The sequence below is a fragment of the Acidovorax sp. 94 genome (assembly GCF_003634645.1).
Lineage (GTDB): Bacteria > Pseudomonadota > Gammaproteobacteria > Burkholderiales > Burkholderiaceae_C > Acidovorax > Acidovorax facilis.
Map to the genome: position 1 here is coordinate 112,732 of NZ_RBJA01000001.1, position 113,627 is coordinate 226,358.

Sequence of the window (113,627 nt, forward strand, 5' to 3'; positions counted from 1 at the left end):
GCCTGCACCGATAACGCCCGTCAAGACCTGGCGGGTGGTGGCGCCATGAAGGGGCTGTGGACGTCGCAACAAGTTCCCCGGGGCGCACGCGCCGCCAGCTGGTGGGCGGCTGCCGCCCTTGCGCTGGCGGGCCTGCAGGGCTGCGAGACCACCAACCCCATGCACAGCTACTACTACGGTGACCGGGCGGGCGGAATATCGCGCTCCAACCTCATCGAGCTGAATGAACGCGCCACCGATGCGCTGCTGCAGACCGCACCGCTGGATGCCAACCAGCCCGTGCTGGTGGCCACGCTGGTCAATGTGGACCGGCTCACTGAATCGTCGCGGCTGGGCCGCATCTTCTCGGAGCAGATCGCGGGCCGCATGGTGCACCGGGGTCTGAAGGTGACCGAGGTGAAGCTGCGCGAGAACCTGCTGCTGCAGCGCGACCAGGGTGAGCTGCTGCTGTCGCGCGAGGTGCGCGAGGTGAGCCAGTCGCAGAACGCGCAGGCCGTGGTGGTGGGCACGTATGCGGTCTCCACGTCGGTGGTGTACATCAGCCTCAAGCTGGTGAACCCGGTAGGCAACACCGTGGTGGCGGCGCACAACTATTCCGTGCCAATGGATGAAAACGTGCGCGCGCTGCTGGCTGGAAGATAGATGACATCCCCCTGAGCGGCTTCGCCGCTTCCCCCTTCTCTCGCGCTACGCGCGGGAAGGGGGACGCCGCCAGCGCGGCGGGGCGGCCCATGCTCGGCGGCCCTGGCGGGTGCAGCGCCCATTTTTTCGGTCGGGGTGGGAATCAGGCTAGCGCGCCCGTTTGGTAGGTGCAAAAAGCTAATGCTTTGATATCCATCTCAGTGCAACATGAGTGCGCCTGCCGTCTTGCTCTTGCCGGCGCGGGCGGGTGGGTTGCACAGGCCGCAGGTGAAGTGGCGGTTCTCATACAGCTCGGTCACGAACTGGCCGCTGCACTGGCTGCACTTGGTGCGCGTCAGCATGCCAGCGTCCACAAACTTGACCAGGCGCCAGGCGCGCGTGAAGGAGAGCAGGGGTTCGATCTCGGCCGTGGCGACCTGTTCGTTGTACAGGCGGTAGGCTTTGGTCAGCAGCTCCACCGAATCCAGGTCCACGCCCTTGGACAGGTATTCGTAGATGTTCAGGAACAGCGAGCTGTGGATGTTCTCTTGCCAGGTCAGGAACCAGTCGGTGGAGAAGGGCAGCTGGCCTTTCGAGGGTGACTTGCCCGCGATCTCTTTGTACAGCCGGATCAGGCGTTCATACGACAGCGTGGTTTCCGATTCCAGCACCTGCATGCGGGCGCCCATCTGGATCAGCATGGCCGCGCGTTCGATCTGCTTGGATTCGTTCAGCACGCTCTTGGCGGGGGCTTTGGCAGCGGGGGCGTTGGTGGACATGGCGGGCTTTCGGTGGAGACTGGGGGAAGAGGGCTGCGGGCAAATGCTTCAGAGCACTTCCGACACGCGGCTGGCCATCAGGATGTTGGCGTGCAGCGTGTTGGTGGCTTCGTTGCCCACCTTCTTGGCCGAGTGGTTGGTGAGCAAGCTCCACACCAGGTTGTCGTCCACGCGGAAGCTGCAAAGAAGCGTGTTGCGGGAGGCCAGTTTCATCACTTGCGCTGGCGACAGCGATGCCAGAATGTCGGCAGACTCTTCGTTCATGCCCAAGCGGAACACGGCTTCGGCCTTGTCCTGACGGATCAGGGTTTGGGCCAACATCAGGTAGGTGAGGTTGGCTTCGCGGATTTCAGCGAGGATTTGTTCGTTGGTCATGGCAGCTTCCTTTTTTCCAGTACCGGGTCTTGCGTTGCCTGCTGATTGCAGGTTTTGCGTGATCCGTTGAAATGGATTGTGAAACCGCCCCAATCAGAAATTAAGTCGGGGTTTGGCTGTGCCGCGTGTCTGGTTCTGCGGTGGGCTGTGTAGGAATTTGCCCTACACGCACATCAGGTGCAGGCTGGCATTTCAGGCGATGGCCGCTGCTGTGGCAGTGGGCCCAGGCTGCCCACTTCTGTTCATGGTTTTGATAGCACCCTCAAAACCATCTTTTTTGCACTTTTACAACCTGCGCTGCCGTGCTGGACGCTGGATCAGCCTTTTTCGACCGGGCGCGTGGGGTCTGAACACCACTCGCTCCAGCTGCCGGCAAACAATGCCGTCGGGCCGAGGCCGGCTATCTCCATGCCCAGCAGATTGGGCACGGCGCTCACGCCGCTGCCGCACTGGTGCACCACGGTGGTGGGGTCACGGCCGCCCAGCAGCGCTTCAAATTCAGCGCGCAGCACGTCGGCAGGCTTGAAGCGGCCATCCGCGCCGATGTTTTCGGCAAAGGGGCGGTTCAGCGCGCCCGGAATGTGGCCGGCCACGGGGTCCAGCGGCTCCACTTCGCCCCGGTAGCGGGCACCTGCACGGGCGTCGATCACGGTCTGGCTGGGCCGCTGCAGGCGCGCAAGCACCTCGCTGGCCGTGGCCAGCTGGCGCAAGGGGGCGCCCAGCTGGAAGTTGGTCTGGAAGTGCGCGGGCTCTTCGCCGCTGTTCACCGCCCCACCGGCGGCCTGCCAGGCTTGCAGCCCACCGTCGAGCACGGCCACGGCTTCATGCCCCGCCCACTTGAGCATCCACCACAGGCGGCCACAGTAGTTAGCGCCCTGGCGGTCGTACACCACGGCCTGCATGCCATTGGCAAAACCCACGCTGGACAGCCACATTGCAAAACGCTCGCGGCTGGGCAGGGGGTGGCGTCCACCGGATGCCGGCTGGTCGGCTTCCTGGGCGGTCAGCGTGCCGTGAGCGCCGGGGGCGCCGTGTTTGGCGCTGAGGTCGTTGTCAAGGTTGGCGTACACCGCGCCGGGGATGTGCGCCTGCACGTACTGCTGGGCACCGGCCTTGGGTTGCATCAGTTCGAAGCTGCAGTCAAACACCATCAGCGGCGCACCGCTGGCGATCAGGGATTGCAGGTCGGGGGCAGAGATGAGCGTGGTGTAGGTGGTCATCGGCAGAAAATGGGCAAAGTGACGGAGTGCGTCGAAAGGGGCTCCATTGTGGCCATCCCGGTGGGGCGTGTCCTCGTCTGGCCGTATCTGTTTTTGTATCCGTCAGTGTTCTTCGGCAGGTGCCCCGGGCGCAGCCCGCGCGCGCAGGATGGTGGCCACAATGCCGCTGCCCACGATGAGGGCCATGCCGAACCAGCCGATGGGCGGGATCTTGTCGCCAAACAGCAGCACGCTGTAGACGGCGGCAAACACGATGCCCGAATACTGCAGGTTGGCCACCACCAGCGTGCCGCGCTGGGTCTTGGCGCTGGCGTAAGCCTTGGTCATGCACAGCTGGCCGCCCGCAGCCAGCACACCGATGGGCAGCAGCCACAGCGCCTGCCAGCCCGGCCAGTCCGACACGCCGGTAAACAGCATGGCCCCGCCCCCCGCCACCGCAGAGCCCACGGCGAAGTAGAAAACGGTGCGCGATTCGGGCTCGCCCAGGCGCGACAGCGCCACCACCTGCATGTAGGCAAATGCAGCCGTCAGGCCGGACATCAGCCCGATCAGTCCGGCAAAGGCCTGGTTCTGGTCCAGGCTTGGGCGCAGCATCAGCACCACGCCCACGAATCCGGTGAGCACGGTGAGAATCAGCGGCCCTTGCAGGGCGGGCCGTGGCGATGCCGCAGAAGGGCGCCAGGCCAGCAGCGTGCCGCCGACCAGGAAGGCGGCGATCCACACGCTGCTCATGTAGTTGAGCGTCATGGCCGTGGCCAGCGGCAGGTGGGCAATGGCGTAGAACCAGGCGCCCAGCGACGCCACCCCCACCAGGCTGCGCCAGGCGTGCATGCCGGGGTATTGCGTGGCCAGCGTCACTTTTTGAGAGCGTGCCAGCAGCCACAGGATGGCCATGCCGATCAGGCCCCGGTAGCACACCAGTTCGGCCGAGTTGAAGAAGTCCGATGCGATCTTGACGCACACGCCCATGCTGGCAAACAAGAACGCGGCCAACACCATCCAGAGGGCTTGCATCGTGACGTGATCCTGTGAAAGGCCGCGCGCCGCACGTGGGGCATGGGATTGCACGGCTTGAAATAAAAATAGCTGCCAGCGCTTGCGGATCAAGCGGTGGCAGCTATTGTAATGAGAGCGGTCAGGGTAGTCGTCGCGAATGGATAGCGTTTACCTCGCTGTTCGAGACTTCACGGATCGACGGCACAGACTCAGGTTGGGGCCTCTCAAAACTGGCGGTGCTCAGGCCAGTGCCCCCGCGCGAGGGCCGCCAAGCCGCGGATGCGGCACTTCGCTTGCGTACGCCGGGGGGCGTCCCCCCGTGGGGGGAAGACGCGAAGCGGCTCAGGGGGGGCTTCCCATGACTTGGCGGTACCACTCGTGGAAGTGCTGCATGCCATCTTCCATGGGGCTCTGGTAGGGGCCGACCTCGTTGTCGCCGCGCGCCAGCAGGGCCTTGCGGCCTGCGTCCATGCGCTCGCCGATTTCGTCGTCCTCGATGCAGGTCTCCATGTAGGCGGCCTTCTGCGCCTCGACGAATTCGCGCTCGAAGGCAGCGATCTCCTCGGGGTAGTAGAACTCCACCATGTTCAGCGTCTTGGTGGGGCTGATGGGGTGCAGCGTGGACACGGTGAGTACATGCGGGTACCACTCGATCATGATGTGCGGGTACAGCGTGAGCCAGATGGCGCCGTACTTCGGTGGCTTGCCTTCGCGATAGTCCAGCAGCGCCTTGTGCCAGCGCTCGTACACCGGGCTGCCGGCCTTGCCAAGGCGGTTGGCCACACCCACGGTTTGTACCGAGTAGTTCTTGCCGAACTCCCAGCGCAGGTCGTCACACGTCACAAAGCTGCCCAGGCCCGGGTGGAAGGGGCCGACGTGGTAGTCCTCCAGATAGACCTCGATGAAGGTCTTCCAGTTGTAGTTGCACTCGTGCAGCTCCACATGGTCGAGCACGTAGCCGTCAAAGTCCAGGTCGGCACGCGGGCCCATCTGGGCCAGATCGGCGGCCACGTCGTAGCCGTTGTCTTCAAACAGCAGGCCGTTCCACTCGCGCAGCTTGTAGTTGTTCAGGTTCAGGCACGGGTCATGCGCAAAGTGGGGTGCGCCCAGCAGCTCGCCCTGGGGGTTGTACGTCCAGCGGTGCAATGGGCACACGATGTTGCCGCCCGCGCTGCCCTTTTGCTGGGTGTTCAGCGAGCCTTTGCCCTTGAGCATGACGGCCTGGCGGTGGCGGCACACGTTGGACACCAGCTCAATGCCGCCTTGGGCGTTGCGCACCAAGGCGCGGCCCTCGCCCTCCTGGGGTAGTGCGTAGTAGTCGCCCGTGTTGGGCACCGCCAATTGGTGCCCCACATAGCGGGGCCCGCGCTGGAAGATGGTGTCCAGCTCGCGCTGGAACAGCGCATCGTCAAAGTAGCTTGAAACTGGTAGTTGGCTTGCGGCCTGCTGCAGTTGAAGACTTAAATCAGACATGGGTGACCTGACCTAAAGACTCCCCACAGGGAGAAAGTGCGGGAGGTGCGCCGGGGAATGCGCATCTGGAAAAAAGGAAACCGGCTAGGGTGGCTAGCCGGCTCGACTGGAATGGGATTATAGGCGGTGGGGTTATTCCCGCACCCCCGCTACGTGAATAGAAAACATCGCTTTCTGAAAATAGAGCGGCGTCACGCATCGGACCGCGTCTGACACGAAGGGCGTACCGGTGCGCCTAAAATCATCGGTTTTTCACCCGCGCTCTGCCGCCCCCTCCATGCCCAAGGCCCCCGCAACCCCCGCTCCTCCCGCCGAACCTGCCAGCTACGAGGCGGCCCTGGAAGAGCTGGAGCAACTCGTGGCCCGCATCGAGTCGGGCCAGTTGCCGCTGGACCAGATGCTGGCCGGCTACCAGCGCGGCGCCACGTTGCTGGCGTTTTGCCGCCAGCGGCTCGAAGCCGTGCAGGACCAGATCAAGGTGCTGGATGAAGGGCAACTGCAACCATGGAACCAGGAATGAGCGCGGTGCCAATGAATTTCGAGAGCCAGCCGCTGGACATGAACCTCTGGAGCCAGAACCACCTGGCCCGGGTGGAGCAGGCCCTGTCGCAATGGGTGGGCGATGGCGCACCCGCCGGGCTGGGCGACGCCATGCGCTATGCCGTGCTCGATGGCGGCAAGCGGCTGCGGCCCCTGCTGGTGCTGGCGGCCTATGAGGCGGTCTGCAGTGGCGGACCGGCCTCTGCGGTGGTTGACGATGCCGCGCTGCGCGCTGGCCTGGACGAGGCGGCCCTGCGGGCCGCGTGCGCGGTGGAACTCATTCACGCCTACTCGCTGGTGCACGACGACATGCCCTGCATGGACAACGACGTGCTGCGCCGTGGCAAGCCCACCGTGCACGTGCAGTTTGGCGAGGCCCAGGCGCTGTTGGCGGGCGATGCCTTGCAGGCCTTTGCATTTGAGTTGCTCACGCCCGACAACACCCTCATCCCCGCCGCCACGCAGGCCACGCTGTGCAGGCTGCTGGCGCGGGCCGCCGGATCGGCCGGCATGGCGGGCGGGCAGGCCATCGACCTGGCCAGCGTGGGTGTGGCGTTGACCGAAGACCAGTTGCGCCAGATGCATCGGCTCAAGACCGGCGCGCTGCTGCAGGGCAGTGTGCTCATGGGGGCGGCGTGCGGCCACGCCGTGGGCGCGGCCTACCAGGCGCTGTCCGACTATGGCGCCGCCATGGGTCTTGCGTTCCAGGTGGTGGATGACATCCTGGACGTGGTGGCCGATTCGGCCACGCTGGGCAAGACGGCCGGCAAGGATGCTGCGGCCGACAAGCCTACCTATGTGTCTTTGCTGGGGCTAGCGCGGGCGCAGGCCTATGCCCAGGAACTGCTGGCCGAGGCCCATGCGGCCCTGGCCCGCAGTGGCCTGCCCGATAGCCGCGCGCTGGCGGCCCTGGCGGACATGGTGGTGCGCCGCTCGCACTGAGCCTGGCCCGATGATCCGTGCTGCACCCTGTTCATGCCCGTTGCAGTGAAATCAATGCCAAATTGGCCTCCAGCGCTTTCCTTTAAAGCGCTGGCAGCTATGAAAAGAATAGTAAATGTCCACGATGTCCTTTCCCCTGCTGCAGACCATCAATGACCCGGCCGACCTGCGCCAGCTTTCGCGCGCAGATCTCAAGGCCCTGGCGACCGAGTTGCGCGGGTTCGTGATCGAAAGTGTTGCGCGCACGGGCGGACACCTCAGCTCCAACCTGGGCACGGTGGAACTGACGATCGCGCTGCACCATGTCTTCAACACCCCTGAAGACCGCCTGGTGTGGGACGTGGGCCACCAGACCTATCCGCACAAGATCCTGACCGGCCGCCGCGACCGCATGCACACGCTGCGCCAGTTGGGCGGTATCTCGGGCTTTCCGCAGCGGGCCGAGAGCATTTACGACACCTTTGGCACGGCGCATTCGAGCACCAGCATCTCGGCCGCGTTGGGCATGGCGCTGGCCGCCAAGCGCAAGGGCGAAAACCGCCACGCCGTGGCGATCATCGGCGATGGCGCCATGAGTGCGGGCATGGCGTTTGAGGCACTGAACAACGGCGGTGTGGCCGATGCCAACCTGCTCGTGGTGCTGAACGACAACGACATGAGCATCAGCCCGCCCGTGGGCGCGCTCAATCGCTACCTCGCTCAGCTCATGAGCGGGCAGTTCTACGCGGCTGCCAAGAACGTGGGCAAGACCGTGCTGCGCCCCGTGCCGCCCCTGCTGGAGCTGGCCAAGCGCTTTGAGCAGCAGGCCAAGGGCATGGTGGTGCCTGCCACGTTGTTCGAGAAGTTCGGCTTCAACTACATCGGCCCCATTGATGGGCATGACCTCGATTCGCTGATCCCCACGCTGGAGAACATCAAGGGCCTCAAAGGCCCGCAGTTCCTGCACGTGGTCACCAAAAAAGGCCAGGGCTACAAGCTGGCCGAGGCCGACCCCGTGGCCTACCATGGCCCCGGCAAGTTCGACCCCTCCGTGGGCCTCACCAAGCCCGCCACGCCGCCCAAGCAGACGTTCACGCAGGTGTTTGGTCAGTGGCTGTGCGACATGGCCGCACACGACTCTCGCCTGGTGGGCATCACGCCCGCCATGCGCGAGGGCTCGGGCATGGTGGAGTTTGAAAAACGTTTCCCGGACCGCTACTACGACGTGGGCATTGCCGAGCAGCATGCCGTAACCTTTGCCGCCGGCATGGCCTGCGAAGGCGTCAAGCCGGTGGTGGCGATTTACTCCACCTTCTTGCAGCGCGGTTATGACCAGCTGATCCACGACGTGGCCCTGCAAAACCTGCCCGTGGTGTTTGCGCTGGACCGCGCGGGCCTGGTAGGCGCCGACGGTGCCACGCATGCAGGCGCGTACGACATCCCGTTTGTGCGCTGTATTCCCAACATGAGCATGGCCTGCCCGGCTGACGAGCGCGAATGCCGCCAACTGCTCAGCAGCGCCTTCGAGCAGGACCACCCCGTGGCCGTGCGTTACCCGCGTGGCAGCGGTGCTGGTGTGGCACCACTGGCGGCGTTGGATGGCCTGCCTTTTGGCAAAGGCGAGATCCGTCGCGAGCGCCAGGGCACCGATGCCAAGGCGCCGCGCATCGCGATCCTGTCGTTTGGCACGTTGCTGTACCCCGCGCTGGAAGCGGCCGAGGCTCTGGACGCCACGGTGGTCAACATGCGCTGGGCCAAACCCATCGACGAGGCCTTGTTGCGCGAGGTGGCCGAGCGCCACGATGCGCTGGTCACGCTGGAAGAGGGTGCGATCATGGGCGGTGCGGGCAGCGCCGTGACCGAGGCACTCCACAGCATGGGCATCGTGCGGCCCGTGCTGCAGCTGGGCCTGCCGGACGTGTTCATCGAACATGGCGACCCGGCCAAGCTGCTTGCGTTGCAAGGGCTCGATGCCGAGGGAATCCGCCTTGCGATCGAGCGGCGGTTTTTGCCCGCGCTGCAGTCTGTGCGGGCTGCCTGATCTGCCAGGGTGGTCTGCCGCAGTCCCGTTTTGCAGCGGGGTGTGTGCGGCTGTCCCCAAGATGCTTGCAGAAGCCTGAAGCCATGTGCAAGGGCAGGGATTTTCGCGGGAAAACCCGCAAAAGTCTGAGGGGGCATGTTTCTACAATGAACCCGGCTCAAACAAGTCCTTGACGGCGCCGTGCACAACGCGTGCGCCCAAGTTTCGCAATCACTATATCGGAGAGAACCTCATGGATCGTCGTTCAATCATCAAGCAGGCTGGCATCGCTGGCGTGCTGGCTGCAGGCGTTGCGCCTGCCGTCCACGCCCAGGCTGCCATTCGTTGGCGTCTGGCTTCCAGCTTCCCCAAGTCGCTGGACACCATCTATGGCGGCGCTGATGTGTTCTCCAAGGCCGTCAAGGCCATGTCGGGTGGCAAGTTTGAAATCTCCGTGCACGCTGGTGGCGAGTTGATGCCCCCCTTTGGCGTGATGGACGGCGTGCAGCAGGGCACCGTGGAGATGTGCCACACCGTGCCTTACTACTTCTACGGCAAGAACCCCGCCTTCGCGCTGGGTTCGGCAGTGCCCTTCGGCTTCAATGCCCGCCAGATGAATGCCTGGATGCTGCATGGCAATGGCCGCAAGCTGATGAACGAGTTCTACGCGAACTACAACGCCATCAGCTTCGCTGGCGGCAACACCGGCACCCAGATGGGTGGCTGGTTCCGCAAGGAGATCAAGTCGCCGGATGATTTCAAGGGCATGAAGATGCGCCTGGGCGGTGGTCTGGTCGGTGAAGTGATGCAAAAGCTGGGCGCTGTGCCCCAGAGCATCCCTGGCGGCGAAATCTACCAGGCCCTCGAAAAGGGCACGCTGGACGCTGCTGAATGGGTGGGTCCGTACGACGACCAGAAGCTGGGCTTCAACAAGGTGGCTCCGTTCTACTACTACCCCGGCTGGTGGGAAGGTGGCCCGGAAGTGGACTTCTTCGTCAACCAGAAGGCCTTCGACGGCCTGTCTGCCGAGAACAAGGCCATCATCGAAGCCGCAACCAACGTGGCCCACATCGACATGCTGGCCAAGTACGACGCGCTGAACCCCACGGCCCTCAAGCAACTGGTGGCTGCCAAGACCAAGGTGCTGCCGTTCTCGCAAGCCGTGATGGACGCTTCGTTCAAGGCCTCCATGGAAGTCTTCGCTGCCAACGACGCGAAAAGCCCCGAGTGGAAGAAGATCTACGCCGACATGCGTGCATTCCAGCGCGACCAGGTGCTCTGGTTCCGCTTTGCCGAAGCCCGCTACGACTCGTTCATGTCTTCGCAGAAGCTCTGATCCCGAGTGGCTCTGGAATGGCGGCGCAAGCTGCCATGCCAAGGTCTGCAAAACCCGTCCTCTCCCGGACGGGTTTTTTTTCGTCCCTGTGTTCTGCGAGGCGGCACCTTGCTGTAGCCATGCGGCCCCCTCAACCGCAGGAACGTGGGCGAGGTCCCACGCCCCCAAGCCCCCAAGCCCCCAAGCCCCCAAGCCCCCAAGCCCCCAAGCCCAGCCCGACCAGGCTGCTTGACTCTCGATGCCTTGGAGTGCGCGGCCGGTGCCTGTTTCCTGCTGAAGCCACTCGAGTCGTGAAGAGGCTTCTTTTTGGCTGCTCGCCGCCAAGAAAGAGGGTGGCAGGGGATCCAGGGGCTCGTCTGCTTGCGCGATGTGCCAAAGTCGATGCCCCACCGCTACCTCCATGATCCATGGCGCACCGGACCCCCTCCGCGTCTGCTCCATAAAAAAACCTCCGCAGAGGTTTCCCATCTGCGGAGGTTTGAGGACCAGGGCGCGGGGCCCGGGTCAGACTGAATCACGGTCGTCCTGTAAGCAGTGTGCTCACTTCTTGTCGGTGGACATGGAGTCTTGCAGTGCCTTCAGGGGGTCGTCTGCTGCAGGAGCAGGCGCGGGGTCCCCAGCGCCAGCCATGCCGGCAGTCGGGTCGGCCGCTTCGGCGCTAGCGTCGGGCATGGCGGCTTCCATTTCCATGCGGACCTTGTCGAGGTCATAGACCTGCTTCTCGTCGAGCCCGCTGGAGACAATGCCCGGGAAGGCGATCACCAGAGCCACCATCAGCAGCTGGATGCACAGGAAGGGAATGGCACCCCAGTAGATCTGGGGGGTGGTGACCGGCGCAATCATCTTCTTGGTGACCTTGTCCATGTACTCCTTCGCCGGGGCCACGCTGCGCAGGTAGAACAGCGCAAAGCCAAACGGTGGGTGCATGAACGACGTCTGCATGTTGATGGCCAGCAGCACGCCAAACCAGATCAGGTCAATGCCCAGCTTGTCGGCCACGGGGGCCAGCAGGGGCACGACGATGAAGGACAGTTCAAAGAAGTCCAGGAAGAACGCCAGGAAGAACACCATGACGTTCACGACGATCAGGAAGCCCAGCTGGCCACCGGGCAGGCCGGTCAGCAGGTGCTCCACCCACAGCGGGCCGTCCACGCCCTGGAAGGTCAGGCCGAACATGGTGGCGCCCACCAGGATGAACACCACAAAACATGACAGCTTGGTGGTGGTGGTGACAGCCTGGCGCAGCAGCGACATCGTGAGGCGGCCACGGATGATGGCCATGATGCCCGCGCCCAATGCGCCCATGGCGCCGCCTTCGGTGGGGGTTGCAACGCCCAGGAAGATGGTGCCCAGCACCAGGAAGATCAGCAGCAGTGGCGGGATCAGCACAAACGTCACGCGCTCGGCTGCGCGGGACAGCAGGCCCATGCGGGTGATCTTGTTGATGCTGGCTGCCACGAAGGCCAGTGCCACGCCAAAACACATGGACACCACGATGGTTTCGTCCAGCGCCACGCGGTCCACGGCTTCACCGGACCACCAGGTGTGCAGGGCAGGCATGTTCTTGGCCACATACATCGATGCGGCCACGCAGATGCCGGTCAGCACCAGCAGCGAGGTCACACCGCTCTTGCCATTGTCGTCCCGCAGCGTGCGCGCTTCGGGCGGGATGGCAGGCACCCACTGGGGCTTGAATATGGCCAGCAAAATGACGTAGAGCGCATAGAAGCCGGTCAGCATCAGGCCGGGGAGGAACGCGCCCTTGTACATGTCACCCACGCTGCGGCCCATCTGGTCGGCAATGATGATGAGCACCAGAGAGGGCGGAATGATCTGTGCCAGCGTGCCGGAGGCTGCGATCACCCCCGCCGCGAGTCGCCGGTCATAGCCGTAGCGCAGCATGATGGGCAGTGAGATCAAGCCCATCGAGATCACCGATGCGGCCACCACGCCCGTGGTGGCTGCCAGCAGCGCACCCACGAAGATCACGGCCAGTGCCAGGCCGCCACGGATGGGGCCGAACAGCTGTCCGATGGTGTCGAGCAGGTCCTCCGCCATCCCGCTTCGCTCCAATATGAGCCCCATGAGCGTGAAGAATGGAATGGCCAGCAAGGTATCGTTCTGCATGATGCCGAAGATGCGCAGCGGCACGGCTTGCAGCAGGGCTTCGGGTAGCACGTTCAATTCAATGCCGATGAAGGCGAAGAACAGTCCGCAGGCGCCCAGGCTGAAGGCGACCGGGAAGCCCACCAGCAAAAAGCAGATGAGCCCCGCGAACATGATGGGGGCAAGGTTGTGGGTAAGAAATTCCATGGTGTGTGTCTCCGCTTGGTGGGGCCGCTCAGTGGGCCTCGGCCTTGTTCTTGCCGTTGCCCTTGGCGGCTTCGGCCAGGTTGCGGATGGATTCGGCCAGTTCTTCTTCAGCCGTTTTTTCAATCTTCTTGACCGTGGGGTCTTCGATGAGGCCCTGCAGGAACCCCAGGCGCTTGATGAGTTCGGAGATGCCTTGCAGCCACAGCAGGGTGAACCCCAGCGGCATCATCAGGTACACGGGCCAGCGGATCAGCCCGCCAGCGTTGTTCGACATCTCGCCCGAAGCGAGGGCGCGGGTGAAGAAGGGAATGCCATACCAGAGCACGGCCAGGCACATGGGCGTGAGGAAGACGATGTAGCCGAATACGTCGATCCAGATCTGGGTGCGCTTGGAAAAGCGGCTGGAGATCACGTCCACCTTTACGTGTTCGCCCTGGAGCAGCGTGTAGCCAGCGGCCAGCAGGAACGACGCGGCAAACAGGTACCACTGGATTTCCAGAAAACCGTTGGAGCTGATGTTGAACGCTTTGCGCACTATTGCGTTCACGCCGCTGATTACCGTGGAGGCCAGGATGAGCCAGACCACGTATTTGCCGACCTGGGTGTTAAGCCAGTCGATCCCCCTTGATAACTTCAGTAGAGCCTGCATGGTGTCTCCAATAAAAAGGCTTTGCGTGCGATATGCCGACCCACGCGCCGGTAAGCGCAACGATTCGACAAACTTTTACAACGGCGCGATTCTACGGAGCACTGTAGGCCCAGGCTGACGGCAGCGTGACGGTGTTATCCCGCAGCCGGTACTCATTCTTCAGCTATAAAAAAAGTAGCAATTAGGGTTTCTTCCTAGGCTCGGAAGTGCGCTTTTTGCGGGTGAACTGCCACCACGGCAGCACCGTGTTCATGGCCTGCACTTCACCGCACTGCCAGGGGCTGTAGCCCGGCAAGGTGGCCATCTGGGCCAGCCATTCGGGGGTTTGCAGCAAGTTGCGCAGGGCCAGCGTGGCGGGTTGGTCCAGGCTGGCTTTCAGGCAGGCCAGGTGGTAGCGCTCGTGCACCAGCGGCACAAAATACAGCCCACGCGCCCGGGCTGCCACTTCAATGCCCATGCCCACATCGGCCGCGCCCGCAGCCACAGCCTGGGCAATGGCGGTGTGCGAGGGCTCGTTCAGCGCGTAGCCCCGAATGGCCTGGGCTTCCACGCCAGCCTGGGCCAGCAGGTCGTCGAGCAGCACGCGGGTGCCGGTGCCCAGCGGCCGGTTGAGAAATCGGGCACCGGTGCGGGCCACGTCGGCCAAGCTGCGCAGCCCGAGCGGGTTGCCCGGTGCCACGATGAGGCCCTGGGTGCGCTGGGCAAAGCCGATGATCTTGTGCAGCCCGGGCTGCAGCAGCGGCTTGTAGGTGCGCGCGGTCAATGAATCGGCGGCAGGGTGCTCCACGGTGTGAAAACCCGCCAGCGTGCAGCGCCCCTCGTTCAGTGCACGGATCGCATCCACGCTGCCCGTGAAGCGGATGTCCAGGTGCAGCGCGCCGACATCGGCCTGGGCGGCGTGTGTGCGCAGCGCCACCAAGGCGTCGTCGTGGCTGGCGTACATCGTGAGCACGTGGGCGTTGGGGTCAAAGGCCACGGCAAAGGCGCGCTCCAGGTCGGCGTGCAACGCCGCAATCTGCGGCGCCAGCCGCGCCTGGGCCTGGCGCTCGGCCCACAGCAGCTTGGTGCCGAACTCGCTGAGCTGCGCCGACTGGCCCTTGCCCCAGATGATCAGCTCGCCGCCCAATTGCTCCTCCCAGCGCTTGAGGGCGCCCCAGACATGGCGGTAGGACAGGTCCAGCGCGCGCGCCGCGCCCGAGATGGAGCCCTGCTCGGCCACGGCCTGCAGCAGTTCGGGCAGTGGGTTGCGGATCAGCGCATTGCCTGCATCGCGGCTGAGCGTGTAGTGAAGTTGGACCCTATGCACGGACGTTCATATCGCTGGATATTGGTGAGGTGCCTACGATAGCTGAACCCGATCACAAGGCCCCATGTCCACCCTCACCGAAAGCGCGAGCACAGCGCTGCAACTCACCCTCTCCTCCGACCCCGTCCTGTGGACCATCGTGGGCCGCTCCTTGTCCGTCAGCGCCACCGCCTGCCTGATCGCCTGTGGCGTGGGCCTGGTGCTGGGCGCCTGGCTCGGCGTCGCCCGCTTTGCCGGGCGCTGTGCCGTGCTGGCGGTACTCAACACCTTGCTGGCGGTACCGTCGGTGGTGGTGGGGCTCGTGGTGTACCTGGTGCTGTCACGCAGCGGGCCCCTGGGCTCGCTGGGCTGGCTGTTCAGCTTCAAGGCCATGGTGCTGGCGCAGGCCATTTTGGTGCTGCCGGTGGTCACTGCGCTCACACGCCAGACGGTGGAAGACGCCGAGCGCGCGCATGGCGAGCAGTTGCGGTCGATGGGCGCGGGCCCGCTGCTGCGCGCCCTGCTGTTGGCCTGGGACGAGCGCTATGCGCTGCTCACGGTGCTGCTGGCCTCGTTTGGCCGTGCGATCTCCGAGGTGGGTGCGGTGATGATCGTGGGCGGCAACATCGACGGCTTCACGCGTGTGATGACCACCGCCATTGCGCTGGAGACCAGCAAGGGTGACCTGCCCCTGGCGCTGGCGCTGGGCATCATCCTGCTGGCCGTGGTGCTGGCGCTCAACGTGCTGATCGCGCTGGTGCGCCGCTGGCGCGAACGGGTGGATGGCTCTGCGTCCAGCACGCCGGTGGGGGTGGCCGCGTGAACGCGCCGTTGGCCCCTTCGTGGGTGGATCTGCGCCAGGTGTCCGTGCGCTACGGCCGCGTGCAGGCGCTGGACCAGGTCTCGCTGTGCATCGCGCCCGGCGAGCGTGTGGCACTGGTGGGCGCCAATGGCAGTGGCAAAAGCACGCTGCTGCGCGTGCTGCACGGCTTGGCGGATGCGGCGGGCGGAGGCTTTCAGTGCGATGCCACCTTGCAGCAGGCCATGCTGTTCCAGCGCCCGCACATGCTGCGCACCAGCGCGCAGAACAACGTGGCGCTGGCGCTGTGGCTGCGCGGCACGCGCTGGCGCGATGCGCGGCTGCAGGCCCTCACGGCACTGCAGCGCGTGGGCCTGGCCGACATCGCCGCGCAGAACGCGCGCACCCTGTCGGGCGGGCAGCAGCAGCGTGTGGCGCTGGCCCGCGCCTGGGCGCTGCGGCCCGATGTGCTGCTGCTGGACGAACCCACCGCCAGCCTCGATCCCCATGCCAAGCGCGAGGTTGAGGCCCTGATGGCCGACTTTGCCGCCAGTCACAGCGCAGCAGGCCCGGCCCACCCCGTGACCATGGTCTTCAGCAGCCACAACCTGGGCCAGGTCAAGCGCCTGGTCAGCCGCGTGATCTATATGGAGCACGGCCGCCTGGTGGCCGACCTGCCGGTACACGATTTTTTCAATGGCCCCTTGCCCGAGGCCGCCCGTTTGTTTGTCAAAGGAGAACTGGTATGACGAATTTCAAGAATTTTTGTGCCCCAGCGCTTATCCATAAAGCACTGGCAGCTATTATATTTGTAGCATTCGGCCCGGTGCTTGCGCAGAGCATCACTATGGCGTCCACCACATCCACGGAGCAGTCCGGGCTGTTCGGCTACCTGATGCCTGAATTCAAGAAGGCCAGTGGGTTGGACGTGAAAGTGGTGGCGCTGGGCACCGGCCAGGCGCTCGATATGGCGCGCCGCGGCGATGCCGACGTGCTGTTTGTGCACGACCAGGTGGCCGAAGAAAAGTTTGTGGCCGATGGCTGGGGCGTAAAGCGCTACCCGGTGATGTACAACGACTTCATCCTCATCGGTCCCAAGAACGACCCGGTAGGCACCAAAGGCAAGGACATCGTGCAGGCCCTGCAGAAGCTGTCGGCCGCCAATGGCAACTTCATCTCGCGGGGCGACAAGAGCGGCACCCACGCGGCCGAGCTGCGCTACTGGAAGCTCGCAGGCGCTGACGCAGCCAAGGGCAGTGGCTACAAGGAATGTGGCTGCGGCATGGGCCCTGCGCTCAACATTGCGGCATCGAGCGGCGCCTATGTGCTGGCCGACCGGGGCACCTGGCTCAACTTCAAGAACCGCGCCGACCTGGCCATTCTGGTCGAGGGCGACACCAAGCTCTTCAACCAGTACGGCGTGATGGTTGTGAACCCCGCCAAGCACCCGCATGTGAAGGCGCAGGACGCGCAGAAGTTTGTGGACTGGGTGGTGTCGCCCGCCGGCCAGACAGCCATTGCGGGCTACAAGATCGGCGGCGAGCAGCTGTTCTTCCCGAACGCAGCGCAGTGAGCGGCCTCCATGGCAACCCGTTCACAGGCGGCGGTAGCCGCTGCGGCAACCGGTCTGGCCTTGGCCCTGGCCGGTTGTGCGGTGGCGCCCGCCAAGGCTCCCATGGCTGACGCCACTCCCGTGCAGGTGTACGCCGCCGGCAGCCTGCGCGAGGCTTTCACTGAGATCGCGCGCGACCACGAGGCCCGTACGGGCCAGAAGGTGGCGCTGACCTTCGGCGCCTCAGGCCTGCTGCGCGAGCGCATCGAAAAGGGCGAGCCCACACAGGTCTTTGCTTCGGCCGACACCGACCACCCGCAGCGCCTGGCGGCCCGGGGCGGCTGGCAGGCGCCTGTGGTGTTCACGCGCAACGCGCTGTGTGCGCTGACCAGCGAGCAGATCAGCGCCACCCCTGACACCTTGCTGGCAACTATGCTGCGCAGCGATGTGCGCGTGGGCACTTCCACGCCCAAGGCTGACCCGTCGGGCGACTACGCCTGGGCGATGTTCCGCCAGGCCGACCAGCTGCAGCCCGGTGCCTATGCCCAGCTGGATGCCAAGGCCCTGAAGCTCACAGGTGGTGCGGATTCGCCCAAGCCGCCTGTAGGCCGCGGCACCTATGCCTGGGTGATGGACCAGCGCCAGGCCGATGTGTTTTTGACCTACTGCACCAACGCGGTAGCGGCCCAGGCCGAGGTGCCGCGCCTGCGCGTGGTGCAGCTGCCTGCAGCGCTGCAGGTGGGCGCTGCGTATGGCCTGACCGTACGCGCCGACGCGCCCGCTGCGGCGCAGGTGTTTGCCATTGCGCTGCGCCAACCGGCCGCCCAGGCCGTGCTGCAGCGGATGGGGTTTGGGCAACCCTGACCGAGTTGCAGTCCGTTGACGTGCTGCGGGCGTGCACACCCGCGACTGCCCGCCTGGTGGGGCAGCGCGGCGTCTTTTTTGCAGCGTTCAGTCGTCATCGCGGTGGTGGCTGCTGCGCCAGATGGCCCGCACCAGCCACAGGCCACACACCACGGCACCAAAGAACCCCAGGAAGCCAAACGCTGGCAGGCCAAACAGCGTAGGCCCACCCTTCACGGTCATCACGATGGACGAGCCGATGATCAGCGCGGCAATCACCAGCGCCATCGCCAGCCGGTTGGCCGACCGGTCGATCTGGTCGCCCACGCGCTTGAGGTGGGCCAGCTCGATGCCCACCTGCAGGTGCCCGCGCCGCGCGTTGCGAAGCAGCCGCCCGAGGTCGTCGGGCAACTGCTCCACCGTGGCGAGCGCACGCCGCAGAGTGCTCCACGCGCGCCCGGCCAGCACCTTGGGCTCGTAGCGCTCGCGCACCACTTGCTTGAGCAGCGGCAGGGCTTCGGTGGCCATATGGAAGTCCGGGTCCAGGTTGCGGCCCATGCCTTCGAGCGAGATGAACGCCTTGATCAGCAGCGCCAGGTCGGATGGCAGGCCCAGGTGGTGCTCGCGCAGGATGGCCGTCACATCCGCCAGCATCTGGCCCAGGCTCAGCTGTGCCAGCGGCACGCCGTGGTACTGGTCCACAAAGGCCTCGATCTCGGTTTCGAGCTGGCCCAGGTTCAGTCCCTGCGCGTCGCCCGTCCAGTCCAGCAGCACGTCGGCCACGGCCTGGGGCTGGTGTTCGACCAGGCCCAGCAGCAGTTGCAGCAGCTCGTCGCGCCGGCGCTGCGACAGGCGGCCCACCATGCCGAAGTCGATGAAGGCAATGCGGTTGCCGGGCAGGTAGAACACGTTACCGGGATGCGGATCGGCGTGGAAAACGCCGTCCTTCACGATCATCTGCAGCACTGCCTGCGCGCCCCGCTGCGCCAGCACGGAGCGGTCAAACCCGGCCTCGGGCGTCAGCGCCGCCAGGGCGCCGCCGGGTGTGCCGTCGATGAAATCCTGCACGTTAATGCGCTCGCGCGTGTAGGCCCAGTGCACGCGCGGGATCACGATGTGGGGCAGCGCCGCCATGTTGATGGCAATGCGTTCGGCCTGGCGGCATTCGCCGGCCAGGTCCAGCTCGCGGCGCAATGAGCGCGCGAACTCGCGCACCAGTTGCTGGGGCCGGTAGGGCTTGAGCGCGGGCAGCTCGGCCTCGGCCAGCGCGGCCAGGCGCTGCAGCAGGCGCAGGTCGGCCTGGATGGTGTCTGCAATGCCGGGGCGGCGGATCTTGACGATGACCTCGCTGCCGTCCTGCAGGCGGGCGCGGTGCACTTGCGCAATCGATGCGGCGGCCAGCGGCGTGGTGTCGAACCAGGCAAAAACGGCTTCGGGTTCGGCGCCCAGGTCTTCGCGCAGTTGCGGGCGCAGCGCATCGATGGGCACAGCGGGCACCTGGCTGTGCAGTTTCTCGAATTCTGCAATCCACTCCGGGCCAAACAGGTCGGCCCGGCCCGCGAGAATCTGGCCAAACTTGACGAACGCGGGGCCCAGCTCTTCGAGCGCCAGGCGCACCTGCACGGGCGGCTCCAAGCGGGCCAGGTCTGCTGCGTGGGTCCAGTTCAGTGCCTGGCCCGCGCGCTCCAGCCGGTCGGCCAGGCCCAGGCGGCGCACGGTGTCGCCAAACCCGTGGCGCACCATCACGCCCAGGATTTCCTTCAGGCGCCCCAGGTCGCGGGCAGTGTCCAGGGTCTCGATCAGCATGGGGCGATGATAGGTTCAGAAGTTCAGGGCGGGCTTGTTCACCATCAGGTAGAACACCACGGCCATGGCCACAAAGGCCGGATAGCCCAGCGCCTCCCACCAGCGGGCGTAGCGCCAGTACAGAGGTGGCAGCACCCCGTCGCCCTGGGGCGCCTGTGCCGCCTCTACCGCCATGTCGCGCATGCGCAGCTGCAGCCACACCACGGGCAGCCAGCAGGCACCGGCCACCGCATACAGGCCCAACGACACGGCCAGCCAGGGCGTTGTCAGCGGCAACCCCGCCACGGCGGCCATGGCGAGGCCGGTCGCTGGCTGGACGAAAACGGTGGGCGTGGTGAACCACCAGTCCGCCCGCACCACCAGGCGTGTGACCACCGCCTGTGCCTGCACATTGCCGCTGCGGTTGGTAAAGAACATGTAGAAAGCCGAGCCCAGCCCGGTGCCCACCAGCAGCACGCTGGAGATGATGTGCAGCCATTTGAGGGTGAGGTACAGGCTCATGGCTTGGGTGGTGTCGTCGTCGCGTCTTGCAGCAGCACAAGCAGGATGGCGGCGATGGGCAGGTTTTTAGTCAGCGGGCCCAGCGGGTGCAGCCACCAGGACGGATCAACGAAAGTGGCCAACAGCGTCATGACCCCCATGAGCAGCAGCGCCGCCAGGTAGACGGCCCTGCCGGGGCGCCAGGCCATCCACAGGCCGATGACGGCGTCGGCGGTGGCACCCGCAAGGATCAGCAAGTGAGCCAGTCCTGGCGTACTCCAGGCCGGGGGCAGGCTGACCAGCAGTGCCCGGCTTTGTCCATTCAACTCCACCACGCTGACGATGGCCGTGGCCAGCCACACAAACACCAGGCTCCAGCGCAGCAAGGCATAGGTGGCAGGGGTCATGGCTCCTCCACGATGTCCGTCACCATGCCCCACTTCGCAAACTCGGGTGCAAAGGCCGACAGCGGCAGCAGGCTGGTGCTGGTGTGTGCGCCGGTAGGCAAGGGTTGTCCAACAGCCAGTTGGCGCGCCAGCAGGATGGCGGCCATGCAGGGGATCTCGGGGCCATGGTCATGGTCGGCTGCAATGTGCCAGGCGCGGCGGCGGGGCTGGCCTTGCGCACCGGTGCCCGCCACGCGCACCACCATGCCGCCCAGTGGCGTGCCCAGAAAGTCCAGCGCGCCGCCCGCGTGGTGCATCAGCCAAGCCAGCTTTTCGGGGTGGGGCAGCACGCCCCAATGGCGCAGCGCTGCAAGGGTGGCGAAGGCTCTCTGTGCCAGGCCCACCTCCAGCGCTGCGCGGAAGGTGACGCGGTCGCGGGCTTTGTAATGGGCCGGGAAAATTTCCAGATCCGGGATGTCGCAGACCGCCCCCAGGCGAGGTCGCAGCCGCTGGAACTGGACCGGCGTGGGCTGCGCCCAGCCCCGTTTCGGCTGCCAGCGGCCGTCTTGCCACACATCGATGGCCAGGCCGCAGTAGCTCAGCACGGCCGCCAGCGTGGCCTGTCCGCGTGGCGCGCGTTGCGCGGGGGCGATGCAGATGTCGATGCTGTCAATGCACTGCCAGCCCGCACACAGGTGGTCGATGACGGCCGAGGACAGCGCGGGCACGGTGCTGGCGCCAGCGATGGCGGTGCGTCCGGCGGCGGTAAACGCGGCCTGCATGGCAGCTGGAAAGTCGCACACAAAACGGCGGCCATCGGCCAGGTCGATGTAGTGCGCGCCCGCCTCAGCGGCGGCCTGGGCCACGCTGTAACCCTGCGCCTGAAAAGGCCCCGCGGTGTGGATGACCAGATCCACGCCCCATTCGCGCAAGGTGGCAGCCAGACCCGGGGCCTGGTGGTCGAGGGCCACGCCCTGGACGCCGTGGCCCAGTGTGTTCGCCAAGGCCTGGGCGCGGGATGCGTCGCGGCCTGCCACCAGCAGGGCGATGTGCTGGCGCGTAGCCGCGTCGCCTGCCAGCGCGCGGCAGATGCGTGCGCCAAAGTTGCCGTACCCGCCCAGGACCAGTGTTGTGAGTGTTGCCATGGGTTCAGTGTCCGGGGGCTGGCGCGATGGCGGGCGGGAGTGCTGAAAACGGTGTGGAACCCGCCGGGCGTAGCAAGGCCTGCAGCGCTGCGCGCTGGGGCTGCATGTGGGTGTGGTGCCAGTCGGGTACGTGGGCTGCTGGAATGGGTTTGCTGAACACGTAGCCCTGGATGCAGTGCAGCCCAATGGCGGCCAGCGTCTGCAGCTCCTCCACGGTCTCCACGCCTTCCACCACCACAGACAGGCCGAACTCGCCGGCCAGCGCGCTGATATGCCGCAGCAGCATCTGCCGCCGGCTGTCCTGCGGCAGCTTTCGCACAAAGAGCCGGTCGCATTTGATGCCTGCAATCGGCAGGTCGGCCAGCATGCCCAGCGACGAGTAGCCGGCGCCAAAGTCGTCCATCCACACGACAACACCGATGGCGCTGAGTGTGTGGATGGCGGCCACCATCTCCGTGCCCAGCGCAATGATGGCGTGTTCGGTCATTTCGAGTTTGAGGGTGCGCGGCGGCAGGCCGCGCAGGGCCAGTTCCTCACGCAGCCACGGGGCAAAGCGGTCGTCCAGCAGCGTGATGGGGGCCACGTTCACGCTGATGGTCGTGTCGTTCAGGCCCTGGGCTTGCCAGGCCTTGGCACTGTCGAGTGCGTTGCGCAGGATCATGCGGTCCACTTCGGGCGTCTTGCCCTGCAACTCGCACACCAGCAGGAAGGTTTCAGGGTTGATGGCGCCCAGGGTCGTGTCGGTCATGCGCAGCAGGGCTTCGAACTGCACGCCACGCTGCTGAAAATCGACGATGGGCTGAAAGTGCAGCGCCAGGTTTTCCGGGTGCAGCAGCCGGTGCAAATGGTCTGCAATGAGCGACAGCTGCATGTCGCGCTGGGCGTTTTGCGCCGTGGCCGATGACCGCATCATCGACAGCCCGCGTCGCAAGAGCTGCTGGCGGCCAGCGTCCGAGCGCATGTTGCTCATCTGTTCCAGCGCTACGGCAATGGCAAAGGCCAGCACGGTGACCAGCAGCGCAATGCCGTCGGACTCTCCGCTCGGGTCGCCCAGGTGCAGTGCGAAGGTGTTGACCAGCATCCAGTGCAGCACCAGGATGGCGGCGCCGCACAGCACCTTGTCTTCCCAGGTTTGTGCTCGGTAGCGGGGCGTGAGCATGCTGAGCTTGGCCGAGCGGTGCCGGATTGCGGTGCACGCCGCAAGGGCCACGGCCGTGGCCATGGACGTCACGATCGCCAGCACATTGACCTGCGAAAAACTCTGCACGTGGCCCCAGGTGATCGCAAAGTGCCCCGTCAGCATGCCAGCCGCCAGCCACACACCGGCCACCACAATGCGCGCCTTGCTGGCGCTGGTGCTGAGTGTCGGAATGGTGAGTCGAGCACTCACCGCCATGATCAGCAGGCCACTGAGGGCGGGCACCAACTCCAGCACGTGGTGCGCCAACTCGGCATACATGAACAGACCCACCACATCCAGGGCCCAGACAATGCAGCCAATGCACAGGGCAGCTTGCGAGGCGCTGATGCGGCGGCTCGATGGATCGACCGAAAACGCCGTGTGTTCGACCAGGCGCTGGCACACATGCACCACCAGCGACGCGAAGATCCAGAACAGCAGGCTTTGGAGCAGCGGCGGAAACCCCACTGCAAACGCCACGGTGGCGTCGTGCCAGATTGAAACCATTTCCACCCCTTGTTCCCACCCTTGTTTTTTGACGGTCATCATACGACCGATGGGAGGCCGTGGTGGCCACTGGGTTCGCCTGTGGGGCCTTCGGAGGGAGGCCCGGATTGCGCTGCCCATCAGTTCACGATGGCAATGCCCTTCACCTGTGCAAATACGGGTTGGCCGGGCGCCAGCGCCAGCGCCTGGGCCGAGCGTTGCGTGACCCGCGCCAGCAGCCGTGTGGTGCCTGCATCCAGGGCCACCATCATTTGCCCGGGGCTGTCTTCGCCCAGCGCCACCACCGTGGCTGGAAGCACATTGAGGATGCTGGTGTCGCTGGGTGCGGTGAGTGCCAGGCTTACATCACGCGCCTGCACCCGCAGCCGGATGGGCTCGCCCGTGGCGTGTGCCTTGGGGCTGACCAGCAGCAGGTGCCCACCGCTGAATGCCACGGTCGTGATGTGGTCCTGCGGGTCGTGCTGTTGCACCGTGCCTTCGATCACCGTGGCGGCGGTGTCGCCATGGGCCAGGGGCAGGTCCAGCCGCACGATCAGTTCGTTGGTGCGGCCCTGTGCCAGCACACGGCCCTCACGCAACAGCACCATGTGCCCGGCCAAACTTGCCACCTCGTCGATGGCGTGGCTCACATACAGCATGGGGATGTCGAGGGTGTGTTGTAACCGTTCCAGATAGGGCAGGACCTCGGCCTTGCGCTGGGCGTCCAGGGCAGCCAGGGGTTCGTCCATCAGCAGCAGGCGGGGGCTGGTGGCCAGCGCACGGGCGATGGCCACGCGCTGGCGTTCGCCACCCGACAAGGCCTGGGGCTTGCGGTCCATCAGGTGGTCGATGCCCAGCAACTCCACCGCCTGCTCCAGCGCCACCTTGCGGCGTGCGGGGGGCGTGCGCTTCAGGCCGTAGTCGATGTTTCCACGCACGCTCAGGTGGTCGAACAGGCTGGCCTCCTGGAACACATAGCCCAGGCCCCGCTCGTGTGTGGCGCGCCAGATTGTCTGTGCATCGTCCTGCCACACCTCGCCGTGGACCACGACCCTCCCAGGTTGCGCGCGCTCCAGACCGGCAATCGCGCGCAGGCAGGTGGTCTTGCCGCAGCCCGAGGGGCCGAAGAGGGCGGTCACACCACGGCCGGGCAATTGCAGGGCCACATCCAGCGTAAACCCGGGGCGAGTCAGCGTCAGTTGCGCGGTGATCTGTGCCGAAGACGCAGTGGTGGCCATCACTGCACCATCGACAAGGTTTTGCGGCGGGTGAGGTTCAGCCCCAGCAGCACCACAAACGAAAACAGCACCATGCCGCCCGCCAGCCAGTGCGCCTGGGTGTATTCCAGCGCCTCGACGTGGTCGTAAATCTGCACAGACACCACGCGCGTGACACCCGGGATGTTGCCACCCAGCATGAGCACCACACCAAACTCGCCCACCGTGTGCGCAAAGCTCAGGATCGCGGCGGTGATGAACCCGGGGCGCGCCAGCGGCAGCGCTACGGTGAAGAAACGGTCCAGCGGCCCTGCGCCCAGCGTGGCCGCAGCCTCCAGCGGGCGCCGGCCGATGGCTTCAAAAGCGTGCTGCAGGGGCTGCACCGCAAAAGGCAGCGAATAGATGAGCGAGCCCACCACCAGCCCCCAGAAGGTAAAGGGCAGGGTGCCCAGCCCCAGCCACTGCGTGAACTGCCCCAGGGGGCCGTTGGGGCCGAGCGTGACCAGCAGGTAAAAGCCGATCACCGTGGGCGGCAGCACCAGCGGCAGCGCCACCACGGCCGACACCGGGCCGCGCCAGCGCGACGGCGTGTGCGCCAGCCACCAGGCCAGCGGCGTGCACAGCACCAGCAGCAGCACCATGGTAGTGCCCGCCAGCCGCAGCGTGAGGCCGATGGCAGCCAGATCAGCGCTGGAAAATGGCATGAAGATGGGGGATCCGTCGATTGGGGCGCAGGTGGTCAGAAACTATAGCCGTACGATTGAATGAGTGCGCGCGCCTTGCTGCCGCGCAGGTAGGTCAGCAGTGCGCTGGCCGCGGCGCTGTCCTTGCCTGGCATCAGCAGCACGGCATCTTGCCGGATGGGTTCGTGCAGGCTGGCCGGCACCTGCCAGGCCGAGCCACTGCGGATCTTGCCGTCGGCCATCACCTGCGACAGCGCCACAAAGCCCAGCTGCGCATTGCCGGTGGAGACAAACTGGAAGGTCTGGGCGATGTTCTCGCCTTGCACCAGGCGCGGCTGCAGGGCCGTCGCCACGCCCAGCTTTTCCATCACCTGCAGGGCTGCCGCGCCATAGGGCGCCAGCTTGGGGTTGGCAATGGCCAGGTGCTTGAAATCACCCGACTTGAGCACATCGCCCTTGGCGTCCACGGTGCCGGGTTGTGCGCTCCACAGCACCAGCGTGCCGATGGCATAGGTAAAGCGCGAGTGGGCTACGGCCTTGCCCTCGCGCTCCAGCCGGGAAGGCGTGGTGTCGTCGGCCGACAGCAGCACCTGAAACGGTGCCCCATGGGTGATCTGCGCGTAAAACTTGCCGGTGGCGCCAAACGAGAGTTCGGCCTTGTGGCCCGTGTCGGCCTCAAAAGCTGCGGCGATCTTCTGCATGGGCGCCGTGAAATTGGCGGCCACCGCAACCGAGACGGTGTCGGCATGTGCAGCGTGGAATGCACCTGCGGAGAGCCCCACGACCAGGAGTTTGCGTGCGGCGGAGGCAAATCGGTGGGGCATGGTGGTCAATGCGCAATAAGCGCTATTCCATTGATGAATAGCGAAAGTATAGATGCCCGGACACTCTCTCAGTTTTCGGTGCACACCCGGTTGCGCCCTGTGGCCTTGGCGCGGTAGAGGGCCGTGTCGGCCCGCTTGAGCGTGGCGTCGATGCCTGTGTCGTCGGCGCTCCACTGCGCCAGCCCGATGGAGGCGGTGATGGAGATCTGCTGTCCGTCGCCCAGGGTGACTGCTGTGGCCTGCAGGGCTGCACGCAGGCGCTCGGCGGCCAGGGCCGCCTCGGTCAGCGGGGTGCCCGGCATGAGCACAGCGAACTCTTCGCCGCCCACACGGGCGGGCATGTCCACCGCGCGCAGCTGCGCCACAAGAAGCCGGGCCAGTTGCCGCAGCACGTCGTCGCCTCCGGCATGCCCATAGTGGTCGTTGACCTTCTTGAAATGGTCCACGTCGAGCATGAGCACACAAAACGGCATCCCCGACCGGCGGCTGCGTGCAATTTCGTGCTCGGCTTTTTCGTAGAAGTCGCGCCGGTTGCTCAGCTCGGTCAGCGCATCGCTGCGCGCCATGCGTTCCAGTTGGGCCTGCACCCTTTTCTTTTCGGTGTGGTCGAACACGGTAGAGCGGCTGGCCACGAAATTTCCCTGGGCGTCATGGATCGCTGTGGCGCTCACCAGTACGGGCATGGCGGCGCCTGAGGCGTTTCGCAGCTCCATCTCCAGGTCTTTGATATGGCCTTCGCGCATGAACTGGGGAAAGCGCTCCTGAAAAATCTGTTGGCTTTCTGCTGTCAGGAAGTCTGCGTAGGCGTGGCCTTGCACCTGTGCGAGCGAAAGGCCCAGCCAGCGCAACTCCGTCTGGTTCATGCGTAGCACGCGGCCTTCCTGGTCCAGTGAGTGGTAGCCGCAGGGGGCGTGGTCGTACAGGTCCTGCACCTGCTCGCGCGCGATCACGGCAACGTCGCGGTCCCCCCGCATCGTGGCCTCGCTGCGTTGGGTGGCGCGGAATTTCCCTACCAGAGTGGCCAGCTCTGACACCCGCAATGGCGTACGGGACTGCATGGGGGCTTCGTCCGTGTGATTGATCGCGCGTGCCACGGTTTTCATCTGGCGCAACAGGTATTGCGAAAACGCCATGGCCGCCAACAGCGATAGCCCCACCCAGAGCAACCCCAGTCCGGCCATATGCCAGAGCATTTCTGTGAGGGGCGCGTGCAGGATGGTCTGAGGCACGGCCACGCCCAGGTACCAGTCAAAGCCGAACACGGGTTGCACCAGGTTGATGGTGGGGGTGCCGTCCAGTATGGTCCCGAGGAATGCGGTGGGCTTTCCGGTGGCCAGGATGCCCTGCCGGAAAGAGGCGCTGGCTTGGCGGCCCACATACCGCGCGGCATCGTGGCTGCGTGCCACCACGGTGCCATTGGCGTCGGCAATGCCGGCAACCCAGCCTTGGGGCAGGCGCTCGGCCGACATAAGCCGGTTGAGGGACTCCACGGCCAGAATGCCGCGCAGGGCGTAGATGGCCTCGCCCTCGCGCACCATGGGCACTGTCAGTGCCACGGCCAAGTCGGGGCTCGCCGGGGAGAGAAACGGCCCCGACACGTTGGGGCTTTGGGTGCGCAGCGCTGCCTCAACACGGTCGGCGGCGTTCACGGGCATGTCCGTGTGGCCCAGGGGAGCTGCCGTCAGAAACAGGATGCGGTCCTGGGTGACCAGTGTGATGGCACGGATGTCGTGCTCGCGCGCGGTGATGCGGGTCGCGTGTGCGTACAGTTTGGGCACATCCAGTGCCAGGGCGGCATCGGATTCAGCCAGCGCAGTGAGGGTGCCCAGGGTGCTGTGGAGCTTTTCGGCCACAGCGTGCGCCAGTTCATCGCTGCGGCGTTCCAGCTGCTCCACCAAGGTCCGCTGCTGGAACTCCTTGAACTCCCACACCACCGACAGCGCAAACACCAGCAGAGGCAGAGTTGTGAGTAGCGACAGGCCCAGCAGCCAGGTGCGCAGGTTCAGGCTCAGGGCGGGAGGAAGGTGCAGCGCGGGCAAGGGCATAGGGCCACAGCGTACCGGCTTTTGGGGCAGGGTGAAACGCCGCTTCCCTGCATGCGAGGAGGTGGATGCAACAGGTCATCCGCGTTCTGATCCGCTTGCACCCTGGCCTGTGAGCAATGCCACCACCTTACGGGCCAGCGGCGCCGCCAGCATAACCGCCGGGAAGGCGAACAGCCACCCCGTGAGCCACGCGCCCACCCAGAGGCCTAGAAACCCCTGGTCCACCTGCGCGTCTCGAAAGGTGGAGATGCCAGACACCAGCAGCGACATCACGCCGGACAGGATGAGGCTGAACAGCACGGGGCCGTAGCGGGCGGGGATCATGCAGCCACCGCATCGGCGGGTTGGTGTGCCGCCACACCGCCCAGGCGCTGCAAGGTCTCGGCGAAATGCCGCCCAAACATGCGGGCGGTCTTGGTATCGCCTGGCACAAACGCATCCGCTGCCGCCCCATGGCCTGCCTGCGCCATCAGGCCCGACCAGGAGCCGAGACGGTTGGCTGCTTCGTCATACGGAACCCCGGTGTGCTGCTCGGGCAGGATGGGGTTGCCCACCCACACCATGCCGTGCTGCATGGCAAACACCCACATCGACAGCAGTGTGGACTGCTTGTCGCCCGCTGGCAGCGACGACACGGTGAAGCCCGCCGCGAGCTTGTTCTTGAGCTGCTGCGTTTTCCACAGACGGCCGGTGGCGTCCATGAAGGTCTTGAACGGACCGGAGACTCCGCCCAGGTAGGTGGGCGAGCCCAGGATGAAGCCGTCGTAGTGCAACAGGCTGTCGGGTGCGTGGGCCAGGTCTTCGGCTTGGCGTAACTCGGCATGGATGCCGGAAACGCCCTGGGCGCCCTCCAGAACGTGGCGGGCGATGTGTGTGGTGTGCCCGTGGGCGCTGTGATAAACGATGGCGATGGTTTTCATGGCATGGGTTCCAAACAAGTGATTTCGAGGGGAAAAACGCGCAGAACCGTCATCGAGAAATCAGTGCGATGGCGAGCGCAGACAGGTACAGGCCGAAGCCAAAGACGGTGTGGTTGGCCAAGCTGCGCAGGCAGTTCTTGAGCGGCGTGGGCGTGCGCGATGCCGCAAAGCCCGAGCCCATGGCGGGCTGCATCACCAGCAGCGGCGCCGCCACGGTGCAGACGCCCACGGCCAACGCGGGCAGCAGGGTGGGGCTGCGTACCCAGTCGGCGCCCTGGAGGCCGACCAGCACGGTGGCAAACGCCATGCCCACGGCGTAGTGCGTGAGCCAGCCCCAGGCCAATTCCCCCCGGATGGGCACCGCCTTGGCGATGGCGGCATGGGCAAACTGGCCCCGAAACAGATGGCCCACCCAGCGGCCGATGAAGGCGAAGTTGAGGGTGGGGACGCCCAGGTGCTTGAGCAGCAAAAGCCATGCGTCCATGACGGCGGTGGCGCCGATGCCGATCAGCATCGCGAGGGGAAATTCTTGCAGTGGGAGTGTCATCAAAGCACCTCGAAAAGTTGACGGAAGGAGGTTTTGAAGGGAATATAGAAGTTCAAGTCAACTTGAAGTCAAGGGGTTTTTTGATGGACATTGCCGAAGTCGCCAAACGCTCCGGGCTGCGGGCCTCCACGCTGCGGTATTACGAGGAAAAGGGGTTGATCCACTCTGTAGGCCAACCTGGCGAGCGCCGTCGTTTTGCGCCGGGCGTGCTGGACCAGCTGGCGCTGATTGCGCTAGGACAATCGGCCGGGTTCTCGCTGGACGACATCCGTGCCATGTTTTTGCCCAGCGGCGAGCCCAGCATTGACCGGCAACTGCTGTCGGCCAAGGCCGATGAACTCGATGCCATGGTCAAACGCCTCAAGGCCATGAGCAACGGTCTGCGGCATGCGGCAGCCTGCCCGGCCGAGAGCCATGCGCAGTGCCCCTCCTTTCAGCGGCTGCTGAAGGCAGCAGCGACTGGCGCGCTGGAGCGCCAGCAGAAGCTGGCAAACCCTGTCACGGGGCTGCGCCGCAAGGCGGCGTGAAGGGAGCGCTCAGGCATCATCCGCGCATGCCTGTTTCTCTTTCTCTCACGGATGCGCTGGGCCATGCCCTGGCCGACAAACGCATCGACATCCTGCGCCAGATTGGCACCTGCGGCTCTATCTCGCAGGCCGCGCGTGCCGTGGGCGTGAGCTACAAGGCCGCGTGGCAGGCGGTGGACACGCTGACCAATCTGGCGGGCACGCCGCTGGTGGCACGCGCGGTGGGTGGGGCAGGGGGCGGCGGTGCGCAGCTGACCGAGGCGGGGCACCAGCTGCTAGCTGCGGCCGACGCGATGGCGCAGGCGCGGGGCGCTGTGCTGTCGCGCTGGCAGGCCACGCCCCATGCGGGCCCTGCGCTGGCGCGGCTGGCGGTGCGCACCAGCATGCGCAACCAGTTGCCGTGTGTGGTGGAGCGGTTGGTGGTGCAGGGGCAGATCGTGGCGGTGCAGCTGCGGTTGGGTAATGCGGGCGATGGCGACGGTGCCGCAATGGGCGTGCCTGCAGCACTGGCTGCGCGCATCACCCGTGAGAGTGCGGAGCTGCTGGGCCTGCAGCCGGGGCTGGCCGTGCAGGCGCTGTGCAAGGCCACGGCCGTGCGCGTGGATCGGGGTGGTCGTTTGGCATCAGCGTCTGGGTCTGCGGTGGCCGATGCACCCGGCATCCACCGCCTGCCTGCAAAAGCCACGCGCGTGGTGCGGGGCGAGTCGGGCGATGAGGTGTCTGCCGAGCTGTCGGGTGGCTTGCAGATGGTGGGTTTTGCGGCGCCCGGCAGTGGCCTGCGCGCGGGCAGCCCGGTCGTGCTGGTGGTGGAAGACAACGCCGTGGTCCTGGCCTTGGCCGAGGTCTGATACTGGGCCCGTTGTGGGAATTGCGCTATACATTTTATAGCTATTGACGATTTCTGAGTAAGCGCTAGCGGCCAATTTGATGCAAATATCTGCTGCGCCTTGTTGGCAGGTGACGCAGCCGCCGATCACAGCCCCTTGGGATGGCCCAGTTTGCGGTACACCGTGGCGCGGCTGATGCCGAGCACCCGGGCCGCTTCTGCCACATTGCCACGGGCGTCTTGCACGGCTTGGCGAATCAGGGCGGTTTCAGCCTCGCGCAGCGGTGCGGCCGTGGGCGGGGCGCCCACCAGCGCCGGGGACAGGGTGGCAACAGGCTGGCTGGCGCCACGGGCGTTTTCTGGCCGTTGCGCTAGCGCCTGCAGGCGCAGGCCCGACCACAGGGGCAAATCGATCGGCTGCGCCGGGTGTCGCCGCGCAGCATCGAACAACATGGCCCACGGCATGGCCAGCAGGTCGCTGGCGTGGGTGGGCGCACCCGGGGTGCGCAGTGGCTGGGGCACCAGTTGGCGGGCCATGCTGTTGCAGCCCACCACAAATCCATCGCCGTCCAGTGCCAGCAGGCCGTCGCCCTCGCTGCCCAGCGGGCCGCCGGGCCAGTTCACGCGCAGCAGCAGGGCATGGGGCAATTGCAGCAGCAAGGCGTCTTCCATGGCGCGGGCCGATCTGGCCACCAGGTGGCGCAGCTCGGGCCGCTCGGGCACATCCACGCCGGTCAGGTCCAGCATGCCCACACACAGGCCCTGCGGGTCGAACAGCGGTGCTCCTGCACAGCTGTAGCTGGCGTTGTCATCAAAGAAGTGTTCGCCCCGGTGCAGCCACACCGGCTGCAGCTCGGCCAGCGCAGCGCCGATGGCTGTGGTGCCCACGGCTGCTTCCGACAGGTCGATGCCCACGCGGCCAATGGCGCTGGCGCGCGGGTCGCCCGGGTCGCAATGGCCTTGCACGTCCACCACGATGCCGCGTGCGTCCGTCAGCATGGCGAAGTAGTGCATGCCCGCAATCGCGCGGGTGAGCTGTTGCAGCACGGGCCGTGCCGCGCGCAGCAGGTGGTGGTTTTGCTCCTGGCTACGGCGCAACGCCGTGGCGCTGACGGCGTCAAATGCCACACGGTGGGTGGGGTTGAGCCCCTGGGCCAGGCAGCGTTGCCACGACCGTGCAATCCATGGCTCCACCTCGGCCCGCAGGGGCGCTGCGCCATCCGCCAGCAAGCTTTGGCGCGCCTGTGCAATCAGTGCGTGGCGGTGGGCGGGGGAGGTGGGCGCGGAGGACAGCATGGTGAACCGAATCCTTGAGCTGCGCATGATGCGCTGGTGTGCGCTGCAACATGTTTCATTTTGAGAATATCCGGCCGGGGCTGCCGGAAATCTAGGGTTGTCCCTAGGGATGGGTGGTGGGGCGCGGCAGAAGATGCGCGAGGTCAGTCCAGCCAAAACCTATTCAGGAGACAGCCAGATGCAAGTCCAGTTCACGGTCAACGGGCGCGCTGCCAGTGTTGACGTCCCCCCCAATACCCTGCTTGTCCATGCGCTGCGAGAGCACCTGCTGCTCACCGGCACCCATGTGGGTTGTGACACCAGCCAGTGCGGGGCGTGTACGGTGCATGTGAACGGCAGGGCCGTCAAATCCTGCGCCATGCTGGCGGTGCAGGCCCAGGGGGCCGAGGTGACCACCATCGAAGGCATGGCCACCCCCGACGGCACCATGCACCCCATGCAGGCCGCGTTCAAGGAATGCCACGGCCTGCAATGCGGCTTCTGCACCCCGGGCATGGTGATGAGTGCGGTGGACCTGTGCAAGAACCACCCGAACGCCAGCGAAGGCGAGATCCGCGAGCTGCTCGAAGGGAACATCTGCCGCTGCACGGGCTACCAGAACATCGTGCGCGCAGTGCAGGTTGGCCAAAAAGCCATGGCGTCGGCTTAAACACAAAGGAGAAGAACCATGGGTGCATCCGACTTTTCCAAGCTGCCGCACATCGGCGAATCGCTCAAGCGCAAGGAAGACTACCGCTTCCTGACCGGCGCGGGCCAGTACACCGACGACGTGGTGCTGGCGGCGCAAAGCCATGCCGTGTTTGTGCGCTCGCCGCACGCACACGCCAAGATCAACAGCATCAATGTGGAAGCGGCCAAGGCCGCGCCCGGCGTGCTGGGCGTGTTCACCGGTGCCGACGTGGCGGCCGACAACATCAACGGCCTGCCTTGTGGCTGGCTCATCACCAGCACCGACGGTCAGCCCATGAAGGAGCCGCCGCACCCCATCCTGGCGCAGGGCAAGGTGCGCTATGTGGGCGACCATGTGGCCATCGTCGTGGCGCTGACACAGCAGCAGGCGCGTGATGCGGCCGAGCTGGTGGAGGTGGATTACGACGTGTTGCCCGCTGTGGTCAGTGTGGCCGATGCCGCAGCAGGCACCGTGGCGGGCGCAGGGCTGCATGACGCCGCGCCGGACAACCATTGCTACAAATGGGCCATTGGCGACAAGGGCGCGGTGGACGCCGCATTTGCCAACGCCGCGCACGTGACGAAGCTGGATCTGGTCAACAACCGCCTCATCCCCAACGCGATGGAGCCCCGCGCCGCCATTGGCTCGTACAGCCGCGCCAACGACGAATACACGCTGTACGTCAGCAACCAGAACCCGCACGTCGAGCGCTTGCTCATGACAGCGTTCGTGATGGGGCTGCCCGAGCACAAGGTACGCGTGATTGCGCCCGATGTGGGGGGCGGCTTTGGCTCCAAGATCTTCTTGTATGCCGAGGACGTGTGCCTGACCTGGGCGGCCAAGAAGCTCAACCGCAACATCAAGTGGGTGGCCGATCGCAGTGAGTCTTTTGTGTCGGACGCGCATGGCCGCGACCATGTGAGCCATGCCGAAATGGCGATGGACAAAGACGGCAAGTTCCTGGCCATGCGCGTGCACACCGACGCCAACATGGGCGCCTACCTCAGCACCTTTGCCAGCGCAGTGCCCACCATCCTGTATGCCACCTTGTTGGCAGGCCAGTACACAACGCCGCAGATCTATGTGGAGGTGGATGCCTGGTTCACCAACACCGCGCCGGTCGATGCCTACCGGGGCGCGGGCCGGCCCGAGGCCACCTACCTGCTGGAACGGCTGGTGTCGCGCTGTGGCTGGGAGATGGGCCTGGGCCAGGACGAAATCCGCAAACGTAACTTCATCACCAGCTGGCCCTACCAGACGCCCGTGGCACTGCAGTACGACGTGGGCGACTACCACGCCTGTATGACGCAGGCGCAGGAACTGGCCGACGTGGCGGGCTTTGCGGCGCGCAAGGCGGCCAGCGAGGCCAAGGGCTTGAAGCGTGGCATCGGCTACAGCAGCTACATCGAAGCGTGTGGGATTGCGCCGTCCAACATCGCGGGCGCCCTGGGCGCGCGCGCAGGTCTGTTTGAATGCGGCGAAGTGCGTGTGCATCCCACCGGCAGCGTGACGGTGTTCACCGGCTCGCACAGCCACGGCCAGGGGCACGAGACCACCTTTGCGCAGGTGGTGGCCGCGCGCCTGGGCATCCCGGTGGAAAACGTGGACATCGTGCACGGCGACACGGGGCGCGTGCCGTTTGGCATGGGCACGTATGGCTCTCGCTCCATCAGCGTGGGCGGCGCGGCCATCATGAAGGCGCTGGACAAGATCGAGGCCAAGGCCAAGAAAATCGCCGCGCACTTGATGGAGGCCAGCGACGCCGACATCGACTTCAGCGGCGGTGAGTTCACCGTGCGCGGCACGGACAAGAAGATCCCGTTCGGGCAGGTGGCACTTACGGCCTATGTGCCGCACAACTACCCGCTCGACAAGCTCGAACCGGGCCTCAACGAAACCGCGTTCTACGACCCGACCAACTTCACCTTCCCTGCAGGCACCTACATCTGCGAAGTGGAGGTGGACCCGGCCACAGGCAGCACCCGCGTAGACAAGTTCACGGCCGTGGACGACTTCGGCACCATCATCAACCCCATGATCGTGGAGGGCCAGGTGCACGGTGGCCTGGTGCAGGGCATCGGCCAGGCGCTGATGGAAAACTGCGTGTACGACCGCGAGACGGGTCAGCTCCTGACCGGCAGCTTCATGGACTACGCCATGCCGCGCGCTGATGACTTCCCCGAGTTCAAGCTGGGCCATGTGTGTACCCCCTGCACGCACAACCCGCTGGGGACCAAAGGCTGCGGCGAGGCGGGGGCGATTGGCTCGCCACCGGCGGTGATCAATGCGGTGCTGGATGCACTGCGCCCGCTGGGGGTTAAAGAGTTCGACATGCCCGCATCGCCACACCGTGTGTGGGAAGCGATTCAGAGTGCCAAAGCCTGAGGAGAACCAGCATGTACGCATTCACCTTTGAAAATCCCTCCTCCACCGCCGCCGCTGCACAGCTCATCGCCCAGGGCGGCAAGCTGCTGGCCGGTGGCCAAAGCCTGCTGCCATCGATGCGGCTGCGCCTGGCCAACCCCGAGAAGATCGTTGACCTCAACAACATCCCCGAGCTGGCGGGCATCCGCCGCGAGGGCAACGCGCTGGTCATCGGCGCCATGACGCGCCACATGGACGTGGCCAACAGCGCCGATGTCAAGGCCGCCATCCCCGCGCTGGCCGACTTGGCCGCGCACATCGGCGACCGGCAGGTGCGCGCACGCGGCACGCTGGGTGGTTCGGTGGCCAACAACGACCCAGCGGCGTGCTACCCCAGCGCCGTGCTGGGCCTGGGCGCCACAGTCATCACCAACCAGCGCGAGATTGCGGCCGACGACTTTTTTGTGGGCATGTACACCACGGCGCTGGAAGAGGGCGAGATCATCACCGCCATCCGCTTCCCCATCCCCAAGCGCGCTGCGTACCTCAAGTTCAAGCAGGCGGCCTCGCGCTTCTCGCTGGTGGGCGTGTTTGTGGCGCAGACCGATGCCGGCGTGCGCGTGGCCATCACCGGCGCGGCCAGCAGTGTGTTCCGCCACGCGGGGCTGGAAGCAGCGCTGAACCAGAGTTTTACGCCAGCATCGGCGGCGGCGGTGAAGATCGATGCAAGCGATCTCAACGCTGACATCCACGCCAGTGCGGCCTATCGCGCCAACCTTATCAGCGTGCAGACCCAAAGAGCAGTAGCGCAAATCCTGGGCTGATGGGGGATAGCACCCGCGCCCTGCATACTGCATCCAGGGGCGGGTGTTTGAATGAAATTGGCCTCTAGCGCTTTTCTATCAAGCGCTATTAGCTATAGAAACTATAGTAATGAACGTTTCCCCTCCCGTGCCCATGACCGCGCCTGCGCTGTCCTCCATCGACGCCCTGGTGTCGGCCTTGCAGGGCGTGGGCTATTTTGCCGACCGGCGGCTGGCCACGGCCGTGTTCCTGGCGCTCAAGCTGCAGCGCCCGCTGCTGCTGGAGGGCGAGCCCGGCGTGGGAAAGACGGCGCTGGCCCAGGCGCTTGCCAAGGTGCTGGAACGCAGCCTGATCCGCCTGCAGTGCTACGACGGGCTGGAGCAGCGCGAGGCGCTGTATGAATGGAACTACGCGGCCCAGCTCTTGCACATGCGCGCAGCGGAAGGCAAAGGCAGCGCCGACATGGCGCAGGTAGAGCGCGAGGTCTACCAAGACCGCTACCTCATCCGACGCCCTTTGCTGCAGGCGCTGCAGGCGCCAGAACCCGGCGCCGTGCTACTGATCGACGAGGTGGACCGTGCCGACGAGCCCTTTGAGGCGTTTTTGCTCGAATACCTGGGCGAGTACCAGGTCAGCATCCCCGAGATCGGCACCGTGCGCGCCACGGCCACGCCGGTCACCATCCTCACCAGCAACCGCACGCGGGATCTGCACGACGCCGTCAAACGCCGCTGCCTGTACCACTGGCTGGACTACCCCGAGCGCGAGCGCGAACTGGCCATCGTGCGTGCGCAGGTGCCGGATGCCAGCGCCGCCTTGGCCATCCAGGTGGCGGATTTTGTGGGCCGTTTGCGCAGCCAGCCATTTGCCAATGCCTTCCAGCGCGCGCCGGGCATCGCAGAGAGCGTGGAGTGGGCCAAGGCGCTGGTCGCGCTCGACACCATCGTAGTGGACCCCGAAGTGGTGTCGGACACCGCAGGCATCTTGTTCAAGCAGCGCGAGGATGTGGCGGCGCTCACGCGCGACATGGCGGCGCAGTTGCTGCAACCCGCTGAGGCCGATGCCTGAGGGCTCAACCGTGGCAGAGGTCAAAACGATTTCCCAGCTGGGCGACGCCCGCACCGGCAAGCTCGCCGACAACCTGAGCGGTTTTGGCCGCACCTTGCGCCGCGCCGGTGTGCGCGTGGACGCCGCCCGCATGGCGTTGGCCCAGCAAGCCGTGATGCTGGTAGGGCTGCAGCGCGAGGACTTTTGCGCCGCGCTGGAGGCCGTGCTGGTCAGCCGTGAGCAGGACCGTTTGATCTTCCGCGAGTTGTTCGACGCGTACTTTCGCAATCCGAACGTGGCGCAGAAGCTGCTGGCGCAGATGCTGCCCAGCGCTGAGTCCAAGGCCGAGCCCGCCAAACGCCGCCCGCGCGTGAGCGAGGCGCTCGCCCCCGTGCGCGCCGCCCGCAACACCCCCCCGCCGCGCGAGGACGAGAAGATCGATTTCGACGCCGCCATGACGGCCAGTGACCTGCAGCGCCTGCGGCAGGCCGACTTCAACCAGCTCTCGGCCAGCGAATACCTGCTGGTGGAGCGCCTGGCGCGCGAGGTGCCCTTGCCCCTGCCGCGCTTCGCCGCCCGCCGCACCCGCCCCGGTGGGCGCGGCAGCCGCCCGCACTGGCCCGGCGCCATGCACCACGCGGCCCGCAACGGGGGCGAGGTGCTGCGCATCCCGCTGCTGCAGCGGCGCCAGCAACCGCTGCCGCTGCTGGTGCTGGTGGATGTGTCGGGCTCTATGGAGCGCTACGCGCGGCTGCTGCTGGCGTTTTTGCATGCCGCCACGGCACCGCGCCACACCGGCGATGCGGTGCGCCGCGATGTGTTTGCGTTTGGCACCGGGCTGACCGACCTCACGCCCGCCTTTCGCCTGGCCGATACCGACGCGATGCTGCAGGTGGCCAGCCATTCCATCAATGATTTTGCGGGGGGCACCCGCATGGGCGACAGCCTGGCCCAGCTGCGTTTGCAGCATGCCCGGAGGCTGGTGGGGCGGCGCACCCTGGTGCTGCTGATCAGCGACGGGCTGGACACCGGCACGCCCGAGGTGCTGGCGCAGGAACTGGGCTGGCTGCGCCGCCATTGCGGACGCCTGCTGTGGCTCAACCCCTTGCTGCGTTTTGAAGGCTATGCACCCACGGCACGCGGCGCCTCCGAACTGCACCGCCAGGCCCACGGCATGGTGGCCGTGCACAACCTGAGCCGCCTGCAGGATCTGGCGGCCAGCCTGGCGGCCGTGCTGCGGCAGTGACCGATTTCAGAAATAACCAGACAACACAAGGAACCCACCATGGAAATGCAAGCCAGCCGCACCCTTGCCGTGAGCCAGCAGCAGGCCTGGGAGGCACTCAACGATCCTGAGGTGCTCAAGCTGTGCATCCCCGGCTGCGACAAGGTCGAGGCGACCGGTGAGAACCAATACGCGGTCGCCATGGCGCTCAAGATCGGCCCCGTGTCGGCCAAGTTTGCGGGCAAGATCACGCTGTCGGACATCGTGCCACCAGAGAGCTACACCATCGCCTTCGACGGATCGGGTGGTGTGGCGGGTTTTGGCAAGGGCAATGCGCAGGTCAAACTGGTGCCTTTGCCCGCGGATGCCGCTGGGCAGGAAAGCTGCGAGCTGCACTACACCGTGCATGCCACGGTGGGCGGCAAGATCGCTCAGCTGGGACAGCGGCTCATCGACGGCGCGGCCAAGAGCATGGCAGAGGATTTTTTCAAGCGCTTTGACAACGAAATGCAAAGCCGCCATCCGCGCGCGCCGGCAGACGATGGTGCGGCATCCTCCGAAGCGCCCACCGAGCCTGGGGCACTGGCGGCGTCGGCGGGAGAGGATATTCCCCCCAGCGGCATTCCGGTTTGGGTGTGGGTGGTGGGCGCGGCGGCGCTGGTGCTGATAGCCTGGGCAATCAATTGACTCCCCCTGAGCCGCTTCGCGTCTTCCCCCTGAGGGGGACGCCTCCGGTGGCCCGGCAAAGCCGGATCCACGGTGGCGCTGGCCTGGGCGCCGCGCGGTTTCAGACGCAGCGGACGTAGATGGGAATATCTGAATAAGCGGTAGAAATGAATTGGTGACGGAACGATGGAAAACCTGGATGTGATGGTGTTGCGCACGCTGCAGGGCTGGCGGGCCGCCGGGCGGCGGGCGTTGCTGGCGACGGTGGTGCGCACGTGGGGCTCTTCACCCCGGCCGGTGGGCTCCATCATGGCGCTGTGTGAAGACGGGTCTGTGGTGGGGTCTGTGTCGGGCGGGTGCATTGAGGACGATCTGATCGATCGCCATACACGGGCCTATGCACAGGGCGCGCCCACGGCGAACGCGGGCAAAGATCACCGCATTCCCAGCGGCCCGCCGACGTTTGTGAAATACGGCGTCACCGCAGACGAGGCGCACCGCTTCGGCTTGCCCTGTGGCGGAACGCTGGAGCTGCTGCTGGAGTACGACCCGGCCCCGGACAGCCTGGCAACACTGATCACCGCGCTGGAGGCTGGGCGCCTGATGCAGCGCAGCGTGCGCTTGGTCGACGGCGCGGTCACGCTAACGCCTGCGGCAGCGCCCACCGAGCTGGTGGTGGATGCTGAGCGGCTTACCAACACCTTTGGCCCCGAGTACCGCATGCTGCTGATCGGCGCGGGCCAGCTGGCGGAATACCTGGCCACCATGGCGCTGTTCAACGGGTTTGCGGTAACGGTGTGCGACCCGCGCGAGGAGTACCGGGGCAGCTGGAACGTGCCTGCCGCCACGGTGGTGAGTGACATGCCCGACGACGTGGTGCTGGCCTTCAAGCCCGACCGGCGCAGTTGCGTGGTGGCCCTCACGCACGACCCCAAGCTCGACGACCTGGCGCTGCTGGAGGCGCTGAATACCGACGCGTTTTATGTGGGCGGCATCGGCTCGCGCCGCAACAACGAGGCGCGCCGCGCCCGCATGATCGAACACTTCGACCAGACCGAAGCAAGCCTGGCGCGCCTGCGCGGGCCAATTGGCATCTACATCGGCAGCAAGACACCGCCCGAGATTGCAGTGAGCGTGATGGCCGAAATCCTGGCCGTCAAAAACGGCGTGACCTTGCCGCGCGACATGGAAGTGGCCCAGGCCAAGAATGACAGGGAGCTGGCGCACAACGACCCGGGTGTGCTGGTGTGTGGGGTGCGCGCAGATTAGTGCTAAAGCGGCTTGGACCGCAGCTGCAACTGCTGCCGCACATGGTGCAGCAGGCCATGACAGGCGTCTTCCACCAGGTCCAGCACCTGTTCAAAACCAGCGGCCCCGCCGTAGTACGGATCGGGCACCACGGGGCTGTCGAACCGTTGGCAGAACTCTGTCATACGGCGCAACTTGCGGGCGTGTTCGGGTGGGCAAAGGTCTTGCGCAAGGGCCAGGTTGTCCCAGTCCATCGCCAGAACCAGATCGTGGCGTTCAAAGTCGTTGGCCAGCATCTGCCGAGCGCGCAGATCCGACAGGTCGTAGCCCCGTTGCGCTGCGTGGCGTTGCGTCCGTTCGTCCGGTGCCTTGCCGGGGTGGTAGTTGTGGGTGCCTGCCGAGTCCGCACGCACCTGGCTCGCCAAACCACTGTGAACCACCTTGTGCCGGAACACGCCGTGGGCCGTGGGGCTGCGGCAGATGTTGCCCATGCACACAAAAAGCACCGAGTAGGTAGCGACGCGGTCAGGCATCTCTGTGATCCCGACGATGTTCAGGCGGACATCACCACCGGGCCACCCTTGGCAATGCCGCGCTGGTACGCGGGGCGGGCCTCCATGCGCTGCTTGTAGGCCAGAAGGTTGGGGCACGCACCGGCCTTGCTTGCGCGTGAGAGGGCGGCCTCCACCGCAAAGCTCATCTGAAAATCGGCCATGGTGAGGTGCTCGCCCGCAAACCAGCGGTGCGTGCCCAGGTGCTGCTCCATGAAGTCGAGCGCGGTGTTTACATTGGGGTCGATCAATTTTTCCTGCACCGTGCCGCACAGTGCCTTGGCGATGGGCTTGACGAAGAACGGCATGGGCTGGGTCGGGATGGTCATGAACACCAGCTTCATCACCAGCCAGTTCATGAGCGAGCCTTCGGCGTAGTGCATCCAGAAGCGGCACTGGCGGTACTCTGGCGTGCGCGGCGCCGGTTGCAGGTGGGCCAGGTCGCCGCTCGCCTGGGCTCCGTAGGTTTCCACCAGGTATTCGATGATCGCGCCCGACTCGGCGATGACTTCTTTGCCGTCGGTGATCACCGGTGATTTGCCCAGCGGGTGGATCTTCTTGAGTTCGGGCGGGGCCAGCTTGGTGGCCTTGTCGCGCTGGTAGATTTTCAGCTCGTAGGGAACACCCAGTTCTTCGAGCAGCCAGAGAACGCGCTGCGAGCGCGAGGTTTCGAGGTGGTGGACGGTGATCATGGGTGAATATTGGCACAGGTTGCCGGAGCAAGGCGCCACCGGCCGGGTGGTGTGAAAGCCCCAGAAAGCAAAAAGCCCTCTGGCGAGGGCTTTCTTGCAAGGAACCAACCGCAGTCGGCCCGTGGCGATCTGGCGATCAGCCGCCCTTCTTGGAGCGCTTGCCAGGGTTCTTCTTGCTGCGGGTTGCCACACCGCGTTCCAGGCTCACGCGCTGGCCACGGCCGGGAGTGGCCAGGGTGTAGCCGGGCACGGGCGTAGGGCGGGGGGTGCGCTTGCGGTCTGCTTCTGTGACGATCTTGTTGCCCATGGTAGGTCTCTGAGTTGGTGGAAAAAGGAGAGATTTTAGGCCACAGCCGGGTTGCCGGGCTTTCAAAGGTGTTTGGCAGGTGTTTGTGGGTGCTCAGGCCGCCACAAAACCTGCGGCCACACCCGCCGCCACACCTGCGCCGTGGTCGGTGGACAGCGCTTGTGTGCAATGGCGGGGCAACTCAAAACCCCGCGCGGCATCCTGAATGGCCATCGTACGGATCACGGGGGGCTTGGCCCACACGCCACCGAAGATGGTGGCAAAGGCCACATCGGCCGCATCCCTCCCCACACCAAACCGCAGCAGGCCCATGGGGATCGCCGTGCCAGACGGGTCAAAGATGTACCAGCGGTCGCCCAGGTACACCTCCACATAGGCATGAAAGTCGGGGGGGCCCAGGGCCGGGTCAGCGCCGTAGTCGGTTCCGGTGGTGAAGCGGGCCGGGATGTTGATGGCGCGGCACAAGGCAATCATGAGGTGGGCGAAGTCACGGCACACGCCCACCTGCTCCACCAGCGTGTCCACCGCAGAGGTGTTGGAGTTGGAAGTGTTGGAGGTGAACGCCACGTGCCGCTGCACCCAGTCGCAGATCGCCTGCACGCGGCTGTGCCCTTGCCACAGCGCACCAAACTCGTTCGTCGCCAGGCGCAGCAGCCGGTCGGACTGGCAATACCGGCTGGGGTAGATGTAGCCCATTACCTCTTGCGGCAGGCGCCGCACCGGTACTTCTGCCAATTGGGAGGGGTCGATGCGGTAGTGGTTGATATCGACCGTGGCTGAATACGACAGCTTCAGCGTGCCGGGCTCGCCATGCAGCCGTAGATAGCGGTTTCCCGTGGCTGGGTCGGTATGAATGTGGTGGGCAATGGGCTGGTTGATGACCAGGCGCTCTGCGCTTACCGACTGGTTGGGTGTCTGCGCCGCGTGAATGTTGAAGACAAAATCGGCACCATGCTGGTCCACCTCGTAGCTCAGATCAATCTGCAGCTCCATGCGTACGCGGTCATGGCTTGGCTGGTCTGCAGGGACTGTGCCGACTTGCTGGGCGGGGTAGGGGGCAGGCCAGGTGGCAGCGTTGCGGGTATTTGACTGCGGGGGAGGGCTTTGGGTGTTTGCCATGGGCATGTCCTTCGTGCACCGCGTTCCGGGGCATCCGGCACAGCAGCGTGGCTTGAGGATAGTCCTTTCCCCCGCGCCCGATGTAGGCGAACGACCCGCCGCCATGCCCGCCCGCTACCCATTCGCGGGAAGCCGCCAGGTCACCCCGTCAGGCGGGTATGGAAAGACGCGCCAGGACCTCGACGTTGCCACTGCGATCTGCCCGGAGAATCAGCCCCTCGCCCGAGCTGGTGTTGGTACTTGCCAGGTCGGACAGCACAAACATGTGGGTGAACCACACTTCGAAACGACCGGGCTGAGACGACGCTGTGGCCAGCGCTGTACGCAGTTCACGCAGGTGGGCCGCACCGGTGGTCTCCGGGCTACCCCGGGGCGACCCGAGTGCCGCCCAGACCTGCGGCGTACCAAAGGCGAGGGCGGCACTGTCCACGCAGCGGCACCAGGGGCTTGATAAAACCTTGCCAGGTTGGAGTTGCCGTTGCTGAAACCACGCGCCCACGCTGCGTGCCTGTGCGCGGCCTTCTTCGCTCAGATTGCGCTGGGTGCTGCAGTCACCCAGGCGGAATCCTGGGGGGTCGAATGTGCCGGGGGCCAGCGAGTGGCGGAAGGCGGCCACCACCCCGCCCTTGCGCAACAATGCTTCGGCATCCGCGTCTTGCGCCGCCCAGCCACGCAGGCTGGCCAAGGCTAGCCCGGCGCCCAGCACCGCACGGCGGGCAATGCGGGGCTCAGGCGGCAGGCTGGAAGGCATAGCCATTGCCAGAAACCGCCATGCGGCCAAACGCAGGGAACGGGAAGTGGAAGCCGCCCAGCATGGCATTGCTGGCGGTGATGCGCTGGAACACATCGCGCCGCACCTTGCGCGCAGCCTCGGCGTCCATGTCAAAGGTCACAGCCCAGTCGGGATTGCGTGCGAACAGTGCAGGCACGTTGGTCAGGTCTGCCACGTAGAAGAACTTCTGGCCCGACGAGGTCAGCTCGAACAGCGTATGGCCCGGCGTGTGGCCATAGGCCGCCACAGACTTGATGCCCGGCGCCACTTCCGCATCGGCCGCAAACTGCACCAGCGTGTCTGCGGGCATGGTGGCAAAGGTGCGGCGCACGTTATCGAATGCACCCTTCATGCCAGCGGGCGCAGCGGCCATGCGGGCGTCGTCCATCCAGAACGCGTGTTCGGCGGCGGGCACCATCACCTTGGCCTTGGGGAAAACCAACTCACCGGCCTTGTTGCGGATGCCGTTGATGTGGTCGCCGTGGTAGTGGCTGATCAGCACGGTGTCGATGTCGGCTGCCTGCATGCCCGCCGCGCGCAGGCTGTCGAGCAGCTTGCCGGTGGTGGCGCCACCAAACTCGCCCAAGCCGGTGTCGATGAGGATCTTGCGCGCGCCTGCCACCACCAGAAAGGGGGTGTAGGGCACGTCGATGTAGTCGGTGGGCAGTCCTTGCGATGCCAGCAGCGCACGTACCTCGGTCAGCGGCGCGTTCTTCACAAATTCCTCTCCCAGCGGGCGGCGCGTGATGCCATCGTTCAGCGCAATCACCTCCACATCGCCCACCTTCATGCGGCGAAAGCCGGGGCTGGGCAAGGTGGGGGTTCCGAAGTTGGGCGCGTTCTGGGCCCACACGGGGACAAACGAGCCCGCTGCGTAAACGGTGGTGGCCAGGCTTGCACCCAGGAAGTGGCGGCGTGACAGCATGAAACTCTCCGGTCTTGAGTTGAACTGAGGAGTCGCAACTGTAGCGATGCCCGAGAGATTGCCGCTTGCCGACGCGCTAACCTGTTCGCAATGTGGGGCTTTTGCTGGTAATTGGGGCTATGGAGGCTATTCGATCGAGAAGGCGTCGCGCAATGCACCGCAAAAGTCAGCATTTCCGCTGATTGTCAATGTGATCGTGGTCCGGGGTGGGGCGGGGTTGCCTGGCGCCGCACGCAGTTGCCCGGCGTTGTCATCAAACGTCAGCACCAGCGGTGTGCTGATCTCCTGCACGCCTTGCAGGTCGTAGTGCCATATGCCCCCATCTTCCGACGGGCCGCAGGCATCGGGCCAATGCTGGTGCGCCCAGACCAGTACGGCGCTGATCTCTGCATGTAATGCGGGAATCTGCGCGGGCTGCACGCTCGCCATGGCGTCAAACGTACCTACGCCGTCCGCGTCTTCGCTGTAGTCAAAATCCAGGTAGTTCAGGTTCATGGTGTCCGTTAAAGAGATGTCATGTCCAGGTACGGCCCAGCGCCTGGGCGGCTTCGCCCAGGCGGGTCACCTGCTGTAGCGCCTGCGCCAGCGGCATGCGTGCCGCCGGTGCTTGCAGGGCCACGGCGCAGCGTACCTGCCGCCGCCCGCTGCCCAGCACAGGCACAGCCACACAAACGAGACCATCCACAAACTCCTCGGCATCTGTGGCGTAACCCTGCCGCAGGATCTGCTCCAGCTCGGCCTCTAGGGCGGTGCGGTCGGTCAAAGTGGTGGCCGTGTGGCGGGTCAGCGGCAGTCCGTCCAGGATCGCCGCCCGGCGCGCGGCCGACAGGTGGGCCAGAAACAGCTTGCCGCTGGCCGAGCAGTGGATGGGCACGCGCGTGCCGGGCCGCAGCTCCATGCGCAGCGGAAAGGCCGACTCCACGCGGTCCAGGTAGATCACCTCGGCGCCGCTGAGCGCCGTGAGGTTGCAGCTCTCGCCAATATCGGCCACCAGCTGGCGCAGCACCGCATGGCGCACGCCATGCTGGGTGCCCGCGCTGAGCGTGCTTTCGGCCAGGCGCAGCAGGCGGGGTGCGGGGGTGTAGCGGCGCCCATCGGGCTCGCGCGCCAGCAGGCCACCGCTTTCGAGCTGGCCCAGCATGCGATGCACGCTGGGTTTGGGCCAGCCTGTGGCCTCGATGGCGTCCGCCAGGCTGAACGGGCGGCCATGGGTGCACATGATTTCCAGCAGTTCAAACAGGCGCAAGCTGGGGGATGAGTTGGTCATAAATCCCGGAATTCGAGACGAATCCATAAAACATTTCGGGATTATTGAGCATTGTGGCTAAGCTGCATACCAACATTTCACGGGGTGCTCATGGCGGCGACTTTTCAGAACGCGGTACTCACAGGCGCTTGTGGTGGCCTGGGCCAGGCCCTGGCGCGGGAGCTGATCGGCCAGGGCGCCGCCGTGGCGCTGGTGGGGCTTCACTTGCCCACGTTGCAGGCACTGGCTGCGCTGGCGCCTGGGCGCTGCGCGGTGTACGCGCCCGATGTGTCCGACAGCACCGCGATGCAGGCCATGGCGGCCGACTGGATGGCGCGCTCGGGCGCGGTGCCCGACCTCGTCATTGCCAACGCGGGCGTGGCAGGCGGCTTTGACACTGCCGAAGCCGACGACCTCGCGGTGCTGCGCCGCATGCTGGAGATCAACCTGCTGGGCGCGGCCACCACCTTTCAGCCGTTTGTGAAAGCCATGCGCGCTCAGCGGCGCGGCGCACTGGTGGGCGTGGCCAGCATTGCGGGCTGGCGCGGCATGCCGGGCAACGGCGCCTATTGCGCGAGCAAGGGCGGGCTCATCCGCTACCTGGAGAGCCTGCGTGCCGAGCTGCGCGGCGAATCCATTGTGGTCAGCACGGTGAGCCCTGGCTACCTTCGCACCGCGCTCACGGCGGGCAATCGTTTTGCCATGCCGGGCCTGATGGAGCCCGAAGCCGCTGCCCGGGACCTGCTGGCGGGCGCCGCGCAAGGTCGTACCCACATCGTGCTGCCCGCGCGCATTGGCTGGCTGGCCCGCTTGCTGAACCTGTTGCCCGACGCCCTGCACGACCGCCTGCTGCTGGGCCAGCCGCGCAAGCCGCGCGTGGGCGAGGCGGGGGCCACGGCCATTCCGGGCCTGCCGTTGCCTACGGAGACACCGGTACACAACGAAAGCAAAAACGCATGACAACGGAGACAACACCCACTGTGGCAGATACCCGCACCCAGATCGCTCTGATAGGCGCAGGCCCCAGTGGCCTGGCGGCTGCGCGCAACCTGCAAAAGCTGGGCGTGCCCTTCCAGGGCTTTGAAGCACACACCGACGTGGGCGGCCTGTGGAACATCGAGAACCCGCGCAGCACGGTGTATGAGTCCGCGCACCTCATCTCCAGCAAACACACCACGGAGTTCACCGAATTCCCCATGCGACCCGAGGTGGCCGACTACCCCAGCCACCGCGAGATGCGGCAGTACTTCATGGACTTTGCCGCGCACTTTAGTTTGCGCCCGCACTACTGGTTTGGTACCCGCGTGCTGAAGGTCGAGCCCGTGGGCGAGGGCGCAGCGCCGCTGTGGCGCATCACCTGGAGCCAGCACGGCGGACCCTCGCAGACAGCAGAGTTCAAGGGCGTGGTGATTGCCAATGGCACGCTGGCCGAGCCCAACATGCCGCGCTTTGAAGGCCAGTTTGATGGCGAGCTGCTGCACACCAGCGCCTACAAAAGCGCCGAGCTGTTCAAGGGCAAACGCGTGTTGGTGGTGGGCGCGGGCAACTCGGGCTGCGACATCGCCGTGGATGCGGTGCATTACGCGCGCAGCGTGGATCTGTCGGTGAGGCGCGGCTACTACTTTGTGCCCAAATACGTGTTCGGCCAGCCCGCCGACACGCTGGGGGGCAAGTTCAAGATGCCGCCCTGGCTCAAGCAGAAGATCGACAGCGTGGTGCTGCAGTGGTTCACCGGCGACCCGGCGCGGTTTGGCCTGCCCAAGCCAGACTACAAGATGTACGAATCGCACCCCGTGGTGAACTCGCTGGTGCTGCACCACCTGGGCCACGGCGACATCCATGTGAAGCCCGATATTGCGCGCCTGCAGGGCCACACCGTGTTTTTCAAGGACGGTAGCGCGCAAGACTACGACCTCGTGCTCTGCGCCACCGGCTACAAGCTGCACTACCCTTTTATCGACCATAGCCTGCTCAACTGGAACGGCATGGCGCCGCAGCTGTACCTCAACATCCTGTCGCCGCGTTTCGACAACCTGGCGGTGATGGGCATGATCGAAGCCAGCGGTATCGGCTGGCAGGGCCGTTACGAGCAAGCGGAGCTGGTAGCGCGCTTTTTCAAGGCGCAGTCTGAAGGATCACCGCGCGCCGAGGCCCTGCGGCAGGCCAAGGCCGGGCCTCCACCCGATCTGTCGGGTGGCTTCAAGTACCTGAAGCTTGAACGCATGGCGTACTACGTGCACAAGGACACCTACCGCAACGCGGTGCGGGCAGCCTCAGCTGCCCTCGCCTGAAAGGACCTCCATGCTGCCCGTGGACGAAATACGCCTCAACTTCAACCCTGCATCGCTCGTGGCGCTCAATGTAGTGCTGGGTTTTCTCATGTTCGGCATTGCGCTCGATACGCGCGTGGCCGACTTCAAGCGCGTGCTGCGCATGCCCGGAGCCATGGCAGTGGGCATTGCGGCGCAGTTCATCGTGCTGCCTGCCGTGACCTTTGTGCTCACGCTGCTGCTCCAGCCCGGCCCCAGCATTGCGCTGGGCATGATCCTGGTGGCCTGCTGCCCGCCGGGCAATGTGAGCAACATCCTCACGCACCGCGCAGGCGGCAATGTGGCGCTGTCGGTGTCGATGACGGCGATCTCCAACGCGCTCGCGATTGTGCTTATGCCGCTCAACTTCGCGTTCTGGGGCGGTTTGCACCCCACGGCGGCACCGTTGTTGCGCAGCATTGCGCTCGACCCGCTGGAGATGGCGGGGCACATCGTCGCCATCATCGGGCTGCCGTTTGCGCTGGGCATTCTGTGTGCGGAGAAGCTGCCGCGTTTCACGCAGCGGGTGAACAAGCCCGTGCGCATCCTCAGCTTTGTCTGCCTGATCGGTTTCATCGTCGGGGCCGTGGCGGGCAACTGGCGCTACTTCCTCGACTACGTGGGGCTGGTGCTGCTGGCCGTGGTATTGCATGACGCGCTGGCCTTTGGCACCGGCTACGCCTGCGCGCGGCTCAGCGGCTTGTCGGACTACGACCGGCGCGCGGTGAGCATTGAGGTGGGCATCCGCAACGCGGGCCTGGGCCTGGTGCTGATCTTCAGTTTTTTTGGAGGTCTGGGGGGCATGGCCGTGGTGACGGGTGTCTGGGGCTTCTGGGACATCATTGCGGGCCTGGCGCTGGCGGGTTGGTGGGGGCGCAGACCTGCGGGGGTGCCGCTGGGGGCTTCGGCCAAGGAGCACGGCGCATGACGGCTTCTTCATTGGCAACGCGCCGCATCCTGGTGACCGGGGCCGACGGTTTTCTGGGCCGGGGTGTAGTGGCCGCCCTTGCGCGCGAGGGTGTGCACACGCTGGTGGCGGCCGATGTGCGCGAGGTGCCTGCCGAGCGCCGCCTGCCTGGCGTGATCTATCTGGTACAGGACGTGCGTGATCCCGCGCTGGCGCAGACGCTGGCCGACCATGCCATCGACAGCGTGGTGCACCTGGCCTCCATCGTCACGCCGGGCAAAGGATCCAACCGCGAATTCGAATATTCCGTGGATGTGCTGGGCAGCCAGAATGTGCTCGATGCCTGCGTGGCCACGGGTGTCAAGCACATCGTCGTCAGCTCCAGCGGGGCCGCGTATGGTTACCACGCTGACAACCCCGCCTGGCTGCGCGAGACCGATGCGCTGCGCGGCAATGAGGTGTTTGCCTATGCCCACCACAAGCGGCTGGTGGAAGAGATGCTGGCGCAGTACCGCGCGGACCACCCCGCGCTGGCGCAGACGGTGCTGCGCATCGGCACCATCCTGGGCGAGCGGGTGGACAACCAGATCACCGCGCTGTTCGACAAACGCCGTCTGCTGGCCATCCGTGGCAGCGAGAGCCCGTTTGTTTTCATCTGGGACGAGGACGTGACCGGCGCCATCCTGCATGCGTTGCGCACGCAGCGCGCTGGCTGTTTCAACCTGGCGGGCGATGGCGCGCTGCCGCTGCGCGAGATCGCCCGGCGCCTGGGTAAACCGGTGCTGGAGTTGCCTGCGGGCCTGCTGCGTGCCGCGCTGGCGGTGGGCTCCGCGCTGGGCCTGAGCCGCTACGGGCCCGAGCAGCTGGATTTTCTGCGTTACCGCCCCGTGCTGCTCAATGCCGCGCTCAAGGAGGTGCTGGGCTACGTGCCTGGCAAGACCAGCGCTGAGGCGTTCGAAGCCTTCGTGGCTGCCCGGGCGCGCCAAGGGCGGCCGGTGGCTGCGGCTGCGGCGGTGGCTGCATGACGGCGCTGGCACTGAGCCGTGGCGACTTGCTGCGCGCGCTGGCCGTGGTGGTCATCTGGGGGCTGAACTTTGTGGTGATGAAGCTGGGCTTGCAGGGGCTCAGCCCCATGCTGCTGGGTGCCCTGCGTTTCACTGCGGCATCCTTGCCGTTTCTGCTGTTCGTGCCCCGCCCATCGATGCCCTGGCGCTTTGTGGTGGGCTACGGGCTGGCGCAGGGGCTGGGGCAGTTCGGCTTTCTGTTCCTGGGTCTGCAGCTGGGCATGACGGCGGGCATGGCCTCGGTGGTCATGCAGACGCAGGCGTTTTTTACGCTGCTGCTGGCTGCACCGCTGCTGGGTGAGCGCGCCAAACCCTGGCAGTGGTGGGGTCTGCTGCTGGCGTTTGGCGGGCTCATGATCATTGGTCTTGCCCATGGAGAAGGGCCCGGGCAGATGACGCTGGCCGGTTTTGTGCTCACCCTCGGCGCGGCCTTCATGTGGGCGGTGTCCAACCTGGTGGCACGCCGCGCTGCGCAGGCAGGGGCTTACGCGCCGTTTCCGTTCATCGTGTGGAGCAGCGTGGTGCCCATCGTTCCGTTCTTTGCGCTGGCGGTGTGGACCGAAGGCGCCAGCGGTGTCGTGGCGCAATTGCAGGCGGTGGACGGCAGGGCTTTGCTCGCAGTGCTTTACCTCGCATTGCTGGCCACCTTGCTGGCCTACACGCTGTGGACGCAGCTGCTGCAACGCCACGCGGCCGGGCGGGTGACGCCGTTTTCGCTGCTGGTGCCAGTGGTAGGGCTGTGGGCTGCGTATGCGTTTTTGGGCGAAACGCCCTTGCCGCTGCAGTGGGCGGGCGCAGCGGCTGTGTTGTGTGGCCTGGTGGTCAACCAGACCGGTGGCTGGCTGTGGGCACGGTGGCGGCGCAAAGCCGAGACCCACTCGACCGCTCTCTAGAATCCTGGACCGGCGCAGGCTTGTACGGAATGTCCTGCGCAACAAACCCAAGGAAGCAGGATGTCTGAGAACGTGGTGTTGCAGGTGGAGGGGCTGTGTTTTGCCTATCCCGAATGTGGGGTGCTCAACCAGTGGTCGGTGGCGCTGCCTGCAGGCCTGGCGCTGGTGCGTGGCGACGAAAGCAGTGGCAAGACCACGCTGCTGCGCCTGTTGGCGGGTGAACTCACGGCGCAGGCCGGGCGCATCACGCTGCAGGGTGTGCGCCTGAGCGACACGCCCAAGGCCTTTGCGCAAATGGTGTTCTGGGTTGATCCCCGTGCTGGCGACCTGGACAAGCTCACCGCCCGTGGCTGGCTGGACAGCCTGCCCGCGCACTACCCGCTGTGGGATGCCGCAGCGCTGGTCACGCACATTGAAGGCTTCACGCTGCACGAGCATCTGGACAAGCCGTTCTATGCGCTGTCCACCGGCAGCAAACGCAAGGTGCTCATGGCCGGGGCGCTGGCCTCGGGCGCGCCGCTGACCTTGATCGACGAGCCTGTGGGCGGGCTGGACAAGCCGTCGGCCACCTACCTGGGCCGCGCCCTGGCGCAGGTGGCGGGCCAGCCCGGGCGGGTGGTGGTCGTGGCGCATTACGAGGCTTTGCCAGGCGTGCCCTGGGGCACGGTGGTGGAACTGAACAGTTGAGTGGTGTCCGGGGCACCGAGCGCCTGCGCCTTCCGCCCCCGCTTGTTTTAGACTGGGCCGCTATCGGGTGTTTTCCCGTTCTCTGAAGGACTGTTTCATGGACGCGCTTCTTTTTGCCCCGGTGGCGGTTGCCATTGCGCTCACGCCCGGCCCCAACAATTTCTGTGGCCTCAACAACGGCATTCGCGCGGGGATTGGTGCGGCCATGGTGGCGACGCTGGGGCGGGTGGCTGCGTTCGCGATTTTCCTGACGGTGTCTGCGGTGGGCTTGGGGGCCATGCTGCTGGCGTCCGAGGCGGCCTTCACGGCCGTGAAGTGGGTAGGGGCCTGCTACCTGTTCTGGCTGGGCTGGCGCGCGTGGCGCAGCCGCGAGTTCAGCGGGCTGGATGTGGTGGATGGCGCAGACGGAGGTGCGGTCAAAGCGGGCGGTGCACCGGTGCGCCTGCAGTCGCTCATCGCGCAGGAGTTCTTGCTGGGCATCACCAATCCCAAGGCCATCATCCTGTTTGCAGCGGTCTTTCCGCAGTTCATCGACCCCGGCCAGCCGGCCCTGCGCCAGTTTGTGGTGCTGGGGGCGGTGTACCTGGGGGCTGAGTTTGTCTCCACGGCGGTGTATGCGGCGGGGGGCCGGCAGATCCGCCGGTTTATCCGCACCTCACGGGGTGTGGTGCGTCTCAACAAGGCCACCGGCGGGTTCTTCATGGGGGCGGGTGGCCTGCTGCTGGCCACCAATCGGTAACTCGGGGACTACATCGCCTTGAAAAGGTGCGCGTAAAGGCGGCTCACGGGCAGCTTCTCGGTCCGGCCCGCCAGCTCCAGATGCAGCTTGCCCGCCTCGTCGCGCGTCACCGTGGTGATGGCGCTGGCGCGCACCAGGGTGCTGCGATGGATCTGCCAGAACACCTGCGTATCAAGCTGGCTCGTCAGCTCCTTGAGCGGCGTGCGGATCAGGTACTCGCGCGCCGCAGTCAGCACCCGCACGTATTTGTCGGCCGCTTCAAAGTACAGCACGTCGGCCACCGGCACCATGTGGATCTGGCTGCCGCTGCTGGCCTGGATGAGGGTGAGGGGGGCGGTGCTGCTTGGTGCCGCTGCAGCGGATGGCGAGGCAATGCCGGGCGCTGCCAGCAGGTGGCGCAGCTGCTCCATGGTTGCTTCTAAATTGATAGCTGGTTGCGCTTTATTCATAAGCGCTAGCTGCAGTTTTTGCACTGTTTTTTGCAGCCGGGCCGCCTGCACGGGCTTGAGCAGGTAGTCCACAGCCTGGGCTTCAAACGCTTGCACGGCGTACTGGTCGTAGGCCGTCACGAATACGAGTGCGGGAAACGGTTTGTCGTCGGGCCAGGCGTCGGCCAGTTCCACGGCGGCATCCAGCCCGCTTTGGCCCGGCATGCGGATGTCAAAGAAGAGCACGTCGGGGAGCAGGGCCAGCGCCTGCCTGACGGCCGACAGGCCGTCGCCCACGGTCGCGGCGATCTGCAGCGCGGGCCAGGCGCGGGCCAGCTCCTGCTGCAGTGCGGCAGCCAGCAGGTGTTCATCCTCAGCAATCAGGGCGCGGGGGGCGGGCTGGTTCATGGGTTGGGGGCGGATTTCAAAGGAAAAACGACGCTAGCGCTTGTCCCTCCTGCGCTAGCAGCTATCAAATCAAGAGTGCCTGATGCGCCGTGCAAGGTGGCCAGGCGTTCGCGCACCTGGGTCAGGCCAAAGCTCTGGCCGGGGCCCGGCGTGGGCAGGGTGCCGGGCAGGCCCACGCCGGTGTCGTTGACCTCGATCACCAGCAGCGGGCCATTGGCGCCCGGGCGCGTGCTGGCACGCACGGTGATGTGGCCACCTTCCACCTGGGGCTCCAGGCCGTGGCGTATGGCGTTTTCCACCAGGGGCTGCAGCAGCAGTGGCGGCACGGGCACATCCCGCAGTGCCTCGGGCAGGTCCAGCGTGTAGGCCATGCGCGGGCCCATGCGCACCGCCATCAGCTCCAGGTAGTCGCGCAGGCGGTCAAACTCGTTGGACAGCGGGTGCTGGGTGCTGCGCGACGCGGTGAGCGTGGCGCGCAGGTAGGCAATCATGCGGTCCAGCATCTCTTGCGCACGCGCGGGGTCTGTGCCGATCAGCACGCGCAGGTTGGCCAGCGTGTTGAACAGCATGTGCGGTTCGAGCTGGGTTTCCAGCAGCTTCAGGCGCGCCTCGCTCGCGTGCATGCGCGCCTCGGCCATCTTGTCTTCCAGATACGCCGATTTGTGGATGGCGTAGAAGTAGTAGCTGCCCACCAGCCCGGCAATGGCCGTGATGAGAATGGATGTGCGCTGGTCAGACCCGGTAGTGGACGTGCCCGGTGGGTAGAAGTGAAAGTAGTACACGCACAAGGCGTTGGCCAGCGCCGTGCCTGCCACGTACCCCACAACGATGCCCCCCGCCACCAGCGCCATGCCTTGCCACCCATGCGGCCAGCCCGTTTCGGCGGCAGACGGTATCAATTCGCGCCCCAGGTCGATCACGGCCCAGGTGAAGGTGCCGATCAGTATCGAATACACCACCGGCGGCCCGTAGGGCTTGTCGGGCATGAAGGCATATTGGATAGTCGCAACGACCAGGGTAAAGGCGAGCACCTGAAGGAAGTGCCGCAGCTTGCTGATGCCGTTGAAGGGGCGTCGCAGCATCATGGCCGGTGCTGATCTTGCTGCTTTTGGGCTTGTTCGCGCTGCAGGGCTTCGCGCTCGCGCTGCACCATGCGTTCGCGCAGGCCGTCGCCGCTGCCCAGCAGGAACACCGACACCCCATGCAGCACCAGCCCCAGGCCCCAGCCCAGCAGTGGATAGATCGACCAGGGGCGCGTACCGAATGCGTAGCGCGACATGGCAAAGAGCAGCGCGTTGACCAGCACGAACGCTGCAGCGTGCACGTACCAACCCAGCTTGGCGCTGGCGCGCCGGCGGGCCAGCGTTTCGATTTCTTCGGGGCTAAGAGGGGAGGTCATGGCGGGGCGGTCGGGGGTGAAAAGCTCGGGGCGCTGCAGGGATTCTAGGGGCGGGCTACGCCGGGCAGGCGTGGCGCGCCACCGTGGCCACAGCCTGGGCGTCCAGCGTCAGCCCCATGTGGTTCACGCTGGGCACCAGGGTCACGGGCACAGGCTTGCCCGACTGGGCAAACAGATCGGCAAAGCGGTCGGCGTAAAAAAGCTCATCGTCCTGCCCGGCCACGATGCAGACCGTGCCCCGGGCATTGCGGATGTCGGCCTGGTAGTCGTCGTGGGGGCGGAAGTTCATGGCAAGGTTGTAGGAATAGCTCGGGGTCAGCCCCGCGCGGGATGCCTCGTCCAATGCAAAGCGCAGAACCGGCAGATCGTTCCATCGCGTGATGCCCGCGCGGTTGAACAGCGTCAGGGCGATCAGCCTTGGCACACCGATGGAGGCCCAGCCTCCGGTATCGGGGCGCGCCGTGGGCGCATCCTGGTGAATGAACGGGGAGAGCAGGACGTAGTGGCCAAACAGGGCCTGCCGATCGCTGCCTGCGAAGCGCAGCGCGAAACCGCCGCCTGCCGAGAAGCCCATCAGGGTCTGGGAACCGCCGTGGGGAACGGCGCGCAGGAAGTCTTCCAGATCATCTTCGAGTTGGCCGATGTAGGCCACGTGCCCGCGTTCGCCGGATTCGCCATGTCCGCGCAGGTCCAGCGCAGCCACCGCGTACCCCTGGGCCGCCAGAGCGCGGGCCAGCACGTGCATGGACCGGGCCCTCGACGACGAGCCGTGCACCAGCACGACCCGGTGAAGCAGGGCGTCCGCGGCTGCCGTCGCGGGCGGGTAGCTGTACCAGGCCAGAGATGTGCCGTCCCGGGCGAAGTAGCGCTGAGCGCTGGGAACGCCGGTGAAGTCCACCCCCGCAAACGGGGCGTTGACGCTGGTCAGTGGCTGAATGGGCCGGGGGCCTCCCCACACCAGGGCGGCCGTGAGTGCCGCGGTGCAGGCGAGCAGGATGAGCAGAGGCGTGAGGAGCATGGGCGCGGTGCGGCGGTGTCGCAAGTTGGCGGGCCGTAGCATTGTGCCAAGCAGCCCGAGTGAAATGGCAGAGATGAGTAGCATGGTTTGAAAGGGTCAATGTGCAGCGGTCGTGGGCAGCAGGTGCCGCTCAAAGAAGTCCACGATGCGTGCATCCACCTCGGGCAGCACCTTGCGGTCAAAGCCGGGCGGGTCGCCCAGCAGCGCGGTCTGCACGTCGCTCAGCAGGTGCAGCGGTGGCATGGGCGACAGCATGGCGCCGTGGCTGGCGTCCGGCAGGTGGGCTACGTGGGTGCAGCGGTCCTGGCAGGCCGTGAGCACGGCGTCACTGTGAAAGCGCGGTACCTGGTTCACATCCATGCCCGCAGTCACCAGCCCCAGCGCGATGCTTGGGGTGGCAAGGGTGGCCATGTCAAAGTCGGCTGCAAAGGGCACGCTGGCCACGGCGGCTTGTATGCGGGGGTCCTGGTGTGTGTAGGCGGTGTCATCGCCAAAGCGGTGCCGTATCACGGTCAGTGCAAACCACTTTTTCAGGCCATCCAGCAGGTTGCCGTGCAAACGGGTGATGAACCCGACACAGGAGGAAAAATCATCGGCAATGTGGGCCTCGCAGTGCTGACGAAAGCGCGCGGGCGACCACGCGCCGCCCGCCAGCGTCAACGCCGTGTGGCCACCGGCGGAACCACCGAAGACCCCCACCTTGTCCAGGGTGAGCAACGGGGCCAGGCGGTTGTCTTGGGCCACGGCGTCGATGGCGCGGGAGACCTCGACGGGGCGGCGCTTCCAGCTCTCGGGGCCGGGGGTGGATGGGTCTTTGGAGTTGTCTCCCGCATGTTCGGGCAATGCCACGACAAAACCTGCGGCCACCATTGCACGCGCAAGGTCGGTGTGGACCCACGGATTGCCGCCCGAACCGTGTGTGATGACGATCAGGCGGCCGTTGCCCCGCACGGGGCTGCCTTGCCAGGCCAGCTGCAGCTGGAAGGGGCCGCGCTGCACAGGTTCGTCGGCACTGCTGCTGGGGTAGAACACCGTGATGGGGCCATCCCCCAGCAAGCCGGGCAATTCCATCAGCCCCGTGCCCGCCTGGGAGGCGGTGGCCGCACCCCATGTCGCCAGTGTCAGCAGGGTCAGGGTCAGTCGTCGGAGCATCTTCATGGGATTTCTTTCGTGCGGAAGGAGGGTGTAGACGGGTTCAACGGCGTTGCCCCTGCTGCGCCAGACGGTCGCGTTCGGCCTGCACCATGCGCTCATGCAGCCCGCCGCCAGCGATCAGGAACACCACCGCCCCATGCACCACCAGGCCGATGCCCCATCCCAGGGCGGGGTACACCGCCCAGTGCCGCCCGCTGGCGGCCGACAGGGTGATCAGCAGCAGGTTGACCAGCAGATAGACGCCGGCGTGCATGTACCAGCCGAGTTTGGCCCCGGCGCGTTTGCGGGCCAGGCGTTCGATGGGGTCTTGGGTGGGGTGGACGTAGTGCATGGTGATGTCTCCAGACAAGGTGAGTCAGTTCGATGGGAGGGCAGGGTTCTGGCGGGGCTCAGGCGCCCACGGGGGATGCGCCGTAGACCACGCTTTGCTGCGCCAGGCGCCACATCCGCAGGGCCCGGGCGGCGAACAGGCCGTTGAACATCCCATAAAGGGCCGAGATCTGCAGCGCGAAGGTGCCGTCCCGTGCCAGGGTGGGTTGCATGGCCAGCTCCACCCCTACGAAATACTTGGTCAGGAAGATGCCGACGATCAGCGCGAGCGGCATGGCGCTGCCCGGAATGTAAAAACTGCGCGAAGAGGCGTTGTAGAGCGTGCCGGTGGGCGCCGTGGGCTGGAACCACAGGGCCAGCGCCGTGGTCGCCGTGGCGGCTGCCAGCCAGAGACCCACTGCCTGTACGCCGGAGGAGGCCGAACCGCCGAATGCCGACAGCAGGCCTGCCACCGAGAAGGCGGCCATGCCCAGCGGCATGAGCTGGGTTCGCAGCAGGCTGGCGCTGCGGTCGCGCAGCTGGCTGGCTCCCAGCCCCACCAGGCCGGCCAGCATGCCCCAAACCCAGTAGGGGGTGTGACTGATGACCTGGAGCATTGCTTGGGGTTGGTGAACAATCAAATTGAGCAGCATGGGGATCTCCTGAGTGGAAAGGGCAGATGGAGAGGGAACGGCAGGGTCAGATCACGCCCAGTGCCGACCAGAGCGAATGGCCGAGAAAGCGATCAGGCAGCAGAGTGAAGCCACCGGCCACCACGCAGGCGCCGATGTAGACGCGCTGCATCGTCTTGCGATGCCCGTCGATGTTGCGCCGGGCCAGGAAGACAAAAGACAGCACCAGCATCCCCAGCGTGACCGGTATCAGCAGGTGGATCAGCCCGAAGCTGCCCCAGCGCGGGCCCGGACCCCCACTGATGAAAATGGCCGACACGGCTGTGGCCACCATCAGGGTTACCCAGGCATACCCGGCGGCGCGGTGTAGGCGCGGGCGTTGGGTGGCACCCTTGCGGGCCCACAGGGCGATGGGGCCGATGGCGGTCGCGGCGAGCGCTGCGGCGAGGTGGATGGCGATGACGGGGGTGAGTTGCATGGTGTAGCTCCGGGCTCGTTCTTCAATGGAGCGGACTGTGCCGACACCGCCCTGTCGCTGCCAGCGGCTTGCGACGAAATGCGCCAGGGCCGCCGCGAAATGCAGGAGCGCGGCGTGACTTGCAGGGCATTTTTGGTGGTCGGCCCGTTGGTGGATGCGTCTTCCCTACGAATTGCTTTGACCCCAAGGTTTACTTTTCTTCGCACAGCGTTCAAAGCAACGCGTGAACTGAGCCTCTACGATCCGGTACGGTTGACCGTGCTGACACCCGCCCAGCACGCACCCCGAGAACACGAATCAAGACCGCCATGAACCCTCAAGAAGTCAACGCGCCCCCGCCATCGGCCATTCCTCCCGCTCCCCCCGGCAAACCGCCACGCCGATCCCGATGGGTAGGAAGCCTGCTGGCGCTGGTGTTGGTGGGGCTGGTAGGAGGGGCGGCGTGGTATCTCATCCAGCGGGCCAATGGTGAATCCAGCGGCGGTCCAGGCTTTCCGGGGGGCGGGCGCCCCATGGTCACGGTGGGAGATGCCGTGGTGCGCAAGGCTGAACTGCCGGTGATCATCGATGCGCTGGGCACCGTGATCCCCGCCACAACGGTCACGCTGCGGCCCCAGGTGTCGGGCATGCTGACCCAGGTGCTGTTCACCGAGGGGCAGATGGTCAAAAAAGGGCAGTTGCTGGCGCAGATCGACCCCCGACCCTTCGAGCAGGCGCTGATGCAGGCCCAGGGCACCCGCCAGCGCGACGAGGCGCAGCTGGAGAACGCGCGCCTCACGCTGGAGCGCTACCGCACATTGCTGTCGCAAGACTCCATCGCCCGCCAGGACGTGGATACGCAGGCCGCGCTGGTCAAGCAACTCGAAGGCACGGTGATGACCGACAAGGCCCAGGAGGGCACGGCGCGCCTGAACCTGGACTACACCCGCATCACCGCGCCCGCGTCGGGGCGCATCGGTCTTCGCACCGTGGATGCGGGCAACTACGTGACCTCGGGCGACACGGCGGGCCTGGCCACCATCACGCAGGTGGCGCCCATCGACGTGCAGTTCTCCGTGCCGCAGGACCGCGTGGCCGACATCCAGGCAGCGCAGGGCGCAGCGGACGCCCTGGCCGTGACGGCGCTGGACCGCACGCGCAAGGCCGAACTCGACAAGGGCCGGTTTTCGACGCTGGACAACCAGGTGGACACCACCACCGGCACCGTCAAGGCCAAGGCTCGGTTCGAGAACGCGGCGGGTGCGTTGTTTCCCAACCAGTTTGTGAACGTGCAGCTGCTGCTGCGCAACGTGCCCGCGCTGGTGGTGCCCGTGACCGCCGTGCGCACCGGCGCCAATGGCGACTACGTCTATGTCATCAACGAAGACCGCACGGTGTCGCTGCGCAAGGTCAAGCGCGGTCAGGCCACGGTGGGGCTGATGGCGATCACCGAAGGCCTGAAGGAAGGCGAACGTGTGGTGACCGAGGGCGGGGACCGCTTGCAGGATGGCATGGCCGTGCAGCTGCCGGGTGCGCAGGCCGCCCGTGCACCGCGTGCGGGGGCCAGCGGGTCGCGAGGGGAGCGTGGAGAAGGTGGCCAGCGCCGCCAGCGTCCTCCTCAGAATCCCTGAGCGCGGCACGACAACATGAGTCCTTCACGTCCATTCATTGAAAGGCCCGTGGCCACTGCGCTGCTGATGATTGCCATCGTGCTGGCAGGGCTGGTGGGTTTCCGCTTTCTGCCGCTGTCGGCCTTGCCCGAGGTGGATTACCCCACCATCCAGGTGCAGACCCTGTACCCGGGTGCCAGCCCCGAGGTCATGAGCCGCACGGTGAGTGCGCCGCTGGAGCGCCAGTTTGGCCAGATGCCCGGGCTCACGCGCATGGCGTCCACCAGCGCCTCGGGGGTGTCCATCATCACGCTGCAGTTTGGCCTGGGGCTGGCGCTGGATGTGGCCGAGCAGGAGGTGCAGGCGGCCATCAACGCGGGCAATTCGCTGCTGCCCGCAGACCTGCCCGCACCGCCGGTGTACGCCAAGGTGAACCCTGCCGACGCGCCGGTGCTCACGCTGGCCATCAGCTCTGACACGCTGCCGCTCACCGAAGTGCAGAACCTGGTGAACACGCGCCTGGCGCAGAAGATCAGCCAGGTTTCCGGTGTGGGGCTGGTGTCGCTGGCGGGTGGGCAGCGGCCTGCCGTGCGCATCCAGGCCGACACCAAGGCGCTGGCGTCGTACGGCATTGGCCTCGATACCCTGCGCACGGCCATCACGTCGGCCAACGCCAACAGTGCCAAGGGCAGTTTTGACGGCCCGCAGCGCTCGTACACCATCAATGCCAACGACCAGTTGCTGACGGTGGACGACTACAAGAACCTCATCGTGTCGTGGCGCAACGGCGCGCCGGTGCGCATGCTGGAGGTGGCGCGTGTGGTGGAGAGTGCGGAGAACAACCGGCTGGGCGCGTGGGCGGGGGTCAACGACCCCCTCCGCGCCGCGCCGGGCCGCCCCCAGCAAGCGGACGCGCCCTCGGGGGGCAGCGAACCACACGAAGTGGGGAGCGTGGGGGCTTCCATCACTCCAGCGATCATCCTCAACGTGCAGCGCCAGCCGGGCGCCAACGTGATCGCCACGGTGGACAACATCAAGAAGCTGCTGCCCGAGCTGCAGGCGGGCCTGCCCGCATCGCTCAAGGTGCAGGTGCTGTCGGACCGCACCACGGGCATCCGGGGCTCGGTCCACCATGTGGAGCTGGAACTGGTGCTGGCCGTGCTCATGGTGGTGCTGGTGATCTTCTTCTTTCTGCACAGCCTGCGCGCCACGGTGATTGCCAGCCTGGCCGTGCCCATTTCGCTCATTGGCACCTGCGGCGTGATGTACCTGCTGGGCTACAGCCTCAACAACCTGAGCCTGATGGCACTGACGATTGCCACCGGCTTTGTAGTGGACGATGCCATCGTGATGATCGAGAACATCGCGCGCTACCTGGAGGAGGGCGAGCCGCCGTTCCAGGCGGCGCTCAAGGGCGCGACGCAGATTGGCTTCACCATCATCTCGCTCACGGTGTCGCTGATCGCGGTGCTGATCCCGCTGCTCTTCATGAGCGATGTGGTCGGCCGGCTCTTTCGCGAGTTCGCGGTCACGCTGGCCATCACCATTCTCATCTCGGGCGTGGTGTCGCTCACCCTTGTGCCCATGATGGCTGCGCGCTGGCTGCGCGCCGAACCTGCGGGTGGCCCGAAGGGCGTCGCGGGCCGTATCAACCGGGGTTTCGAGCGGGTGATTGGCGGCTATGACCGCTGGCTGCAGTGGGTGCTGCGCCACCAGGGCGCCACGCTGGTGGTGGCGGTGATGACGCTGGCCCTCACGGCGCTCTTGTATGTGGTGATCCCGAAGGGGCTTTTTCCCACGCAGGACACAGGGCAACTGCAGGCGCGCGTCGAGGCGTCGCAGGATGTCTCGTACGCCCGCATGAGTGAACTCCAGCAAGCCGCCGTACGCGCCATCTTGCAAGACCCCGATGTGTTGTCGCTCAGCTCGTTTGTGGGTGTGGATGCGGCCAACAACACCATGCTCAACGCCGGGCGCATGCTGATCAATCTCAAGCCTGACCGCGACGGGCAGGAAGCCATCATGCAGCGCCTGCGCGAGCGTGTGCGGTCGGTGGCGGGTGTCACGCTGTACCTTCAGCCCACGCAGGATCTGACGATCGATGCGGAAACCGGCCCCACCGAGTACCGTGTGTCAATTGGCGGTGTGGATGCCGCGCAGGTCAACGACTGGACCCGCAAGCTCGCCGAGCGACTGCAGCGCGAGCCCAAGGTGCGCAACGCCACGACCGATGCGGGCGCGCAGGGCCTGTCGGCCTTTGTGGACATTGACCGCAACACGGCATCCCGCCTGTCGGTCACGGCCAGCAGCGTGGACGACACGCTCTACAGTGCGTTTGGCCAGCGCATCGTGTCCACCATCTTCACCGAGACCAACCAGTACCGCGTGATCCTGGAAGCCCAGCAGGAAGGCATGAACACGCCCGAGGCCCTGGGCACCTTGCAGCTGCGCACAGGCTCCGGCACGCCCACGCCGCTGGCGGCTGTGGCCACCATCCGCGAGCAACTGGCGCCGCTGCAGATCACGCGCGTGGCCCAGTACCCGGCGGCAACGTTGGGGTTTGACAAGGCCGAGGGTGTTTCCTTGGGTAGCGCGGTGGACGCCATCCGCGCTGCCGCCAAGGAGATCGGCATGCCGCAGGGCTTGTCGATGGAGTTCCTGGGGGCTGCCGGGGCTTACGAAAAATCGTTGTCGAGCCAGCTGTGGCTCATTCTGGCGGCCATGGTGTGCGTGTACATCGTGCTCGGCGTGCTGTACGAGAGCTATATCCACCCGGTCACGATCCTCTCCACCCTGCCTTCCGCCGGGGTGGGGGCGCTGCTGGCGCTCATGGTGTCGGGCAACGACCTGGGGGTGATCGGCATCATCGGCATCATCCTGCTGATCGGCATCGTCAAGAAGAACGCGATCATGATGATCGACTTCGCCATCGACGCCGAGCGCCACCAGGGCATGGGGCCGCAGCAGGCCATCCACCAGGCCGCGCTGCTGCGCTTTCGCCCCATTCTCATGACCACGCTGGCGGCGCTGTTTGCCGCGCTGCCGCTGATGCTGGGATGGGGCGAGGGGGCGGAACTGCGCCGCCCCCTGGGGCTGGCGATTTTTGGCGGCCTGATCCTGAGCCAGATGCTCACCCTTTTCACCACGCCGGTGATCTATCTGGCGTTTGACCGGCTGGGCCGCCGCTGGACGGGCCGGGGCACGGCGGCGGCGCCGGTCCAGGCCGGGGAGGTGTCGTGAATCTCTCGCGCCCCTTCGTCGAGCGGCCGGTCGCCACCGTGCTGCTGACCATTGGCGTGGCCCTGGCGGGGATCGCCGCATTTTTTGTGCTGCCCGTATCGCCTTTGCCGCAGGTGGACTATCCGGCCATTTCGGTCTCGGCCAGCCTGGCGGGCGCCAGCCCCGAAACCATGGCCACCAGCGTGGCCACCCCTCTGGAGCGGCGGCTGGGGGTGATTGCCGGGGTCAACGAAATGACCTCGACCAGCTCCAACGGATCGGCGCGTGTGAGCCTGCAGTTCGACCTGAACCGCAACATCGACGCGGCCGCGCGCGAGGTGCAGGCCGCCATCAACGCGGCGCGGGCCGACCTGCCCGCCACGCTGCGCAGCAACCCCACGTACCGCAAGCGCAACTCGGCGGCATCACCCGTCATCATTCTGGCGCTGACATCCAAGACGCGCACGCCGGCTGAGATCTACGATGCCGTCTCCAACGTGGTGAGCCAGCGCCTGTCGCAGGTGGACGGTGTGGGAGAGGTGGAGATTGGCGGCGGCTCGCTGCCCGCCGTGCGCGTGGAGCTGCTGCCCTTTGCGCTCAACCGCTACGGCATCAGCACCGAAGACGTGCGCGCTGCCATCCAGGCCTCCAACGCCAACCGGCCCAAGGGCGCCATCGAGGGCGACGGGCGCCGCCTGCAGATCTATACACCATCGCCAGCGCGCAAGGCGGCAGAGTACGAATCGCTCATCGTCGCCTGGCGCAACAATGCCGCCGTGCGGCTGGGGGATGTGGCGCGCGTGGTGGACGGGGTGGAAAACCGCCGCACCGTGGGGCTGTTCAACGGCGATCCCGCCATCATCGTGCTGGTCACGCGCCAGCCGGGTGCCAACATCATCGAAACGGTGGATGCCGTGCGCGCGCTGTTGCCCGACCTGCAGGCCCAGCTGCCGCAGGACATCCAGGTGGCCGTGGCGTCGGACAGCACCAACTCCATCCGTTCGTCCCTGCATGAAATCGAGCTGACCCTGATGGTCTCCATTGCCCTCGTGGTGCTGGTGGTGGGCCTCTTCCTGCGCAAGGCGCGGGCCACGGTGATCCCGGCGGTGGCCACTGTGGTGTCGCTGCTGGGAACCTTCGGCGTGATGTACTTCCTGGGCTTCAGCCTGAACAACCTGAGCCTGATGGCGCTGACCGTGGCCACAGGTTTTGTGGTGGACGATGCCATCGTGGTGCTGGAAAACACCATGCGCCACATCGAGGCCGGCATGGACCGCATGCAGGCCGCGCTGCAGGGTGCGCGGGAGGTGGGCTTCACCGTGCTGTCCATCAGCCTGTCGCTGGTGGCGGTGTTCATTCCGCTGCTGTTCATGGACGGCCAGGTGGGGCGGCTGTTCCGCGAATTCGCCATCACGTTGTCAGCGGCGGTGATGATTTCGCTGGTGATCTCGCTCACCACCACGCCCATGATGTGTGCGTGGCTGCTGCGGGCGCACGACCCGGCCAGCGACAAGCCCCCGTCGCGCCTGGCGCGGTGGGCAGAGCGTGGCTACCAGGGCGTGCTGCGCGGGTATGGACACAGCCTGGACTGGGCCCTGGCCAGCAAAGGCCTGGTGGTGCTCATCCTGCTGGCGGTGATCGGGCTCAACGTGTACTTGTTCGCGAAGATCCCCAAAGGGTACTTCCCCGAGCAGGACAACGGCCAGCTCAACGCGGGCCTCAGGGCCGACCAGAGCATTTCGTCCGAAGCCCTGGCGCGCAAGCTACGCCAGGCCGTGGAGATCATCCGCAAGGACCCAGCGGTGGACACCGTCGTCGGCTTCTCGGGTGGCAGCCGGGCCGGGGGTGGGTTCATGTTTGTGAACCTCAAACCGTTGAAGCAGCGCACGGACAGCACACCGGCCGTCATAGCGCGGCTGCGGCCGCAGCTCAACCAGATCACCGGCCTCAGGGTGTTTCTGAACCCCGTGCAGGACCTGCGCATGGGCGGGCGCTCCAGCAACTCCACCTACCAGTACACGCTCAAGAGCGACACCATGGCGGACCTCAAGCAATGGGCGGGCAAGCTGGCCGACCGGCTCAAGGACGAAAGCCTGCTCAAGGACGTGGACACCGACCAGGCGGAGAACGGCGTGGAGACCTATGTGGAGGTGGACCGCGACAGCGCTTCGCGCCTGGGCGTGAGCGCCTCGGCCATCGACAACGCGCTGTACAACGCCTTCGGCCAGCGTTCGGTGGCCACCATCTATGGCGAACTCAACCAGTACGCCGTCATCATGGAGTGGGCGCCGGAGTACACCCGGGGCCCGCCGGCCCTGAAAGATATCTACGTGGCCAGCAACCCGACCGGTGCCACGGGGACGGCCGCCAACCCGGGCCAGCGCGGTGCGTCCACGGGCAATGTCATCAGCACTGCGGCATCGACCATGGTGCCGTTGAGCGCCGTGGCGCGCGTGGTGGAGCGGGCGTCACCCACGTCCATCAGCCACCAGGATGGCGAGCTGGCCACCACCATCTCGTTCAACATCGACCCCGGAACCTCGCTGGCGCAGGCGCGCCAGGTCATCGAGCAGGCCGAGGCCGACATTGCCATGCCCACCAACGTGCGCGGCAGCTTCCAGGGCACGGCGCTCAGCGCCCAGCAGTCGCAGGGGCAACAGCTGTTCCTGATCCTCACCGCCATCGTGGTGATCTACATCGTGCTGGGGGTTCTGTATGAAAGCCTGATCCACCCGATCACGGTGCTGACCACGCTGCCGTCGGCGGGGGTGGGCGCCGTGCTGGCGCTGCTGCTGTTCAACATGCAGTTCACCATCATTGCGCTCATCGGCGTGTTCCTGCTGATCGGCATCGTCAAGAAGAACGCGATCATGATCATCGACTTTGCGCTGGACGCCGAGCGCGCGCGCGGGCTCACGGCCCTGGAGGCCGTGCGCGAAGCCTGCCTGCTGCGGTTTCGCCCCATCCTGATGACCACGATGGCTGCTGCGCTGGGTGCACTGCCGCTGGCCATCGGCTTCGGGCAGGGCTCGGAGCTGCGCCAGCCGCTGGGCGTGGCGATCATCGGCGGGCTCATCGCGAGCCAGTTGCTCACCTTGCTGACGACGCCGGTGGTGTATGTGCTGCTCGACAAGCTGCGCAAGCCCGCACCCAACGAACAACAACTCAGCCGCGCCGGAGCCCCCGGTGCCGCTGTCTGATTGCGCACCATGACCCGTCCCTTCATCCCCCTCGCACCGGGTGCACGCGCCGCACGCTGGGCCAGCCTCGGGCTCGCGCTGACGCTGCTGTCTGCCTGCTCCGTCACTCCGCCGTACCAGCGCCCCGAGATGCCAGTGCCGGCCACGTTCAAGGAGGCGGGCGCCACCTGGGCGCCAGCCGCGCCTGCCGACGCGCTGGACCGTGGACCCTGGTGGGAGCTGTTCGGAGACGCCGAGCTGAACCGGCTGGCGGAGCAGGTGCAGCTATCCAACCAGAACATTGCCGCAGCAGTGGCTGCCTATGCCCAGGCGCAGGCCGTGGTGCGGCAGCAGCGCGCGGGGCTGCTGCCTTCCGTCAGCCTGTCGGGCGGTGCCACGCGTTCGGGTGGCGAGGGCGCCAGCCGGTCCGGCACCACGACCCAAGCCTCGTTGGGGGTGGACTGGGCCCCGGACCTGTGGGGGCGGCTCGAAAGCGGCGTCAACAATGCCCAGGCCAGTGCGCAAGCCAGCGAGGCCGACCTTGCGTCGGCCCGCCTGTCCGCCGTGGGCAGCCTGGCCTCTGCCTATTTCCAGTTGCGCGAGGCCGATGCGGAAATCGGGCTGCTGCAGGCCACGGTGGAGGGCTACGAGCGCAGCCTGCAGATCGCCAGGAATCGTTATTCCGCCGGAGTGGTGGCCCAGACCGATGTGCTGCAGGCGCAGACCCAACTGGCAAACGCGCGGGCCGACCTGGCCACCGCGCGCCAGAACCGGGCGCGGTTCGAGCACGCGCTGGCGGTGCTGACGGGGCAGGCGCCCTCCGACTTTGTCGTGCCCAGTGCGCCGTGGGTGGCCCAAGTGCCCGAGGTGCCACCAGGCGTCCCCTCAACCCTGCTGCAGCGCCGCCCCGACATCGCGTCGGCAGAGCGGGCCGTGGCCGCTGCCAACGCGCAGATCGGCATCCAGCGCGCGGCGTACTTTCCCAGCCTGAGCCTGGGCGCCACCCTCGGCAGCGGTGGCAGCAGCGTGGCGGATCTGTTCAAGGCGTCGGGCACTGTGTGGTCACTGGGGCTGTCGATTGCACAGACTGTGTTTGATGCAGGTGCCACCGCCGCCCGCGTGGAGGAGGCGCAGGCTGCACGCGATGCCCGTGTGGCCGTCTACCGCCAGACCGTGCTGACGGCCTTCCAGAGCGTGGAAGACCAGCTCACCGTGCTGCGCACCCTGCGAGAACAGGAGCCCCTGCGGCGCGAGGCCGTATTGGCCGCCGAACGCACGGCGCAGCAGCTGCTCAACCGCTATCGCGAAGGCCAGGTGGGCTACACCGAGGTGGTGACCGCGCAAGTGTCGGCGCTGTCTGCCCAGCGCGCCCTGCTGCTGCTGCAGGTCAACCGCCAGCTGGCCGTGGTGGCGCTGGTGCAGGCGCTGGGGGGCGGGTGGCAGGCGCCGTGGCAGCCCCCCGCCTGAAGGCTGCGCGGGGCTGCTCGGCATATACTCCTGTTTTGATAGCTACTAGCGCTTGATAGATAAGCGGTAGAGCCTTGTTTGATTCAAATTTTCTCAAGGAGTGTGCGTGGACGTTGTATTGCTGGTCAAGGCTGCCATCATGGGCGTGGTCGAAGGCCTGACGGAGTTCCTGCCCATTTCTTCCACGGGGCACCTGATCCTGGCGGGCTCTCTGCTGGGATTTGATGATGCCAAGGCCAAGGTGTTTGACATTGCCATCCAGACCGGTGCCATCTTTGCGGTGATCCTGGTGTACTGGCAGAAGATCCGCGCCACGCTGGTGGCCTTGCCCACGCAGCGGCAGGCGCAGCGGTTTGTACTCAATGTGCTCATCGGGTTTTTGCCCGCTGTGGTGCTGGGCCTGTTGTTTGGCAAAGCCATCAAGGCCCATCTGTTTACCCCTGTGGTGGTGGCCAGCACCTTCATCATTGGGGGCTTCATCATTTTGTGGGCAGAGCGCCGATCTCCTGCGGCCACTCGCATCCAGTCGGTGGATGACATGACGCCGCTGGACGCCCTCAAGGTGGGCCTGGTGCAGTGTCTCGCCATGGTGCCGGGCACCAGCCGCAGCGGCTCCACCATCATCGGGGGCATGCTGCTGGGCCTGTCGCGCAAGGCAGCCACCGATTTTTCGTTCTTTCTGGCCATTCCCACGCTCATTGGCGCGGGGGTGTACAGCCTGTACAAGGAGCGCGCGCTGCTGTCGGTGGCCGATCTGCCCATGTTCATCACCGGGCTGGTCTTTTCTTTCCTGAGCGCCTGGCTGTGTGTGCGCTGGTTGTTGCGCTACATCAGTACCCATAGCTTTGTACCGTTTGCGTACTACCGCATCGTGTTTGGCATCGTTGTTCTGGTGACAGCATGGACTGGATGGGTGCAGTGGGCGGACTGATAATCCACCCATGAGCCGTTTTGCCCCCATTGCGCCCCTGGTTTCTTGTGCTTCGTTGCTGGCTTGCCTGTGCTCCTGGCCGGCGGCGCACGCCGCGGATGCGCCTGCGGCCGAAGAGCCGCCCAAACCGTTGTTCAACTACGCGCTGGGCGCCATCGTGGGCTCCAGCCCGGACTACGCGGGCGGTGATGGGCGCAAGAACAGCTTGCGGCCCGCATGGGCCATCGAATATGGACGTTTCAGGCTCAGTACCTCGCGTGGCAGCGCCTTCATGGGACATGGGCTGGGTCCGCGCGAATCGGGTGCCAGCGCCACGCTGGCGCAGGGAGATCAATTCAACCTGAGCGCCTCGCTGCGCATCGACAAAGGCCGTGACGGCTCGGACGCACCGATCCTGGTGGGGTTGCCCTCGGTCCGGTCCACGCTGCGCGCGCGGGTGAGCGCTGGGTATGCGCTGACGCCACGGTGGTCTGTGGGCGCCGGGCTTTCGCAGGACATTCTGGGGCGCGACGGCGGCGCGCAGTTGTCCACCAGCGTGGGCTATACCTGGCCCGTGACCGAGCAGACCAAAGTCACTTTCGGCGCAGGCGCGAGCTTTGGGGATCGCACCTATCTGCGCGGTCATTTTGGCGTGCCTGCGGGTGGTTCCGGGGCCTTGCCTGCCTTTGATCCGGGCGCAGGCCTGTACAGCGTGGATGCCGGTGTGGAGGTCATGTCGGCCATCAATCGCCACTGGGTGATTCTGGGTGCGGCGCGTGTATCGCAGCTCAAGGGCGACGCCCGCCGCAGCCCGCTCACCGTCGAGCCCACAGGGTATTCCGTGTCCGTCGGCCTGGCGTACCGCTGCTGCCGTTAGTCCACTGAAACCGAGAAATCGGCTGTGCGTGAGGGTCTGGCAGGGCCGCCCTCTAGGCGGCGGGCGCAGGCGGGTTGCATACCCGGCGAGCACGGCAACGACGAGGGCGGCCCTGCCAGACCCTCACCCTTCGGGCCGGGGTGGCAGCAGGCGCATCGCTGCGTTGCGGGCCTTGCCAAGGCGGCCAGCCTTGGCCGCAGCCCGCGCCTTGCGCTGCACCCGCTGCCACCTCGGCACACAGCCGATTTCTCGGTTTCAGTGGACTAGCGTGCAACACCGTGCGGGAGCTGGCCTTTTGCGAAGGCCCGTGGGGCCTGCGGGGGCTCCATGGGCCGAAAGTGATAAGCTGGTGCTGACACACTGTTACCTGTAGCAGGGCGATGCAAAGCGGCCACCGTGAAGGAGGTGCAGCGTTGGATCGCCCCCTCTGTCGATGACCATCTCCCCGCCGGGGCTATCGCCGCATGATGCAAGACGAGCCTGAGTTGTCGCAGCCCCCCACAGCCGTCCATCAGGATTCCTGGTCCAAGGCTGAATTGCTGGATCTGATCACCCGCAGCGCGGGTGCCACCATGGCTGTGATCGACCGCAGTCTGGCCATGATCTATGTCAACGAGGAATACGCCCGCTGGTTCGGCGCCGTGCCCCAGCAGTTGGTGGGGAAAACCCTGGTCGAGGTGTATGGCGAGAGCGACTGCGCCCGATTCATGCCCTTCGTCGAGCGTGTGCTGCAGGGCGAGCGGGTGCAGTACCAGCGCCTTCTGCGCACACCGTATGGCATTGATGAATGGCGCACCATCTGCCTGACCCCCTGGCACAACCGGCAGGGGCTGGTGGACGGCTTCATCACCACGGCGCTCGACGTTCATGAACTGCAGGTCACCATGAATGCGCTGCGCGCAGCCAACCAGCGGCTTTCCTCGCACATGGAAAACAGCCCGCTTGCGGTGCTGGAGATGGACCATAACCTCAGGCTCCTGCACTGTTCGCAGCGCGCTGTGCAGCTCATGGGCTGGCTGCAGGTGGCGGGGCTGGAGGGGCGGTTGCTGACGGAACTTGTGGACCCTTCACTTCAGGACGATGGGCTTCAGAGTGCGCTACAGCGCCTGCAGTCGGGGCAGGAGTCCCAGAACCGCGCGGAGACCTGCTTTGTGCGGGAGGACGGTAGCGAAGTGCATTGCGAGTGGTTCAACTCCGCACTGACCGACGCCCAGGGGCAGGTCACATCGATCATGGCGCTGGTCCAGGATGTCTCGGCCAAGATCCAGATCGCCCGCCAGCAGCACTATTTGGCCAACCACGATTCACTCACGGGCCTGCTCAATCGGGCGGCTTTTCAGAGCCGTCTGGAACAGTCCCTGACGCAGGCGCGATGCAATGCCGGGTCTGTGGCCTTGCTGTTCATCGACCTCGATGGGTTCAAGGGGGTGAACGACGCCGAAGGCCATCGCGCCGGTGATGAAGTGCTGCGCATTGTGGCCCAACGCATTGCCAGCACGGTGCGTGCGGGCGACACCATGGCACGCCTGGGTGGCGACGAATTCCTGGTCATGCTCGACCGCGATGTCACCCGCGATGTGACCGACACCATCGGCCACCGCATCATCGAGGCATTGCACCAGCCCATGGTTGTGGAAGGGCGTGATCTTTTCATCGGCGCCAGCATTGGCGTGGCCGTGTATCCCCCGCTGGAGGGGGATATCGACGCCCTGATGAACCGCGCCGACCAGGCGATGTACTCGGCCAAACGCGCGGGCAAAGGCCGGCTCCATTACGCGGAAGCGGCCCGTTCCTGAGCGGTGGTCTACCGCTCCAGGGAGGCTGGCCTGCAGCGCCTCCTCTACAGGCTGGGCAGCCGGACGCTCTGCTGAAAGTGGAAGAAGTTCCCGGGGTCGTACTGGGCCTTGACCTGCTGAAGCTGCGGGTATGCAGGGCCCCAATAGGCCTGGGCAAAGTCCTGCAGGCTTGCGTCGGGATAGTTCTGGTACACGTGGCCGTTCAGGAAGGGTTTGACCAGGTTCATGAACCCATCGAGCCAGGCTTCCATCTGGGCCCGCTCGGTGTCATTGGTCCAGAACACGTCCACCACGAGGTCGGCATCCACATGGCGGTGGATGAAAGCGCTGTCGGCCACGGGATAGCGGTTGATGGCGCCGCCATAGGGTTCCAGATAAGCCAGCGACCAGGGGTTGGGCGAGGTCTTGAAGTAGTCGATGATGCGTTGCCAGTCGGCTGTTGACAGCGGCGTGCTGATGTAGCCGCAGGCCTTGGTTTCCGCCACGCCGTCGGGCAGGTTGTCTGGCAAGGTGTAGGGGTGGTCTTCCAGCCAGATGTTCATATCGGGGTAGGTGCCCGTCTTGTCCACCAGCAGCTGTGCGCTCGGTATCGCCATGAGGCGTGCGATGGCCTTCATGCCCTCATCGCGCGTGCCGCAGAACATGCCTTGCACCATGTAGACCGGCGTACTGTTCTGGTAGCCCAGGTTCATCATGTAGCCCAGGGCATCGGGTGCGCCGGTTTTCATGTAGTGGGCTTGCATCGTCGTCAGGACCTCGGCGGCATGCGCGGCGTCCCAGCTGATGGCCCAGGCCCACACCTGGTCCAGCCGGTGCATGCGGTAGGTGACCTGCAACAGCACACCAAAGTTGCCGCCCGTGCCACCGCGCATGGCCCAGTAGAGCCCCGGGTTCTCCTGCGCGCTGGCCGTGACGATGCTGCCGTTGGCAAGCGCCACCCGGAACGATTCCACCAGATCGCTCTGGATGCCGAAGGCCCGCGATGTGTAGCCATAGCCGCCACCCTGCACGAAGCCCCCCACGCACACGCTGCCGCACGCTCCCGTGGGCACATGCCAGCCGGTGTGGTTCATCGCGCCATTGAAATGGTCGAAATCGGTGCCCGGCAGCACATGCACGCGTTCGCGGGGTGGGTCCAGCACCACGCCTTTCAGGTCGCTCAGGTCCACCACCATGCCGCTGTTGACGGAGTAGCCTGCCGTGCTGTGCCCGCCGCAGCGCACGGCCACCCACAGGTTGTAGGTGCGGGCCACGGCAAGGCATTCGAGCACGTCGTGTTCGCAGGCGCAGTAGACGATGATCTCGGGATAAGCCTGAAACGCGGGGTTGGACTCTTGCCGCGCAGCGTTGTAGTCGGGGCTGGACGGCAGCACGATGCGGCCCACCAGTTTGGCCTCCAGCGCCGCCACGGCATCCCAGGTCAGGGTTGCGCCCGGCGCGTTCGGTGCGGCCTGGCGTGTAGCCAGCGACTGAAAATGCGCAATGCGGGCGTCTTTGGCAATGCGGGCGGGACTTTTGCGATGGGCCATGGTGAACAATCCTTGGGTGGTAACGCGAAGCCCCGTGTTTAACGGAAGCCAGGCCGTTTGACCAGTTCGGAATGGCCCTTGGGGCTCAGCCGCAGGGTGCGGTGTGCACTGGTAGCGCTCAGGCCGACGACAGCGCCAGGTCCCCGGTGTTGCGGCGAAGGCAGAATTTCCCCCCTTGCTTGCCGCTGTACATTGCCGCATCCGCCAGCTTCAGCAGGCCCAGTGCATCGTTGCTGTCGTCCGGTGCAATCGCGTAGCCGATGGTCAATCCCACTTCCACCTGTAGATCGCCGAGCGAGAAAGGGGTGCGAAAAGCTTCCAGCAGTTTGAGCCCCAGCTCCTGGGCTTGCTGGCTGCTGCCAAGGTGGCCTGCCATCACCACAAATTCATCGCCGCCCAGGCGCGCTACCACGTCACTCTGGCGCACATGGCCTTGCAGCCGACGGGTCACGGCGATCAGCAGTTCATCGCCCACATCGTGGCCGTGCCGGTCGTTGACGGGCTTGAAACCATCGAGGTCCATCACGTACACAGCCAGCAGGCTGTTGGGGCCGCTGTGGGGCAGGGCGGAGGCCAGGGCAATGCTCAGGCCACGCCGATTGGGCAAGCCGGTCAAGGGGTCGGTATGGGCCAGCGAGTGCATCGCGTCACGCTCGCGGTTGGCATCCAGCGCCTCCAGCCGCAATGCCTTGGTGCGCAGGCCCAGCACGCGCATGAAGAGCAGCATATCCAGCGTTGCACCAAACTGGAAGGAATGCAAAGTCCAGAAATTCACCGGCACCCAGCCGTTGATGACGCCGATGACGATCGCGGTCGCAATGAAGTAGACCAACCAGGCCAGCAGCAGGCTGGTGCCAACCCCATCACCCCGGATCGCACGGCGTGCCGCACCCGGGATGCCCATCAGGGCGGGTACCAGGCCCAGGATGCTCACAATGGCTGCAATGGCGCGGGTGGAGATGGCATCCAGTCCGTATGCCAGTGCAAGGAGCACACACAGTGCCGCTCCACAGCGCATGAAGCGCAGAAAGCGTTTGCTGGAGTCGGGCTCCGACAGGGCCTGTCCGATGAAGAGGAACGAACCACAGGTGGCGAGCAAGGCAGAGAGCCCTCCCATGTGGACTTCATGCCAGAGGCTGTCGCTCCAGAGGAACTGCCGACCCACGCCGAACAGGTGCATCGAAAACAGCAGGCTGCCGGATGTGAGCAATGCGTAGTAGATGAACAGTGGCTCGCGCAGGCTCAGCCACTGGCCCACGCTGTACACAAGCAGGCACAGGGCCAGCCCGGTCAATACGCCCTGCAGCATTTGCTCGTTGACCGCCTTGCTGAGCATGGCTGCAGGCTTGTAGAACGAGATTGGCAGGATCATCGCTCCCCGGGTCTGGATGCGCACCAACAGTTCGTACTGCAACCCGGGCCTCAGATTCAGCGTGAGCGCGTGGGATCGGCTTTGCAATGGACGGTGTGCGTAAGGGTGCAGGCTGCCCAGGGTTGCTTGCTGGACCACATAGCCGCTGGTCGTGAGGTAGACGCCGATGTGGTTCAGGTCGGAGTGGTTGACATCCAGGATCCACTGGGCGTCAGACGTCGAGGCCACTTCGAACGGGATGCGCAGCCAGACTGCATCGGGCCTCACCCCCAACGTGGCGCCCACGCTGGGGGGCGGGGTGAACTTGTCGGACTGCGCCAGTACATCTTCCACTGAAAGCTGAAGGCTGGGATCGCTCAGTAGCGTGACGGCGGGCCATGCATCGGTGGCTCCCCGCTCGTCGTTCAGCAGCAAGGGTGAGCTACCTGCCCACGCCCAGGGGCATACCATCAACGCCCAGAGCAAAGCCAGCCAAGGGAGGTGGTGGGGCCGGGGCCGGTTCGGCATGGGGTGACGGCGGGGCATGGTCGGGCTGGTTCAGTATAGGCAAGGCACCACGGTGCAGGAGGCCTGTTTCATGGCGCAAGCGCCAGTTCGCCACTGTTGCGCAGGATGGAGCTTTTGCCCCCTTGCTTGCCGGCATACATGGCTGCATCGGCAAGACGGATCAACCCATGGGAGTCGTCGCTGTCCAGGGGGGCCAGGGCATAGCCGATGGTCAGTCCCACCTTCAGGTTCAGGTCGCCCAGGGAGAACGGCGCATCGAAAGCGTGCAGCAGGGATCGGCCCAGCTCTTCGGCATGGTGCGGACTTTCGAGATGGCAGGCCATGACGATGAATTCATCCCCGCCCAGCCTTGCTACCAGGTCGGTCTGCTGGCGGACACTGGCTTGCAGCCGCTTGCCCACAGCCACCAGCAGGTCGTCGCCCACATCGTGGCCATGTGAGTCATTGATGGGCTTGAACCCGTCCAGATCGATCAGATACACCGCGACCAGATGGCTTGGTGAGCTGGAAGACAGCGCAAGTTGCAGCGCATGCTGCAGCCCACGCCGGTTGCTCAGACCTGTCAGTGGGTCGCTGTGCGCCAGCGAATGCATGATGTCGCGCTCGCGCAGCGCCTCCTGTGCTTTCATCCGCATGGCTTTGGCACGCAGCCCCATGACGCGCAAGAACAGCAGCATGTCCAGCGTGGCGCCGAACTGGAATGAGTGCAGCGTCCAGAAGTTCGCGGGCACCCAGCCCTGCACCAGGCACACCATGAGTGCGGCAGCCACACCGTAGGCAATCCAGGCCGCCAGCAGGGTGGTGCCGATGGGGTCTTTTTGCCGCACCCGCGTGATGGCAGCAGGCACGCTGATGAGAGAAGGCAGGGGGCCTACCAGACTCATGAAGGCGATGGCGATGGCGATGCTCAGCCAGCCCAGCGTGACGGCAACGCAGACCACTGCTGTGATCGCTGCACCTGCGCGCATGGCGCGTGCGTACCGGCTTTGCGGGTTGTCTGCCAGTGCGGCACTCAGGAACAGGAACGAGCCCGCCAGGGCAATCAACCCAGCGGCCAGTCCTGCATACCGGCTCATCCACAGATTGCCCGGCCATAAAAACTGGTCGCCAATGCCGAAGAACTGCAGCGAAAAACCCGCGCTGCCCAGCACCACCAGTGCATAAAAGCCGAACAAGTGCTCGCGCTGCGTGAGCCACTGGATCAGGCTGTACGCCAGCAGGCACAACGCCAGCCCGTTGAGCAGACCCTGCAACATCTGCTCGCGCAGGGCCTGGTGCATCTGGTAGGGCATTTCGCCGACCGTGATGGGCAGGATCAGTGGTCCGGTGGCTTGCACCCGTATCAGCAGGTCGTAAGCCTGTCCGGCCTGCAGGTCGAATGCCATCGCTGGCGTGCGGCTGGATAGCTGCATCTGATCACGCTGGCTGGTGCGAATCTGCTGGAGCACTCGGCCGCCACTGGTCAGGTAAATCTCGGCCTGCAGCGAGCTGTAGCCGATATCCACCATCCAGGGGGCGCGCGGTGTCTTGGGCGCGACGATGGGAATGTGCAGCCACATGGCTGCCTTGTGCACACCCAGCGAGCCACCGCGCCGGGCAGGCGCCTCGAACTCATTCAGGCGTTCCAGCATGTCCTGCACCGAAAGCTGGTACGTGGGATCGGCCTTGAGCGTGATGGCTTCCCAGGCATTCATCTGCGGCCGATCCTGCGTCAGCACAAGAGGCGCGTTCGCCTGCACGCCCGCAGGCAGAGCCATGATGACGAACAGCCAAAGCAGGCTGGACGCCACGCCGCAGCGCGCACGACCAAGCCGGGTGATCGTCAGGAGGGCGCAGACCAGCGGGGACATTGGCGTGGGAACAACGGCTATGTGGGTTGCTGCGCCTGGGCGGGGTGTGCGGCAGGGGCCTGGGCGGCCAGGCCCGCGCTCCAGCTGCCGCGCGTCGTCAGCCGGTCTTCGATCCGGTTGATCCAGCCCGGCGCGTGGGGGTCATCGCTCCAGCTGTGCACCACCTCGTCCACCTGGTTGAGCAACTCGGTGGGCAGTTGGAGGGGGCGGGTCTGGCTCATCAGCACGCGGCTCATGAAGTGGTAGCCCAGGATGCGCGTGAGTGTCCTCACGATCGAGAACCGGGGCAGCACCAGGCGCAGCACGGTGTCGATGGCACGGGCGATCAGCAACACCCCCCAGAACAGCAGCGCCGATGGCCACGGAACAGGCTGGGTCAGGCCCAGGTCGCTGGCCGTGTCGCGCCCGCACAGGTAGCGGGTCATGAGTTCGGGAAAGGGTTTCACAATGTTCCAGGGCAGCGAGTTCTCCATGGTCTGCATCAAGGCCCGGCCCAGGGCAGGGCGGGGGTCCGGTGTGACGGGTTCGGCGCGGCCCCGGGCCTGCATGCGCGCCATCAGGGCCTGGCCCTGGTCCATGGTGTCCACCATCAAGGCCCGGTCGATGCCCAGGATGTGGCCCACCACGTTCCAGGCGTGCAGGTAGGCCTCTTCGTCGGCCGTGCGCAACCTCAGCCCCAAGCGGCGCAAGCTGCGCAAAAACACATAGCCAAACGTTAGCAAGGTGTAGGCCAGCTCTTCCTGGTTGCAGGGCAGTCCATCGCCTTTCAGGTTCCAGCCGCGGGCGTACAGCGTCTGGAACATGGCCTGACGCCCGCCCCCGCTGGGCAGGGCTTGTGGTGCCACCTGCCCGCTGCCCCCGGCCAGCAGCTGTTTGACGGCACTTTGCGGGCTGCCGTGCAGGATCAGGTTGCGGATGGTGGCGTGGATCAGCCGCACCTTGAGCACCTGCGCCACGCCCGCGCCGCGCTGGCTGAGGCCACCGTGCAGCATCACCGGGAAGATCATCGCGGCCGTGGACCGGATGCGGTACTCGGCGTTCTGCTCCAGCTGGCCCGAGGTGTGCAGCACGCTGGAGAGGTCGGGGATCACATAACACTCGGGCAGGCTGGCGCAAAACAGCAGGATGCACGACAGCGCCCCATGCTCCATGAACAGCTTCTCGGCACGCTCGATCTTTTTCGCATCGGCCCAGGACGGCAGCACTTGCGCGGTCTGCACGTAGTGGTTCAATGCCCGGGCCATGGCTGCATCCACCCCGTCACCTTGGGCGGTCCAGCCCACCAGGCTCTTGTTGTCCGTCCATTGGCCGAACAGGCGGTTCACGGTGTCGATGCGCGCCCATTGCGGCGCATCCACCGCGACGTCCCCTGCGGGCCAGTCGCCCAGGATGTCGGCGATGGTCTGGTCGGCCAGGGGGTCGGCGTGGTGCTGCATACCCGCCAGTTCGGCGTCCGAGATGGTGTTGGAGTGTGACGTGTTCTGGTTCATACGCTGGCCTTTGCGGGGGCTGCCCAGCGCTGGTACCCGGCCAGCGCGCACAACAAGGGGATGCCCATCGCAAACGGCGCAATGGAGCGGATTTCCACCGGATTGCCCAGGATCATCTGAAACACCATATTGCTCCCATACAGTGCCAGCGGCACCAGGGCATGGTGGCGCAAGAACGGGCTGGATGGCTGCAGTGCCAGTTTGCGAACCGACATGCGGAAAACAAAGATGATGACGAAGGACACGAACACCCAACCAAAAAACCCCTGCACCGTCTCCCCAAACCATGCGCCATCGGTCTTGGTCATGATCCAGGCCTTGAGGGTGTACACCATGTAAGGGTCGGCGCCCAGATCAAACGCCGTGACGATCATCGCTGCCAGAAATGACAGCATGGCGGCATTGCCCAGGCCCCGCGCGCCGTCCACCGCGCTTTGCCAGACGATGAGGTTGCAGATCACATACCCCGCATAGGTCAGCGAAAACCACATCAGCGGGATGACCAGGGGCACGTCCCCCAGACGGGGACCCAGCACTTCGGTGTAGGTGTACTGGCCAAAGAACCAGCCGCGCGAGGAGCCCATCTGCTCGGCAAACCAGCCAAAACTCACGGCAATCAGCACAAACTGCAGCGCTGGCCGTGCGCCCAGCAAATGGGTGGCACTGGCCCAGCAGCAGGCAAACATCACGACCGAGGCAATCACCAGGGCAATGGTGGTGTCGTTGTGGGTTCGGACTGCGAGGATGACCAGATAGACGGCCAGCAGCACATAGCTGAGCACAGGCAATCGCGAGGCAAAGTGAGGCAGGGTGGGCATGGGGGTGTATCACACTGTAACAACTCCCCCAGTGTAGGGGATTGCTCCACTCCGGGCGAACCTTGTTTGCCCTGATCGAAGGCCGTCTTGGCGGGGCTTTTCGGCGCTATTCGGGGCATTGCAGGAGGTATTGGGTGCTATGCCGCCCCAAACCCCGCAGCCCCCCAACACTGCGGGTGGGTCGTCAGTACTTGACCGGGTTCAGCGCCGCCAGATTGAGCAGCGCCGCCTCAATGGCCGCCGCCGTGGCCATGGGTTGCTCCATCGGAAACAGGTGGCTGCCGTCCAGCATCATGGTGCGGCCCTGGGTGATGCGCAGCGTCATCGCCATGCCCACCTGCCGCATCTCGTCCGAATCGCGCCCGCCGATGAAGGCGGCCGGGCACTGCAGGGGGTGGGTGCTGAGCAGCCGTCCCAGGTTGTGCGGCAGCGTGTTGTAGATGGCGGTTTCCACCGCGCGGTCAAAGCCCAGCACGCGCTTGCCGTCGTGGTCCACCAGGCCGTGGGTGATGTAGTCGCCCAGCACTTCGGGGTTCCAGTGCGCAAAGGCCTTTTTCTTGCGGAAATGTTCTAGCGCCTCTTCGTTGCTGGCCCAGCTGAAGCGCCGCTGCCGACTAACCTTGCCCGGCGAGATGGAGCCCACGACCTGCGTGCGTTTGGCCACATCGACCGCGTTGGCCTTCCAGCCGCCCAGCAGGGGCGAATCGATCAACAGCACACCGCGCACCAGGTGGGGGTGGCGGGCGGCGGCCATCACGCTCAGAAAACCGCCCAGTGAATGCCCCACCAGAAATACAGGCTGGCCCAGGCGCTCCACCTGCGGCGTGGCGAAGTCCGCCAGCTGCTGCACCAGATGGGGCCAGTTGTTGGTCACCGGGTACTTGGGGTCGTGGCCGTAGCGTTCCACCGCGCTGACTTCAATCCCCCGGGCCTTGAGGTGCTGGAAGAGCACGCGGTACGTGCTGGCCGGGAAGCTGTTGGCGTGCGAGAAGACGATGGGGAGCATGGGGATACCGGCGGGGCAGGGCGAACCCCGCCGTCAGAGAAATCAGATGAGCTTGTCGGTGTGGTTGGTGATCTTCTTGAGCGGCTTGCTGCGGGCCGGGTTCACCATGATGGGCACGGTGGTGGCGCCACCCCCCCAGGCCGGGTCTTCGATGCTGTCGAACACCTGGCGCAGCTTCTGGCCCCAGCTGTCGTGCAGCATGCGGAAGTAGGGGTTGTTCTCGTCGATGCAGACCACCTTGGAGGTCGAGAAGCTGTCGGCCTCGTACACCACCAGGTCCAGCGGCAGGCCCACCGACAGGTTGGACTTGAGCGTGCTGTCCATGGACACCAGCGCGCACTTGGCGGCTTCGTCCAGCGGGGTTTCGGGGGTGAGCACCCGGTCGAGCACGGGCTTGCCGTATTTGGATTCGCCGACCTGGAAGTACGGTGTCTCGGACGTGGCCTCGATGAAGTTGCCGGCCGAATACACCTGGAACAGGCGCATGCCTTCACCCTTGATCTGGCCGCCGAACACCATGGACACATTGAAGTCCACGCCCGATCGCTTGAGCGCTGCGCCGTCGCGTTCGTGCACATGGCGCACCGCAGCACCGAGCACGCGGGCCGCGTCGAACATGCTCTTGGCGTTCCAGATCGAGATCGTCTCGCCCGAGTCACCGTCCTTGAGCTGCTCGGTCTGCAGGATTTCGCGCACCGACTGTGAGATGGACAGGTTGCCTGCCGACAGCAGCACCATGAAGCGGTCGCCCGCCTTCTCGTAGACCATCATCTTGCGGAAAGAGCTGATCTGGTCCAGGCCGGCATTGGTGCGCGAATCGGACAGGAAAACCAGTCCGGCGTTGAGTTTGATGGCGACGCAATACGTCATGGAAGAAGTGGGATCGTTGTAAGAGGGGAACCCGCGAGTTTAGTCCGGCGTGGGAAGGCACCCTTGGGCAGAGTGCGGGCCAGTCGTCGCGTGTGCCGTAGTCGGTATCCTGTATTGATAGCAACCAACGCTTGGTGGATAAGCGCTGGAGGCCATTTTTACTCAAGAATTGGCAGATCCCGCCCTTTTGCGTTCACCCGAAGTTCCGGCGGCAGCCAAGGCAACTGCCGCCCCGGGGGTAAAGGGCTATTGCTTGCGGGCCAGGCAGTATGTGCCCGTCGCTCCTATCATCCGCTGCTTCACCTGGAGGGGCCTTGCCGTGTTGAACCCACTGATCTTGTCTGGAACCCGCCGCGCCTGCGCGCTGGCCTTGGCGGCATTGCTGGCGGCCTGTGGCGGGGGCAGCGCGCAAGACCCCGGCGATGGCGGCAACACTCCGGAGCCACCTCCCGCACCGGCGCGTTCCGGCCAGCTTGAATCCGCCGCCTTGCTTGGCACCGTGCCGGCCGCTGATATCGCTGCAGCGCTGGCCGCCAAGGAGTCGCTGGCCCAGGACGTGGTGCCGCGCTACAGCGTCACTTCTTACCGGATCGAGTACCTCACCACCGATGCCGACGGCAAAGAGGTGCGCGCCTCGGGGCTGGTCAGCGTTCCGCAAAAGCCAGCGGGCGCCAAAAGCCCGGTGCTCAGTTACCAGCATGGCACCCTCTTTCGCGATGCCGAGGCGCCCAGCAACAACGCGGTTGCGTCCGAGGTGGCGGTGGTGCTCGCATCGCTGGGCTATATCGTGCTGGCGCCCGACTACGTGGGCTTTGGCGCTTCCAAGGGCACGCCCCATCCCTACCTGCTGGCGGCGCCGTCCGCAGCCGCCACGGTGGATTTTCTGACCGCCACCCGCACCTGGCGCAGCCAGGCCAACGTGGCGGACAACGGACAGCTCTTTCTGACCGGCTATTCCGAAGGCGGCTACGTCACCATGGCCACACACCGCGCGCTGCAAGCAAGCGCTTCGCCCCACCTGCAACAGCTGCGCATGGTGGTGCCGGGCGCGGGGCCTTACAACGTGCAGACCACCATGGATGGCCTGGTGGACCTGGTGCGGCAAGAACAGCCGGTGATCGGCGCGCTCATCAACCCGGGCTTCCTGCGTTACCTGGGCGGCAGCGTGCAGCGTGAGGTGCGCCGCCTGCTGCTGCGCGCGCTGATCCCGGGCGATGCCGATGTGGCCTACGACACACGTTTCATCGACCACTTCCTGGCCGACGACGTGTTGGCCCTGGCCAGCGCCAGCAACGTCTACGACTGGAAACCCAATGTGCCAATGCGCCTGTACCACGGCCGCGATGACCGCACCGTGCCCTACGCCAGCTCGGTCAGCACCGTGCGCGCGATGCAAAGTCGCGGCGCGGGCGACTTGGTCAGCCTGACTGAATGCCGCGCACAACCGGTGGCCGGGCACCTGCCCTGTGTGCCGCCGTTCATCACCTTCATGCTGGGGCAGCTGGCGCCGGTGGCGCAGGATCTTTAAGCCGGGCAGGTGGCGGGGCTCGCCTTGGTGGGGAGTGCTACCCGCTGGGTTGCGTGACTGGTCAGCCCGCCATCTTCTTGAGCTGGTACAGCGCATCCAGCGCCTCGCGCGGGCTCAACGCGTCGGGGTTGATGCCTGCCAGCGCAGCTTCCAGCGGGCTGGCGCCCGCGCTCTCAGGCACCTCGGGCGCGGCGAACAGGTCCACCTGCAATTCATCTTCACCCGCCCGCTCTTCCAGCGCCGCCAGCGCATGCCTTGCGTGGTGCAGCACGGGCGAGGGCATGCCCGCCAGCTTGGCCACCTGGATGCCGTAGCTGCGGCTGGCCGGGCCGGGCTGGATCTCGTGCAGGAACACGATGTCTGTGCCGCTCTCGGTAGCGCTCACATGCATGTTGATGGCGTGGCGCGCCTTGGCGGGCAGGTCTGTCAGCTCGAAATAGTGCGTGGCAAACAGCGTGAAGGCGCGGGTCTTGTCGTGCAGGTGCGTGGCAATGCCGCTGGCCAGGGCCAGGCCGTCAAACGTGCTGGTGCCCCGGCCGATCTCGTCCATCAGCACCAGGCTGTGGGGCGTAGCGGCGTGCAATATTTGCGCAGCCTCGGTCATCTCCAGCATGAAGGTGGACTGCGCGTTGGCCAGGTCGTCGGCCGCGCCGATGCGGGTGTGGATGGCGTCAATGGGCCCCAGGCGGCAGCTGGCGGCGGGCACATGGCTGCCCATGCTGGCCAGCAGCACGATGAGCGCCACCTGCCGCATGTAGGTCGATTTACCGCCCATGTTGGGGCCGGTGATGACCTGCATGCGCGTGTTGGCGTTGAGCCGCGTATGGTTGGCGATGAAGCTGCCGCTGGATGTCTCGGCCAGGCGTGCTTCGACCACTGGGTGACGGCCGCCTTCGATCTCGATGCAGGGTTCGGGCACAAACTGCGGCGCGCACCAGTTCAGCGTGAGCGAGCGCTCGGCCAGTGTGCACAGCACATCCAGCGTGGCCAGCGCCTGGGCCAGGCGGGTGAGGGCGGGCACGTGGGGCTGGAGCTGGTCGAGGATCTGTTCGTACAGCCACTTCTCGCGTGCTAGGGCACGCTCGTTGGCCGACAGGGCCTTGTCCTCGAAGGTTTTCAGCTCGGGTGTGATGAAGCGCTCGGCGTTCTTCAGCGTCTGGCGGCGGCGGTAGTCGTCGGGTACGCGGTCGAGGTGGCTGCCTGTCACTTCAATATAGAAGCCGTGTACCTTGTTGAACTGCACGCGCAGGTTGGGGATGCCGGTGCGCGCCTTCTCGCGGGTTTCCAGATCCAGCAGAAAGGCATCGCAGTTGGTCTGGATGGCGCGCAACTCGTCCAGCTCGGTGTCAAAGCCGTTGGCGATCACACCGCCGTCGCGCACCAGGGCGGCGGGCTCTTCGGCGATGGCGGCCTGCAGCAGGCCGGTGCAGCCCTCGGGCGGCTGCAGATGGCTAAAAATTTGAATCAAATAGGGCTCCAGCGCTTGTCCATTAAGCGCTAGAAGCTCTGCTTTTTGTAGCGTTTTGCCCAGTCCCACCAATTCGCGCGGGCGCACCTGGCGCAGCGCGATGCGGGCGGTGATGCGCTCTACGTCGCTCACCCCTTTGAGTTCGCCGCGCAGTGTGGCCCAGGGGCCCGAGCCACCGCCTGCGCCGCCTGCACCCCGCAAGGCTGTGGTGGCCGACAGGCGCTGCCGTGCCTCGGCGCGGTCGCGGCGCGGCTCCAGCAGCCAGGTCTTGAGCAGGCGGCTGCCCATGCCGGTCATGCAGGTGTCCAGCAGTGAGAACAGCGTGGGCGCATCGTCGCCGCGCAGGGTTTTGACGAGTTCCAGGTTGCGCCGAGTAGTGGCGGGCAGGTCGATGAGGTCGTCGTTGCGCTGCACCTGCACGCTGTGCACGTGGGTGAGGGTGCGGCCCTGCGTGTGCTCGGCATAGGTCAGCAGCCCGGCGGCGGCGGCGTGCGATTCGCCCAGGTCTTGCGCGCCCCAGGCCTGCAGGCTGGCGGCGCCCAGGTTTTCAAGCAGCTTGCGTTCGCCCAAGGCACTGTCGAACTGCCAGTCGGGCCGGGGGCTCATGGGGCAGGTGAAGACGCCACCCTGGCGCAGCACCTGCAGTTGTTGCTCAAAGCGCTCTGTCACGCCCGCGCTGTAGATCAGCTCGCTGGGCGCCACGCGCGCCAGCCAGGCGCCCAGTTCGTCCTGCGCACATTCGGCCAGGAAGACGCGGCCCTGCGTCACGCTCAGCCAGGCCAGTCCACAGCGCGCACGCGGCGCCTGGTGCACGGCCATCAGCAGCGATTCGGATTTGTCGGACAGCAGCTCCGTGTCGGTCAGCGTGCCGGGTGTGACCACGCGCACCACCTTGCGCTCCACCGGGCCCTTGTTGGCGCCCACTTCGCCCACCTGCTCGGCAATCGCCACCGACTCGCCCATCTTGATGAGGCGCGCCAGGTAGTTCTCCAGTGCATGGAAGGGCACACCCGCCATCACCACCGGCTGGCCGCCCGACTGGCCGCGCTGCGTGAGCGTGATGTCGAGCAGCCGCGCGGCCTTCTCGGCGTCTTGCCAGAAGACCTCGTAGAAGTCGCCCATGCGGTAGAACAGGAGCGTTTCAGGGTACCCGGCCTTGAGGGCGAGGTACTGCTGCATCATGGGGGTGTGGTGTTCGAGCGTGTCGGACATGCTGGGGGCCGAGAAATGAGGCGTGGACTGTAGCAGTTCGCTCCACGGGCCTGCACTGCATGCGGCAGGGGGCGGAGCCCGTTGGCCCAGGCGGATACGGTGATCGCCGTGCTGCACGGAGGGCTCCGGGTTTTCCCTTGGGCAAATGCCACAGGTTTTTATTGTTCGTTACGTTTTGACATACTCTTGCCTGTATGCTGGCACATTGGCTGTGACCCTCGGCCCCGCCTTGCGCAGGCGGGATTCCTCCCCACCGCAGGCTTCAAAGGTTTCAGAGCGACCGTGATCTCGTCCGAACTGTTGACCGATCTCCTTGCCCCCGTTGGCGAGGGCCACATAGAGCCGATGGCGCAGGCGCGTCTGCAGGCGCTGGTCGATGCCGTTCCGGTGGCCTTGATGGAGTTCCGGTTGCAGCACGGCCGTCTGCTGCTGCTGGCCGCCAACGCTGCCGCACGGCGCATGCCCGGCCTGGGGGCGGTGCGCAACCCCGGAGCGGATGCCTGCGAGGTGTTTGACCTGCTGGCGGGCACCCCCCTCATGGACCAACTGCAAGGCGTGGCCCGCGTGGGTGCGCCGCTCGAATGCCGCCAGGTGGTGCGCGAGCCCGGTCGGCTGCTGCTGGCCTGGGATCTGTCTGCGCGCCGTGTGACCAGCGATTGCATCGTGGTCACCGTGCGCGATGCCACCGAGGCCGAAACCCTGCGTGCCGCGCTCGCAGCGTCCGAACGTGCCCTGGAAGAAGTGCGCCGCGAACTGCGCGAACAGACCGAGGTCTTCAACACCATGGAGAGCCTGGCCCGCACGGGCCATTGGCGCCGCATCGAAGACCCGGGTGAAACGGTGCTGCTGTGGTCGCCCGGCCTGTGCGACATCGCTGGCTTCGAACAGCAGGAATGGGTCGACCCAGAGCGCGCCGTGAGCGGCATCCTGCCCGAGGACCGCCATGTGTTCGACAAGGCCCGCATGCCAGGTGCCGGCCTGGATGTGGAATACCGCTGGCGCCGGCCCGATGGCGAAGTGCGGTGGATGCGGTCGCGCGTGCAGCGCACGTTGCCGCGCGACGGGGTGCAGGTGGTGATGGGCGTGGTGCAGGACGTGACAGACGAACACCGCGCGGCCGAACAGCTGCGCGAGCAGCTGCTGTTCATCCAGCGCATTGCCAGCCGCATACCGGGCTTTATCTACGAGTACCGACTGCATGCGGATGGCGGCACCAGCGTGCAGTACATCAGCGATGCAGTGCGTGACTTCATGGGGGTGGAGCCGAGCCAGGTGACCGCCGACCACGGCGTGCTCATGCACCGGGTGTTGCCCGAAGACCTGCCGCAGGTGCAGCGCTCGGCGATCACGTCGGTGCGCAGGCTGGTGCCCTGGCAGTGTGAGTACCGTGTGCGCATGCCCGACGGCAGCGTGCGCTGGCACATGACCAATGCCATTCCGCACCGCGAGCCCGATGGCTCGGTGGTGTCCCATGGCTTCACCATGGACATCACAGACCGCAAGCGCGCAGAACAAGAAATCGAGCGCCTGGCCTTCTTCGACGCCCTCACAGGCCTGCCCAACCGCCGCCTGCTGCTGGACCGCCTGCAACGCTCCATCGCCGCCTGCCAGCGCACCAAGAACCTCGGCGCCCTGCTGTTCATCGACCTCGATAACTTCAAAGACCTCAACGACACCCTGGGCCACGACATGGGCGACCAGCTCCTGTCCCAGGTCGCCACCCGCCTGGTGGGCAGCGTGCGCGAAGCCGACACCGTGGCCCGCTTTGGCGGCGACGAATTCGTCGTCATGCTCGAAGCCCTGGCCCCCGACCTGCAAGACGCCGCCACCCAGGCAGAAACCGTGGCCGAGAAACTCCTGGCCAGCCTGAACCAGCCCTTTGAGCTCGACGGCGCCCAGCACTACAGCACCCCCAGCATCGGCATCACCCTCTTTGGCGACGAACGCCTCACGGTGGACGAACTCCTCAAACGCGCCGACCTGGCCATGTACCAGGCCAAGGCCGCAGGGCGCAACACCCAGCGCTTCTTCGACCCCGACATGCAAGCGGCCGTCAACGCCCGCTCCAACCTGGAAGCCGACCTGCGCCAGGGCCTGGCCCGGGGCGAACTGCTGGTGCACTACCAGCCCGTCGTGGACCACCAATCCCAGCTCATGGGCGCAGAAGCCCTGGTGCGCTGGCGCCACCCCCAGCGCGGAATGATCAGCCCCGGCGACTTCATCCCCCTGGCCGAACAGACCGGCCTGATCCTCCCTTTAGGCCAATACGTGCTGCAAACCGCCTGCGAACAACTGCAGCGCTGGGGCCAGCACGAAGCCACCGCCCACCTGTCCATCTCGGTCAACGTCAGCGCCCGGCAGTTCCGCCAGCCCGGCTTTGTGGCCGAAGTGCTGCAGACCCTCAAGAACCACCACGCCGACCCCCGCAAACTCAAGCTCGAACTCACCGAAAGCCTGCTGCTGGGAGACATCGAAGACACCATCGCACGCATGGTGCAGCTCAAGAGCGAAGGCGTGGGCTTTGCGCTGGATGACTTTGGCACCGGCTACTCCTCCCTGTCCTACCTCAAGAGATTGCCCCTGGACCAGGTCAAGATCGACCAGAGCTTTGTGCGGGACGTGCTGACGGACCCCAACGACGCGGCGATTGTGCGGACCATCCTGGCGCTGGCCAAGAGCCTGGACCTGGAGGTGGTGGCCGAGGGGGTGGAGACGACGGGGCAGCTGAGTTTCCTGAGGCTGCATGGGTGTGAGGGGTTTCAGGGGTATCTCTTTGGGCGGCCCGGGCCGGTGGGGGACATTGATGCCTTGCTGTATCCCGCTCGGTAAGAGCCGCCCGCTGGTTGGCCAGGGCTTGGACGGAGGTTCCGCGTGACGCGGGTGGGTGAGGGCGTGGGCGGATTTCTGGACAAGGTGCTGGACCGCAATGCCCCGGGCGTGCGCGGTCTGGTGCTGGTGGTGGCTGCGGCACTGGTGGGGGCCTGGCTGGTGGTGCTGGGGGCCATGCACTGGCAAGGTGCCCAACGTGCTGACGAGCGCGCCAAGCTGCTGCAGCAGACCGTGGACACGCTGCAGGCCCGGATCACGGGTGGCGGCATGCTGGGCGCGGTGTCGTTGCTGGGCCTGAGCGAGCCGCTGCTCAAGGCCATGGCCCTGGGGCAGCTGGCACCGGACGACCCTGAAGCCCTGGCGCGGCTGGGGGTGGCCCGGGGGCGGTTTCTGGTCAACGGCGTGTATGTCATGGCGGCCGATGGCACGGTGGTGGCGCACGAGACGCCGGGGGGCCGATCCACCGGCATCAACCTGGCGTTTCGTCCGTATTTTCAGCAGGCCATCAAGGGCGCCATCAGCGTGTATGCCGCCATTGGCAGCAACTCGCAGGAGCGTGGCCTCTATTACGCCGCGCCGCTGTATGAAAACGACACGCCTTCCAGCTCCATCATCGGTGTGGTGATGTTCAAGGTGGGGTTCGAGTTGTTTGACGAGGTGCTCAAGAGCACCCAGTTGCCCACCGTGCTGTTGTCTCCGCAAGGCGTGGTGTTCGCATCGACGCGGCCCGAGTGGCTGTTTGCGGTGGCGCCGCCGCTCACGCAGGCGCGCATTGATTCGATCCGCGCTTCGCGCCAGTTTGGCAACCACTTCGACAAGGGCCTGGCTTCTTCCCTGCCCTTCGCGCCGGATGCGGGCGAGGTTGTCATCGACGGGGTGAACTACGCAGTGGAGCGCCGCCAGGTCGATTGGAGCGACCCCGGCGGCCAGTGGCAGCTGGCGATGCTGGATGACGTGAGCACCCTGATGACGGGGGCTGAGCGCCTGAAGGTGGGAGGGGCTGCCTTCGTGCTGCTGAGCCTGCTGGGGCTGCTGCTGCTGGAGCTGCTGCGCAGCCGGGCGCGGGTGAGCGCTGCGCTGGAGCGCTTCAGGGTATTGGGCGCTGCGCTGGGGAGCAGCCCGGTCTCGGTGGTCATCACCGATGGAGACGGGCGCATCGACTGGGTCAATCCGCAGTATGAGCGCAACTCCGGCTACACATTGCAAGAGGTCCGTGGCAAGAAGCCGTCGGTGGTGTCCAGTGGCCAGACCCTGGCGCAGACCTACCAGGAGATGTGGTCCACGCTGCTTTCGGGCCGCTCGTGGCAAGGGCAGTTTGTCAACCGCCGCAAGGACGGAAGCCTCTACCACGACGAGGCTACGCTCTCGCCCGTGTTTGACGAGCGTGGCAAGCGCATTGCCATCGTCGGCCTGCACGAAGACGCCTCGGGGCGTATCCAGGCACAGAAGGAGCTGGAGCGGCGTGAGCGTCTGCTCAACGAGCTGCTGGAGCAGCAGACTGCCATCTTTGACAACGCGCCCCCCATTGCGCTGGTGGGGGACGGGAAGTTCCGGCAGTTCAACCCGGCGTTTGTGGAGCTGATGGGCAGCACGGCGTCCGAGCTGCTGGGGCTGGACGTCGGGGTGTTGCTGGGTGGGGAGGACCGCGCAAGGCAGTTCTACGGCCAGGTCGGTCCCGTGCTGAACGCCGGGGGCGCCGTGCGGCAGGTGTCGACGCTGTTTCGCCTGGATGGCCACAGCTTTGAGGCACGCATGGCAGGACGCAGCGTGCAAATGGAGGGGTTCAAGAACGCATCCCTCTGGGTGATCGAGGACGTCAGCGAGCAGCGCCGGGCCGAGATCGCCATGCAGCAGGCCAAAGACCGGCTGGAGCTGGCGCAGGAGGCCGGCAAGATCGGTGTGTTCGACATTGACCTGCTCACCTCCCAGGTGCTGTGGAGCGAGAAGCTGCTGGCGTTGCTCGGCCTGGCGCCGGGCACGGAGGTGCGCTCCCAGCGTGACTGGCAGGCGGTTCTGCACCCCGATGATCGCGCCCGCGCGGTGGCCGCCTTTTCGAGTGCCCTGGCGGGCGGCGAGACCCACCTTCGCGATTCCTGGCGCATCGTGCGGCCGGACGGTGAGGTGCGATGGTTCCTGTCGGCGGCCCGCATATTTCGCGATGGCAACGGGCGGGCGGTGCGGGTGGTGGGCGTCAACGTGGATATCCACGAACAAAAGCTGCTGGAACAGCAGGTGGCCGAGCAGCTGGATTTCCAGCAGGCACTGATTGACGCCATCCCCGTGCCGCTGTTCTACAAGGGCGCGGACGGCCGGTACATCGGCTTTAACCGCGCCTACGAGCAGGCCTTTGGGGTGCAGCGCGAGACACTGATCGGCAAGACCGTGCGGGACCTTGCGTTCCTGCCCGAGACCGAGCGCGAACGCTTCGATGCGGACGCGCAGGAGGCCCTGCACGGGGTCCAGTCGGTGCACAAGGAGGTGGACCTGCCGTATGCCGACGGAAAGGTGCACCACACGCTGTTCTGGCTGCACGGCTTCTCGCGGCCCGACGGCTCGCCGGGCGGGGCCATCGGGACCTTTGTCGACATTACCGACCGTCAGCGCGCCGAGCAGGACCTGCGCCGCGCCAAGGAGCTGGCCGAGGAGTCCACCGCACTGAAGTCCAACTTCCTGGCCAACATGAGCCACGAGATCCGCACGCCGATGAACGCGATCATCGGCATGTCGCACCTGGCGCTCAAGTCGGGCCTGACAGCACGCCAGCACGACTACGTGAGCAAGATCCAGCAGGCCGGCCAGCACCTGCTGGGCGTGATCAACGACATCCTGGATTTTTCCAAGATCGAGGCGGGCAAGCTCATGGTGGAGAAGCAGCCCTTTGTGCTCGACCGCATGCTGGAGAGTGTGTCCGACGTGGTGGGCTACAAGGCCGGTGCCAAGGGGCTGGAGCTGGTTTGCGATGTGGCGGCCGACGTGCCCCCCAACCTGGTGGGTGACTCGCTGCGCCTGGGTCAGATCCTCATCAACTTTGCCAACAACGCCATCAAGTTCACTGAAACGGGCGAGATCAGCATTGCCGTGCGGCTGCTGGAGGCAGAGGGCAACCGGGTGATGCTGCGGTTTGAAGTGCGTGACACCGGGATCGGACTTACGCCCGAGCAGATGGGGCGGCTGTTCCAGAGCTTCCAGCAGGCGGACACCTCCACCACGCGCCGCTATGGCGGCACGGGCCTGGGCCTGGCTATCTGCAAGAGCCTGGCGGAGCTGATGGGCGGCGAGGTAGGGGTGCAGAGCACCTATGGCCAGGGCTCCACATTCTGGGTCACTGTGCCGCTCGAACGCGGTGCACCCGCGCGCGTGCTGCTGCCACCCCCGGACCTCCGGGGCCGACGTGTGCTGGTGGTGGACGACAACCAGACAGCGGCCACCGTGCTGTCCGACATGCTGCTGGCCATGGGTTTTGAGGTGGAGCAGGCCCACTCCGGCCTGGAGGCACTCGACCGGCTGCGCGAGTCCATGGCACGGCACCAACCGTTTGGCCTGCTACTGCTGGACTGGCACATGCCGGGCATGGACGGTGTGGAGCTGGCGGGCCACATCCGGGGCCTGGGCATGGCGCAGGTGCCCAAGATGCTCATGGTCACGGCCTACGGCCGCGAGGACGTGATGCGTGCCGCCCGCGTTCAGGGCATCGACACGGTGCTGATCAAACCCGTCAACGCCTCGCTGCTGTTCGACACGCTGATGCAGCCGCTGGAACACTCCACCTACAGCCCGCGCCGCGCCGTCACCCCCGCGCCCGCTGCCGACGAGCTGCCGCTGGAGATCCGGGGAGCGTCGGTGCTGCTGGTGGAGGACAACGAGCTCAACCAGATGGTGGCGGTCGAACTCTTGCTCGAAGCCGGTTTTGCCGTGGATGTTGCCGAGAACGGCCAGATCGCCCTCGACCGCATCGAGCGCAAGGCTTATGACGTGGTGCTGATGGACATGCAGATGCCTGTCATGGACGGCGAAACGGCCACGCGGCAATTGCGCAGCAATCCGCGCCATGCCCACCTGCCCATCGTGGCCATGACGGCCAACGCGATGGAGTCTGATCGCCAGCGCTGTTTTGCGGCCGGCATGAACGACCATGTGGCCAAACCCATCGAGCCTGCGGCGTTGTGGGCCGCCCTGAGCCGCTGGATTCGACCCCGGCCGGGGCTGGGCAAGCCGCCTGTGGAGGGGGTGCCCCGCGCAGCAGGCGTTGGTGCAAGTTCGGGTTGGGGGGCTGATGGGATGGCGCCGGAGGGGGCTGACGCTGCGGTGGCGGCAGCTTTCCCCGCAGTTGCAGGGCTGGACACCAGCCTGGGTCTGCAGCGCGCCTTGGGCAAGCCGGGCCTGTACGCCGAGATGCTGCGGCGATTTGTGCAAGGCCAGTCGTCGGTGATCGCGGACCTGGAGCAGGCCGTCGCCAGCGCAGACGTGGTGCTGGCCGAGCGGCTGGCCCACACCCTGCGCTCGGTCGCGGCCAACATTGGCGCGCAGGAGGTGTCCGCCCATGCACAAGCGCTGGAGCAGGCCTTGCGCAGTGGGGCGCATGCCGAAATGTCCGCGGGACTGACGGCCACCCTGGGCGCTGCGTTGCAGCCCCTGCTGACGGGATTGCAGGCGTGGATGCAGGGGCAGCAAACGGGGCGGCCGAAAGGCCTGGAAACCCCTGCTGGGGCCGCGCTGCAGGGAGTGGGCGCCACGGCGGTCCTGCAAAAGCTGCGCATGCTGCTGGAGCAGGACGACCCTGCAGCCCCCGAGTTTTTCCAACACAATGTCCAGGTGCTCCGATCCGCGCTGGGGAGCAGCTTCACGGTGGTCGAGATGCACACCCAGAATTTTGATTTTGAGCAAGCACTGGCGGCAATGGCCGCCGTGTCAGGCCCCGAACACCCTGCCGTTCACACCCCTTGAGCGGCACAACACCCAGGAACTTCCATGGACAACGCGCCCTTTGCCTCCCCACAGGCCGCTCTTGTTGACAAGCCGATCGCCACGGTGCTGGTGGTGGACGACACGCCGGACAATCTCACCCTCATGGGCAGCCTGCTGCGCGAGCATTTCCTGGTGAAGGTGGCCAACCATGGCGAGAAGGCCCTGAAGATCGCGCAGTCCGACACCCCTCCCGACCTGATCCTGCTCGACATCATGATGCCCGAGATGGATGGTTATGAGGTGTGTCGGCGCCTGAAGGCTGCGGCGGCCACGCGCGACATCCCGGTGATCTTTCTCACGGCGCGTTCCGACACCGACGACGAGCGCGCGGGCCTGGCCCTGGGGGCCGTGGACTACATCACCAAGCCCATCAGTCCGCCCATCCTGCTGGCGCGGGTCAACACCCATCTGGCGCTCAAGGCCACGGCGGATTTCCTGCGCGACAAAAGCTCGTACCTGGAGCGCGAAGTGGCCATGCGCACGCTGGAGGTGCAGGCCATCCAGGACGTGACCATCATGGCCATGACATCGCTGGCAGAGACGCGCGACAACGAAACCGGTAACCACATTCGCCGCACCCAGCTGTATGTGAAGACGCTGGCCGAGCGGCTGCGCCACCACCCGCGTTTCGAGCCCGTGCTCAACGACCGCATGATCGAGCTGCTGTACAAGTCCGCTCCGCTGCACGACATCGGCAAGATCGGCATCCCCGACAGCATCTTGCTGAAACCCGGCAAGCTCACGGTGGAAGAGTTCGAGATCATGAAAACCCACACCACCCTGGGCCGTAACGCCATCGACGAAGCCGAGCGGCGCCTGGGCATGCGCGTGGCGTTCTTGAGCGTGTCCAAGGAGATCGCCTACAGCCACCAGGAGAAGTGGGATGGCTCAGGCTACCCGCAGGGCCTGGCGGGCGATGCCATCCCGGTGTCGGCGCGCCTCATGGCCGTGGCCGATGTGTACGACGCACTCATCAGCAAGCGCGTCTACAAGCCCGCGTTTTCACACGACCAGGCCTGCAACACCATCATTCGCGGCAAGGGCACGCACTTTGACCCCGATATGGTGGATGCGTTTGTGGACATTGCGGAAGACTTCCGCAGCATTGCCCAGAAATACCCCGACCCTGGATAAAGGACAACCCCCTGAGCGACTTCGTCGCTTCCCCCTTCTCTCGAATTGCTGCGCAATTCGAGAGAAGGGGGACGCAGCCAGTGCGGCGGGGCGGCCCTTGCACGGCTGCACTGGTGTGCGTCTCGCCCGCTGCACGGTTCAGCTAGGAGATCTCACCATTGGTCATCGTGTGCTGGCCTAACTGCCGTGCGCGGTGGATGGGTTTAGAACGGCGCGTCTTCGCTCTTGGGGGCGTCGGCCTGTGGGGCGGCACCCGTGGTGTCGGACTCCACATCGGCTGCAGCCTCGGCTTCAGCGTTGACGGGTGCGTCTGCCGCAGCCGCCTGGCGCACAGCCGCCTTGTCGCCAGCGCTCGCAAACTTGCTGTACTTGCCCAGAATAGGCACCAGCTGGCCGTAGATGCGGGGGCTGCCGGCCAGGCACTCGCGCTGCTCCAGAAAGTCCGCTTCGCCCGTGAAATTGCCCACCAGGCCACCGGCCTCGGTCACCAACAGCGAGCCCGCAGCCACGTCCCAGATCGACAGGCCGGTTTCAAAGAAACCATCGGTGAAGCCCGCAGCCACATAGGCCAGGTCCAGCGCGGCGGCGCCGGGGCGGCGCAGGCCGGCGGTGCGCTGCATCACGTCGGCCATCATGTTCAGGTAGCTCTTGAAGTTGTCGCCCGGGCGGAAGGGGAAGCCGGTGGAGATCAGGCAGTCCTTGAGCTGGGTGCGCTTGCTTACACGAATGCGCCGCTCGTTCAGGTAGGCGCCACGGCCCTTGGTGGCGGTGAACAGGTCGTTGCGCGATGGGTCATAGATGACGGCCTGCTCGACCTTGCCGCGCACAGCCAGCGCGATGCTGATGCAGTACACGGGAAAGCCGTGGATGAAGTTGGTGGTGCCGTCCAGCGGGTCGATGATCCAGACAAATTCCGAATCCTTGGCGCCGTATTCGCTGCCCGACTCTTCGGCCAGGATGCCGTGGCCGGGGTAGGCCGTCAGCAGCGTCTCGATGATGATTTTTTCGGACGCGTGGTCCACTTCGGTCACAAAGTCGTTGATCTGCTTTTGCGAGATCCGCACCGATTCCACGTCAAGGGCCGCGCGGTTGATGATGGCGCCGGCGGCGCGTGCGGCCTTGATGGCCACGTTAAGCATGGGGTGCAGGTTGGACGACATAAATTGTGGTGGTGAGCAGGGCGCCGTGCGTCAACAATGAAGCGAGGCAGCCTGCGAATCAGGAGCGGTGCGATCCGACCCGGCGATGCGGGCGGCGACAATGAGGGCAGGATTTTACCCGCAGAGCCTCTTTTTCGCCTAACCGCTTGCCTTTTCCCTTGTCCTGCACCTCCCCATGAAGACCCGTTTTGTCCTGATCAACACCAGCCACGCCGGCAATGTGGGCGCTGCCGCCCGCGCCATGAAAACAATGGGTTTTGATGACCTGGTGCTGGTGGCCCCGCGCTGGGCCAACGTGCTGCGGCGCGAGGAGACCATCCAGCGCGCCAGTGGCGCGCTCGACGTGCTGGAGAACGCCCGCATCGTTGCAACGCTCGATGAGGCGCTGGACGGCATGAGCCACCTGTGCGCCACGGCGATGACCCCGCGCGACTTTGGGCCGCCCACGGCTGCGCCGCGTGCCCATTTCGAATTGCTATTAAAACAAGAGCTGCTAGCGCTTGATGGAAAGGCGCTAGAGGCCAAAAACACCTCAAATCCAGAAGATCCATCGGCTGCGGCAGCCGGCCAGGCCGGCGTCGCCTTCCTGTTTGGCTCCGAGCGTTTTGGCATGACCAACGAGGATGTGTACCGCTGCCACGTAGCACTGTCGATTCCCACCAACCCCGGCTTTGGCTCGCTCAACCTCGGCGCCGCCATCCAGGTGATTGCCTACGAATGGCGCATGGCGCTGGGCGGGTTCCCGGTGCTGGATGCCACACCACAGCGCGCCCTGGCCGACGCCGCGCAGGTAGCGGGCATGCTGGGCCACTGGGAGCAGGCGCTTACCACCATCGGTTTTCTGGACCCCGCCGCACCCAAGAAGCTCATGCCCCGCCTTAACCAGCTTTTCAATCGCGCGCAGCTCAGCCCTGAAGAAATCCACATCTTGAGAGGTGTCGCCAAAGCCATGATCGAGGCCGCTGAGGCGAAACGCTAGACTGTGCGGCCATAAACACATAACGAAAAGAACCGATGTTCGCCCGCCTGCGCTCCGATATCCAGTGCATCCTCGACCGCGATCCTGCCGCGCGCAGCACGTGGGAGGTGATCACCTGTTATCCGGGCCTGCACGCGATCTGGCTGCATCGCCCCGCGCACTGGTGCTGGCACCACGGCCTGAAATGGCTCGGTCGCTTTATTTCGCACTTTGCGCGCTGGTTCACGGGCATCGAGATTCACCCCGGCGCGAAGATTGGAGAGCGCGTGTTCTTCGACCATGCGATGGGCGTGGTGGTGGGCGAGACCGCCGAGATCGGCGACGGCTGCACCATCTACCAGGGCGTCACGCTGGGCGGTACCTCGCTGTACAAAGGTGCCAAGCGCCATCCCACGTTGGGCAAGGACGTGGTGGTGAGTGCGGGCGCCAAGGTGCTCGGCGGCTTTGAAGTGGGTGACGGCGCGAAGATCGGCAGCAATGCCGTGGTCATCAAGCCGGTGCCTGCGGGCGCCACGGCGGTGGGCATTCCGGCCCGGATCATCCCGTCCAAAGCTGGCGAAAGCGCGGACGTGACCGAGCCGCAGCAGGCGCGCAAGTTCACGGCCTATGGCATCACGCAGGAGGACGATCCGCTCTCGCAGGCCATGCGCGGGTTGATCGATAACGCCTCGTCGCAAGAGCACCAGATTGCGCTGCTGTGGCAGGCCATCGAGAAGCTGTCCGCCAACCCGCAGAACAAGGACTGCGTGCCGTGTGATGCCGCGCTCAAGGAACAGTTCGAGGCAGGCAAGCTCAACGAGTTGGTGGGTAAGTAGCGGCGTGCCTGCGCTGCCCTGTTTTATTTGGTTGCTATGAAAAATATAGCTGCTTGCGCTTATCGAGTAAGCGCTAGCGGCTATATTTGCTTCAGATTCTGAAGTATCAAGCTGGGCGAGTTGCCCGCACAGCGCTCTTGGGGCGGAACGCTTTGCAGACCTCGTCCCGCGTTTCCAGATACGGCCCGCCAATCAGGTCCACGCAGTAGGGTACGGCCGCAAAGATGCCCGGCACGATTTGCTTGCCGTCGGCCTCCTTCAGGCCCTCCAGCGTCTCGGCAATGGCCTTGGGCTGGCCGGGCAGGTTGATGATGAGGCTCTGGTCGCGCACCACGGCCACCTGGCGCGAGAGGATGGCGGTGGGCACGAACTTCAGGCTGATCTGGCGCATCTGCTCGCCAAAGCCCGGCATCTCCTTGTGCGCCACGGCCAACGTGGCCTCGGGCGTCACGTCGCGCAAGGCAGGGCCCGTGCCGCCGGTGGTCAGCACCAGGCAACAGCCTGCGTTGACCAGTTCGATCAGCGCCGCGCTGATGCCTTCCTGCTCGTCGGGGATCAGGCGCGATTCGAAGGTGATGGGGTTGTGCAGTGCGCGCGTGAGCCAGTCCTGCAGCGCGGGCAGGCCCTTGTCTTCATAGACACCGCTGCTGGCGCGGTCGCTGATGGAGACGATGCCGATCTTCACCGGGTCGTGCAGGGCAGAAGGCTCACTCATCGCCGTGGTCCTCATCGGTATTGCTGGCGTCGTCTGCACCCGTGCCGCCCAGGTGCTCGCGCACCAGCTGGAACAGCTCGCGGTAGGCGCGGCCCTTGCGCGGGGCCAGGCCTTGCGAGACCTGGACATTGGCCTCCTTGCCCGCAGGCTGTGCGTCCTTGCGGGCCTGGCGGATCAGGGCGCGCAACTGCTGCGTGTCGGTGGTGGGGTGCTCGGCCATCCAGGGGGCCAGCGCGTCATCGTCGGCAATCAGGCGGTCGCGCCAGTGTTCGGCCAGGTGCAACTGCATCTTTTCGGTGGCCGAGCCCTTGTGCTGCTCTTCCAGCGCCTGGCGGGCGGCCTGCACCAGCTCGGGTTCGAGCTTGCGCATGATCTTGCCCACGTACTGCATCTGGCGGCGCTTGCCTTCAAAGTTGGTGATGCGCTTGGCCTCGGCCAGCGCGTCCACCAGCTTGTCGGGCAGTCCCACCGCCTCGAACAGGTCGGCGCGCAAGCTCAAAAGCTCTTTGCCCAGCTCCTGCAGTTCGTCGCTTTCGCGCTTGAGATCGGTGCGGCTGGCATCGGGCGTGCCTTTGAGTTCGGCCTTGAGCTGAATGTCCATTTCGCTGCCTTCGGCAACGAACTGGCCTCGCACAAAGTAGCCTTTTTTGGGTTTGCGTGACATGGGTGGGGGCAAAAAGAGAAGCGGCGCAGAGCGCGCCACAGCGGCAAGTATCATAGCTGCCGCTATGAATAAACCCTCCACCCGCGCCGCGCGCGCCCAAAGCGCGGCTGCCGCTGCGCCCGCGCCTGCCACCTCCCGCACCCCTGACAACGGCTTCAGCTACAGCCGCGCGTTCTTTGAAGACCTGGTGGACCGCGCCCTGGCCCATGCCAAAAAGCTCGGCGCCACCGACGCAGGCGCCGAGGCGTCCGAGGGCTGCGGCCTGTCGGTCAGCGTGCGCAAGGGCGAGCTGGAGAACGTGGAGCGCAACCGCGATAAATCCCTGGGCGTGACGGTGTACCTTGGCAAACGCCGTGGCAACGCCAGCACGTCCGATTTCTCGAACAAGGCCATCGAGCAGACCGTGCAGGCAGCCTACGACATCGCCCGTTTCACGGCCGAAGATCCCATGGCAGGCCTGCCGGACGCCGATGACATCGCCCCGGCCGACACGCACCGCGATCTGGACCTGTTCCACCCCTGGGCCATCACCAGCGAAGAGGCCGCTGAAATCGCCAAGGCCTGCGAGGCCGCCGCGCTCAAGACGCACCGCCGCATCACCAACAGCGAAGGCGCGGGCGTGTCGGCCCAGCAAAGCCATTTCTTCAGCGCCCACACACGCGGCTTTCGCGGCGGCTATGCCAGTTCGCGCCACAGCTTCTCCGTCGCACCCATCGCCTCGCTGCCCGGCCGCAACGCCGAGATGCAGCGCGATGCCTGGTACAGCTCCATGCGCGACGCCACCGAACTGGCATCGCCCGAGGCCGTGGGCCGCTACGCCGCGCAGCGCGCGTTGAGCCGCCTGGGCAGCCGCAAGATCCCCACCACGCAATGCCCGGTGTTGTTCGAATCCACCCTGGCCGCCGGCCTGCTGGGCGGCTTTGTGCAGGCCGTCAGCGGCGGCTCGCTGTACCGCAAGAGCAGCTTTTTGCTCGATTCGCTCGGCAAGATGGTCTTTCCCAAACACATCGACATTTTGGAAGACCCCTTCATCCTGCGCGGCAAGGGCAGCTCGCCCTTTGACGAAGAAGGCGTGCGCGTGGCGCCGCGCAAGGTGGTCAAAGGAGGGCGCGTCGAGGGCTACTTCCTGTCCAGCTACTCGGCCCGCAAACTGGGCATGAAGACCACGGGCAATGCGGGCGGCTCGCACAACCTGGTGATGACCTCGCGCCTCACGCAAGCCAGCGACAACCTCGACGCCATGCTGCAAAAGCTGGGCACGGGCCTCTTTGTTGTGGAGCTGATGGGCCAGGGCGTGAACTACGTGACCGGCGACTATTCGCGCGGCGCGAGCGGCTTCTGGGTGGAGAACGGCAAGATCGCCTACCCGGTGCACGAGATCACCATCGCGGGCAATCTGAAAGACATGCTCAAGGGCATTGAGGCTGTGGGCGCGGATACCTACAACTACGGTGCCAAGACCGTGGGTTCCATCCTGGTGAACCGCATGAAGGTGGCTGGGAGCTAATGCCTGGTCCGTAGCGCAGCCACCGCAAAAGGGCCGCGCTGATGCAAAAAAGGCCCTCGCGATGAGCGAGGGCCTTTTTGTTTTTTGAGCAGCTGTTGCGCTACGTGTTGCCTGCCCGCGCACCCGCCAGCAAGGCCTGCACTGCTGCTTGCAGCACAGGGGTCGCCTCCTCGCCGCTGAGCAGGCCTGAACTCACAAAAGCCCCATTGATGAGCACAGCCAGCTGGGCCGCCAGGGCCTCGGGCCGGGGCACGCCCAGCCGCTGGGCAATGCCGTGCAGGCGGCTGCGCAGCGTCACCATGTGCTGCCGGGCCACCAAGCGGGCAGGGTGGTCCTGCTCGGCAAATTCGGCCGCCACGTTGATCTGCGGGCAGCCCCGGTAGTTGGAGCGGCCCAGCCGCTCGCCGATCCACTGCATGTGGGCCTGCAGCTCGGCGGCCGGGTCGCCGACATGTTGCGCCGCCACCGCATCCCACAGGCCCCAGAAATCCACATCCTCGCGCTCCAGAAACGCCACGATGAGGTCGTCCTTGGTGGGGAAGTAGCGGTACAGGCTGGTCTTGGCCACGGCCGCTTCGGCCACCACCAGGTCCACCCCCACGGCGCGCACACCGCGTTGGTAGAACAGGCTCGACGCCGTGTCGAGGATGCGCTCGCGCACGTCCTGCACGGGCTCGCTGGAGGCCGTCGCAGCGCGCCGTGACGCAGGTTTGGGGCGAGCGCTTGGCGCGGTTGCCGGGAGGGGATGGGAAAAAGAATGTACAGCCATGCTTGACATGATACAGACCTGTCTGTAATCTTTAAGAAACAGACAGGTCTGTATCGTCAATTTTCCCCTCCACTTCTTTCCCGAAAGGTTCTCCATGACATCCTCTTTTCCTTCCATCGCGGTGTACGGTGCCAGCGGCCATACCGGCCAGTTTGTGGTGCAGGAGGCCCTGCGCCGGGGCCTGCGCGTGGTGGCTGTGGGGCGCAATGCCGCCCGGCTGGCTGCGCTGTTTCCCTCGGGGGTGGAGTGCCGCGTGGCGGTGCTGGACGACCCGGCGGCGCTGGTGCAGGCCTTTGCCGGTTGTGGCGTGGTCATCCACTGCGCGGGGCCCTTCATGGACACGGCCGCCCCGGTGGCGCAGGCCGCGCTGCAGGCGGGCGCCCACTACATCGATGTGACCGCCGAGCAGCCCAGCGCCCAGGCCACTTTTGCCGATCTGCAGGCGCCCGCCGTGGCTGCCGGGCGCGTGGTGGTGCCCGCTGCCGGTTTCTACGGTGGCTTGGCCGACCTGCTGGCCAGCGCGCTCGCCGCTCCCGGCCCCATCGACGAGATCACCGTGGCCATGGGGCTGGACCGCTGGTGGCCCACCGAAGGCACGCGCCTGACGGGCGAGCGCAACAAGGCGCAGCGCCAGGTGGTACAGGGCGGGCGCCTGGTGCCGCTGGTCCCCGCTGCCGACGTGCCCGACTGGACCTTTGCTGCACCCCTGGCGACCTATGCCATGGTGGAGCTGCCGTTTAGCGAGACCATCACCCTGGCCCACCACCTGCAGGCCGACACCATCCGCTCGCTCATCAACCGCTCGGCCCTGGCCGACATCCGCGATGCCAGCACCCCGCCGCCCACGGCGGTGGATGGCAGCGGCCGGTCGGCCCAGCGTTTTGAGCTGGTGGTGCGGCTGGTGCAAAACGGCGTGGCGCGAACGGCCGGTGTGCGCGGCCAGGACATCTATGCCGTGACGGCGCCCCTCGTGCTGGAGGCCGCGCAGCGTCTGATGGCCCCGGCGTACCAGCGCAGCGGTGCGCTGGCCTTGGGCGAGGCGGTGGACTCCATGGACGCGTTGCGGGCGCTGAACGGCCAGGCGCTCGAAGTCTTTGGCGATGTGCAGGTAGCCTGAAAAGCGACCCCGAGTGCGGGTGCCAGCCGCGATCCCTGCCCGGGAAAATCGGGCGGGTCACCAGAATCCAAGGCGATATGCTTCGCGCATGCCCTTTGAGCGCCCGCACCCATTGCCCTCCAGCGCGCCCTCTGCGCCATCGAAGCAGACATCGGGTGCGGCTATTGCGCCGCAAGACCCGGCCTTGCTGCGCCGCCTGCTGCGCGCCAAGGACCGCATGGACGCCGCATCGCACGAGGCCTGGCCCGTGCAGCGGCTGGCCGAGGTCAGCGGCGTGTCGGAGGCGCACTTCGCCCGCTCGTTCCGGCAGGCGTTCGGCCTTCCGCCCCACCGCTACCTGCTGACCCGCCGCATTGAGCAGGCCACCACGCTGCTGCGCGATACGAACCTGCCCATCACCGAGATTGCGTTTGCCACCGGCTGGGAAAGCCTGGGCACCTTCGGGCGCATCTTTCGCGACATCACGGGGATGAGCCCCAGTGCGGTGCGCAGGGAGGCCCAGGCCAATGCCACGCCACTGGACCGGGTGCCCGCTTGTGTCTTGAAGGCCGCGCAACGCCCCGACCTCACCACAGCAGTTTTGGAGAAGCGCCGCCGCCTGGCGGAAGGTACAAATCGGTCCTAGAGCCTGTTCAAGGTCTTTTTGGAGTCGCACAAGTACCTTGCCGGGATGGGATGCAAGGCGCGGTGGGCAGCCAATAGCGCGGCTATTGGCAAGCGCCGCAACGCCGCAGACAGCCCGGCAAGGCACTTGCCCGAAGGGTTGGAGTGAAATCGGGCGATTGGAAGCCCCGGCTGCTTGCATGGGCACGAGCCCATGCGGCGCATCCGAAGCATCCACTCCTCCCGATTGCACTCCAATGCGATCTCCAAAAAGACCTTGAACAGGCGCTTAGCAACCAAGGAGATCTGATGACGAAGAACCAAGGCATTGGTGTGGTGGGGGTGTATGTGGACGACCAGGACGAAGCGCTCGCGTTCTATGTGGGCAAGCTCGGGTTTCAGGTGCACACGGACGTGCGCAACGGCCCCTACCGCTGGCTGACGGTGCAGCACCCCGATCAGCCAGACTTTCAGCTGGGGCTGTTCACACCCGGCCCTCCCATCCACGATGCCGCCACGGCGCAGACGCTGCGCGCCATGGTGGCCAAGGGCGCCATGCCGCCGCTGGTGTTGCATGTGGCAGATTGCCGCGCTGCGTATGCCCGGCTGCGCGACCAGGGTGTGGAGTTCACGCAGGAGCCCGTGGACCGGTACGGCAATGTGGATGCGGGTTTTCGGGACCCTGCGGGCAATGGCTGGAAGATGATCCAACTCGCGGCCGGAGGTGCGCAATGAGCGCCAGCGTGGGCATTCGGCGGTTTCGCCGCTGGGTGTCGATGGCGTTCACGCCAGGGCGTGCCACTCTTCAATTCCCCCACGCGCTGGCCGCGCAATGCGGATGGATGCGCGAAGGGGGGCGCAGCCCATAGTCATCTATGGGCAAGCCACGCGACAAAGCAGACGCCGCATTGCGCGGCCAGCCCGGAGGGAAAGCCAGCCAGGCCGCGCATTGCGTCTTTGCCCTTCGCTTGTGTAGCCAAGCTACACGGCACTCAGGGCGCCTAGCACTGCACGGCCTGGCTGGCTTTCGCGTGGGGGAATTGAAGGGTGACACGCCCTAGCCGTCATTGGCAATTTTGTGGTCCGTGCGCAGGGTGCAGGCAACCCGCCGGATTGGTTGACGTATGCACCCCTGCCGCCGCTGGCGCTGCTGCTGTTGACGGGGCTGTACCTGTTTTGTGCAGCCCTATTTGCGGCGGTCTGCGGTGCAGCGTGCCCCAGGCGCTCCAGTCTTACCACCCGTGTGATGGCGGGCGGCAAGCCCAGCTGTTACTCCCCACAGTCCGCAAATTCGGCCAGCAGTTGCAGCACGCCCTCCACCGCAGGTGAGGGCGGTGGCTGGTGGCGGTGCGCCACAGCCATGGGGCGCATGAGCGGCGGCTGCAGAGGGCGGATCTGCACATTGGGCGTGCCCTGCAGGTCCTCCACCTCCTCCATCGGCAGCAGCGCGGCGCACTGGCTGGCCACCGCCAGGCTCTTGAGCGCGCCGGGGTAGCTCAGCGCCAGGAAGGGGCGCGGGTGGTGGCCCGCCTGGCCAAACCAGTTGGCAATCAGTCCGTGCATCTGTGTGGCGGGCGCAAACGATGCCCAGCGGCGGGTGGCCAGCCAGTCAGGGGTTGCGAACGCGGGCGCATCCCAGGCGGCAGGCAGCAGCGCCACCATGGGGTCGTTGCGCCAAGGGGTCTGGCGCACCTCGGCCAAAGGCGGTTGGGGGCTGGCGATGATGCTGATGTCCAGCGTGCCGGCCTTGAGCCGCTGCATCGAGTCGGCTGAGCCCACGGCCTCCAGCCGTATCTCCACACCGGGGCAGCGCGCCGCCAGCGCTTCCAGCATGCGCGGCAGCAGACGCGTGCTCACGCCCGCCGACACGCCCACACGCACGATGCCCTCGCGCCCCGAGGCGCGGCGGCGCACGCGCTCCATCAGGTCGTCGCAGGCAAGCAGCAGCTGGCGCCCCTCCTGCACCAGCACCTCGCCTGCGGGCGTCAGCTCGGCCTGCCGCCGACCCCGCACCACCAGGTCGGCCTGCAGGCGTGATTCCAGTTCCTTGATGTGCAGGCTGACGGTGGGCGGCGCCAGGTGCAGCGCCTGCGCGGCCGCTGCAAAGTTGCCCAGGTCGGCGATGGCAATCAGCGTCTGCAGGTGGTCCAGGTTGAAGTTACGCATCAGTTTTTATGAATTGAGGCTTCATTGAATTCAACTTTACAGATGGTAAGCCAAGCCTGAGCATGCGGGCCATGTTGCATCCCAACCGTCTGGACCCCGAAAGCACGACCCGCCTATCCCACGCCTGCCAGCCGCCGGGGGCTGTGCCACAGTATCCGGCCCATGGGGGCCGCTGGCCCCGGCGGGTGCTGCGTCTGGGCGGGCGGTGGCTGCGGGCGCTGGGTGCCGCCCTGGTGCGAGCGGAAAAACACATCAGCGAGAACTTCCGGGTGCCGCCCCATGGGGGGTGACGGGGGCGGGCCTCCTCACTGCGTGCACTGGTGAGGCGGCGGGGATCGGCCTACACTGCACCACCGGTCAGGCGGCCCGGACCGGGGCCTGGTGCGCACCAGGGGGCAAGGCCCAGGGCCGGATTGAGCGAAAGGACCTGGTATGTTGTCCGATGCTTCCGTAACCACCATGCTGCCTGTGATGGACATGGACCGTGCCCGCGCCTTCTACGAGGGTTGCCTGGGGCTCAAGCCCGGCGGGTTCCGGCCCGATGGCAAGTTTGTCTATGCCGTGGGGGGCAGCACGCTGGCGCTGTTCCCCAAGCCGGAAGGCACCAAGGCCGACCACACGGCCATCAGTTTCCAGGTGGCCGACATAGCGGCCACCATCGACGCGCTGAAACGCGCGAAGGTGGTCTTCGAGGACTACGACTTCCCGGGCCTCAAGACCGTCAATCACGTGTGTGTGCTGGGCGCCGAGAAGGCCGCGTGGTTCAAGGACACCGAGGGCAACTACCTCTGTCTGCACGAGGACATTGCAACATAACCCGTTTTTTTTCAAGCAAAAATGGCCGCTACCGCTCGGTGGGTATGCCTTTTAAGCTATAAAAATAGGAGCATTTTGGCGAGGGCCGTGGCTCAGTGCCCAGCCACCCGCGCCGCAATCGCCTCGCCCACCTGCGTGGTGCTGGCCGTGCCCCCCAGGTCCGGCGTGCGCGGGCCGCTCTTGATGACTTCTTCGATGGCCGTGACGATGGCGTCATGTGCCGCCCGTCCTGCACCCACGCCTTGTGTCAGGAAGTCCAGCATCAGCGCGCCCGACCAGATCATGGCGATCGGGTTGGCAATGTTCTTGCCATAGATGTCGGGTGCCGAGCCATGCACGGGCTCGAACAGGCTGGGGAAGTTGCGCTCGGGGTTCAGGTTGGCCGAAGGCGCCAGGCCGATGGTGCCGGTGGTGGCCGGGCCCAGGTCGCTCAAGATGTCGCCAAACAGGTTGGTGGCCGCCACCACGTCAAAACGGCCGGGCTGCAGCACAAAGCGGGCGGTGAGGATGTCGATGTGCTGCTTGTCCAGCGTGACCTCGGGGTAGCCCTTGGCCACGTCGTCGGCACGCTGATCCCACCAGGGCATGCTGATGGCAATGCCGTTGCTTTTGGTGGCCAGGGTGACGTGCTTTTTGGGGCGGCTTTGGGCCAGGTCGAAGGCGAACTTCAAGAGGCGGTTGGCACCGTGGCGCGAGTAGACCGATTCCTGGATGACGATTTCACGGTCGGTGCCTTCGTACATGATGCCGCCGAGCGATGTGTATTCACCCTCGGTGTTCTCGCGCACCACGTAGTAGTCGATGTCGCCGGGCTTGCGGCCGGCCAGGGGGCAAGGCACGCCTTCAAACAGGCGCACGGGGCGCAGGTTGATGTACTGGTCGAACTCGCGGCGGAATTTGAGCAGCGATCCCCACAGCGACACATGGTCGGGCACGGTGGCGGGCCAGCCCACGGCACCGAAGAAGATGGCGTCCATGCCCGACAGTTGCGCCTTCCAGTCGTCGGGCATCATTTTTCCGTGGGCGGCGTAGTAGTCGCAGCTGGCCCAGTCGAATTCGTGCAACTGCAGTTCAAAGCCAAAGCGGGCGGCGGCGGCCTGGATGGCGCGCAGGCCCTCGGGCATGACTTCTTTGCCGATGCCGTCTCCGGGCAGGACGGCGATGCGGTAGGTCTTGGTGGTGGGTGCGTTCATGGTGCGGGCAGGGGGTAGGGTAGAGGGAAGCCGTAGGTGGGTGCGGTCGGTGTGTGCACTGCATTATTCCGAGCGCCATCAAAAACTACAATCCGTCAACTGTGGCTCCATCATTCACATATCGTGCATAAAAACCCAGCGGCCGACGACTTGCGCGTTTTCACGGCGGTGGTGCGCAAGTCCAGCTTTGGCGCGGCTGCTGCCGAGCTCGGCACGTCGCCCGCCTACGTGAGCAAGCGCATTCGCCTGCTGGAGCAGGACCTGCAGGTCAAGCTGCTGCATCGCACCACCCGCCGGGTGGCGGTGACGGAGGAAGGCGAGCGCGTTTTCCACTGGGCGCAGCGCATCCTGGACGACATGGAGCAACTCATGCAGGAGGTGGCCATCACGCGCAGCGAGCCGCGCGGGCTGCTGCGCGTGAGCAGCAGCTTCGGCTTTGGGCGGCAGATCGTGGCGCCTGCGCTGTCGCGTCTGGTGGAGCAGCACCCGGGGCTGCAGGTGCGGCTGGAGGTATTTGACCGGCTGGTGGATGTGGCGGGCGAGGGGTTTGACCTGGATGTGCGCGTGGGCGATGAGATCGCGCCACACCTCATCGCGCGCCGCCTTGCCGACAACCACCGCGTGCTCTGCGCATCGCCCACTTACCTGCAGCGCAAGGGCGCTCCGCGCACGGTGGCGGACCTGGCCGCGCATGACTGCCTGGTGATCAAGGAGCGCGACCACCCGTTTGGCGTGTGGCGCCTGCGCAGCGGCGCGCAGGAAGAGTCGGTCAAGGTGCGCGGCCCGCTGTCGGCCAACAACGGCGAGATGGCCGTGCAGTGGGCGGTGGACGGGCGTGGCGTGGTGCTGCGCTCGTTGTGGGATGTGGGCGCGCACCTGCAGATCGGGCGCCTTGTGCAGGTGCTGCCGCAATGGCAGCAGGAGGCCAATGTGTGGGCCGTGTTCCCGACGCGGCTGGAGCGGTCGGCCAAGGTGCGCGTGTGTGTGGAGTTTCTGCAGGAGCATTTCCGCTCCGGGTGGATGGCGCGGGATGCCGACGCGGGGGTAAGCACCCCGGTTTGAAGCAAAAATAGCTGCTACCGCCCGTCTGACAAGCGGTAGCAGCTATCAAAAAAATACTGACTGGGTGGTGGTGAGGGGGCGATCAGCCTGCCAGCGCAGCCTTCACAGCGGCCGACACCTGGCCCATGTCGGCCTTGCCCGCAAGGCGGGTCTTGACCACGCCCATCACCTTGCCCATGTCGCCAGGGCCTGATGCGCCGATTTCGGCCACGATGGCCTTCACGGCAGCCAGCGTTTCTTCGGCCGACATGCGCTCGGGCAGGTAGGCCTGCAGCACGGCCATCTCGGCCTTTTCCTTGTCCGCCAGGTCCTGGCGGCCAGCGCCTTCAAAAGCGGTGATGGAATCCTTGCGCTGCTTGATGAGCTTGTCCACGATGGCGACCACGGCGGCGTCGTCCAGCACGATGCGCTCGTCCACTTCCTTTTGCTTCATCGCAGCCTGCAGCAGGCGGATGGTGCCCAGGCGCTCGCTGTCCTTGGCGCGCATGGCGGTTTTCATGTCTTCGGTGATCTGGTCCTTGAGGCTCATGGCGGCTTCCTTTTTTGGGTTTCAAACAGGGACAAGGGTTTGCCAAAAGGCTTTCTGGCTAGGCGTCAACGCCGCAGACAGTAGTCTCGCTACGGCAAGGCGTTGCAACGACGCCAGAAAGCCTTTTGGCAAACCCGAAAAACAAAAACCCGCGCTTGGCGTCCCTAGCGCGGGTTCTGGGACCCAAGCAAAAGGCTCGGGGCCGAAGATGGATCAGTACATCTTCTTGGGCAGTTGCATGCTGCGAACGCGCTTGTAGTGGCGCTTCACGGCGGCTGCCTTCTTGCGCTTGCGTTCTGCGGTGGGCTTTTCGTAGAACTCACGGGCGCGCAGGTCGGTCAGCAGGCCGAGCTTTTCAATGGTGCGCTTGAAGCGGCGCAGTGCAACGTCAAAGGGTTCGTTTTCTTTTACGCGGATCGTAGTCATTAGCTAATGGTTTTCCAAATGGTGCCTGCAGAGGGGCTTGGGGAGATCGGGCCTCAAGTCCGTACAAAGCGGTTTCCCCGTCTGTAACTAGTATTTGGCCGACGGGGCATTGCCAGCAAAGCCGGAGATTATAGCCTTTGTGGCGCGGATGGGAAGTACCCCTGTGCAGCTCCCTGCGTCCCGTCCCGCGCTGCGGGACGCCGCCACTGGTGGCCTGGTTGGGCATGGGCCATGTGGCACTGCAGTGGGCCGCGCCCGAACAAGGACTGAGGTCGTTCTCACCGGAGGCATTGCCTCCGTCCATCCTCAGGCCGCGCAATGGCGTGGAAATTGCTTCACGTTGTAACAATCACTTACCACCGTCGGTGGGTTGCCCAGGTCATCCGCCCGGGTGGGCCTGCCGCCACAGACACCATGGCATTCATGCACCGCGTTTCGGGCTGGCTGGGCCGCCTCAGTGTGGGGCGCAAGCTCATGCTCATCTACCTGCTGGACCTGTCGGCGGTGATCTATGTGTCCAGCATTCTGATCCACGAAAAGTACGTGGCCATCGATTTCACACGCAAGGAGATCGTGGGCACCACGTATGCGGCGGTGCTGCGCGACGGGCTCATGGGGCAGTTTCTGGATGCATCCCAGCAGCCGCCGCTGGCGGGCGATGTGATTGCACGGCTGACGGGCGTGCGCAAGGCGTATGACGAGCAGTTGCGCACACAGGAAGTGGGCGAACGCTTCAGCATGGTGCTCGGGCAACTGGCCGCCAGGCCGCCATCTGCAACGGATGCGCAGGTGCTGACCGGGATGCGCAGCCAGCTGCTGCGCGAGGGCCGTGAGTTGCTCACCACGGTGGGCAACCAGTCCAACCTGATTCTAGACCCGGATCTCGACAGCTACTACGGTATGTCGCTGGTGGTGCTGCGGTTTCCAGAGCTGCTGCAGGCGGTGCACGACACGGTGGTGTTCTTGAACGCGGCGCAGGCCGGGCGCGGTCCGCAGTGGTCCTTTGAGCTGCTCACGCTGGTGGGGCGGCTGGATGCTGTGATGCAGGGCATTGAGGCGGACTACAACCAGGCATTCATCGCAGGCTCGCCCGAAATGCGGGCCGCCTTGCAGGGTCCGCGCGAGGCGCTCCACCAGTCCCTGGAGGGCTTCCAGGCGTTGTTGCAGGGTGTGGCGGCGGGGGAGTCGCGCCTGACCATGGCGCAGGTGGGCACGCAGCAGATGCAGGTGCTGGGCGCGCTGCGCGATGCCTGGACGGTGGGCATCGTGGACCTGGAGCGGCTGCTCAACCGCCGTGTGGATGGGCTCTTCGCTCGCATGTGGCTGCATTTGGGCACCGCGCTGGTGCTGCTGGGCTGCATCCTCTCCCTCGTGACGCTGGTGGCGCGGCAGATCGCCAAGCCGCTGCAGCAACTGGCGCGGGTGGCCGACGAGGTGCGCAAGAGCGGCGACCACACACTGCGCGCGCACTGGGTCAGCCGTGACGAGATCGGGCGTCTCGTCACGGCTTTCAATGAAATGCTGTCCCAGCTTGACCGCGACCGCGTGCTACAGCAGGAGCTGGCCGCCAGCGCGCGCGCGGCCGAGGCCCAGCGCGAGCTGGTCGAGGCCTTCCCCATCCCCATGGTGGTCACCTCGGTGCCCGAGCACGAGGTGCTGCACTCCAACGCCCCGGCTGCCCACTGGCTGGGTGACCGCAAGACCGACCCGTGGGCCGTGGGGCTGGAGCCCGGCGTGCGGGCGCGCTTCTTCCAGCGCCTGGCGGACCAGGGCTCGGTCGATGAGTTCGAGGTGCGCTGGAAGGGCACCGCCGAGCCTTCCTGGGCCGTGCTGTCGGCGCGGCGCCTGCAGTTCCAGGGGCGCGATTCGGTGCTCACCGCGTTCACGCCCATCAATGTGCTCAAAGTGATGGAGCAGCGGCTGGAGCTGTGGGCCAAGGTGTTCGAGGCCTCGTCCGAGGGCATCATCATCATGAACGCCGATCAGCAGATCATCAGCGTGAACAAGGCGTTCTGCCGCAGCACGCACTACGACTTTTACGAGGTCATCGGCGAGGACCTGGGCTTTCTGCTGGAAGAGTCGGGTGCCGAGCCGCTGTCGGCGCAGATCCACCGCACCATGCTCGACAAGGAGTCGTGGCAGGGCGAGGTGCGGTTTCGCCGCCGCTCGGGCGAGACCTATCCGGCCTGGCTCATGGTGTCGGCCGTGCGCGAGACCAAGGGTGGTACGTTGGCCAACCACATCGGCATCGCCATCGACATCACCGACCGCAAGCGCAGCGAAGAGCGCATTCAGTTCCTGGCGCACCACGACGTGCTCACCGAGTTGCCCAACCGTTCGCTGTGCGTGCAGCGTCTGCAGATGGCGCTGGCGCAGGCGCCGATCACGGGCGAGAAGGTGGCTGTGCTGTTCATCGACCTGGACCGCTTCAAGGCCATCAACGACACGCTGGGTCACCACATCGGCGATGGCCTGCTGCGCTCGGTGGCCGGGCGCCTCACGCAGGCCGTGCGCAGCCGCGACACGGTCAGCCGCCTGGGCGGCGACGAGTTCGTCGTGGTGATGCGCGACGTGGCCGGGCGCGAGGATGTGCAGCAGCTGGTGGAGCGGCGCCTGATTCCGCTCATCCGCCAGAGCCACCCGGTGGAAGGGCACGAGTTGAACGTGTCGTGCAGTGTGGGCATCGCCGTCTACCCCGAGGACGGCAGCGACATCGACGAGCTCATGCGCCGTGCCGACGCCGCCATGTACGAGGCCAAGACCACGGGCCGCGACATGGCGCTGTTCTATTCGGCCGAGACCGACCAGCGCGCGCTGGCCCGCCAGACGATGGAGCAGCAACTGCGCCGCGCGCTGGAGCGCCAGGAACTGAGCCTGCACTACCAGCCGCGCCTGTCCGCCAAGGGCGGCGGCCTGCTGGGCGTGGAGGCCCTGCTGCGGTGGAACAACGCCACCCTGGGCCACATCCCGCCCAGCGAATTCATCCCCATTGCCGAGGAGACCGGCATGATCCGCGCGATCGGCGGCTGGGTGCTGCAGCAGGCTTGCGAGCAATGGGTGCGATGGCAGGTGCCGCTGTCGGGCCCATCCGCGCGCGGGCTGGTCCATCCGCTGGCGCATGTCTCCATCTCGGTCAACCTCTCGGCCGCGCAGCTGGCTGACCCTCTGCTGGTCAGCGACATCGAGGCACTGCTGGCGCGCACCGGCATGCCGGCCCACCGGCTGGAGCTGGAGATCACCGAGTCACAGCTCATGGACAACGCCCACGCGGCCGAGCAGCAACTGGCCGCGCTCAAATCGCTGGGCGTGCAGCTGTCCATCGACGACTTTGGCACCGGGTATTCCAGCCTGGCCTACCTCAAGCGCTTTGACATCGACCGGCTCAAGGTGGACAAGTCCTTCGTGCACGACATGCTGAGCAACCCCGCCGACATGGCAATCACGCGCGCCATCATCGCGCTGGGCCACACGCTGGGCCTCAAGATTGTGGCCGAGGGGGTGGAAGACCTGGCCACGGCCCAGGTGCTGAGCGCGCTGGACTGCGAAGAGCTGCAGGGCTACCACTTCAGCCGCCCGCTGCCGCCCGAGGCGTTACACGCCTGGGCCCTGGAGCACGGCGTGCTCCAGGGCGCGTCGGTACGGGGGCTGGGTTTTGGCAGTACGCAGCCTGCACCGCTGTGGGGGTGACCCGGCCCTCAGCGCCCGTCCTCACCCATCAGGCAATTCGGATGTGCAGCGCTACGGCCAGTCCGACCAGGATGGCGCCCGGGGCCATATTGCCCAGCCACAGCGAGGTGCGTGAGGTCGAGCGGCCCGAGATGCGCGAGTCGGCTCGCAGGTAGGCATCGCCCTCATCAGTGCGCAGCCACCACACCATCACCGCGCCCCCGGCCAGTGAGCCCACGCCCAGCGCTGCGAGGATCGCGATGAAGATGTTTCCGCCAATGCTTGCTGCAGGGACGAGGGCAATTAGTGCGCCCACGGCCGTTGCGGCCGCTTGGTACTTTTCTGCGCGTTCGAATCCATCCATGCCGTGGCTCCCGCCGTATCACCGGTAAAGCGATGTGTTGTTGCCTGGAGTTTAGGTGCGCTGCCCCTCCCGATTGCGAACGGAGTGCTTCAGTGGCCCGCTGGCGGCAGCGCCTGCGCGCACGCCGCAGCGCTGGCCCAGGCCCACTGGAAGTTGTAGCCCCCCAGCCAGCCCGTCACGTCCACCACTTCGCCAATGAAGTACAGGCCGGGCTGCGTCTTGCACTCCATGGTCTGCTGCGAAAGCGCCTTGGTGTCCACGCCGCCCAGCGTGACCTCTGCCTTCTTGTAGCCCTCGGTGCCGGTGGGCGTCAGCTCCCAGCGCGCCAGCTGCTCGGCCAGCCGCGCCAGGGCCTTGTCGCTGGCCTCGTTGATGGGGCGCTGCCAGTCGGCCTCGCGCTGCGCCCAGGCGTCGGCCAGGCGGCTGGGGACCAGGGTGGCCAGTTCGTTGGCGATCAGCTTGCGGGAGCGGGCCTTGCCCTGCGCCAGCGCGGCGGGCAGGTCCACCGTGGGCGCGAGGTTGATGGCCAGCGGCGTGCCTTCCTGCCAGTAGCTGGAGATCTGCAGCACGGCCGGGCCCGAAAGGCCCCGGTGGGTGAACAGCAGGTCTTCGTCGAAGGCCATACGGGTTTTCTTGGCCCCGGTGCTGATTTGCACCGGAAGCGCCAAGCCCGCGAGTTGCGCATACGGCGCCCAACCCGTGCCATCAAAAGTCAGCGGCACCAGGCCCGGGCGGCGCTCGACAAGCGGGATGTTGAACTGCTGCGCCAGCCGGTAGCCAAAGTCGGTGGCGCCGATCTTGGGAATGGACAGCCCGCCCGTGGCAATGACCAGCGAGCGCGCCTGCACCGGGCCACGGTCAGTATCAATTTGATAGCTGGTAGCGCTTGATGGATAAGCGCCAGGGGCCAAAAACTCTATATTTTTGACCGCACAAGGTTGCCAGTGCGTCACCTGGCCCGCCGCGCACTCGGCCAGCAGCATGGCAATGATGTCCTCGGCCGAGCGGTCGGCAAACAGCTGTCCCTTGTGTTTTTCGTGGAAGGCAATGCCGTGCTTTTGCACCAGCGCAATGAAGTCGGCGGGCGTATAGCGTGACAGCGCCGAGCGGCAGAACTGCGGGTTTTGCCCCACAAAGTGTTTGTGGGGCGCGGCGGGGTCCAGGTCGCGGTTGGTGAAGTTGCAGCGTCCGCCGCCCGAGATGCGGATCTTTTCGGCCACCTTTTCGGCATGGTCGATCAGCAGCACCTTGAGGCCCCGCTGGCCCGCCTGGCCCGCGCAGAACAGGCCGGCAGCACCGGCGCCGATGA

General features: G+C 65.8%; 102 protein-coding genes (2 of these 102 only partly in view). 47 read left to right on the plus strand and 55 right to left on the minus strand.

Features of this window, described 5'->3' with window-relative positions:
• Positions 1–49 carry the 3' portion of a hypothetical protein gene (locus C8C94_RS00510; protein WP_121422614.1) on the plus strand. Its footprint begins 689 nt before the window's first position, so the window shows 49 of its 738 coding nt (coding positions 690–738); the start codon falls outside the window, past its left edge; the stop codon is at positions 47–49.
• Positions 46–642 carry a FlgO family outer membrane protein gene (locus C8C94_RS00515; protein WP_305000517.1) on the plus strand — a complete coding sequence of 199 codons (597 nt, stop codon included), beginning with the start codon at positions 46–48 and terminating at the stop codon, positions 640–642. Before C8C94_RS00510 ends, C8C94_RS00515 begins: the two co-directional genes overlap by 4 nt.
• A 197-nt stretch (positions 643–839) precedes the next feature.
• Here the strand turns inward: C8C94_RS00515 and flhC are convergent, their stop codons facing one another.
• The 5 genes from flhC to C8C94_RS00545 all read right to left on the minus strand — a co-directional run bounded on the left by flhC (position 840) and on the right by C8C94_RS00545 (position 5,464).
• Positions 840–1,400: a flagellar transcriptional regulator FlhC gene (gene flhC / locus C8C94_RS00525; protein WP_010459839.1), complete on the minus strand. Its 561-nt coding sequence runs from the start codon at positions 1,398–1,400 to the stop codon at positions 840–842.
• A gap of 48 nt (positions 1,401–1,448) precedes the next feature.
• The gene (gene flhD, locus C8C94_RS00530) at positions 1,449–1,775 is read right to left on the minus strand and encodes a flagellar transcriptional regulator FlhD (RefSeq protein ID WP_055400499.1); all 327 of its coding nucleotides are present in this window, start codon (positions 1,773–1,775) and stop codon (positions 1,449–1,451) included.
• Between the two features lie 317 nt (positions 1,776–2,092).
• On the minus strand, positions 2,093–2,995 hold the full coding sequence (locus tag C8C94_RS00535) for a sulfurtransferase (RefSeq protein ID WP_121419316.1): 903 nt from the start codon (positions 2,993–2,995) through the stop codon (positions 2,093–2,095).
• A 102-nt stretch (positions 2,996–3,097) separates the two neighbouring features.
• On the minus strand, positions 3,098–4,009 hold the full coding sequence (locus C8C94_RS00540; protein WP_121419317.1) for a DMT family transporter: 912 nt from the start codon (positions 4,007–4,009) through the stop codon (positions 3,098–3,100).
• A 324-nt stretch (positions 4,010–4,333) separates the two neighbouring features.
• Positions 4,334–5,464 (minus strand): aromatic ring-hydroxylating dioxygenase subunit alpha, encoded by a 1,131-nt coding sequence (locus tag C8C94_RS00545; RefSeq protein ID WP_121419318.1) that lies wholly within the window; start codon positions 5,462–5,464, stop codon positions 4,334–4,336.
• Positions 5,465–5,741: 277 nt separating this feature from the next.
• Between C8C94_RS00545 and C8C94_RS00550 the strand changes: the two genes are divergently transcribed.
• From C8C94_RS00550 to C8C94_RS00565, 4 genes are all read left to right on the plus strand, one after another.
• Positions 5,742–5,984, plus strand: coding sequence for an exodeoxyribonuclease VII small subunit (locus C8C94_RS00550; RefSeq protein WP_055400508.1), 243 nt, complete (start codon positions 5,742–5,744; stop codon positions 5,982–5,984).
• A complete protein-coding gene (locus C8C94_RS00555; RefSeq protein WP_121419319.1) occupies positions 5,981–6,946 on the plus strand; it encodes a polyprenyl synthetase family protein in 966 nt (321 codons plus the stop codon). The genes C8C94_RS00550 and C8C94_RS00555 overlap by 4 nt, the downstream gene beginning before the upstream one ends.
• Positions 6,947–7,061: 115 nt before the next feature.
• Positions 7,062–8,966, plus strand: a complete 1,905-nt coding sequence (gene dxs, locus C8C94_RS00560) for a 1-deoxy-D-xylulose-5-phosphate synthase (RefSeq protein ID WP_121419320.1) — start codon at positions 7,062–7,064, stop codon at positions 8,964–8,966.
• A 232-nt stretch (positions 8,967–9,198) separates the two neighbouring features.
• A complete protein-coding gene (locus C8C94_RS00565) occupies positions 9,199–10,281 on the plus strand; it encodes a TRAP transporter substrate-binding protein (protein ID WP_121419321.1) in 1,083 nt (360 codons plus the stop codon).
• 540 nt (positions 10,282–10,821) lie between these two features.
• Here C8C94_RS00565 and C8C94_RS00570 read toward each other — a convergent pair.
• The 3 genes from C8C94_RS00570 to C8C94_RS00580 all read right to left on the minus strand — a co-directional run bounded on the left by C8C94_RS00570 (position 10,822) and on the right by C8C94_RS00580 (position 14,549).
• The gene (locus C8C94_RS00570) at positions 10,822–12,594 is read right to left on the minus strand and encodes a TRAP transporter large permease subunit (RefSeq protein WP_121419322.1); all 1,773 of its coding nucleotides are present in this window, start codon (positions 12,592–12,594) and stop codon (positions 10,822–10,824) included.
• A gap of 28 nt (positions 12,595–12,622) precedes the next feature.
• Positions 12,623–13,243 carry a TRAP transporter small permease subunit gene (locus C8C94_RS00575; RefSeq protein ID WP_121419323.1) on the minus strand — a complete coding sequence of 207 codons (621 nt, stop codon included), beginning with the start codon at positions 13,241–13,243 and terminating at the stop codon, positions 12,623–12,625.
• Positions 13,244–13,424: 181 nt separating this feature from the next.
• Positions 13,425–14,549: a substrate-binding domain-containing protein gene (locus C8C94_RS00580; protein WP_121419324.1), complete on the minus strand. Its 1,125-nt coding sequence runs from the start codon at positions 14,547–14,549 to the stop codon at positions 13,425–13,427.
• A 64-nt stretch (positions 14,550–14,613) separates the two neighbouring features.
• Between C8C94_RS00580 and C8C94_RS00585 the strand changes: the two genes are divergently transcribed.
• Genes C8C94_RS00585 through C8C94_RS00600 form a run of 4 tightly spaced genes read left to right on the plus strand, consistent with a single transcriptional unit; the run spans position 14,614 to position 17,743 of the window.
• Positions 14,614–15,351: an ABC transporter permease gene (locus C8C94_RS00585; RefSeq protein WP_121419325.1), complete on the plus strand. Its 738-nt coding sequence runs from the start codon at positions 14,614–14,616 to the stop codon at positions 15,349–15,351.
• Positions 15,348–16,076, plus strand: a complete 729-nt coding sequence (locus C8C94_RS00590) for a phosphate ABC transporter ATP-binding protein (protein WP_233573350.1) — start codon at positions 15,348–15,350, stop codon at positions 16,074–16,076. Before C8C94_RS00585 ends, C8C94_RS00590 begins: the two co-directional genes overlap by 4 nt.
• Positions 16,073–16,900 carry an extracellular solute-binding protein gene (locus tag C8C94_RS00595; protein ID WP_121419326.1) on the plus strand — a complete coding sequence of 276 codons (828 nt, stop codon included), beginning with the start codon at positions 16,073–16,075 and terminating at the stop codon, positions 16,898–16,900. Before C8C94_RS00590 ends, C8C94_RS00595 begins: the two co-directional genes overlap by 4 nt.
• A gap of 9 nt (positions 16,901–16,909) precedes the next feature.
• Positions 16,910–17,743: a molybdate ABC transporter substrate-binding protein gene (locus C8C94_RS00600; RefSeq protein WP_121419327.1), complete on the plus strand. Its 834-nt coding sequence runs from the start codon at positions 16,910–16,912 to the stop codon at positions 17,741–17,743.
• An 87-nt stretch (positions 17,744–17,830) separates the two neighbouring features.
• On the opposite strand, the gene C8C94_RS00605 is transcribed toward C8C94_RS00600, so the two are convergent.
• The 12 genes from C8C94_RS00605 to C8C94_RS00660 all read right to left on the minus strand — a co-directional run bounded on the left by C8C94_RS00605 (position 17,831) and on the right by C8C94_RS00660 (position 29,408).
• Positions 17,831–19,528, minus strand: coding sequence for an AarF/ABC1/UbiB kinase family protein (locus C8C94_RS00605; protein WP_121419328.1), 1,698 nt, complete (start codon positions 19,526–19,528; stop codon positions 17,831–17,833).
• 15 nt (positions 19,529–19,543) lie between these two features.
• Complete coding sequence (locus C8C94_RS00610) at positions 19,544–20,029, minus strand: DUF2269 domain-containing protein (RefSeq protein ID WP_121419329.1); 486 nt, start codon at positions 20,027–20,029, stop codon at positions 19,544–19,546.
• Positions 20,026–20,415, minus strand: coding sequence for a DoxX-like family protein (locus C8C94_RS00615; protein WP_121419330.1), 390 nt, complete (start codon positions 20,413–20,415; stop codon positions 20,026–20,028). The genes C8C94_RS00610 and C8C94_RS00615 overlap by 4 nt, the downstream gene beginning before the upstream one ends.
• The gene (locus C8C94_RS00620) at positions 20,412–21,539 is read right to left on the minus strand and encodes a saccharopine dehydrogenase family protein (protein ID WP_121419331.1); all 1,128 of its coding nucleotides are present in this window, start codon (positions 21,537–21,539) and stop codon (positions 20,412–20,414) included. Before C8C94_RS00620 ends, C8C94_RS00615 begins: the two co-directional genes overlap by 4 nt.
• Positions 21,540–21,543: 4 nt before the next feature.
• Entirely contained in the window at positions 21,544–23,226 is a 1,683-nt protein-coding gene (locus C8C94_RS00625; RefSeq protein ID WP_121422617.1) for an EAL domain-containing protein, read from the minus strand.
• A 119-nt stretch (positions 23,227–23,345) separates the two neighbouring features.
• Positions 23,346–24,443 (minus strand): molybdenum ABC transporter ATP-binding protein, encoded by a 1,098-nt coding sequence (gene modC / locus C8C94_RS00630; protein ID WP_121419332.1) that lies wholly within the window; start codon positions 24,441–24,443, stop codon positions 23,346–23,348.
• Positions 24,443–25,126, minus strand: coding sequence for a molybdate ABC transporter permease subunit (modB, locus tag C8C94_RS00635; protein ID WP_121419333.1), 684 nt, complete (start codon positions 25,124–25,126; stop codon positions 24,443–24,445). Before modB ends, modC begins: the two co-directional genes overlap by 1 nt.
• Positions 25,127–25,161: 35 nt before the next feature.
• The gene (gene modA / locus C8C94_RS00640) at positions 25,162–25,929 is read right to left on the minus strand and encodes a molybdate ABC transporter substrate-binding protein (RefSeq protein WP_121422618.1); all 768 of its coding nucleotides are present in this window, start codon (positions 25,927–25,929) and stop codon (positions 25,162–25,164) included.
• A 68-nt stretch (positions 25,930–25,997) separates the two neighbouring features.
• Complete coding sequence (locus C8C94_RS00645; protein ID WP_121419334.1) at positions 25,998–27,974, minus strand: diguanylate cyclase; 1,977 nt, start codon at positions 27,972–27,974, stop codon at positions 25,998–26,000.
• 75 nt (positions 27,975–28,049) lie between these two features.
• Positions 28,050–28,298 carry a DUF2798 domain-containing protein gene (locus C8C94_RS00650; RefSeq protein WP_121419335.1) on the minus strand — a complete coding sequence of 83 codons (249 nt, stop codon included), beginning with the start codon at positions 28,296–28,298 and terminating at the stop codon, positions 28,050–28,052.
• Positions 28,295–28,894 carry a flavodoxin family protein gene (locus tag C8C94_RS00655; protein ID WP_121419336.1) on the minus strand — a complete coding sequence of 200 codons (600 nt, stop codon included), beginning with the start codon at positions 28,892–28,894 and terminating at the stop codon, positions 28,295–28,297. Before C8C94_RS00655 ends, C8C94_RS00650 begins: the two co-directional genes overlap by 4 nt.
• A 49-nt stretch (positions 28,895–28,943) precedes the next feature.
• Positions 28,944–29,408, minus strand: coding sequence for a DUF2938 domain-containing protein (locus C8C94_RS00660; RefSeq protein ID WP_121419337.1), 465 nt, complete (start codon positions 29,406–29,408; stop codon positions 28,944–28,946).
• Between the two features lie 116 nt (positions 29,409–29,524).
• Here C8C94_RS00660 and C8C94_RS00665 point away from each other — a divergent pair, with 116 nt between their 5' ends.
• Positions 29,525–29,968 (plus strand): helix-turn-helix domain-containing protein, encoded by a 444-nt coding sequence (locus C8C94_RS00665; RefSeq protein ID WP_121419338.1) that lies wholly within the window; start codon positions 29,525–29,527, stop codon positions 29,966–29,968.
• Between the two features lie 26 nt (positions 29,969–29,994).
• Positions 29,995–30,816, plus strand: coding sequence for a TOBE domain-containing protein (locus C8C94_RS00670; protein ID WP_121419339.1), 822 nt, complete (start codon positions 29,995–29,997; stop codon positions 30,814–30,816).
• Between the two features lie 125 nt (positions 30,817–30,941).
• Here C8C94_RS00670 and C8C94_RS00675 read toward each other — a convergent pair whose 3' ends face one another.
• Positions 30,942–32,090 carry a helix-turn-helix domain-containing protein gene (locus C8C94_RS00675; RefSeq protein ID WP_121419340.1) on the minus strand — a complete coding sequence of 383 codons (1,149 nt, stop codon included), beginning with the start codon at positions 32,088–32,090 and terminating at the stop codon, positions 30,942–30,944.
• A 178-nt stretch (positions 32,091–32,268) separates the two neighbouring features.
• Between C8C94_RS00675 and C8C94_RS00680 the strand changes: the two genes are divergently transcribed.
• The 7 genes from C8C94_RS00680 (at position 32,269) to C8C94_RS00710 (ending at position 40,135) form a co-directional block, all read left to right on the plus strand.
• Positions 32,269–32,739, plus strand: coding sequence for a (2Fe-2S)-binding protein (locus C8C94_RS00680; RefSeq protein WP_055396291.1), 471 nt, complete (start codon positions 32,269–32,271; stop codon positions 32,737–32,739).
• Between the two features lie 18 nt (positions 32,740–32,757).
• Entirely contained in the window at positions 32,758–35,145 is a 2,388-nt protein-coding gene (locus C8C94_RS00685) for a xanthine dehydrogenase family protein molybdopterin-binding subunit (protein WP_121419341.1), read from the plus strand.
• An 11-nt stretch (positions 35,146–35,156) separates the two neighbouring features.
• Positions 35,157–35,948, plus strand: a complete 792-nt coding sequence (locus C8C94_RS00690; RefSeq protein WP_121419342.1) for a xanthine dehydrogenase family protein subunit M — start codon at positions 35,157–35,159, stop codon at positions 35,946–35,948.
• A 133-nt stretch (positions 35,949–36,081) separates the two neighbouring features.
• Positions 36,082–36,996, plus strand: coding sequence for a MoxR family ATPase (locus C8C94_RS00695; protein ID WP_121419343.1), 915 nt, complete (start codon positions 36,082–36,084; stop codon positions 36,994–36,996).
• Positions 36,989–38,221: a VWA domain-containing protein gene (locus C8C94_RS00700; RefSeq protein ID WP_121419344.1), complete on the plus strand. Its 1,233-nt coding sequence runs from the start codon at positions 36,989–36,991 to the stop codon at positions 38,219–38,221. The genes C8C94_RS00695 and C8C94_RS00700 overlap by 8 nt, the downstream gene beginning before the upstream one ends.
• A 39-nt stretch (positions 38,222–38,260) precedes the next feature.
• Positions 38,261–38,887 carry a CoxG family protein gene (locus C8C94_RS00705; protein WP_121419345.1) on the plus strand — a complete coding sequence of 209 codons (627 nt, stop codon included), beginning with the start codon at positions 38,261–38,263 and terminating at the stop codon, positions 38,885–38,887.
• A gap of 165 nt (positions 38,888–39,052) precedes the next feature.
• Positions 39,053–40,135 (plus strand): XdhC family protein, encoded by a 1,083-nt coding sequence (locus C8C94_RS00710; RefSeq protein ID WP_121419346.1) that lies wholly within the window; start codon positions 39,053–39,055, stop codon positions 40,133–40,135.
• Between the two features lie 2 nt (positions 40,136–40,137).
• Here the strand turns inward: C8C94_RS00710 and C8C94_RS00715 are convergent, their stop codons facing one another.
• The 8 genes from C8C94_RS00715 to C8C94_RS00745 form a co-directional block, all read right to left on the minus strand.
• Positions 40,138–40,647 carry a low molecular weight protein-tyrosine-phosphatase gene (locus tag C8C94_RS00715; RefSeq protein ID WP_121419347.1) on the minus strand — a complete coding sequence of 170 codons (510 nt, stop codon included), beginning with the start codon at positions 40,645–40,647 and terminating at the stop codon, positions 40,138–40,140.
• Positions 40,648–40,667: 20 nt separating this feature from the next.
• Entirely contained in the window at positions 40,668–41,357 is a 690-nt protein-coding gene (locus C8C94_RS00720) for a glutathione S-transferase family protein (protein WP_121419348.1), read from the minus strand.
• Between the two features lie 136 nt (positions 41,358–41,493).
• Positions 41,494–41,664, minus strand: a complete 171-nt coding sequence (locus C8C94_RS25695) for a hypothetical protein (RefSeq protein ID WP_162995995.1) — start codon at positions 41,662–41,664, stop codon at positions 41,494–41,496.
• Positions 41,665–41,757: 93 nt separating this feature from the next.
• Entirely contained in the window at positions 41,758–42,657 is a 900-nt protein-coding gene (locus C8C94_RS00725; RefSeq protein ID WP_121419349.1) for a transglutaminase family protein, read from the minus strand.
• Between the two features lie 274 nt (positions 42,658–42,931).
• Positions 42,932–43,534: a histidine phosphatase family protein gene (locus C8C94_RS00730; RefSeq protein WP_121419350.1), complete on the minus strand. Its 603-nt coding sequence runs from the start codon at positions 43,532–43,534 to the stop codon at positions 42,932–42,934.
• The gene (locus C8C94_RS00735) at positions 43,512–44,480 is read right to left on the minus strand and encodes an MBL fold metallo-hydrolase (protein ID WP_121419351.1); all 969 of its coding nucleotides are present in this window, start codon (positions 44,478–44,480) and stop codon (positions 43,512–43,514) included. The genes C8C94_RS00730 and C8C94_RS00735 overlap by 23 nt, the downstream gene beginning before the upstream one ends.
• 126 nt (positions 44,481–44,606) lie before the next feature.
• Positions 44,607–44,975 carry a hypothetical protein gene (locus C8C94_RS00740; RefSeq protein WP_121419352.1) on the minus strand — a complete coding sequence of 123 codons (369 nt, stop codon included), beginning with the start codon at positions 44,973–44,975 and terminating at the stop codon, positions 44,607–44,609.
• Positions 44,976–44,994: 19 nt separating this feature from the next.
• Positions 44,995–45,747 carry an IclR family transcriptional regulator gene (locus tag C8C94_RS00745; protein ID WP_121419353.1) on the minus strand — a complete coding sequence of 251 codons (753 nt, stop codon included), beginning with the start codon at positions 45,745–45,747 and terminating at the stop codon, positions 44,995–44,997.
• Between the two features lie 90 nt (positions 45,748–45,837).
• Here C8C94_RS00745 and C8C94_RS00750 point away from each other — a divergent pair, with 90 nt between their 5' ends.
• The 7 genes from C8C94_RS00750 (at position 45,838) to C8C94_RS00780 (ending at position 52,325) form a co-directional block, all read left to right on the plus strand.
• On the plus strand, positions 45,838–46,686 hold the full coding sequence (locus tag C8C94_RS00750) for an SDR family oxidoreductase (RefSeq protein WP_121419354.1): 849 nt from the start codon (positions 45,838–45,840) through the stop codon (positions 46,684–46,686).
• The gene (locus C8C94_RS00755) at positions 46,683–48,017 is read left to right on the plus strand and encodes an NAD(P)/FAD-dependent oxidoreductase (RefSeq protein WP_121419355.1); all 1,335 of its coding nucleotides are present in this window, start codon (positions 46,683–46,685) and stop codon (positions 48,015–48,017) included. Before C8C94_RS00750 ends, C8C94_RS00755 begins: the two co-directional genes overlap by 4 nt.
• Before the next feature lie 10 nt (positions 48,018–48,027).
• Positions 48,028–48,963 carry a bile acid:sodium symporter family protein gene (locus tag C8C94_RS00760; protein ID WP_121419356.1) on the plus strand — a complete coding sequence of 312 codons (936 nt, stop codon included), beginning with the start codon at positions 48,028–48,030 and terminating at the stop codon, positions 48,961–48,963.
• On the plus strand, positions 48,960–49,967 hold the full coding sequence (locus C8C94_RS00765; protein WP_121419357.1) for an NAD-dependent epimerase/dehydratase family protein: 1,008 nt from the start codon (positions 48,960–48,962) through the stop codon (positions 49,965–49,967). Before C8C94_RS00760 ends, C8C94_RS00765 begins: the two co-directional genes overlap by 4 nt.
• Positions 49,964–50,899, plus strand: coding sequence for an EamA family transporter (locus C8C94_RS00770; RefSeq protein ID WP_121419358.1), 936 nt, complete (start codon positions 49,964–49,966; stop codon positions 50,897–50,899). The genes C8C94_RS00765 and C8C94_RS00770 overlap by 4 nt, the downstream gene beginning before the upstream one ends.
• Positions 50,900–50,959: 60 nt before the next feature.
• Positions 50,960–51,586, plus strand: a complete 627-nt coding sequence (locus C8C94_RS00775; RefSeq protein ID WP_121419359.1) for an ATP-binding cassette domain-containing protein — start codon at positions 50,960–50,962, stop codon at positions 51,584–51,586.
• 97 nt (positions 51,587–51,683) lie between these two features.
• Positions 51,684–52,325, plus strand: a complete 642-nt coding sequence (locus C8C94_RS00780; RefSeq protein WP_055396280.1) for a LysE family translocator — start codon at positions 51,684–51,686, stop codon at positions 52,323–52,325.
• A gap of 8 nt (positions 52,326–52,333) precedes the next feature.
• Here the strand turns inward: C8C94_RS00780 and C8C94_RS00785 are convergent, their stop codons facing one another.
• From C8C94_RS00785 to C8C94_RS00820, 8 genes are all read right to left on the minus strand, one after another.
• Positions 52,334–53,161 (minus strand): LytTR family DNA-binding domain-containing protein, encoded by an 828-nt coding sequence (locus C8C94_RS00785; protein WP_055396282.1) that lies wholly within the window; start codon positions 53,159–53,161, stop codon positions 52,334–52,336.
• Positions 53,158–54,246: a sensor histidine kinase gene (locus C8C94_RS00790; protein WP_121419360.1), complete on the minus strand. Its 1,089-nt coding sequence runs from the start codon at positions 54,244–54,246 to the stop codon at positions 53,158–53,160. Before C8C94_RS00790 ends, C8C94_RS00785 begins: the two co-directional genes overlap by 4 nt.
• The gene (locus C8C94_RS00795) at positions 54,243–54,560 is read right to left on the minus strand and encodes a 2TM domain-containing protein (RefSeq protein WP_121419361.1); all 318 of its coding nucleotides are present in this window, start codon (positions 54,558–54,560) and stop codon (positions 54,243–54,245) included. The genes C8C94_RS00790 and C8C94_RS00795 overlap by 4 nt, the downstream gene beginning before the upstream one ends.
• A 55-nt stretch (positions 54,561–54,615) precedes the next feature.
• Positions 54,616–55,578 carry an alpha/beta hydrolase gene (locus C8C94_RS00800; RefSeq protein WP_233573351.1) on the minus strand — a complete coding sequence of 321 codons (963 nt, stop codon included), beginning with the start codon at positions 55,576–55,578 and terminating at the stop codon, positions 54,616–54,618.
• Between the two features lie 96 nt (positions 55,579–55,674).
• Positions 55,675–56,730 (minus strand): alpha/beta hydrolase family protein, encoded by a 1,056-nt coding sequence (locus C8C94_RS00805; RefSeq protein WP_370449762.1) that lies wholly within the window; start codon positions 56,728–56,730, stop codon positions 55,675–55,677.
• A 43-nt stretch (positions 56,731–56,773) separates the two neighbouring features.
• Positions 56,774–57,064, minus strand: coding sequence for a 2TM domain-containing protein (locus C8C94_RS00810; RefSeq protein WP_121419364.1), 291 nt, complete (start codon positions 57,062–57,064; stop codon positions 56,774–56,776).
• 58 nt (positions 57,065–57,122) lie between these two features.
• The gene (locus tag C8C94_RS00815) at positions 57,123–57,695 is read right to left on the minus strand and encodes a DUF6622 family protein (RefSeq protein WP_121419365.1); all 573 of its coding nucleotides are present in this window, start codon (positions 57,693–57,695) and stop codon (positions 57,123–57,125) included.
• Between the two features lie 46 nt (positions 57,696–57,741).
• Positions 57,742–58,152, minus strand: coding sequence for a DUF2306 domain-containing protein (locus C8C94_RS00820; protein WP_121419366.1), 411 nt, complete (start codon positions 58,150–58,152; stop codon positions 57,742–57,744).
• Positions 58,153–58,460: 308 nt separating this feature from the next.
• Here C8C94_RS00820 and C8C94_RS00825 point away from each other — a divergent pair, with 308 nt between their 5' ends.
• From C8C94_RS00825 to C8C94_RS00855, 7 genes are all read left to right on the plus strand, one after another.
• Positions 58,461–59,762 carry an efflux RND transporter periplasmic adaptor subunit gene (locus tag C8C94_RS00825; RefSeq protein ID WP_199731154.1) on the plus strand — a complete coding sequence of 434 codons (1,302 nt, stop codon included), beginning with the start codon at positions 58,461–58,463 and terminating at the stop codon, positions 59,760–59,762.
• 15 nt (positions 59,763–59,777) lie between these two features.
• Positions 59,778–62,981, plus strand: coding sequence for an efflux RND transporter permease subunit (locus C8C94_RS00830; RefSeq protein ID WP_121419367.1), 3,204 nt, complete (start codon positions 59,778–59,780; stop codon positions 62,979–62,981).
• The gene (locus C8C94_RS00835) at positions 62,978–66,160 is read left to right on the plus strand and encodes an efflux RND transporter permease subunit (protein ID WP_121419368.1); all 3,183 of its coding nucleotides are present in this window, start codon (positions 62,978–62,980) and stop codon (positions 66,158–66,160) included. The genes C8C94_RS00830 and C8C94_RS00835 overlap by 4 nt, the downstream gene beginning before the upstream one ends.
• 9 nt (positions 66,161–66,169) lie before the next feature.
• Positions 66,170–67,606 (plus strand): efflux transporter outer membrane subunit, encoded by a 1,437-nt coding sequence (locus C8C94_RS00840; RefSeq protein WP_121419369.1) that lies wholly within the window; start codon positions 66,170–66,172, stop codon positions 67,604–67,606.
• A 106-nt stretch (positions 67,607–67,712) separates the two neighbouring features.
• Positions 67,713–68,537 (plus strand): undecaprenyl-diphosphate phosphatase, encoded by an 825-nt coding sequence (locus tag C8C94_RS00845; RefSeq protein ID WP_121422620.1) that lies wholly within the window; start codon positions 67,713–67,715, stop codon positions 68,535–68,537.
• A 10-nt stretch (positions 68,538–68,547) separates the two neighbouring features.
• Positions 68,548–69,393: a MipA/OmpV family protein gene (locus C8C94_RS00850; protein WP_233573352.1), complete on the plus strand. Its 846-nt coding sequence runs from the start codon at positions 68,548–68,550 to the stop codon at positions 69,391–69,393.
• A gap of 464 nt (positions 69,394–69,857) precedes the next feature.
• Complete coding sequence (locus C8C94_RS00855) at positions 69,858–71,189, plus strand: diguanylate cyclase domain-containing protein (protein ID WP_121419370.1); 1,332 nt, start codon at positions 69,858–69,860, stop codon at positions 71,187–71,189.
• A 44-nt stretch (positions 71,190–71,233) separates the two neighbouring features.
• Here C8C94_RS00855 and C8C94_RS00860 read toward each other — a convergent pair whose 3' ends face one another.
• The 7 genes from C8C94_RS00860 to C8C94_RS00890 all read right to left on the minus strand — a co-directional run bounded on the left by C8C94_RS00860 (position 71,234) and on the right by C8C94_RS00890 (position 80,631).
• Positions 71,234–72,718, minus strand: coding sequence for an FAD-binding oxidoreductase (locus C8C94_RS00860; protein ID WP_121422621.1), 1,485 nt, complete (start codon positions 72,716–72,718; stop codon positions 71,234–71,236).
• 118 nt (positions 72,719–72,836) lie between these two features.
• Positions 72,837–74,504, minus strand: a complete 1,668-nt coding sequence (locus C8C94_RS00865) for a diguanylate cyclase (protein ID WP_233573353.1) — start codon at positions 74,502–74,504, stop codon at positions 72,837–72,839.
• A 161-nt stretch (positions 74,505–74,665) separates the two neighbouring features.
• A complete protein-coding gene (locus tag C8C94_RS00870; protein WP_121419372.1) occupies positions 74,666–76,447 on the minus strand; it encodes a diguanylate cyclase in 1,782 nt (593 codons plus the stop codon).
• A 17-nt stretch (positions 76,448–76,464) separates the two neighbouring features.
• The gene (locus C8C94_RS00875; RefSeq protein WP_121422622.1) at positions 76,465–77,937 is read right to left on the minus strand and encodes an oxygenase MpaB family protein; all 1,473 of its coding nucleotides are present in this window, start codon (positions 77,935–77,937) and stop codon (positions 76,465–76,467) included.
• On the minus strand, positions 77,934–78,755 hold the full coding sequence (locus tag C8C94_RS00880) for a carotenoid biosynthesis protein (protein ID WP_121419373.1): 822 nt from the start codon (positions 78,753–78,755) through the stop codon (positions 77,934–77,936). Before C8C94_RS00880 ends, C8C94_RS00875 begins: the two co-directional genes overlap by 4 nt.
• A gap of 184 nt (positions 78,756–78,939) precedes the next feature.
• Positions 78,940–79,761, minus strand: a complete 822-nt coding sequence (locus C8C94_RS00885) for an alpha/beta fold hydrolase (protein ID WP_121419374.1) — start codon at positions 79,759–79,761, stop codon at positions 78,940–78,942.
• Positions 79,762–79,803: 42 nt separating this feature from the next.
• On the minus strand, positions 79,804–80,631 hold the full coding sequence (locus C8C94_RS00890; RefSeq protein WP_010459683.1) for a proteasome-type protease: 828 nt from the start codon (positions 80,629–80,631) through the stop codon (positions 79,804–79,806).
• Between the two features lie 319 nt (positions 80,632–80,950).
• Here C8C94_RS00890 and C8C94_RS00895 point away from each other — a divergent pair, with 319 nt between their 5' ends.
• Positions 80,951–82,159, plus strand: coding sequence for a S9 family peptidase (locus tag C8C94_RS00895; RefSeq protein WP_233573354.1), 1,209 nt, complete (start codon positions 80,951–80,953; stop codon positions 82,157–82,159).
• 61 nt (positions 82,160–82,220) lie between these two features.
• On the opposite strand, the gene mutS is transcribed toward C8C94_RS00895, so the two are convergent.
• Positions 82,221–84,839, minus strand: a complete 2,619-nt coding sequence (gene mutS, locus C8C94_RS00900) for a DNA mismatch repair protein MutS (protein WP_121419376.1) — start codon at positions 84,837–84,839, stop codon at positions 82,221–82,223.
• A gap of 282 nt (positions 84,840–85,121) precedes the next feature.
• On the opposite strand from mutS, the gene C8C94_RS00905 reads away from it, so the two are divergent.
• Genes C8C94_RS00905 through C8C94_RS00915 form a run of 3 tightly spaced genes read left to right on the plus strand, consistent with a single transcriptional unit; the run spans position 85,122 to position 93,767 of the window.
• A complete protein-coding gene (locus tag C8C94_RS00905; protein WP_233573355.1) occupies positions 85,122–87,668 on the plus strand; it encodes a bifunctional diguanylate cyclase/phosphodiesterase in 2,547 nt (848 codons plus the stop codon).
• Positions 87,669–87,710: 42 nt separating this feature from the next.
• Positions 87,711–92,612, plus strand: coding sequence for a PAS domain S-box protein (locus C8C94_RS00910; protein WP_121419377.1), 4,902 nt, complete (start codon positions 87,711–87,713; stop codon positions 92,610–92,612).
• A gap of 24 nt (positions 92,613–92,636) precedes the next feature.
• Positions 92,637–93,767, plus strand: a complete 1,131-nt coding sequence (locus tag C8C94_RS00915) for a two-component system response regulator (RefSeq protein ID WP_055400172.1) — start codon at positions 92,637–92,639, stop codon at positions 93,765–93,767.
• 203 nt (positions 93,768–93,970) lie between these two features.
• Here C8C94_RS00915 and C8C94_RS00920 read toward each other — a convergent pair whose 3' ends face one another.
• Positions 93,971–94,927, minus strand: a complete 957-nt coding sequence (locus C8C94_RS00920; RefSeq protein ID WP_121419378.1) for an inositol monophosphatase family protein — start codon at positions 94,925–94,927, stop codon at positions 93,971–93,973.
• A 175-nt stretch (positions 94,928–95,102) separates the two neighbouring features.
• On the opposite strand from C8C94_RS00920, the gene C8C94_RS00925 reads away from it, so the two are divergent.
• Positions 95,103–95,906 carry an RNA methyltransferase gene (locus tag C8C94_RS00925; protein ID WP_121419379.1) on the plus strand — a complete coding sequence of 268 codons (804 nt, stop codon included), beginning with the start codon at positions 95,103–95,105 and terminating at the stop codon, positions 95,904–95,906.
• A 35-nt stretch (positions 95,907–95,941) separates the two neighbouring features.
• Entirely contained in the window at positions 95,942–96,721 is a 780-nt protein-coding gene (gene cysE / locus C8C94_RS00930) for a serine O-acetyltransferase (protein ID WP_121419380.1), read from the plus strand.
• 106 nt (positions 96,722–96,827) lie between these two features.
• Here the strand turns inward: cysE and mog are convergent, their stop codons facing one another.
• Both mog and yjgA read right to left on the minus strand, forming a co-directional pair.
• Positions 96,828–97,436 carry a molybdopterin adenylyltransferase gene (gene mog, locus C8C94_RS00935; RefSeq protein ID WP_055400180.1) on the minus strand — a complete coding sequence of 203 codons (609 nt, stop codon included), beginning with the start codon at positions 97,434–97,436 and terminating at the stop codon, positions 96,828–96,830.
• The gene (yjgA, locus tag C8C94_RS00940; RefSeq protein WP_121419381.1) at positions 97,429–98,100 is read right to left on the minus strand and encodes a ribosome biogenesis factor YjgA; all 672 of its coding nucleotides are present in this window, start codon (positions 98,098–98,100) and stop codon (positions 97,429–97,431) included. The genes mog and yjgA overlap by 8 nt, the downstream gene beginning before the upstream one ends.
• A gap of 64 nt (positions 98,101–98,164) precedes the next feature.
• Here yjgA and pmbA point away from each other — a divergent pair, with 64 nt between their 5' ends.
• Entirely contained in the window at positions 98,165–99,607 is a 1,443-nt protein-coding gene (gene pmbA / locus C8C94_RS00945; RefSeq protein ID WP_121419382.1) for a metalloprotease PmbA, read from the plus strand.
• Between the two features lie 100 nt (positions 99,608–99,707).
• Here the strand turns inward: pmbA and C8C94_RS00950 are convergent, their stop codons facing one another.
• The gene (locus C8C94_RS00950) at positions 99,708–100,376 is read right to left on the minus strand and encodes a TetR/AcrR family transcriptional regulator (protein ID WP_121419383.1); all 669 of its coding nucleotides are present in this window, start codon (positions 100,374–100,376) and stop codon (positions 99,708–99,710) included.
• Positions 100,377–100,470: 94 nt separating this feature from the next.
• Here C8C94_RS00950 and C8C94_RS00955 point away from each other — a divergent pair, with 94 nt between their 5' ends.
• From C8C94_RS00955 to C8C94_RS00970, 3 genes are all read left to right on the plus strand, one after another.
• On the plus strand, positions 100,471–101,493 hold the full coding sequence (locus tag C8C94_RS00955; protein WP_121419384.1) for a saccharopine dehydrogenase NADP-binding domain-containing protein: 1,023 nt from the start codon (positions 100,471–100,473) through the stop codon (positions 101,491–101,493).
• Between the two features lie 88 nt (positions 101,494–101,581).
• Positions 101,582–102,118: a helix-turn-helix domain-containing protein gene (locus C8C94_RS00960; RefSeq protein ID WP_233573356.1), complete on the plus strand. Its 537-nt coding sequence runs from the start codon at positions 101,582–101,584 to the stop codon at positions 102,116–102,118.
• Positions 102,119–102,405: 287 nt separating this feature from the next.
• Positions 102,406–102,831 carry a VOC family protein gene (locus C8C94_RS00970; protein WP_121419386.1) on the plus strand — a complete coding sequence of 142 codons (426 nt, stop codon included), beginning with the start codon at positions 102,406–102,408 and terminating at the stop codon, positions 102,829–102,831.
• A 534-nt stretch (positions 102,832–103,365) separates the two neighbouring features.
• On the opposite strand, the gene C8C94_RS00975 is transcribed toward C8C94_RS00970, so the two are convergent.
• A complete protein-coding gene (locus tag C8C94_RS00975; protein WP_121419387.1) occupies positions 103,366–104,262 on the minus strand; it encodes a LysR family transcriptional regulator in 897 nt (298 codons plus the stop codon).
• A 71-nt stretch (positions 104,263–104,333) separates the two neighbouring features.
• Here C8C94_RS00975 and C8C94_RS25380 point away from each other — a divergent pair, with 71 nt between their 5' ends.
• Both C8C94_RS25380 and C8C94_RS00980 read left to right on the plus strand, forming a co-directional pair.
• The gene (locus tag C8C94_RS25380; protein WP_147433212.1) at positions 104,334–104,552 is read left to right on the plus strand and encodes a hypothetical protein; all 219 of its coding nucleotides are present in this window, start codon (positions 104,334–104,336) and stop codon (positions 104,550–104,552) included.
• Positions 104,553–104,694: 142 nt separating this feature from the next.
• Positions 104,695–105,078: a VOC family protein gene (locus C8C94_RS00980; RefSeq protein ID WP_121419388.1), complete on the plus strand. Its 384-nt coding sequence runs from the start codon at positions 104,695–104,697 to the stop codon at positions 105,076–105,078.
• Between the two features lie 92 nt (positions 105,079–105,170).
• On the opposite strand, the gene C8C94_RS00985 is transcribed toward C8C94_RS00980, so the two are convergent.
• Positions 105,171–106,271, minus strand: a complete 1,101-nt coding sequence (locus C8C94_RS00985) for a tartrate dehydrogenase (protein ID WP_121419389.1) — start codon at positions 106,269–106,271, stop codon at positions 105,171–105,173.
• A 123-nt stretch (positions 106,272–106,394) separates the two neighbouring features.
• Between C8C94_RS00985 and C8C94_RS00990 the strand changes: the two genes are divergently transcribed.
• Complete coding sequence (locus C8C94_RS00990) at positions 106,395–107,333, plus strand: LysR substrate-binding domain-containing protein (RefSeq protein ID WP_199731156.1); 939 nt, start codon at positions 106,395–106,397, stop codon at positions 107,331–107,333.
• 82 nt (positions 107,334–107,415) lie between these two features.
• Here the strand turns inward: C8C94_RS00990 and C8C94_RS00995 are convergent, their stop codons facing one another.
• On the minus strand, positions 107,416–107,862 hold the full coding sequence (locus tag C8C94_RS00995; RefSeq protein ID WP_055400197.1) for a GatB/YqeY domain-containing protein: 447 nt from the start codon (positions 107,860–107,862) through the stop codon (positions 107,416–107,418).
• A gap of 213 nt (positions 107,863–108,075) precedes the next feature.
• Entirely contained in the window at positions 108,076–108,288 is a 213-nt protein-coding gene (gene rpsU, locus C8C94_RS01000; RefSeq protein ID WP_005799779.1) for a 30S ribosomal protein S21, read from the minus strand.
• Between the two features lie 414 nt (positions 108,289–108,702).
• On the opposite strand from rpsU, the gene C8C94_RS01005 reads away from it, so the two are divergent.
• A complete protein-coding gene (locus tag C8C94_RS01005; protein WP_121419390.1) occupies positions 108,703–111,975 on the plus strand; it encodes an EAL domain-containing protein in 3,273 nt (1,090 codons plus the stop codon).
• 28 nt (positions 111,976–112,003) lie between these two features.
• Here C8C94_RS01005 and C8C94_RS01010 read toward each other — a convergent pair whose 3' ends face one another.
• Positions 112,004–112,318, minus strand: coding sequence for a hypothetical protein (locus tag C8C94_RS01010; protein ID WP_055400198.1), 315 nt, complete (start codon positions 112,316–112,318; stop codon positions 112,004–112,006).
• 89 nt (positions 112,319–112,407) lie between these two features.
• Positions 112,408–113,627, minus strand: partial view of an NAD(P)/FAD-dependent oxidoreductase gene (locus C8C94_RS01015; RefSeq protein ID WP_121419391.1) — the 3' portion only. The gene runs 34 nt beyond the window's last position; the window shows 1,220 of its 1,254 coding nt (coding positions 35–1,254); its start codon lies off the right edge, out of view; the stop codon is at positions 112,408–112,410.

Coding starts and splice junctions, on each gene's coding strand:
- C8C94_RS00515 (WP_305000517.1), top strand. CDS start 46: ATGAAGGGGCTGTGGACGTCGCAACAAGTTCCCCGGGGCGCACGCGCC.
- flhC (WP_010459839.1), bottom strand. CDS start 1,400: ATGTCCACCAACGCCCCCGCTGCCAAAGCCCCCGCCAAGAGCGTGCTG.
- flhD (WP_055400499.1), bottom strand. CDS start 1,775: ATGACCAACGAACAAATCCTCGCTGAAATCCGCGAAGCCAACCTCACC.
- C8C94_RS00535 (WP_121419316.1), bottom strand. CDS start 2,995: ATGACCACCTACACCACGCTCATCTCTGCCCCCGACCTGCAATCCCTG.
- C8C94_RS00540 (WP_121419317.1), bottom strand. CDS start 4,009: ATGCAAGCCCTCTGGATGGTGTTGGCCGCGTTCTTGTTTGCCAGCATG.
- C8C94_RS00545 (WP_121419318.1), bottom strand. CDS start 5,464: ATGTCTGATTTAAGTCTTCAACTGCAGCAGGCCGCAAGCCAACTACCA.
- C8C94_RS00550 (WP_055400508.1), top strand. CDS start 5,742: ATGCCCAAGGCCCCCGCAACCCCCGCTCCTCCCGCCGAACCTGCCAGC.
- C8C94_RS00555 (WP_121419319.1), top strand. CDS start 5,981: ATGAGCGCGGTGCCAATGAATTTCGAGAGCCAGCCGCTGGACATGAAC.
- dxs (WP_121419320.1), top strand. CDS start 7,062: ATGTCCACGATGTCCTTTCCCCTGCTGCAGACCATCAATGACCCGGCC.
- C8C94_RS00565 (WP_121419321.1), top strand. CDS start 9,199: ATGGATCGTCGTTCAATCATCAAGCAGGCTGGCATCGCTGGCGTGCTG.
- C8C94_RS00570 (WP_121419322.1), bottom strand. CDS start 12,594: ATGGAATTTCTTACCCACAACCTTGCCCCCATCATGTTCGCGGGGCTC.
- C8C94_RS00575 (WP_121419323.1), bottom strand. CDS start 13,243: ATGCAGGCTCTACTGAAGTTATCAAGGGGGATCGACTGGCTTAACACC.
- C8C94_RS00585 (WP_121419325.1), top strand. CDS start 14,614: ATGTCCACCCTCACCGAAAGCGCGAGCACAGCGCTGCAACTCACCCTC.
- C8C94_RS00595 (WP_121419326.1), top strand. CDS start 16,073: ATGACGAATTTCAAGAATTTTTGTGCCCCAGCGCTTATCCATAAAGCA.
- C8C94_RS00600 (WP_121419327.1), top strand. CDS start 16,910: ATGGCAACCCGTTCACAGGCGGCGGTAGCCGCTGCGGCAACCGGTCTG.
- C8C94_RS00605 (WP_121419328.1), bottom strand. CDS start 19,528: ATGCTGATCGAGACCCTGGACACTGCCCGCGACCTGGGGCGCCTGAAG.
- C8C94_RS00610 (WP_121419329.1), bottom strand. CDS start 20,029: ATGAGCCTGTACCTCACCCTCAAATGGCTGCACATCATCTCCAGCGTG.
- C8C94_RS00615 (WP_121419330.1), bottom strand. CDS start 20,415: ATGACCCCTGCCACCTATGCCTTGCTGCGCTGGAGCCTGGTGTTTGTG.
- C8C94_RS00620 (WP_121419331.1), bottom strand. CDS start 21,539: ATGGCAACACTCACAACACTGGTCCTGGGCGGGTACGGCAACTTTGGC.
- C8C94_RS00625 (WP_121422617.1), bottom strand. CDS start 23,226: ATGGTTTCAATCTGGCACGACGCCACCGTGGCGTTTGCAGTGGGGTTT.
- modC (WP_121419332.1), bottom strand. CDS start 24,443: ATGGCCACCACTGCGTCTTCGGCACAGATCACCGCGCAACTGACGCTG.
- modB (WP_121419333.1), bottom strand. CDS start 25,126: ATGCCATTTTCCAGCGCTGATCTGGCTGCCATCGGCCTCACGCTGCGG.
- modA (WP_121422618.1), bottom strand. CDS start 25,929: ATGCCCCACCGATTTGCCTCCGCCGCACGCAAACTCCTGGTCGTGGGG.
- C8C94_RS00645 (WP_121419334.1), bottom strand. CDS start 27,974: ATGCCCTTGCCCGCGCTGCACCTTCCTCCCGCCCTGAGCCTGAACCTG.
- C8C94_RS00650 (WP_121419335.1), bottom strand. CDS start 28,298: ATGATCCCCGCCCGCTACGGCCCCGTGCTGTTCAGCCTCATCCTGTCC.
- C8C94_RS00655 (WP_121419336.1), bottom strand. CDS start 28,894: ATGAAAACCATCGCCATCGTTTATCACAGCGCCCACGGGCACACCACA.
- C8C94_RS00660 (WP_121419337.1), bottom strand. CDS start 29,408: ATGCTGATCGGCATCGGCGCCACCGCCGTCATGGACGCATGGCTTTTG.
- C8C94_RS00665 (WP_121419338.1), top strand. CDS start 29,525: ATGGACATTGCCGAAGTCGCCAAACGCTCCGGGCTGCGGGCCTCCACG.
- C8C94_RS00670 (WP_121419339.1), top strand. CDS start 29,995: ATGCCTGTTTCTCTTTCTCTCACGGATGCGCTGGGCCATGCCCTGGCC.
- C8C94_RS00675 (WP_121419340.1), bottom strand. CDS start 32,090: ATGCTGTCCTCCGCGCCCACCTCCCCCGCCCACCGCCACGCACTGATT.
- C8C94_RS00680 (WP_055396291.1), top strand. CDS start 32,269: ATGCAAGTCCAGTTCACGGTCAACGGGCGCGCTGCCAGTGTTGACGTC.
- C8C94_RS00685 (WP_121419341.1), top strand. CDS start 32,758: ATGGGTGCATCCGACTTTTCCAAGCTGCCGCACATCGGCGAATCGCTC.
- C8C94_RS00690 (WP_121419342.1), top strand. CDS start 35,157: ATGTACGCATTCACCTTTGAAAATCCCTCCTCCACCGCCGCCGCTGCA.
- C8C94_RS00695 (WP_121419343.1), top strand. CDS start 36,082: ATGACCGCGCCTGCGCTGTCCTCCATCGACGCCCTGGTGTCGGCCTTG.
- C8C94_RS00700 (WP_121419344.1), top strand. CDS start 36,989: ATGCCTGAGGGCTCAACCGTGGCAGAGGTCAAAACGATTTCCCAGCTG.
- C8C94_RS00705 (WP_121419345.1), top strand. CDS start 38,261: ATGGAAATGCAAGCCAGCCGCACCCTTGCCGTGAGCCAGCAGCAGGCC.
- C8C94_RS00710 (WP_121419346.1), top strand. CDS start 39,053: ATGGAAAACCTGGATGTGATGGTGTTGCGCACGCTGCAGGGCTGGCGG.
- C8C94_RS00715 (WP_121419347.1), bottom strand. CDS start 40,647: ATGCCTGACCGCGTCGCTACCTACTCGGTGCTTTTTGTGTGCATGGGC.
- C8C94_RS00720 (WP_121419348.1), bottom strand. CDS start 41,357: ATGATCACCGTCCACCACCTCGAAACCTCGCGCTCGCAGCGCGTTCTC.
- C8C94_RS25695 (WP_162995995.1), bottom strand. CDS start 41,664: ATGGGCAACAAGATCGTCACAGAAGCAGACCGCAAGCGCACCCCCCGC.
- C8C94_RS00725 (WP_121419349.1), bottom strand. CDS start 42,657: ATGGAGCTGCAGATTGATCTGAGCTACGAGGTGGACCAGCATGGTGCC.
- C8C94_RS00730 (WP_121419350.1), bottom strand. CDS start 43,534: ATGCCTTCCAGCCTGCCGCCTGAGCCCCGCATTGCCCGCCGTGCGGTG.
- C8C94_RS00735 (WP_121419351.1), bottom strand. CDS start 44,480: ATGCTGTCACGCCGCCACTTCCTGGGTGCAAGCCTGGCCACCACCGTT.
- C8C94_RS00740 (WP_121419352.1), bottom strand. CDS start 44,975: ATGAACCTGAACTACCTGGATTTTGACTACAGCGAAGACGCGGACGGC.
- C8C94_RS00745 (WP_121419353.1), bottom strand. CDS start 45,747: ATGACCAACTCATCCCCCAGCTTGCGCCTGTTTGAACTGCTGGAAATC.
- C8C94_RS00750 (WP_121419354.1), top strand. CDS start 45,838: ATGGCGGCGACTTTTCAGAACGCGGTACTCACAGGCGCTTGTGGTGGC.
- C8C94_RS00755 (WP_121419355.1), top strand. CDS start 46,683: ATGACAACGGAGACAACACCCACTGTGGCAGATACCCGCACCCAGATC.
- C8C94_RS00760 (WP_121419356.1), top strand. CDS start 48,028: ATGCTGCCCGTGGACGAAATACGCCTCAACTTCAACCCTGCATCGCTC.
- C8C94_RS00765 (WP_121419357.1), top strand. CDS start 48,960: ATGACGGCTTCTTCATTGGCAACGCGCCGCATCCTGGTGACCGGGGCC.
- C8C94_RS00770 (WP_121419358.1), top strand. CDS start 49,964: ATGACGGCGCTGGCACTGAGCCGTGGCGACTTGCTGCGCGCGCTGGCC.
- C8C94_RS00775 (WP_121419359.1), top strand. CDS start 50,960: ATGTCTGAGAACGTGGTGTTGCAGGTGGAGGGGCTGTGTTTTGCCTAT.
- C8C94_RS00780 (WP_055396280.1), top strand. CDS start 51,684: ATGGACGCGCTTCTTTTTGCCCCGGTGGCGGTTGCCATTGCGCTCACG.
- C8C94_RS00785 (WP_055396282.1), bottom strand. CDS start 53,161: ATGAACCAGCCCGCCCCCCGCGCCCTGATTGCTGAGGATGAACACCTG.
- C8C94_RS00790 (WP_121419360.1), bottom strand. CDS start 54,246: ATGATGCTGCGACGCCCCTTCAACGGCATCAGCAAGCTGCGGCACTTC.
- C8C94_RS00795 (WP_121419361.1), bottom strand. CDS start 54,560: ATGACCTCCCCTCTTAGCCCCGAAGAAATCGAAACGCTGGCCCGCCGG.
- C8C94_RS00800 (WP_233573351.1), bottom strand. CDS start 55,578: ATGCTCCTCACGCCTCTGCTCATCCTGCTCGCCTGCACCGCGGCACTC.
- C8C94_RS00805 (WP_370449762.1), bottom strand. CDS start 56,730: ATGCTCCGACGACTGACCCTGACCCTGCTGACACTGGCGACATGGGGT.
- C8C94_RS00810 (WP_121419364.1), bottom strand. CDS start 57,064: ATGCACTACGTCCACCCCACCCAAGACCCCATCGAACGCCTGGCCCGC.
- C8C94_RS00815 (WP_121419365.1), bottom strand. CDS start 57,695: ATGCTGCTCAATTTGATTGTTCACCAACCCCAAGCAATGCTCCAGGTC.
- C8C94_RS00820 (WP_121419366.1), bottom strand. CDS start 58,152: ATGCAACTCACCCCCGTCATCGCCATCCACCTCGCCGCAGCGCTCGCC.
- C8C94_RS00825 (WP_199731154.1), top strand. CDS start 58,461: ATGAACCCTCAAGAAGTCAACGCGCCCCCGCCATCGGCCATTCCTCCC.
- C8C94_RS00830 (WP_121419367.1), top strand. CDS start 59,778: ATGAGTCCTTCACGTCCATTCATTGAAAGGCCCGTGGCCACTGCGCTG.
- C8C94_RS00840 (WP_121419369.1), top strand. CDS start 66,170: ATGACCCGTCCCTTCATCCCCCTCGCACCGGGTGCACGCGCCGCACGC.
- C8C94_RS00850 (WP_233573352.1), top strand. CDS start 68,548: ATGAGCCGTTTTGCCCCCATTGCGCCCCTGGTTTCTTGTGCTTCGTTG.
- C8C94_RS00855 (WP_121419370.1), top strand. CDS start 69,858: ATGATGCAAGACGAGCCTGAGTTGTCGCAGCCCCCCACAGCCGTCCAT.
- C8C94_RS00860 (WP_121422621.1), bottom strand. CDS start 72,718: ATGGCCCATCGCAAAAGTCCCGCCCGCATTGCCAAAGACGCCCGCATT.
- C8C94_RS00870 (WP_121419372.1), bottom strand. CDS start 76,447: ATGTCCCCGCTGGTCTGCGCCCTCCTGACGATCACCCGGCTTGGTCGT.
- C8C94_RS00875 (WP_121422622.1), bottom strand. CDS start 77,937: ATGAACCAGAACACGTCACACTCCAACACCATCTCGGACGCCGAACTG.
- C8C94_RS00880 (WP_121419373.1), bottom strand. CDS start 78,755: ATGCCCACCCTGCCTCACTTTGCCTCGCGATTGCCTGTGCTCAGCTAT.
- C8C94_RS00885 (WP_121419374.1), bottom strand. CDS start 79,761: ATGCTCCCCATCGTCTTCTCGCACGCCAACAGCTTCCCGGCCAGCACG.
- C8C94_RS00890 (WP_010459683.1), bottom strand. CDS start 80,631: ATGACGTATTGCGTCGCCATCAAACTCAACGCCGGACTGGTTTTCCTG.
- mutS (WP_121419376.1), bottom strand. CDS start 84,839: ATGTCCGACACGCTCGAACACCACACCCCCATGATGCAGCAGTACCTC.
- C8C94_RS00915 (WP_055400172.1), top strand. CDS start 92,637: ATGGACAACGCGCCCTTTGCCTCCCCACAGGCCGCTCTTGTTGACAAG.
- C8C94_RS00920 (WP_121419378.1), bottom strand. CDS start 94,927: ATGTCGTCCAACCTGCACCCCATGCTTAACGTGGCCATCAAGGCCGCA.
- C8C94_RS00925 (WP_121419379.1), top strand. CDS start 95,103: ATGAAGACCCGTTTTGTCCTGATCAACACCAGCCACGCCGGCAATGTG.
- cysE (WP_121419380.1), top strand. CDS start 95,942: ATGTTCGCCCGCCTGCGCTCCGATATCCAGTGCATCCTCGACCGCGAT.
- mog (WP_055400180.1), bottom strand. CDS start 97,436: ATGAGTGAGCCTTCTGCCCTGCACGACCCGGTGAAGATCGGCATCGTC.
- yjgA (WP_121419381.1), bottom strand. CDS start 98,100: ATGTCACGCAAACCCAAAAAAGGCTACTTTGTGCGAGGCCAGTTCGTT.
- pmbA (WP_121419382.1), top strand. CDS start 98,165: ATGAATAAACCCTCCACCCGCGCCGCGCGCGCCCAAAGCGCGGCTGCC.
- C8C94_RS00950 (WP_121419383.1), bottom strand. CDS start 100,376: ATGGCTGTACATTCTTTTTCCCATCCCCTCCCGGCAACCGCGCCAAGC.
- C8C94_RS00955 (WP_121419384.1), top strand. CDS start 100,471: ATGACATCCTCTTTTCCTTCCATCGCGGTGTACGGTGCCAGCGGCCAT.
- C8C94_RS00960 (WP_233573356.1), top strand. CDS start 101,582: ATGCCCTTTGAGCGCCCGCACCCATTGCCCTCCAGCGCGCCCTCTGCG.
- C8C94_RS00970 (WP_121419386.1), top strand. CDS start 102,406: ATGACGAAGAACCAAGGCATTGGTGTGGTGGGGGTGTATGTGGACGAC.
- C8C94_RS00975 (WP_121419387.1), bottom strand. CDS start 104,262: ATGCGTAACTTCAACCTGGACCACCTGCAGACGCTGATTGCCATCGCC.
- C8C94_RS25380 (WP_147433212.1), top strand. CDS start 104,334: ATGTTGCATCCCAACCGTCTGGACCCCGAAAGCACGACCCGCCTATCC.
- C8C94_RS00980 (WP_121419388.1), top strand. CDS start 104,695: ATGTTGTCCGATGCTTCCGTAACCACCATGCTGCCTGTGATGGACATG.
- C8C94_RS00985 (WP_121419389.1), bottom strand. CDS start 106,271: ATGAACGCACCCACCACCAAGACCTACCGCATCGCCGTCCTGCCCGGA.
- C8C94_RS00995 (WP_055400197.1), bottom strand. CDS start 107,862: ATGAGCCTCAAGGACCAGATCACCGAAGACATGAAAACCGCCATGCGC.
- rpsU (WP_005799779.1), bottom strand. CDS start 108,288: ATGACTACGATCCGCGTAAAAGAAAACGAACCCTTTGACGTTGCACTG.
- C8C94_RS01005 (WP_121419390.1), top strand. CDS start 108,703: ATGGCATTCATGCACCGCGTTTCGGGCTGGCTGGGCCGCCTCAGTGTG.
- C8C94_RS01010 (WP_055400198.1), bottom strand. CDS start 112,318: ATGGATGGATTCGAACGCGCAGAAAAGTACCAAGCGGCCGCAACGGCC.